This window comes from Nocardia sp. NPDC055165, from assembly GCF_053606985.1.
Genome location: NZ_JBSGSS010000014.1, coordinates 1 through 113,365 on the forward strand (window position 1 = coordinate 1; position 113,365 = coordinate 113,365).

Here is a 113,365-nt window from a genome sequence, read left to right on the forward strand (position 1 = left end):
TCGTGTCCCAGGGCCCCCCAAACCCCCCCCGCTAACTTGGCGCCATTTTTTCCCCCGGGCGGGGCCGGGGTACCGGAAACGGACCCGGCCGACGCCTTTTCGTAGGCCTGTACTGGCCGAACGGCAGCCGATCGAGGGGTTGGGTAGAGTGCGCAAGGTGAGTTCGGGGCGGCACGCAGGGTGGCGTGCGATGGTGCTGGCGATGATTGCCTCGACGGCGGTCGTGGCCGGTTGCACGGCGAATCCGCCACCGCCGATCGAGTCCTCCGACTCTCCCAAGACCACCCAGGCCAAGCCGGGCAAGAACACCGTCGTCGTCGCGATCGACGACATCGGGATCGGGTTCAACCCGCATCTGCGCTCGGATCAGTCGCCGGTGACCAGTGCGGTGAGTTCGATGGTGCTGCCCAGCCCGTTCCGCGCCGCGCCGAGTCCCGTGCATCCCGGTCTGGTCGACTGGGTGCCCGATACCTCGCTGATCGTGTCGGCCGATGTGACGGCCCAGGAGCCGTTCACCATCACCTACACCCTGCGTAATCAGGCCAATTGGTCCGATGGCGCCCCGATCGCCGCCGAGGATTTCCGGTTCCTCTGGCAGCAGATGATCAGCCAGCCCGGTGTGGTGGACCCGGCCGGCTACCGGCTCATCTCCGATGTGGCGTCCTCGGGTGGCGGCAAGACTGTGACGGTCACCATGACCCAGCCCTACCCGGCCTGGCGTGAACTGTTCTCGAATCTGCTGCCCTCGCACCTGGTGAAGGACTCGCCGGGTGGGTTCACCAGCGGGCTGGTCGACAAGATCCCGGTCTCGGGCGGCAATTTCACCATCAAATCGGTCGATCGCGGACGCGACGAGATCCTGCTCGAACGCAACGACCGCTTCTGGGGCACCCCGGCCTCCCCGGATCAGATCCAGTTCCGTCGCGGCGGTACACCCTCGCAGCTGGCCGAATCGCTGCGCACCGGCGACGCGCAGATGGCGCTCGTGCACGGCGGCGTGGCGACCCAGGCGCAACTGGCCGCGATTCCCTCGGTGCGGACCACGATCATGCCGCAGGCCCGCGAACTGCAACTCGCGCTCAACGGCCGTTCCGGCGATCTCGCCGATGTCCGGGTCCGCAAGGCGGTGCTCGCACTGCTCGACCCCGCCCTGCTGGCGACCGTCGGTGCGCAGACCGGTGGTTGGGTAGAACCCGCACGCGCACAGGTGCTTTCGCCGTCGAGTCCCGGCTATGTGCCCACCGCGCCGCCGCGGATGACCGCCGATGAAGCGTTCGCACTGCTGGCCGAGGCGGGCTTCGGTCGCGCACCGGAGGCGCAGCAGACCGGTTCGCCCACCTCGCCCGCGCCGCGCCCGCGCTCGGTGGCGCGCAACGGTAAGGGGCTGTCGGTGCGGATCGGCGCCGTCACCGAGGACGCGTCGGCGCTGGCCGTCGCCAATACCGCCGCCGACCAATTGCGCAGTGCCGGTATCGATGCCACCGTTCGCGGCCTGGCCGCCGATGAGCTGTACGGCAAGGACCTCACCGAATCCTCGATCGACGCCATCGTCGGCTGGGAGCTCGCGGGCGGCGACCCCGCCACCGCGCTCGCCTCCCGCTACGGCTGTCCGCCCGTCGAACCGGCCGGCGCCGAAGGTCCCGCCTTGGCCGCGGCCGAGGCGTATCGCAAGGCGCCCAGCAATATCGGCGGTGTGTGCGATCCGACTCTGCAACCCTCGATCGACGAAGCGCTGCGCGGGTTCGAGGTGCCGCGGATCCTGGCCGAATCCGAGCCACGGTTGTGGGAACTGGCGACCGTGTTGCCGATCGTGCAGGACAACGTCGTCGCGGCGGCCGGTCCGCGCGTCGACGGTGTGTCGCTGTCGGGCGCCATCCAGGTCGGCATCTTCGGTGATACAGCACAGTGGCGGAGGATCCCATGACCGAGACCGGCGGCCTGCTCCTGGTCCACGCCCACCCCGATGACGAAACCCTCACCACGGGCGGCACTATCGCGCACTACCGCCGCCGTGGTGTCCCGGTGACGGTGGTCACCTGCACGCTCGGCGAGGAGGGTGAGGTCATCGGCGAACGGTGGTCGCGCCTGATCGCGGCCGAAGCCGACCAGCTCGGCGGCTACCGCATCGGCGAACTCACCGCCGCGCTGTCGGCCCTCGACGCGGGCGAGCCGTGGTTCCTCGGAGGCCCCGGCCGGTGGCGCGATTCCGGCATGGCGGGCACGCCGTCGGCGGCGAACCCGCGGGCCTTCGTGAATTCCGGTGACGTCGCCGTCGACGCGCTCGTCGCGGTGATTCTCGAACTGCGACCCCGGGTCGTCGTCACCTACGACCCGCGCGGCGGCTACGGCCATCCCGACCACATTCGCGCGCACGAGATCACCACCGCGGCGGTCGTGGCCGCTGCCGAACAGGGCTGGGACGTCCCGAAGTTCTACTGGACCGTCACCGACGGCGATCTGCTGCGCCAGCACACCGCCGCGCTGGCTCGCCGCACCGTCGACGAACTGCCCGGCGCACTGCCCCCGGGCTGGCGTCTGCCCGTCGAGGCGGAACTGGCCGCCATGTCGACGAGCGGGGTGACCACCGTGGTCGACGTCTCCGACGCGGTCTCGGCCAAGCGCGCCGCCATGCGCGCGCACGCCACCCAGGTCACCGTCGCGCCGAGTGGCCGGGAATTCGCTCTGTCGAACAACATCGCGCTGCCGGTGCTGCCGGAGGAGCATTTCAGGCTGGTGCGCGGTACTCGCGGCGAGCTCGGCGCCGATGGGTTCGAGCACGACCTGTTCGCCGGTCTCGATTGAGTAGCTAGCCACAGGGTTGCCATCGTGCCTCGGCGCGCGGGCCGGTACCGTTCCGGTGTCCGCGTTCTCGGGTGTTCTCACACGATGGGTGGGGTGTCATGACCGCTGTGGGTGATCGACCGGATCTCGACGCCGAGGACGCCGGGTATCACAAGTCCCTCGGCAGACGTCAGCTGATGATGATCGCGATCGGCGGCGCGATCGGCACCGGCCTGTTCCTGAGTTCCGGTGGCAGGCTGGCCAGTGCGGGGCCCATGCTGTGGGTCGTCTACGCGGTCTGCGGCGTGTTCGTGTTCTTCATCCTGCGCGCACTGGGCGAGCTGGTGCTGCACCGCCCCACCTCCGGTTCGTTCGTCTCCTACGCGCGCGAATTCCTCGGGGAGAAAGCCGCTTTCGTCGCGGGTTGGATGTATTTCCTGAACTGGTCGATGACCGGCATCGCCGACTCCACGGCCATCGCGCTGTACTTCCACTACTGGCAGCCGATGACCTCGGTACCGCAGTGGGTGCTGGCGCTGATCGCCTTGGTGATCGTGCTGATCGTGAACCTGGTGAGCGTCAAGGCATTCGGTGAGCTGGAGTTCTGGGCCGCGCTGGTGAAGGTGACCGCGCTGTGTGCCTTCCTGGTGATCGGCACGGTGTTCCTGCTGGGGCGCTTCACCATTCGTGGTGAACAGACCGGCCCGCCGATGATCTCCGAGCACGGTGGCATGTTCCCGACCGGCGTCCTGCCGCTGGTGCTGGTCACCTCGGGCGTGATCTTCGCCTATGCCGCCGTCGAATTGGTCGGTACGGCGGCGGGGGAGACCAAGGATCCCGAGAAGCTGATGCCGCGGGCGATCAACTCGGTGATCCTGCGGATCGCGGTGTTCTACGTCGGATCGCTGCTGTTGCTCGGACTCCTGCTGCCGTACACGTCCTATCACTCGGGGGAGAGCCCGTTCGTCACGTTCTTCGCCGCGCTCGGCGTGCCCGGCATCGGCTCGCTGATGAATATCGTCGTGCTCACCGCGGCGTTCTCCAGTCTCAACGCCGGTCTGTATTCGACCGGGCGCATTCTGCGTTCGATGTCGATGCGCGGTAGCGCCCCTCGGTTCACCTCGGTGATGAGCAGCCACGGCGTGCCCTACGGCGGGATCCTGCTCACCTTCGGCGTCGCACTGCTCGGGGTGGTGCTCAACGGGTTCGTTCCGGATCAGGCCTTCGAGATCGTCTTGAATGTGGCCTCGCTGGGCATCCTGGCGTCGTGGGCCACCATCGTGCTCTGTCAGTTGCGGATGTGGCACCTGTGGAAGCGGGGGCAGCTCGAGCGGCCCGCGTTCCGGATGATGGGCGCGCCGTACACCGGCTGGGCCACGCTGGCCTTCCTGTGCGCGGTGCTGGTCCTGATGGCGATCGACCGCCCGGTCGGGACCTGGACGGTGGCGAGCCTGCTGGTGATCGGGCCCGCGCTGCTGATCGGCTGGCGGTTCTCCCGGGCGCGGGCGGCACAGCAGACCGCTTCGGCCGAATAGACTCACGCGCATGGTGACCGATCGCGATCAGCCCACCGCCGTGCTGCGGTCCGCACGCATCTCCGGCGTGGCGGATCCGCTGATCTCGGGGCTCATCGTCGTGCTGCTGCTGGTCGACGCGCTGATCACCCTGGCCGTCGAAGTGCTGTTCCTGCCCCTGTACATCGGCTCGCTGGCGTTTCCGGTGGTGGCGCTGTTCGCCGCACCCATCAACATCGCGCTGGTCTACGGCATGGAATCGGTGACCGACCGAATCGGCTTCACTTTCGCCCCGATCGTGGTGTGGGTGTTCGGGTTCCTGGTCTGCGCCTCGCGTGGCCCCGGCGGTGACATCATGCTCGGCAGCGACGGCCGCACCCTGTTGCTGTTCGCCTGCGGTGTGCTCGCGCCCGCGGGGTACCTGTACTACCGGTCGAACGTCAGCCGGTAGCTTTCGTCTTCTGCCACGGCCACCGGCCGGTCAGCTCGAGTTCGAGCGAGTAGCTCAGGAACGTCCGCACCAGCACGATCAAGGCCAGCACGCCCACACTGGTGAACGTCGGCGCGATGGCCACCGTGCGGATGATGTCGGCCGCCACCAGGAATTCCAGGCCGAGCAGGATCGCTCGGCCCAGCCCGCGCCGATAGGTGCCGTAGGCGAGCTCGAACTCCTCGTGCCCGGCCAGCTGTCGCAGGAAGCGGACCGTGCCGACGAACGCGCCGATGACGATAGCCGCGACGCCCGCGGCGTCCAGCACTTTGCCCGCGTTCTCGATAACCTCGGTGAAATGCACGAATCACCCCTAGCGTCAGCGGCACGGCGATCGAATCGAACGCTACGCCGCGTCGCTGTCGTCCGCGTCGCTATCGGGCTCGGCGGGTCTTGCCGGACCTTTCAGCGTGTGCCGAGTCCGCCCGGGGTCACTTCTTCGATCAGCGCCGCGGCCGCAGCGATCGGGATGTCGACCACCAGATAGGCCTTCTTGCCCGCGGCGGTGGCCGCGACGACGGTGGCGAGTCCGGCGCGGCGCTGCCAGAAGGTCTGCCGCACAGTCCATCCGATGATGCCGGGAGCTTCGAGGCAGTCCCGATTGCGGTCGAGGCTGCCGCGGCGGGTGATCAGCCAGGTCGGGCCGGTGGTGCCGGGGAGCACGCGGTGGCCGAGGCCGCGATAGCGGTCCTCGGCGAGCAGGGCCATGACGACGGCGAAGACCACCGGGAAGGTCCAGGCCCACGGTGCCAGATGGCCACCCGTGAGCACGACGGCGAGCATGGCGACGACAACGATCCCGACGGGCCACGCGGCGCGGGTGTAGCGGCGACGGCGGGCGGCGGGTCCGTGTCTGCGCAGGTCGACGGTGCCCAGGGCGGAACCGGTGATCGGTTGTGGCGCGGCCGAATCGGCCGATACTTTCGCCTGCGGGGCGCGACGGCTGCGGAGTAGTTCGTCGAGGGTGCGTTCGACGGCGACGCGGGGCGCCTGGGGAAGGATCTTCTGGCGGGGGTTCTCGCCGGTCATGATCATTTCCAGCTGGGCGGCGCGGGCGGCGCGCAGCAGGAGCGGTTCGTTGAGGGTGGCGCCACGGAAGCGGGCGAGGTCGAGGGTGATCTGGCGGGTGGTGAACAGTCCGTGGCGCAGGTGCAGGGTGGTGCCGTTGTCGAGCACGCGCAGGCCGAACCAGGTGGCGAGGTACTGGCCGCACGCGGCGAGGCTCACCAGCGCCAACGTCAGCACGGTCAACCCCGCGATGGTGATCGTGACGATCGCCGCGGTGTCGTCGTCGAGATGTTGAACGACAGCACTTTCCGACAGCACGTCGATCACCCCGTATTGCGCGCCGAGCCCCGCGATCGGCGCGACGACAGCCAGTCCGGTCAGCGACAGCGGCGCGTAGCGCACCCACGCCGCCCGCCAGTGCCCGATCTCCACCCCGGACTCGGCGAGCGCGTCAGGGCGCGAAACATGGGGCGCTCCGGCCGCGTCGACGTGATCGGGCGCGTGTTGGCCGGTGTGGGAGAGCAATTCGGCCCGCAGCGCCGGGATCTGACTCGTATCGAGCGCGTCGAGCTTGAACTCCTCGCCCTTGTCGGTCTGCTTGCCGGTACCGATCGCCAGCACCGCCAGCCCCAGCACCCGGTGCAGCAGATCGGCTTCCACATCCACCGACCGGATGCGCGGCCTCGGCACCGACAAGGTCCGGCGCGCCACGATTCCACTGCGCAGTTGCACGTGATCGGCGTCGATCCGATACGACGTGGTGAACCAGCGCGCGATACCGAACGCCGCGACCAGCACCACCGGGATGAGACTCCACAGCGGATTGCCGCTGGTCGTGCCGACGATGATCGAACCGAGCAGCACCGGAATGTATTTCATGATCTCGTTGACCGGATACACCAGCAGCATGCGCGGGTCGAGGCGCTGCCATTCGACGGGCTGGATCACGTCGCGTCCCCGCGGTGCTGCGCGGCGATCGCGGTCAGCCGCAGCACCGTCTCCTCGGCCACCGGCAGGTCGAGCGCACTGATCTTCACCGCCCCGGCCGACGACGCGGTGGTCACGGTGACCGTCGCCAGCCCCAGGATCCGTTCCAGCGGCCCACGCTCGGTGTCCACGGTCTGTACCCGCGAGATCGGCGCGACCCGTGACTCCTGATCCAGCCACCCCACCCGCGTGTACACGGCCTCATCGGTCACCTCCCACCGATGCACCGCGTAGCGCCACACCGGGATCACCACGACGGCGAGCACCGCGAGCACCACGAGGGCCAGCCCGGCGAGCACCTGCCAGCCGCGACGGTCCCCGTCGAGCACCGCCCACACCCCGAGCGCGATGAACAACACCACCACGCCGATCGTGTTCTCCAATGCCCACAGCAGCTTGGCCTTGGCACTCGGACGCCAGGCCGGTTCGGCCAGGATGGTGGAACGCGGCAGTGACATGCTGCCCATGGTTCCATGCGCGTGCGACGGTTTCACCCCGTCGGGAATACGCGTGGTCACGGTGGAGGTTGTCGTCGGACAAGGACGACCACGCCGCGCCCGCCGTGGGCCCGTGACCTCACCGACCACACGTCCGGGGAAGAAGTAGCGCATGATCGACGGGGTGACCGATCTTCCGAAGCCGAGCGTTCCGATGTCGCCGCCGAGTCCCGCCGCGATGCGACGGGCCCTGCGCCGAGCCCGCGACGGCGTCACGTTGAACGTCGACGAGGCCACCGTCCTGCTGCATGCCACCGGCGACGACCTCGCCGACCTGTGCGCCAGCGCCGCCAGAGTCCGCGACGCGGGCCTGGAATCGGCGGGCCGCCCACGCACGATCAGCTATTCGCGCAATGTGTTCATCCCGCTCACCAAGCTGTGCCGGGACAAGTGCCACTACTGCACGTTCGTCACCGTGCCCGGCAAGCTGCGCGCCGAGGGCAAGGGCATGTTCCTCGAACCCGACGAGGTGCTCGAGATCGCCCGTCAGGGTGCTGCCCTGGGGTGCAAGGAAGCGCTGTTCACCCTGGGCGACCGGCCGGAGGACCGCTGGCCGGAGGCCGCGCAGTGGCTCGACGAGCGCGGCTACGACTCCACCCTCGACTATCTGCGCGCCGTCTCCATCCTCGTGCTGGAGGAGACCGGTCTGCTGCCGCACCTGAACCCCGGCGTGATGAGCTGGAACGAGATCTCCCGCCTCAAGCCTGTCGCCCAGTCCATGGGCATGATGCTCGAAACCACCGCCACCAGGCTGTTCACCGACAAGGGCGAATGCCACTACGGCAGCCCCGACAAGGATCCGGCGGTCCGGCTGCGCTCGATCACCGACGCGGGCAGGCTCTCGGTGCCCTACACCACCGGCATCCTGGTGGGCATCGGCGAGAATCTCACCGAGCGCGCCGAGTCGATCATGGCGATTCGCAAGCAGCACCGGGAGTTCGGGCACATCCAGGAAGTGATCGTGCAGAACTTCCGCGCCAAGGACGACACCGCCATGCGCGATGTTCCCGATGCGGGCGTGGCGGAGTTCCTGGCGACCGTCGCGGTGACGAGATTGCTGCTGGGCCCCGATGTCCCGGTGCAAGCCCCGCCGAATCTGGTGTCGCACAGTGATTGCCGGGCGCTGATCGACGCCGGCATCGACGATTGGGGTGGGGTGTCGCCGGTGACGGTCGACCACGTCAACCCCGAACGCCCGTGGCCGAATCTGGACACCCTGCGCGAGATCACCGAGGCGGCCGGGTTCACCCTCGTCGAGCGCACCTCCGCGCACCCGAAATACGTTCGCGCGGGCCATCCGTGGATCGATCCCCGGATCGGCGCGCATGTCGACGCGCTCACCGACCCCGCGACGGGCCTGGCCAGGCCCGAGGCCGTGCCGGTCGGCCTGCCGTGGCAGGAACCCGACGAGTCATGGGATTCGGTCGGCCGCGTCGACCTGAACACCGCCATCGACACCGAGGGACGAAATACCGACAGCCGCAGCGATTCCGGGCTCGGTCAGGAAGTCGTCGGCGCGTTCGGCGACTGGGAGACGATTCGCGAACACGCCCGCGACCTGGCTGTCGTCGCGCCCGAGCGGCTCGATTCCGAGGTGCTCGACGCCCTGCGCGCCGCCGAGAAGGACCCGGCGGGCCTCACCGACGATCAGTACCTGGCCCTGGCCACCGCCGACGGCGCGAACATGGAAGCTGTTGCCGCACTGGCCGACTCGTTGCGACGCGAGGTCTCCGGCAACGAGGTCACCTATGTGGTGAACCGCAATATCAACTTCACCAATATCTGCTACACCGGCTGCCGCTTCTGCGCCTTCGCCCAGCGCAAGGGCGACGCGGACGCCTTCACCCTCAGCACCGACGAGGTCGCCGACCGCGCGTGGGAGGCCCACGTCGACGGCGCCACCGAGATCTGCATGCAGGGCGGCATCGACCCCGAACTCCCCGTCACCGGCTACGCCGACCTGGTCCGCGCCATCAAGGCGCGGGTGCCGTCGATGCACGTCCATGCCTTCAGTCCCATGGAGATCGTCAACGGCGCCTCGCGCGGGGGCCAGAGCATCCACGACTGGCTGTCGGCGCTGAAGGAAGCCGGATTGGGCTCGATCCCCGGAACGGCCGCCGAAATCCTCGACGACGAGGTCCGCTGGGTGCTCACCAAGGGCAAACTCCCCACCTCGGCCTGGATCGAGGTCATCACCACCGCGCACAAGCTGGGCATCCCGTCGAGTTCGACGATGATGTACGGACATGTGGACAACCCGAAGCACTGGGTGGGCCACCTGCGGGTGCTGCGCGGCATCCAGGACGAGACGGGCGGCTTCACCGAGTTCGTCCCGCTCCCGTTCGTCCACCAGAGCGCACCGCTCTACCTCGCAGGCGCGGCCCGGCCCGGCCCCACCAACCGCGACAACCGCGCGGTCCATGCGCTGGCCCGGATCATGCTGCACGGCCGCATCCACAACATCCAGACCAGCTGGGTGAAACTGGGTACCCTCGGTACCCAGGCCATGCTCACCGGTGGCGCCAACGATCTGGGTGGCACGCTGATGGAGGAGACCATCTCCCGGATGGCCGGTTCCCAGCACGGTTCGGCGAAAACCGTCGCCGAGCTCACCGAGATCGCGGCGGGCATCGACCGTCCGGTCCGCGAACGCACCACCACCTACGGAGTGGTCGAGGCCAAACCGGCACCGTTGCCATTGGCTATCGGATGATTGTCAGTGTGAGTTAGGGCAGGCTGACCTGGGAGTAATGTGGGCGGTCGGGATAGTGTTTCGTGGGCGGAGTAACCCCGCAGGTGAGGACAGACTAGGAGAACGGCAGTGCCGTACATCATCGCTGAACCGTGCGTTGACGTGAAGGACAAGGCGTGCATCGAGGAATGCCCCGTGGATTGCATCTACGAGGGTGGTCGCATGCTCTACATCCAACCCGACGAGTGCGTGGACTGTGGTGCGTGTGAGCCGGTCTGCCCCGTGGAGGCGATCTTCTACGAGGACGACACTCCGGATCAGTGGAGCGGTTACATCAACGCCAACGTCGACTTCTTCAACGAGCTGGGATCCCCCGGTGGCGCGACCAAGGTCGGTGTGGTCGATTTCGACCCCGCCTTCATCAAGGCGCTGCCCCCGATGGCCGAAGAGTGAGCGCAGGGGTGCCCACCCAGAGCCGGAAGGGCCGGGTGAGCGGCCTGCTGCCCGATTTTCCCTGGGACACCATCGCGGCGGTCAAGCAGAAGGCGGCCACCCACCCCGGTGGCCTCGTCGATCTGTCCGTGGGTACACCGGTGGACCCGGTCGATCCGCTGATCCGCGCGGCCCTGGGCTCGGTGGCGGCCGTTCCCGGCTATCCGACCACGCACGGCACCCCTGAGCTGCGCTCCGCCGCTGTCGCCGCGTTGGCGCGCCGGTTCGGCGTCACCGGCGTCGACCCGGCGGCGGTGCTGCCGGTGCTCGGCACGAAAGAGCTCATCGCCGGGCTGCCGCGACTGCTCGGTATCGGCGCCGACGATCTGGTGGTGATCCCCGAGATCGCCTATCCGACCTATGAGGTCGGCGCGCTGCTGGCGGGCGCGAAGCCTTGGCGCGCAGACGGTCTCACTCAGATCGGCCCGCAGAATCCGGCGCTGATCTTCGTGAACTCGCCCTCGAACCCCACCGGCAAGGTGCTGCCCGTCGAGCACCTGCGCAAGGTGGTGGCGTTCGCGCGCGAGCGCGGCGCGATCGTCGCGTCCGACGAGTGCTACCTGGGCCTGACCTGGGAGGGCGAGGCCGTCTCGATTCTCGACCCGCGCGTCTGCGATGGCGACCACACCGGTCTGCTGGCCATCCATTCCCTGTCGAAGACCTCGAATCTGGCCAGCTACCGTGCCGGTTTCCTCGCCGGCGACCCGGAACTGGTGGCCGAGCTGCTCGAGGTGCGCAAGCACTCCGGCATGATCATGCCGTTCCCGATCCAGGCCGCGATGACCGCCGCGCTCAGCGACGACGTGCACGAGGCCGAGCAGCGTGAGCGTTACCGCGCCCGTCGCGAGATCCTGCGAAAAGCTTTGACGCAGGCGGGTTTCCGCATCGACTTCTCCGAAGCCGGTCTGTACCTGTGGGTTACCCGCGGCGAGCCCTGCCGCGTGACCCTGGACTGGCTCGCCGAACGCGGAATCCTCGCCGCTCCCGGCGATTTCTACGGTCCCCGTTCGCCCGAGCACGTGCGTATCGCCCTCACCGCCACCGACGAACGCATCGCCGAAGCGGCCGCACGCCTGTCCTGAACACCGTCTCCGCACGAACCGCTGGGTAGATCGCGCCCAGCGGTTCGCGCTGTCCCCGGCGGCCGATATCGTGTGGAGCACAGGGGCGGTAGCTGTCCTGCACAAGATCGAGAGGCACAGCGGAATGCGCGGGGTGGAGTTCAGTGCGGGCACGGTCTTCGCGGGGTACCGGATCGACCGGCTGCTGGGCCGGGGCGGAATGGGCACCGTGTACCTCGCGGCGCATCCGCGCCTGCCTCGGCAGGTGGCGCTGAAACTGCTCGATCGCGAACTGTATTCCGACGACGAGGTCCGTGGGCGGTTCGAGCGGGAGGCGGACGTGTCCGCCCATCTCGATCATCCCGGCATCGTCTCGGTGCTCGACCGTGGCGTCGAAGACGGCCTGATGTGGATCTCCATGCAGTACGTCGACGGCCGCGACGCCTCGGTGTTCCGCGGCGAGCCGCTTGATCCGGCGCGGGCGATCGGGATCATCGCGCAGACCGCCGAGGCACTGGACTACGCCCATGATCGCGGTGTGCTGCACCGAGATGTGAAGCCCGCCAACATCTTGCTGGCCCCCAGCCGCTCCGGCGACCGTGTCCTGCTCACCGATTTCGGTATCGCGCGGCTGCGCGGCGACGCCCGCCAGCTCACCCGCACCGGAGCCTTTCTCGCCACCCTCGCCTACGCCTCGCCCGAACAACTCTCGGGCGCCCCGGTCGACCACCGCTGCGACCAGTACTCGCTCGGCTGTACTCTGTTCACCCTGCTCACCGGCCAAAGCCCCTTTCCCGCGGACAATCCCGGGGCGGTGGTCGCCGCCCACCTCACCAAGCCGGTACCGCGCGCGTCCGCGATGATCGACGACCTGCCGCCCGGAATCGACGCGGTCATCGCGCGGGTCATGGCGAAGGAACCTGCCGAAAGATTCGACAGCTGTGTGGAATTCGCGCAGGCGGCGACGGCGGCGCTGGTCCGCACCGATCTCGTGTCGCCGGGTGTCGGCAGTTTCGGGCCACCGCGTGTTCGGGAAGTCGGCAGCGCGGCAAGCGGTTCCGCTTCTGCGTCGCAAGCGCCTCGCCCTTCCGGTCGGGAAGTGCGGTCTGCGGATCCTGCGGCGAATTCGCTGAACCCGACTCTGGTGAGTTCACCGTTTGCCTCCGTGCCGCAGCAGGCCGTAGATCGCGGCGGGGCGCAGGTCGACCGTGCGCGGCCACAGCGGGCGGTTTCCTCGCGGTGGCGCGTACTCGCGGTGAGTCTGCTCGTGCTGGCGACGGTCGCCGGGATCGGGGTGATCGGCGTCGGTGCGATCTATTGGAAGTTCGTGCGCCCGAATCGAGTTCCGCCGCCGCCCACCTGGGGTGCGCACGCGTCGGTGGCCTCGGGATTCACCGACTTGATCCCGTCGGGACCCGCCGGGCGCGGCTGGCGGGAGGCGAACTGTTCGGCGACTCCGTCGCTGGTCGTGCTGCCGGGCGACCCGGCGCCGCTCCAGCAGATCACCTGCACGGACGCCGACGGTCTCATCGCGTGGTACACCGAGTACCCCTCCGCCGCCGACGCCGATGCCTACCTGCTGCGGCACACCACCGAGGACCTCACGCGCGAACTGCACCACACCAGCCTCGCCGCCTACCGGCCACGCGACCCCGCCGCACCGTTCACTCTCGCGGCGAGGGAGCGCGGCAACGTCTTCAGCGCGAACTCGGTGGTGGAGGTGTCATGGCCGGGCCACACCTTCGAGGAGACCCGCGACGACTGGTGGCAGCAAGCCCCGTTCTGATGCGGGCGGTGCTGTCGCACCATGAACTGCTGTCAGTACGCCCCGGCCAGGCGAAGGATCAGCGCGGGCAGGGCGTCGAGCACATCGGCGGACTGGTCGGCCGGGGTGCCGTAGGTGTGCGCGGCGACCGAGAAGCTGGGCCCGAAGGATGCGGAGGCCACCTCGGGGGCGCCCACATCCGACCATCCCCACTTGCTGCCGTGTACGCCGGGCAGCTGGGCGGTGCCCCAGTTCTGGGGAGTGCCGTCGGCGGCGGTGTTGCTCGCGCCCGCCATCCACTCGAAGATCGGCGAACCCGGGTCGGTGCGCTGCTTGGCGGCCAGGAAGTCGGTGATGTCGGCGGTGCTGGTGCTCGACCGGCCCCAGTCGGCGGTGCCGTGCGTCCCGCGCAATCCGTATTCGCTCGCGGTCGCTTCGATCGCTTGCGGATATTTGCCGGCGAGTTGGGTGGCGGCGCCGTCGTCGGAGTCACGGATCATCCGTTCCGACAGCGCGCGGTCCTGCGGCGAACCGTCGCCGTGGCGCAGCGCGTAATCGGCGATGTAGAGCTTCGACATCGACAGCGCCGCCCGCGATTCGTGCTCGTTGGCGGTGCCCCAGGCGAATCCGCCCGGCATCCGCAACGACATGGCGGTTCGCGGCGGCACCGTCGCCGGGTCCTCGTCGGCGTGGGCGGCAGGCGCGGCCGCCATGAGGCCGACGGCGACCGCCGCCGCACACCATGTCACTGTTCGAATGCTCACGAACGTCCTCCGATTCCGCGCGACGCGTTGCGATCGTGGGGAATGAAACCCGAACGCCGCAGGTCGGCGTGGGAGGCGCGCGGCAATGCCGATCAGATCAGCGGCTTGCCGCGCCGGTTGCGGCGGCGCATGTCGACGAGGGCGACGTTGAAGGGGAAGTTGCGCAGGGGACGTGGCAGGCGGCCCGTCACCGTGCCGGTGGTGCGCATCAGGCGGTTGAGTTTGCGCTCGTCGGCGGAGCTCCACGACAGGCCGAGTTCGTCTCGGAGGTGTTGGGGGAGTAGGCCGGTGGTGAACCAGCGGTGGAAGCGGGCGAAGGGCAGGCGCAGGGGCGGGCTCACCATCTTCAGGTCGAGCAGGTCGTCGAAGTAGGCCTTGATCGTGGTGTCGATGCTGGTGAGCTTCAGATGCTCGGACCAGTAGGCATCGAACGCGGCGCGATCGGCGGGCCACATCTCGCGGGGCACCTGGAGGGTGGTGCCGAGGTAGTGGGCGTAGTCGTAGAAGGTGTCGGCGACGGCGTCGTCGACGGGGCCGTAGAGGCGATGCATCACGTCGACCGAGCCCCAGTACAGGCACGCGGCCACCCACAGCTGCAAGTTCTTGTCGAAGGCGTTGTACTTCACCGGGCTGTCGGCGGTGGAGTGGACGTGGCGGTGCGCGCCGTTGATGGCGGTGCGGAAGGCCTCGCGGTCCGCGTCGGTGCCCATCAGCGCCACCGACAGGTAGGTGAGCGTGGTTCGGGTGCGCTTCACCGGATGCTTCATGATGCTGCCGCTGTGCACCGTCGATTCGGCGACGCCGTAGCCGACGGGGGCCAGGCTGAGCTGCATGATCACATTGGCGGTCGCGCCGTAGAAGGCCGCGGAACCGTTGACGTAGTCGCGGATGTCGAAGGGCGCCGGTTCGGACCGCTGCGAACGCGAGCGCGACAGGATGGTCATCGTTGACCCCGTTTTCGTCGAAGAGAGCGTGAGAGACTTATGCATTTAATGTCTCACCACGGTGTCGGAGTGTCAACGACGGCGGCGGCACCCACCGAATCGCGTCACGTTAGCGTTGACGGATGCCCTATGGTCCGCCGCCGCTGCTGCTCGCCTCGCTGAATCCGGCCGCCGTCGCCGCCGGGGATGACATTCCCGACGCCGTCACCATCGATGATGCCACCGTCTCGCGCAGCGATCTGCTGGGTTCGGCAACATCGGTGGCGGAACGCATCGCTCGCGCCGACCGGGTCGCGGTACTGGCCGAACCCACTCTGCGAACCGTGATCGCCGTGGTCGGCTGCCTGATCGCAGGGGTGACCGTGGTTCCGGTGCCGCCGGACTCGGGCGCCGCCGAACGCGAGCACATCCTGCGCGATTCGGGCGCGCAGGCCTGGCTCGGCCCGGCGCCGGAGGGCACGGACCTGCCGGTGGTACCGGTGCGGCTGCACGCACGGTCGTGGCACACCTATCCCGAACCGGATCCGGCCGCGATCGCCTTCATCCTCTACACCTCGGGAACCACCGGGGCGCCCAAGGGCGTGATGCTCAGCCGCGGCGCGATCGCCGCCGGGCTCGACGCGCTGGCCGAGGCGTGGGCGTGGACGTGGAAAGACACACTGGTGCACGGGCTTCCGCTGTTCCACGTGCACGGGCTGATCCTCGGGCTGCTCGGGCCGCTGCGGGTCGGCAGTCCGGTGATCCACACCGGCAAGCCGACGCCGGAGGCCTACGCGGCCGCGGGCGGCAGTCTGTATTTCGGGGTGCCGACGGTGTGGTCACGCGTGGTCGAGCGGCCCGAACTGGCCAAGGAGCTGAGTAGGGCGCGGCTGCTCGTCTCGGGCAGCGCGCCGCTGCCGGTGCCGGTGTTCGAGAAGCTGGCCGAGCTCACCGGGCAGGCGCCGGTGGAGCGGTACGGAATGAGCGAAACCATGATCACGCTGTCCACCCGGGCCGACGGCGAGCGCAGGCCCGGCTGGGTCGGCACGCCGGTGCGCGGGGTGCAGACCAGGCTGCGCGACGAAGCGGGCGAGCCCGTTCCGCACGACGGCGCGAGCATCGGCGGCCTGCAGGTGCGCGGACCGATGCTGTTCGGCGGGTATCTGAACCGGCCGGAGGCCACCGCGCGGGACTGGACCGAGGACGGGTGGTTCCGCACCGGCGATGTGGCCGTCATCGATGGCGACGGGTTCCATCGCATCGTCGGGCGCGAGTCGATCGACCTCATCAAATCCGGTGGTTACCGCATCGGCGCGGGGGAGATCGAGACCGCGCTGCTCGGGCATCCGGCGGTCGTCGAGGTCGCCGTGGTCGGGCTGCCCGACGACGACCTCGGGCAGCGGATCGTGGCCTTCGTCGTTGCGCGCGACGGGAGTTCCGACACGCTCGGCGTTGAGCTCACCGCCTATGTGGGCGAACAGCTTTCGGCCCACAAGCGGCCACGGGAGGTTCGCTTCGTCGACGCGCTCCCGCGCAACGCGATGGGCAAGGTGCAGAAGAAACTGCTCGACTGAGGCTGTCCGGCACCGGGATTCACGCAGTTCGTTCGGTACTTCCGCGAGCGCTCATCCGGCGGATCGGCCCGATCAACGCGTGATAGATCGGCCGGACCACCCTGCCCGGCAGGTATCGATGGCGCTCTTCCGCCCAGACGCGCGCCCTGCGGTGCCCCGCGAGCGGTGACCACTTGTCCGGGTCGACGGGCTGCGCGGTGTGGAATTCGATGCGGCACAGGTGTTTCGTGTTGACGAACCCGTACTGGCCGGGGCTCACCAGCCGGATCGGCGCGCCGTGGTCGCTGGTGAGTGGCTGTCCGTCGAGTCGGTCGGCGATGAGCACATCATCGGCCATGGCGTCGGCGAGTAGCGCGACCGATCGATAACCGTCGAGCCCTTCGAAGACGACATGGCTGATCGAGCTACCCGGCGCGAGCAGCGGTTCGACGCGCGTGCGATAGAGCGTGGCGAACGGGACGCCCGCCCAGCGCAGGTCGGTGGCGGACCAGCCGGCCACGCAGTGGAAGTCGGCCCGCACCTGCACGCGCGGTAGCTCGGCGAGGTCCGCCAGGGTGAGCGTGAGCGGTTCCGTCAGCGGCCCGCCGATCTCGATTACCGGGTTCGCGGGAATCGGCGGCGGTGGGTGATGGAGATGTGTGCCGAAACGGGGGAAGCCGTCGATCGCGCGTTGACCAGGGGGAAGTGTCATGTCGAACCTCCAGTTATACGGTGCCGTATATTTGACAGCTTAGCGCGCGGACCCTGTGAGGTCGAGGGGTGAGGCCGCTCGCGGCTGTGTGCTCGCCCCCTCGCCCTCGGCGACCCTTGACCTCGACCGCACTCGAGGTTTTAGCGTCGGTGCATGAGCACAACGCTGACATCGGAACACCTCGCTTACCTGTCGACCCAGCAGCTCGGGCGGTTGGCGACGGTCCGCCGCGACGGCACCCCGCAGAACAATCCGGTCGGCTTCCGCTACAACGCCGAACTCGGCACCATCGACATCGCGGGCTGGAACCTGGCCGCCTCCAAGAAGTTCCGCAATCTCGCCGACAACGCACAGGTGGCCTTCGTCGTCGACGACATCGCCTCGGTGCGCCCGTGGCGGGTGCGCTGCCTCGAGATCCGCGGCACCGCCGAGGCGCTGACCGGGGTCGAGTCCTACCTCGGTGATCAGTCCGACGCGCTCATCCGGATCCACCCCGACCGGGTGATCGCCTTCGGCCTCAGTCCGGAACCCGCACAGCAGTGAGCTTTTCGGGGTTGCGCATGGAGTAGATCGCGGTGACCCGGCCGTTGGTGACCTCGATGGAAGTCACCTGGTCGAGCACGCCGTCGACGGTCGCCAGGATCGTGGGCATCGCGTTGTAGATGCCGAGGTGCGCGCCCAGGACACCGAGCCGCTGCCCCTTGGCGAGCAAGCCGATGACCAGCCTGGCCACCTTGTCCTGGCCGTGTACCGGCCTGCGCACCGCGTTCACCACACCACCGCCGTCGCCGAGGAACACCACCTCGGGGGCGAGTACGTCCATCAGTGCTTGCACATTGCCGGTGGCGGCCGCGATCGAGAACTTCTCGACCACCGACTGGGCCTGCGCAGGAGTGGCGACGGCGGTGTGGCGTGCGGCGTGCACCCGGTTGCGGGCGCGCTGATTCAGCTGTCGCACAGCGGCTTCGGATTTGTCCACCGCCGCCGCGATCTCCGGATAATCGAACGCGAACACCTCGCGCAGCACGAACACCGCCCGCTGCACCGGCGTGAGCGTTTCCAGCACGAGCAGCATCGCGGTGGTCACAGCCTCGCCGGTCAGCACGTGCTCGACCCCGCCGTCCGCCTCGGTGGCCAGGGGTTCGGGCAGCCACGGCCCGATGTACTCCTCGCGTCTGCGGGCGGTGGAGCGCAGCACACCCAGCGCCTGCCGGGTGACGATCTGTGCGAGGTAGGCGCGCGGATTGTCGACCAGGGTGCGGTCGACCTCGCACCAGCGCAGGTAGCTGTCGTGCAGGACGTCCTCGGTGTCGACCACCGAGCCCAGGATCTCGTAGGCGATCGAGAACAGCAGCCGCCGGTTCTCGGTGAAGGTGTCGACGTGTGCCCGGATCACCGTTTCGGGCCGTTGATCCACACGCTGTTGCCGGTGCGGGAGGCGTAGGCGGCATAGCGGCTGATGCGTTCCTTGGTGAACGCCGCGACGGGTCCGCTGACGTAGAGCCGCTGGGCGGTGTCTCGGCGGTCGGTCGTCTGCAGCACTCCGTCGCGCCTGCCCAGGCTCATGCCCTGCCCGCCGTAGCCCATCGAAAATGGCTGCGGTTCCCGTCCTTTGATCATCCTGGCCAGCGTATCGGCCGCGTGTGCGCCCTGGGGAGCCGCGGTGGCGCAGGCCATGCGCATACCGGGGACGGCGGCGCAGTCGCCGACGACGAAGACGCGCGGGTCGGTGACGCTGCGCAAGCAGGCGTCGACCAGGGCTCGGCCGTCGACGTCCACCGCGAGTCCGCTGCGGGCGGCCAGTTCGGGCACCGCGGAGATGATCGCCCAGAGGGTGAGGTCGGAACGCAGTTCGGTGCCCGAGTCGAGTCGCAGGGTCGTCCCGTCGATCTCGGCGATCTGGTCGGCCACGATCTCCACGTTCAACCGGGCCAGTGTGGTGCGGATGTGCCGCTGCGCACCGGCCGACAGCGCGGCGGCGACGGTCTCGCTCACCAATCGGACGCGCAGGTCGGGCCGGGCTTCGGCGACCTCGGCCGTGGTCTCGATCCCGGTCAGCCCACCCCCGATCACCGTGACGATCCCGCCGGACGGCAGCGCCTCGAGCGCGATTCGTGCCTGCTCGGCGCCTTCCCATGTGCCGACCGGGATCGTGCCGGGTAGCGGGTTCGCGATGCTGCCCGCCGCGAGGACGGCGTGATCGAAGTCCAGGCTCCGGCTGTCGTCGAGGGTGACGACACCGTCGCCGATCTTGTCCACGCTCGCGGTCTCGATCGCGATCGGGTCCCTGAGCATCTCGGTGAGCGGCCGGGCCGCGGTCCCGCTGCCCGCGAGCTGTTCGTGCAATCGCACCCGCTCGATGAAGACGCCGCGCGGATTGATCACGGTGATGCGGGCATCGGGGGCCTTGCGCTGCAGCCGGTTCGCCGCGACAGTACCCGCGTATCCTGCGCCGATAACCACGATGTTCATCTGTGCCTCCTGCCATGGGAACTGTGTGCTCAACCATGGGATGCGGCGAGGCCCTCGTTTGTGACAGTGATCCGCATCACGGCGAAAAGGCCCCGTACTCCGCAGAAGTACGAGGCCTTTCGCTATCGCGAGGTCAGATCAGGGCTGACCGGTCGCGAACGCGATCACGGCATCCAGGAATTCCTGGCCACCCATCACGTAGCCGCCGATGACCATGCCCGCCGGGATGGTGAACAGCCACAGGAACGGGAAGAACGCGCCGATGACGCCGCCGATGACGACGCCGGGCAGGTTCTTGTTGACCTGCTCCATGAGCCGGTCGTAGGAGCTGATGTCCTTCAGTTCCGCGATGTTGCTCAGTTTCGCGGAATCCTCGGGCGCCATGGTCGAGGTCAGCTTGACGGTGCGGCCGTCCTCGCTGATCTGCTGGTTCACGGCGATCGGCAGGCCCGCGACCTCGGAGCGCAGCGGCGCCTGGTCGACGATCGCGCCGTCGGTGGCCTTCAGCAGCACCGAGGCGCCGTCGGCGGCGAGCTCGAACTTGCCGCTGTCGACCGCCCAGGTGACGGTCTTGTCAGCGGGCGAGACCGTGGTCTGGTAGTTGATTCCGTGTGTCACGCCAGAAGTCACGCCCCCCGAAGCCACTACAGCGGGCTGCTCGGTGGCCACCGCGGGCGCACCGTGAGCAGTGGCCGCGGTAATCCCCACCGCAGCGACTGCCATGAAAACAGCAGTAGTGATCTTTCCGAACTTCATTCTTGTAATCCCTCCGCTTTTTCGCCGTCCTGATCGGACCAGCGAAACGAAGGTTAGCGTGCGAAATTGCTTGTCGCACATTCGGGCTCATCGTCATGAAACCGCAATATTTGCTGAATTGTTTCTGGTGCCGCGAATTGCCGGGCCGCTCGGCCCGGCAATTCGAGGAGATCAATCGTTGGCGTGCAATGCGGCGTTCAGTTCGACGCCGGTGCCCTTACGCGGCACGACCTCGACGGCGCCGGTGGTGGAATTGCGACGGAACAGCAGATTGTCCTGACCCGACAGGCTCGCGGCCTTGACGACGGTGCCGTCGGGTCCGGTGACCTTGGTGCCCGCGGTGACATAGAGGCCGGCCTCGATCACGCAATCGTTGCCGAGGGAGATGCCGACACCCGCGTTGGCGCCGAGCAGCGAACGCTCGCCGACCGAGATGACCTGGGTGCCGCCGCCGGACAGGGTGCCCATGATGGAGGCGCCGCCGCCCACATCGGAGCCGTCGCCGACCACGACGCCCGCCGAGATACGGCCCTCGACCATCGAGTTGCCGAGGGTGCCCGCGTTGAAGTTGACGAAGCCCTCGTGCATGACGGTGGTGCCCGCGGCCAGGTGCGCGCCGAGCCGAACCCGGTCGGCGTCGCCGATGCGTACACCGGCGGGGACCACATAGTCGACCAGGCGGGGGAACTTGTCGACGCTGAGCACCGTCACCGGGCCGCGGGCGCGCAGCTTCAGGCGGGTCTGCTCGAAGCCGTCGACCGCGCACGGGCCGTGGTTGGTCCACACGACATTGCTGAGCAGGCCGAACTGGCCGTCGAGGTTCAGGCCGTGCGGTCGCACGAGGCGGTGCGAGAGCAGGTGCAGACGCAGGTAGACCTCATGCGCGTCGACCGGGGCGGCCGACAGGTCCGCGATCGTGGTGCGCACCGCGATCACCTCGACCCCACGCGCCGCGTCCACGCCGAGGAGTTCGGCGAACTCGGGCACGTCGGCGGCGTCGAGGCGCTGGGAGCCGGTCTCGGTGAACTCGCCCAGCGCGGGGCTGGGGTACCAGGTATCGAGGACGGTTCCGTCCGAGGTCACATTGGCGATACCGACTGCAGTTGCTCCCTGAATACTCACGGAGGCCATTTTGCCCGTTGCGGCCGGTGCGTTGTGCCGCGGGCCCTGTGCGTTCGACCACGCGGTCTGCTTCGCCCGGATCTCCGGGATCGGGGCGCACCCGTACTACTGTCGAAGATGTGACTCTCGATTTGCGTGCCGACCCGATCAAGTTGACCGCCGCCCTCGTCGACGTGCCGAGTGTGTCGCGTGACGAGGCCAAGATCGCGGATCTGGTCGAGCAGGCGTTACGGGAGCAGACCGCCGGGTTCGAGATTCTGCGGCACGGAAACGTGGTGCTCGCGCGCACGCGGCGCGGGCTGCCGACGCGGGTGATCCTGGCGGGCCATCTGGATACCGTGCCGATCGCGGACAATGTGCCGAGCCGACCCGACGAAGTCGACGGTGAAGCGGTGCTGTTCGGTTGTGGCACAGTCGATATGAAGTCCGGCGATGCGGTATTCCTGCACCTGGCCGCCACGATCGCCGATCCGGCCCATGATTTGACGCTGATCTTCTACGACGGCGAGGAGATCGCCGCGGAGTTCAACGGCCTCGGGCACATCGAGCGGGAATTGCCGGAATGGCTCGAAGGCGATCTGGCGATTCTCGGTGAGCCCTCGGCGGGTTGGATCGAGGCAGGCTGCCAGGGCACGTTGCGGGTGCGCTTGACCACCGCGGGTGTGCGCGCGCATTCGGCGCGAGCGTGGCTGGGGGAGAACGCGATTCATGGTCTCGCGCCCGTGCTGGCGCGGTTGTCGGCCTACGAGGCGCGCGAAGTCGATATCGACGGTTGCGTGTACCGCGAGGGGCTGTCGGCCGTGCGGGTCTCGGGTGGGGTCGCGGGCAATGTGGTGCCCGATGTCGCCGAGGTGGATGTGAACTTCCGTTTCGCCCCCGATCGCAGCGTCGAGCAGGCCGTCGCGCATGTCCGCGAGGTCTTCGACGGACTCGATGTCGCCTTCGAGGTCACCGATTCCTCGCCCGGCGCCCTCCCCGGCCTGACCGCACCGGCCGCTCGCACCCTCATCGACTCCGTCAACGCGCACGGCGGTGGCGGCGTGCGCGCCAAGTACGGCTGGACCGACGTGTCCCGCTTCGCCGCCCGCGGTATCCCCGCCGTCAACTTCGGCCCCGGCGATCCCAATCTGGCCCACAAACGTGACGAGCACGTCCCGCTCAGCCAGATCACCGCCGTCACCGCGATGCTGCGGACCTACCTGTCGAAGCCCTAGCCGCTCACCAACCGCCGGTGAACAGGGCCGCCAGACCGGGGACCGGGTCCGACGCGTTGGTGGTGTTCGCGACGGCGACGACGACCATGCTCAGCGCGAGCACGGCCGAGAAGGTGCCGAACACGGCGAGGACGCGGCGAGAGCGCCGGTCGGCGGACCAGACGGCGGCACGCCACAGGAAGGCGCACACCCCGACGAGCGAAACGGCGGTGACGGCGGCGAGCGCGGCCATCGCGACGTGATAGCGAGCGAACTCCTCGATCATCACATCCAGCGGGGGTGTTCGGGTGCCGTCGGCCAACCGCTGGTCGACCTGGGCGAGGACCGTGGCGGGCTCGTCGCCCGGCAGTAAGGGAAACAGCGAGGCGAAGGGCGTCAGCGCGCCCTGCGCGTTCGCGAGCACCAGCGCCAGCGAGCACAGCGCCAGCACCGCGGCGGCGCCACCCGATGCCGCGAGCGTCACCCGCTGACCGCGTCCGGCCGCACCCGCCACGAGGAACGCCCGCCAGAGCAGCACCGCCAGCGCGACGAGCACGGCCAGCAGCATCGCCGCGAGCACCGCTTTGGCGAGGTGATAGCGGAACCAGTAGTCGACCACCGTCGTCAGCTCGGCGGGGAAGTCCCGGGTTCCGGCCTGCCAGTACTCGGCGAAGGCCGTGCGCAATGCTCGCCGCAGATCGCTCTCGTCACCGAAGCCGGCGCCCGTACCGTTCGCCAGCAGGCGCGGCGCGACGACGAACGCGGCGATCAACGCACCGGCCAGGGCGACCAGCACCGCGAGAACGCGACCGGAACGCGCCGGAACTGCAAGCGACACAGAGAATCCTTCGGCTCGATCGAGTGCGCGGGGTGGCCGTGGCCCGGCCGATCCGCCAACTGCGCGCCCGTGCCCGGAATCCAACACAGTAGGTTGGGTTCATGTCTACCGATTCCGCTGATGAACAGGTTGGGAAGGCCAAGCCGAAGTTCCGTGGGCCGGTGATGTTCCGCCGGGAGCGCAAGCCCGGCGTGCGGACCGCCGACCGGAACCTGCTCGATACGCGGCAGGACAGCGAGTGGGTGCACACCGATCCGTGGCGGGTGCTGCGGATCCAGGCCGAGTTCGTCGAGGGTTTCGGTGCGCTCGCGGAGATTCCGCGCGCGGTGACGGTGTTCGGCTCGGCGCGTACGGGTCCCGATCATCCCGAGTACGTGGCGGGCAAGGCGATCGGCACCGCGCTCAGCGAAGCCGGTTTCGCGGTGATCACCGGTGGCGGGCCCGGCGCGATGGAAGCGGCCAACCGTGGCTGCTCGGAGGCGGGCGGCTACTCGATCGGACTCGGCATCGAGCTGCCGTTCGAGCAGGGGCTCAACAACTGGGTGGATCTGGGGATCAACTTCCGGTACTTCTTCGTCCGCAAGACGATGTTCGTGAAGTACTCCCAGGCCTTCGTCTGCCTGCCCGGCGGCTTCGGCACCCTCGACGAATTGTTCGAGGCGCTCACCCTGGTGCAGACCCGCAAGATCACCCGGTTCCCGATCATTCTGTTCGGGGTCGACTACTGGTCGGGCCTGGTCGACTGGTTGCGCAGCTCGCTGGCGGGCTCGGGCAAGATCTCGCCCGAGGATCTCGATCTGATCCAGCTCACCGACAGCGTCGACGAGGTCGTGCGGATCATCCAGGGCGAGACCGGCGACCACGCGAACATCGAACGTCTCGGCACCGAGGATCAATGGTGAGCTATTCCGTCTGTGTCTACTGCTCCGCCAGCACCACCGATCCCGATCTGATCAGCCTCGCCGCGCGAGTCGGCACCGAAATCGCCCGGCGCGGGTGGCAATTGGTCTCCGGCGGTGGTCACGTGTCGATGATGGGCGCGGTCGCGACCGCGGCGAGGGCCGGTGGCGCGCACACCATCGGCGTGATCCCGAAACACCTGGTGCACAAGGAAGTCGCCGATGTCGACGCCGACGAACTGCTCGTCACCGACACCATGCGCCAGCGCAAACAGCTGATGGAAGCGCGCGCCGACGCGTTCCTCACCCTGCCGGGTGGCATCGGGACACTCGAGGAACTGTTCGAGACCTGGACCGGGGGCTACCTCGGCGAACACGCCAAACCCGTGGTCCTGCTGAACGCGAACGGCTTCTACGACGGCCTGTTCCGCTGGATCGATGAACTGTCCGAACGCACAATTGTGCCCAGGCAGGCGCGTGAGCGCCTCGTCGTGGCCACCGACCTGCCCACCGCGTTCGCCGCGCTCGAACCGGCAGCCCAGTAGGAGAGATCGACGTGAGCAAAGACGCCCGCGACACGGTAAGCGTGTTCGACTTGGCCAAAGCCCTGCCCGCAATGGCACTCGACGCCCCCGGCATGCTGCGCAACGCGCGCGGAATGCTGGTGGGGCCCAAGGACAAAGCCTCTATCGGCCTGTACTTCCAGCGGGTCGCGCACCGCAGACCCGATCGGGTGTTCCTGCGTTTCGAGGGCCGTTCCTACACCTATCGCGCCGCCAACGGTGAGGTGAACCGTTACGCCGCGGTGCTGTCCGCGCGCGGGGTTTCCCGCGGCGATGTGGTCGGTGTGCTGATGACCAACCGGCCCGAGACCTTGTTCACGGTACTGGCCGTGCTCAAACTCGGCGCCACGGTCGGTCTGCTCAACTACAACCAGCGCGATCAGGTCCTCGCCCACAGCATCGGACTGCTCGGCAGCGTGCTCAACATCGTCGGCGAGGAGTGCGCCGAGGCGCTGGAATCGCTGCCCGAGCCCGCGGCGAACGTGCTCCCCGCCGAGGAACTGGCCGAATCCGCCCGCACCGCGGCCGATTCCGATCCTGCCGTGTGCGAGCGGGTGCGGGCGGGGGAGCGGGCGTTCCTGATCTTCACCTCCGGCACCACCGGCCTGCCCAAGGCCAGTGTGATGACCCATCAGCGCTGGACCAAGAGCATGTCCGGGCTCGGCGGGCTCGGTGTCCGGTTGCGTGCCGACGACGCGCTGTACTGCTGCCTGCCGCTCTATCACAACAACGCGCTCACGGTCGCGCTGTCGGCGGTGCTCGCGGGCGAATCGACCTATGTGCTCAGCCGCAAGTTCTCGGCGTCGGGGTTCTGGGACGAGATCGCGCGCGAACGGGCCACCGCGTTCATCTACATCGGTGAGCTGTGCCGGTACCTGATCAACCAGCCGGTGCGGCCCGCCGAGCGGGGCAACCGGGTCCGGCTGGCCGTCGGCAACGGGCTGCGGCCCGAACTGTGGGACGAGTTCCGTCGCCGGTTCGGGATCAGCCGGGTGGTCGAGTTCTACGGGTCCAGCGAGGCGCCGCTGGCGTTCGTCAACGCGTTCGGCGTCGACCGGACCGCCGGGCTGTGCCCGCTGCCGTACGCGGTGGTGGAGTACGACGACGAGACCGGCCACGCCCGGCGGGGTAAGGACGGGAAGCTGCGCCGGGTGCGGTCCGGCGGGGTGGGGCTGCTGCTCGCGAAGGTGAACAATCGTCAGCCGTTCGACGGGTACACCGACAAGAAGGCGTCGGAGTCCAAGCTGGTGCGCGACGGCTTCAAGAAGGGCGACTGCTGGTTCGACACCGGCGACCTCGTCCGCGATCAGCACTTCTGGCATATCGCGTTCGTCGACCGGCTGGGCGACACCTTCCGCTGGAAGGGTGAGAACGTGGCGACCACGGAGGTCGAGGGCGCGCTCGGGCACAACGAGAGCATCGAACAGGCCGTCGTCTACGGTGTCGACATCCCCGGCACCGACGGCAAAGCGGGCATGGCCGCGATCACCCTCGCCACCGACGCCGCGTTCGACGGGAAGGCACTGGCCGCCACCGCCTACGGGCGCCTGCCGCTGTACGCGGTCCCGCTGTACGTGCGAGTGGTGCAGGAGCTGGAACAGACCTCGACGTTCAAGAGCCGGAAGGTGGAACTGCGCAAGCAGGGTTACGCACCCGACCCGCACAGTCAGCTGTACGTGCTGTCCGGCCCGGCGGACGGCTACATCCCGGCTTACGACGAATACGCGGCTGACGTTGCCGTCGGCAAAGCCCCGAGGTAGCAAGGTAACGTCTGATTTCGCATGAACATCGGTAACTCGTCGGGTACGCCCGGACCCCGACCAGAGAACGAACCGCCTGCCCGGAGCACCAGCAGTCGCGGTCCCGAGTTGTCGGCAGAAGTCCCGGGGAGGCGGACCGAGCAGACTTTTTGCGGGCGCGAGGTGGCGACGGATCGCGCGTTGGTGATGGCGATCGTGAATCGCACGCCGGACTCGTTCTACGACCGTGGGGCCACGTTCAGTGACGAGGCCGCGATGGAACGGGTCTCGCGCGCGGTCGACGAGGGCGCCGATCTGGTCGACATCGGCGGGGTGAAGGCCGGGCCGGGTGTCACCGTCGACGCGACCGAGGAAACGCAGCGAGTGGTGCCGTTCGTCGCGGCGATCCGGGCGAAGTATCCGGACCTGTTGATCAGTGTGGATACCTGGCGTGGTGACGTCGCGCGGGCGGCGGTCGCCGTGGGCGCCGACCTGATCAACGACACCTGGGCCGGCGCCGACCCCGATCTCGTGCACGTCGCCGCCGAGACCGGCGCGGGCATCGTCTGTAGTCACACCGGTGGCGCCGTGCCGCGCACCCGGCCGCACCGTGTCCGGTATGCCGATGTGGTGGCCGAGGTGACCGCGACGGTGGTCGCCGCGGCCGAGAACGCCGCGGCCGCGGGGGTGCGAGCCGATGGCATCGTGATCGATCCCACTCATGATTTCGGGAAAAACACCTATCACGGGCTCGAGTTGTTGCGCGGAATCGACGGTCTTGTAAAAACCGGATGGCCAGTCCTGATGGCACTGAGCAACAAGGATTTTATCGGGGAGACTCTAGGGGTAGGTCTTACCGAAAGGGTCGAGGGCACACTGGCGGCAACCGCATGGTCGGCCGCCGCGGGCGCTCGGATCTTCCGGGTTCACGAAGTCGCCGAAACCCGGCGGGTCGTGGACATGATCGCCGCGATCCAGGGCATCCGGCCCCCCGCACGAACTCTGCGAGGTCTGGCATGAAAATCCAACACCGCGAGCCCGCCTGGGCCACTACCCACACATGGGACACCCCTGACTGGACGGTCGGCGAACTCGTCGCCGCCAAGGAGGGCCGCACCGTTTCGGTGGTGCTGCCCGCGCTGAACGAACAGGACACCGTCGCCGATGTCGTGGCCAGCATCCGGCCGCTGCTCGGCACGCTGGTCGACGAACTGATCGTGCTGGACTCCGGGTCCACCGACGCGACCGCCGAACGCGCACGCGCGGCGGGCGCCGAGGTGATCTCGCGCGAGGAGGCCGTTCCCGAACTCGACCCGGTCCCCGGTAAGGGGGAGGTGCTGTGGCGGTCGCTGGCGGCCACCACCGGCGACCTGATCGCCTTCGTCGACTCCGACCTGATCGATCCCGACCCAGCCTTCGTGCCCAAGCTCCTCGGCCCGCTGCTGATGATGCAGGGCACCCACCTGTCCAAGGCGTACTACCGCCGCCCGTTACGTCAGGGTGAGTCGGTGGACGCCAACGGCGGTGGCCGCGTCACCGAACTCGTCGCCCGACCACTGCTGGCCGCTCTTCGTCCCGAACTGGCGCAGGTCCTCCAGCCGCTGGGCGGCGAATACGCGGGCACCCGGGAGCTCCTCACCTCGGTTCCCTTCGCGCCCGGGTACGGCGTCGAAATCGGTCTGCTCCTCGATACCTACGACACGATGGGCCTCGACGCCATCACCCAGGTGAACCTCGGCGTCCGCACCCACCGCAACCGCCCCCTCGCCGATCTGGGCGTCATGAGCCGCCAGATCCTCGGCACCGCCCTGCGCCGCAGCGGCGTCCCCGACTCCGGCGCCCCCCTCACCCAGTTCCCGTTGATCGAGGGTGAATTCATCGCCCACACCACCACGGTCTCCCTCGAAGACCGCCCTCCGATGAAAACCCTTCGCCCCGAACAAGTCGCGGCGTAGTCGTCCACCTCGGGCGTCGCCTCGGTCGGTGGACCGGGTGCGGCGCCCGCGGTGTGTCAGTCCCGATGACGCGCGCTGAGCGTGACGGCGACGGTCAGCAGCGCCAACAGGATCACCGCCAGCAACACCTGCGGATGCAGGCCGATGATCGTGGTGGCGGCGAACTCCGGATCGTGAACGGCGGTGCCGGGAAACAGCATTGCCGCCAGCAGGCCGAGCCACGGCGTGGCCAGGATCGCGCAGGCTGTCCACAAGCGCGTCCGGGTGGCATCGCGCCGGAGCAGCAGCGTCAACGCGAGCCCGCCGAGCAGGATCGACATGGCGATGTATTGGGCGTCGTGGAATTTCGCGTGCGGCGGCCACGCGTCGTTGCGCAGATGCTGTGCCGCTCCCGCCGGAATGATGAAATCCGCCAGCAGAGCGCCGAATACGGTGATGACCGCGACGAGCGCGACGAGAACACGCGGGGCGGAGAGGTTTCTGGAGACGACGGTCGTCATGTCACGAAGTTCCTTGCTGACGTAGGTGTTTCGGGGAGTGGGTGCGGAGGAAGTCGTCGAGGACATCACGCACATAGTCGAGGTCGAAAGTCCGGTTGGCGACCAGACGACGGAAGAACAGCGGACCGTGCAGCTGATCGAGCGCGAGGTCGACATCGAGTTCGGCAGGCAGATCCCCGCGGGCGACGGCTTCGGTCAAGGTCGTGCGCGCGGCCCGGGTTCCCGACCGGTACAGCGCCTCCTTGACCTGCGCGAATCTCGGGTCGACAGCGGCCCTCTCGATCATCACCCGCATGCCCTGCTCGGTGGCCGGTTCGTGCAGCATCGCGTGAGTGGCCGTCAGTTCGGTCAGTAGATCGGCGCGCAGATCCCCGGTCGGCTCCGGCTGCGCGAGGGTGATGTGCTGGGTCAGGGTGGCGCGAACCAGATCGGTCGGCTCCGGCCAGAGCCGGTACAGGGTGGCCCGGCTGATCCCGCTGCGCGCCGCGACGGCGCCGTGCGTGAGCCCGGCCAATCCCTGCTCGATCAATAGTTCGCGAGCCGAGGTGAGCGCGGTGTCACGACTGCGCACCGTTCGTGGATCGGGTGGTCGCACCGAACTCCTTCCGGACAATCTGTTCCAGAACTTTGAAACAAACTGTATCGAAATTGTTCGCGGATGAACAGGTGCCGGGTTGTTCGTATTTTCGAGGCGCCGCTAATTCGGGCGGCGGTGGATGGGGCCGTCGAGGTTCGCCAGGGGTTGTGCCGTCGTGTTTCCCCGGTCGGCGAGGATCTGGGCGAGGATGGAGACGGCGGTTTCTTCGGGCGTGTCGGCGGCCAGGTCGAGGCCGAGCGGGCTGCGGATGCGGGCAGTTTCGGCGGCGGTGAGGCCGGCATCGCGCAGGCGGACAGTGCGTTCGGCGTGCGCCCGGCGGGAGCCGAGTGCGCCGATGAATCCGACGTCGGGCAGGCGCAGGGCCGAAGCCAGCAGGGGGACATCGAATTTCGGGTCATGGGTGAGAACGCAGACGACCGTGCGACCGTCGACGCGGCCGGCCTCCTGTTCCGCGTCGAGGTAGCGATGCGGCCAGTCGACGACCACCTCGTCGGCTGCCGGGAAACGGATCGGGGTGGTGAAGGTCTCGCGGGCATCGACGACGGTGACGTGGTAACCGAGGTTCATCGCGGCGACGGTCAGTGCTCGGGTGTAGTCGTTGGCGCCGGCCAGGATCATCCGGGCGGGCGCGCGGAAGACCTGCACGAAGGTGCGGGGGCGGTCGGCTTGGGCCGGGGTGCAGTCCTGGGCGCCGACGAGGCCGTTGTGGCCTGCGGTGAGGAGGGCGGCGGCGTCGTGATCGAGGCCGCGCCATGGCGAGGAAGCGCCGGGGTACAGCAGTTTTCGGTCGGGGGCCGACTCGAGGGTCGTGGCGTAGGCGACCGGGCGGCGCGCGTCGAGCGCGGCGTGGAGTGCGCGCAGTGTGGGCAGGTCGGTGCGATCGAGGCGTTCGACGAAGACTTCGATCTCGCCACCGCACGGCAGGCCGACGGTGAGTTCATCGGCGGCGGCGAATCGCTCGAGGGTGGCGTGGCCGTCGAGGAGAACCTGGTGGGCGGCGGTGAGCACCGCCGATTCGACGCAGCCGCCGGACAGCGAGCCGAGGACCCGTCCGTCTGCGGTGACCACCATCGCGGCCCCGGTTTCGCGCGGCCCGGCACCGGTCCGGTCGACGATCCTGGCCAGCGCGAGGGCCTGATCGGGGAGCACTTCGAGCACCTGCCCGAGCAGATCACGCATCGCGCACCGGCCTCTCCACGATCACCGTCCGGGCGTTGTGACCGTGCTGACCAGCCTAGCTATCTCCGGGCATGCTCGCGCGGCGAGCGGCCGGGAGTCATCAGTCGAGGATCTCGCGCTGCTGGAGGCCGGGCGGCACGGCACCGGTGTGGAAGAAGTCGCGGAAGATCTCCACCGCGTTGTCGGCGGTGAACACCTCTTCCGGGTAGACGTAGGTGTCCTCGTCGCCGTGCGGGAGGTAAACGGTCGGCAGGCCGAGCCGCCCGCCGGGTAGGCCGAGGGTGAAGCGCCGGGTGACGTGATCGACCGTCCTGCGCAGCTGCAGCGTCATCGCGTCCGCCGAGCCCGCGCAACCGAGCGCGAGATCGCCACGCGCCGAACTCACCGAGGTGGTGACCTCGGTGGCGGGCACCGGTTCGGGCAGCACGGTCAGATCGAGCGCGTAACGCTGATGACCGTCCATCCGGCGCAGGGGGCGCAAGAAGCTGTCCACGTCCTCGTGCGGGCCGATGAAGACCTTCAGCCGGTCGCTGTAGGTGATGCGATGGGTGGTGACGATGACGTCGCCGCTGGCCGGCCCCGCGTCGAAGGGCGGAACGGGCCTTGGGTGACCACTCGCGTGCACGGGCAGAACCCGGCATGCGCCGGCCTCAGGAGACGAGAACATCTGATGCTCACCTACTCACACTCGGTTACTCGCTAGCAATCTAACCATCGCGGGCGACTTGTGATCCATAACAGTACAGTGATGCAGATCACCAAGTATGGCAAGTTTAATTCAGACTATGGACGAACCCGGGTCGTAGCCAACTTGGGGTCTGTTTCATGCCGGTATACCGGGGTGAGTAGATCCGCATCAACTGGTTCACCGGTTGCGCGGTCGTACCGGACTGCGATGAGAACAGAGAACAGATGACTGCTCGCGCGCTCGTGCAGGGTCGCCAACCGGGTCGCCAGCAATCGGATCGCACCCAGCGAGCCGGGCGGGTGCAGCCCGTCGATCAGCATGATGCTGCCGCGGCGGTCGGGCCGGGGCAGCCGGGCGAGGTAGGCGATGTCGTGGGGTTCGGTGCCGCCCGGCCGGTACACGCGGCGCGCGGCCCTGTCCTCGATGCCACGCCGGGTATCGCCCGCACGGGTGACGGTGCGGCGCAGGCGGGGATCGGCCACCACCAGCTGACGAAGGCTCGGCGAGAGCTCGGGCCCGCCGAGAATCACCAGCCCGTCGCGATTGAGGTCGATCGGCCTGCCCGGCATGAACGTCTCGACATTCGCGGCGAAGCCGAGCTGTCGCAGGAGCTCGGCCAGGCGTTGGGCGGCTTGTGGGTCGGGTGCGCCGAGCAGCCTGCCGGAGCGGACCTCGGGGGCGAGCACGGTCAGCGTGCCGTGCCCGAAGAACAGTCCCTCGGGCACGGGGCCCTGGGTGCTCACCTGGTGGATGCGCGCACGCGACAATCCGGCGGCGGCACCGATCCGCGCGAACGTCCAGCCGTCGGCATGGAGTTCCCGGATCACGGCTCGCCGGATCCTCGTTAGTTCGTTGATGGTCTGCTGGGCAGCCGCCACCCCGTCGGTGGCTGCTTTGAGTCTCTCGACCTTGTCTTCGATCGCGAAAACTCGTGCCACGTCATCGGCCGACATGTGCGAAGTCTAGACAGCTCGACAGCGTTGTGTGTCTATATCGGTTGACATCGAACTGTCTTGCGAGACAACAGTCTCGGACGCGGATTGTCGGCAAATCACAGACGGGCGAGGTCGCCGCCGCAGTGTTCGGCCGGCGCGACCTCGTAGCAAATGCCGACCGTGCGGTGTGTTCCCTGGTCCGGGGCGTGCTAGGTCGCGTCGTAGTCGACCGGGGGGCGCTCGTTGCGCTCCAGCGACTTCTGCGGCTCGGGCTTGGCCGGGGTGCCGGGCATGCCGCTACTGGTGCCGAACAGTTGCTGCTTATCGGGCACCGCGCTCTCCAGATCGCGCAGCACCGAGTCGTCACCGCCCAGCAGGTGCTTGGTGACCACGGCCCGCGGACTCATCCCGCGCAACTCGTTCAGCTCCGCGAGCGGTTTGCGCAGGTCGTCGAACTCCGGCCCGAGTTCCTGCTTCAGCTGGGAAGTGGCGCCGCTGGCGTAGTCGCGCGCCTGGCGCAGCGCGCCCGTGGTCCAGCGGACGGCACCGGGCAGTCGCTCCGGGCCGAGGATCACTAGGGCGGCGACGAGCAGAATCATCATCTCGCTCCACCCGATGTTGCTGAACACAGATCTCAGACTACCGGTTGCCGGACGCCGGTACCGGAATGAGGTGATTGCGCCCAAACGAACAACAAATGCCAGGTGGCCTATCGACCACCTGGCATTCGGATGAAAATACTTCTACGTGGGATACACCACGATCTTGCCGTGGTGCGGTCCGTTGTAGCAGTATTCCTGACCGTCTGTCGCCACCGCCGTCTTCCCGCCGGTTTGCTGGCAGACGAACCAGTCGACGTACTGGTCGTTGGTTTCCGCTGCGGCCGGCGTCGCCAACGCTGCGGCAAGCGCGACCATCGCGATCGAAGATCCGATTGACAATTTGACGAGACGAAGCATCGTCACCCTCCCCAGGTAATTCCGAATCGAACGCCCCCGAGTCTATGTCGTACGACTACTGTTGCGCCAGAAAGAATTTCGGCAGGGTTAATCGGACTCCAGGGTCACCGGCACATCCACTTTGCGGCCGTCCCGAATGAGCTGGACGATCACGGTCTGATTGATCTGATGCGACTGCTCGGCCACTGTGAACTCATCCGCGCTCGTGACCTCACGGTCGCCGACCCGAACGATCACGTCACCCTCACTGATTCCCGCCCGCCCGGCAGGGCCGTCGGGGGCGACATCGGCAACTTGGGCGCCGCTGGTGACCTCGTTGGCGACAGTCTTCGTGCGGACCGCCAGGCGCATGGTCGGGTGGTGCATCTGGCCGTCGCGGATCAGGGTCTGGGTGACGGTGGTCATCACGTCGACCGGGATGGCGAAGCCGAGGCCCACCGAACCGCCGGTCTCGCTGCGGATGGCGGTGTTGATGCCCACCACGCGGCCCTGCATGTCGACCAGCGCGCCACCGGAGTTACCCGGGTTGATCGCGGCGTCGGTCTGGACGGCGTCGATCACCGCGTTGGTGTCGCTGCCCTCGCCCGCGAGCTTCACGGGACGGTGCAGGGCGCTGACGATGCCGGACGTGACGGTCTTGCTCAGGCCCAGCGGCGAACCGACCGCCAGCACGTCGTCGCCGACCTGGACGTCGGCGGACTTGCCGAGATTGGCCACGGTCAGGTTCTTCGCCTCGACCTTGAGCACCGCGAGGTCGGTCTTGGGATCACGGCCGACGATCTGCGCGGGCACCCGGGTGCCGTCGGAGAACTGCACCTGGATGGCGGCCCGGTTGGACTTGTCGGTCGCGGCCATCGAGATCACGTGATTGTTCGTGACGACATACCCGCCGCCGTCGATCACCACGCCGGAACCGGTCGCGCCGTTGTCGCCGACGGTGACCCGGATCGACACCACCGAGGGCAGGACGGCATTGGCGACGGCGGCGATCTGACTGTGCGGAGTCTCGACACCCGCGCTCTGATCGAGGGTCACCTTGCGTGAGGTGAGCGTGGACGCGGTCTCCGCGGTGACGCGGCCGACGAGGCCGCCGATCACGGCGATGCCGAGCGCCAGCGCGGCCAAGATCGCGAGCGCCTTGGGCGCCACCCGCGAACCGAACAGCACCTCGCGCGCGCTCAGCTTGTCCGCGACAGGCAGCCGGGCGGGCGGGGGAGTGTCGACGGCGGGCGAACCGAGCCTGGCCGCCGCGTCGGGGTCACGCCACGGATCCACCGGACCCGCGACGACGGTTTTCGGCTCGTCGGCGCCGGGCTCGCGCTGCAGCAGCTCCGAGGAGCCCTCGGGCCGGGCGAACGCCTCGGCGAGCACGCCGTCCGGCGGGCGCTGGACGATTCCGTCGTCGGCGTCCTTACCGGCCACGCGCTGGGGGTCGTGCGGTGCGAACGAACCGGCTTGGCCGTTCGGGCGGCGGAAGGCGCGCGCGGTGTGGCTGTCGATGTGCGGCCGGTAGACCGGGCGCGGGCCGAGGTTCGGCGCGTCGGAAGGGCGCAGGGTGCCCCGCGCGTCCGTGCGTGCATCCACCCTGGGTGATTCAGCCCCCGAATCCGAGTGGTCGGCCGATCCGGAATTCGTCGATTCGCCTGTCACGTCGCAGACTCTACTTGCGCCGCCACGTTGTCCACCGGGTCGCGGTGAAGGAATCTGTGATGAATCCGAGAAATGCCTCGTTACGGCGTTGCGGTTGGGGTGCGTTGCCGGGGAGGTCGGCCAGCGGAATACGCGAGAGACTGTCGTGCAGGCTGCGCGGAATCGCCACCTCGGCGGCGCGGCGCAGCGCGATCCGCGCCTGCTGCTGGGCATCGACCTCGGCCGCGCACTCGGGGCAGACCGAAAGATGCTGGGCGGCGCGCAGATACGCGTTCATCCGCAGTTCGCCGTCGACGAAGGCCGCGACTGCCTCACTGGCCAAGTGCTCGGTGGGCTGAAAGCGCGGCGGGCGACCTGCGGCACTGGGGTCCACACTCATGCGGATTTCTTCCTTCCGACCGACATCACCTGAGCCACCGGGTGACGTCGGAACACCCGTCACACCGATGGGGCTTCAGCGGAGTACCGCTGCTCACTTCCATTATGCGCAAGGTACTCGCGCAGTGCCTGACGCCCGCGATGGATCCGGCTGCGCACGGTCCCCAGTTTCACACCGAGCGTGGCGCCGATCTCCTCATAGGACAGACCCTCGATGTCACACAGAACCACGGCGGCACGGAACTCCGGCGCCAGCGAATCCAGTGCTTTCTGCAGGTCCGGGTCGAGACGGGAGTCGTGGTAGGCGTCCTCGGGGGTCGGCCCTTCGGCGGGCACCCGGTCGTAGTCCTCGGGCAGCGCTTCCATCCGGATGCGGTTGCGGCGGCGGACCATGTCGAGGAACAGGTTGGTGGTGATGCGGTGCAGCCAGCCCTCGAAGGTGCCGGGCTGGTAGTTCTGCAGCGAGCGGAACACCCGGATGAAGGTGTCCTGCGTGAGGTCCTCGGCGTCCTGGGCATCGCCGGAGAGGCGGTAGGCCAGGCGATAGACCCGGTCGGCGTGTTCGCGGACGAGTTCGTCCCAGGACGGCATGGCGGCGCGATCGCCGGTCGCGTCGAAAGCGGCGGTGCCGGTGAGTTCGGCGTCGAGTTCTTCGGCTTCTGCCGCGATGAGATCAGCGGGCAGAGTCTGGTCGGTGGCGTCTTGACGCGCCGTGTCTACCATCGGGATGGGACACCTCCTACTCGGGACCGCTGGCACGAAACCTTGCTGGTCCGGGTCAGCGAACCTTGCTTACCGACAATCAACCAGCAACTGTGTGTGGTTGTTCCCGAGCCTCGTGCCCGCCGCGATCGGCTGGCCTTGCGTAGGGCAACTATTTCCTGCGCTGATATGGGTCAGGTGTGGAGATCCTGAGTGTGACCTGAGAATTCTGGTCGGACTCGAGCCTAGTCCCGCCGGCAACGGAGAACCAGCAGTTCGGGGACTGTTGTGACCGATCCGCAAACCTTCGGCAATTGTTCGGGATCTGTGCGACACAGTGCCGGATCCGTCCCTTTGCTGAATACACATACCCCTCCGGTGGCTTAGCCTCATAGCTGTGGCATCGAACGTGGAGCGGAACCTGGCCTATGTGGAGGAGTCCGTCGTCGAGGACGAGGTCCTTCTCGAAGCGCGTGAGCGGGCCACCGAATTGGGTGCCGCGCCGGTGCCCGCGGCGGTCGGCGCGCTGCTGAGCATGTACGCGCAGATGCTGGGCGCGCGCTCGGTGGTAGAGGTCGGTACCGGAGCGGGCGTCAGCGGGCTGTGGCTGCTCGACGGGATGCGGGAGGACGGAACCCTGACGACGATCGACTCCGAGCCCGAGCATCAGCGCGCGGCCAAGGAGGCGTTCCGGACCGCCGAGATCACCCCGTCGCGCACGCGCCTGATCAACGGGCGCGCGCTGGACGTGCTGCCCCGGCTGGCCGATGGCTCCTACGACCTGGTCTTCATCGACGCGGCGCCGATGGAACACCCCCACTACGTCGAACAGGGCGTGCGGCTGCTGCGTGCGGGTGGCGCGTTCATCCTCAACAACGCGCTACTCGGCGGGCGGGTGCCCGACCAGGAACAGCGTGACCCGGCGACGCAGGCCGTGCGCGCGGCGACCAGGGCGATCGCCGAGAACCCCGAGCTCACCAGCGTGCTGATCCCGATCGGTGACGGTCTGCTCTGCGCCTCGCGGGGCTAACCGACCCAGATCCCCTTGCCGACGGTGACCACACCGCCGTTGCTGACGGCGAAACGCTCGCGGTCACGGTCGAGATCGAGGCCGATGATCTCGCCCTCGCCGACCACCACGTTCTTGTCCAGGATCGCGTGGCGCACCACCGCGCCACGCCCGATCCGCACACCGGGCATCAACACACTGCCCTCGACCGTCGCGCCGTCCTCGATCACCACGTTCGAGCTCAGCACCGAATTGCGGACCGTGGCCGCCGACAGGATCGAGCCTGCCCCGACGATCGATTCCTGGGCGAGCCCGCCCTGCGCGAACTTCGCCGGCGGCAGGTTCTCCGCCGCGCCGCGAATCGGCCAGTGCTTGTTGTAGAGGTTGAAGACGGGGTGCACCGAGACCAGGTCCATGTGCGCCTCGTAGAAGGCGTCGATGGTGCCGACGTCGCGCCAGTAGCCGCGGTCGCGTTCGGTGGCGCCGGGGACGTCGTTGTCGGCGAAGTCGTAGACGGCGGCCTTGCCGTCGGCGACCAGCTTCGGGATGATGTCGCCGCCCATGTCGTGGTCGGAATCGGAGTTCTCGGCGTCGGCGCGGATGGCGTCGACCAGCACGCGGGTGGTGAACACGTAGTTGCCCATCGACGCGAACGTCACGTTCGGGTCGTCGGGGGTACCCGGCGGGTGCGCGGGCTTCTCCAGGAACTGGGTGATCTTGCCGGACTCGTCGGAGTCGATGCAGCCGAACGCGCTGGCCTCGGCCCTCGGTACCCGGATCCCCGCGACGGTGACGCCGGCACCCGAGGCGATGTGGCTGGCCACCATCTGTTCCGGATCCATCCGGTACACGTGGTCGGCGCCGAACACCACGATGTAGTCGGGATCCTCGTCGTAGATCAGGTTGAGCGACTGCATGATCGCGTCGGCGCTGCCGGTGTACCAGCGCGGCCCGAGACGCTGCTGGGCGGGCACCGGGGTGATGTACTCACCGGTGAAGCCGGACAGCCGCCAGGTCTGGGAGATGTGGCGATCGAGTGAGTGCGACTTGTACTGGGTGAGCACGCACAGGCGCAGGTATCCCGCGTTCACGAGGTTGCTCAACACGAAGTCGATGAGCCGGTAGGCGCCACCGAACGGAACCGCCGGCTTGGCGCGGTCGGCCGTGAGTGGAAACAGTCGTTTGCCCTCGCCACCGGCGAGCACGATCCCGAGTACGTGCGGCTGGCTCCTCACCCTGCTCAAAGTACAGGGCCAGCGAGGTTACGGTGGCCCATGTCGACCCGAGGGTCTAATTTGGACCGGTGAGTGATGGCACCGACAGCGAGCAGACTCCAGCGCAAGCGCTGCGGGTGGCGATGCTGACCCGGGAGTATCCCCCCGAGGTGTACGGCGGTGCGGGAGTACATGTCACCGAACTCACTTCCCGATTGCGTGAGCTCTGTGACGTCACCGTGCACTGTATGGGCGCGCCGCGCGCCGGTGCTGTGGTGCATCGCCCCGACCCCGAGCTGTACGCCGCCAACGCCGCGTTGCAGATGATGTCGGCGCAGCTGCGGATGGCCGACGCGGCCGGCGGCGTGGACGTGGTGCATTCGCACACCTGGTACGCGGGCCTGGCCGGTCATCTCGCCGCCATGCTGTACGGGATCCCCCATGTGCTCACCGCGCATTCGCTGGAACCGCGCAGGCCGTGGAAGGCCGAGCAGCTCGGTGGCGGGTATCGGCTGTCGTCGTGGTCGGAACGCAATGCGATGGAGAACGCCGACGCGGTGATCGCGGTCAGCGAAGGCATGCGCCACGATGTGCTCGACGCCTATCCCGCGATCGACCCCGATCGAGTTCATGTGGTGCACAACGGTATCGACGCGAGCGTGTGGCACCCCGGCCCGCCCGCCGCCGACGAGGCGCCGGTGCTCGAGCGGCTCGGCGTGCGCGCCGACCTGCCGATCGTGTCCTTCGTCGGGCGGATCACCCGGCAGAAGGGCGTCGGGCACCTGCTCGCCGCGGCCGCCTTGTTCGCCCCCGACATCCAGGTGGTGTTGTGCGCGGGTGCGGCCGATACCAAGGAACTCGAGGTGGAGGTCGCCGCCGCCGTCGACGGATTGCAGCGGCAGCGCGGCAACGTCTTCTGGGTGAAGGAGATGCTTCCCGCCGAGCAGGTCCGCCAGATCCTGTCCGCCTCGTCGGTCTTCGTGTGCCCGTCGGTGTACGAACCGCTGGGCATCGTGAATCTGGAGGCGATGGCGTGCGCGACCGCCGTCGTGGCCTCGGATGTCGGCGGGATTCCGGAGGTGGTCGACGACGGGGTCACCGGGCGTCTGGTGCACTACGACCCCGAGGCGACCGGGGAGTACGAGCGCGCGCTCGCCGCCGCGGTGAACGAGGTCGCGGGGGATCCGGCCTTGGCGGTGCGCTACGGCGAGGCCGGGCGGGCGAGGGCGATCGCGGAGTTCGACTGGGCGCGGATCGCCGAGCACACGCTCGACGTGTACCGGAGTGTGTTGCGCTAGGTCAGCGGTTCGGCAGATAGGTCGACACGGTGACCGACGCCGTCACTTCGGTGGTGTCCGAGAGTGCCGCGATGCGTGGATCGTCGGCGGGGGTGCGGTGGAACGCCGACGGGCCCATCGCGACGACACGGGTGACATCGGTGCGCGACAGCTTCATCGGAAACTCGACGAGGGTGTGCTCAGCACGGGCGAACGCGCCGGCGAGCGAGTCGGCCAGGCGCCGGTCCTTGTCCGGATCGACGCCCACCATGCCGAGGGGGCCGATCAGTTCGCTCAGATGACGCGCCGTGGGAGTGACGACGACGAAGCGTCCGTCGGGCGCGAGGACGCGGGCGACCTCGGCGGGGTTGCGCGGGGCGAACACCGAGAGCACGCCGGTGACGGCGTCCTCGCGCAGTGGCAGGCCACGCCAGGCGTCGGCCAGCACGGAGGCCGCGCGCGGGTGCGCCCGCGCGGCGCGGCGGGCGGCGGGCTTGGCCACGTCCAAGGCGATGCCGAGGGCATCGGGATGCGCGTCGAGCACGTCGGCGAGGTAGTAGCCCGTGCCCGCCCCGATTTCGAGCACCGTCGCGGCGGTGTCGAAGGCACGAGCGATCGCCGCGGCGATCGGGGCGAAATGGCCCGCACCCTGGAAAGCGGCGCGGGCGTCGAGCATGTCGGCGGTGTCGCCGGTCATTTTCGTCGATGCGCCGGTCAGCAGTCCCACATAGCCCTGGCGGGCGATGTCGAAGCTGTGACCGGTACCGCATCTCAGCGCACGATCGTGCGGTTGCAGCTCGTCGCCGCACTCCGGGCAGGCCAGAAGTGCGGCGACCTCGGTCAGCGCATTCAGCTGGTGACGCTCTTCAGTTCGTCACCGAGCGCCGCAGCCTCGTCCGGTGTGAGTTCGACGACCAGACGCCCGCCACCCTCGAGTGGAACCCGCATGACGATTCCACGACCTTCCTTGGTTGCTTCGAGGGGACCGTCCCCGGTACGGGGCTTCATGGCCGCCATCCTCTGCTCCCTCCAGATCTGCGCGGTGGTTCTGCGCACTGTTTTCTCGTCTGCCGGTTGTCGCCAACCAGCGGGCTCGCCGGGTGTTCGGCGGGCCACACCGGTCCTATTCTTCCCTATTGCCGTCGCGGGCGGACACCTGAGTGCGAAATGTGACTGCGGAGTCGGTTCCGTTCGGTACCGCTGTCACCCAGCAAACATCCAGGTGATCGTCCACCATGCCGGTTGCCTGCATGAGGGCATACGCCGTCGTCGGACCGACGAAAGCGAACCCTCGGCGCTTCAATTCCTTTGCCAGAGCAATGGATTCGGGTGTGGTGGCGGGCACATTCTCGATCGAGGCCGGCCGTGGGCGTGGCGCGGGTGCGAACGACCACAGCAGCTCGTCCAGGCTCACCGGCAGGTCGCGAGCAACCCGGGCGTTGTTGATCACCGCGTCGATCTTGGCGCGGTTTCGCACGATGCCCGCGTCGGCCAGCAGCCGCGCGCGGTCGTGATCGTCGAACTCGGCGACCTTCGCGATCTCGAAACCGGCGAACGCGCTGCGGAAGGCGGGCCGCTTACGCAGGACGGTGATCCAGGCCAGCCCGGACTGGAAGGCCTCGAGGCAGAGCCGTTCGAACATGGCGTCGTCACCGTGCAGGGGCTGACCCCATTCGGTGTCGTGGTAATCGCGGTACAGCTGCGAGCCGGTCGACCAGTCGCAGCGCACGAGGCCGTCGTCGGCGAGCTCGCTCACCCGCGATCCTGGCCCGCCGCCACCTGCGCCTGCCACTGCCGAGCCTGCGCCAGCTCGAACTCGAGTTCGTCGATCCGCTCGGCCAGCCTGCCCAGCGCCCAGTCGACCTCGCCGGCCTTGTACCCGCGCACCACCTGCTGGAATCGCAACGCCCGCACATCGGCCCCCGTGACGCCGTCGGCGGGCAGCACGGTAGCGGTGGTCCCCTCGGGTAAGGGCCCGAGCTCCTCGGACCGCCCGAATACCGCACTGGCGACGAGGAACAGCATCGCCGCGACCAACCCGACGATGAGCACGTATAGAAGCAGCGTCAGCATGAAGCCAGCCTAGGCAACGCCACTGACAAGTCCCGAATCAGAGATGACGGGTGGTATCGATTCCCAGTGACATGCCTGCCAGGCCGCGCTTGCGGACGGCGAGTTTGTCAGCGATACCGAGCAGGGCGACGGCGGCGGGATTCGCCGGGTCGGAGAGCACGATCGGGTTGCCGTCGTCGCCGCCTTCGCGCAGGGCCTGCTCGATCGGGACCTGGCCGAGCAGGGGCACATTCGAGCCGACGGCGCGGGTGAGGCGGTCGGCGACGACCTGGCCGCCGCCGGAGCCGTACAGCTCCATGCGTGAACCATCCGGCAGGTCGAGCCAGGACATGTTCTCCACGACCCCGGCGATGCGCTGGCGGGTCTGCAGGGCGATCGCACCCGCACGCTCGGCCACCTCGGCGGCGGCGATCTGCGGGGTGGTGACGACCAGGATCTCGGCGCTCGGGATGAGCTGGGCGAGGGAGATCGCGACGTCGCCGGTGCCGGGCGGCAGGTCGAGCAGCAGCACGTCCAGGTCGCCCCAGAACACGTCGGCGAGGAACTGCTGCAGCGCGCGGTGCAGCATCGGACCACGCCACACCACGGGGGTGTTGCCCTGGGTGAACTGCGCGATCGAGATCATCTTCACGTCGTGCGCCACCGGCGGCATGATCATCCGCTCGACCTGGGTGGGCTTGGCGTCGGAGCCGAGCATGCGCGGGATGGAGTGGCCGTAGATATCGGCGTCGAGCACACCGACCGACAGCCCACGCTGCGCCAGCGCCACGGCGAGGTTGGCGGTGACGCTGGACTTGCCGACGCCGCCCTTACCGGAAGCCACCGCGTAGACGCGGGTCAGCGAGCCGGGCTGGGCGAACGGGATGATCGGCTCGGCCGAATCGCCACGCAGCGACTTGCGCAGCTCGGTGCGCTGCTCATCGCTCATCACATCGAGATCGACGGTCACCGCCCCCGCGCCGTTGACATCCGCGACGGCCTTGGTGACCCGCTGAACGATCTCGGTCCGCAACGGGCACCCGGAGGTGGTCAGGTAGATCTCGATGTGCACGTCACCGCTGTCGGCGATGGCGATGGACTTGACCATCCCCAACTCGGTGATCGGTTTGCGGATCTCCGGGTCGTCGACCTTCGCGAGCGCCGCCCGCACATCCGCTTCCGTAATCACTGACATACCCCCGATGTTATGCGTCCCCGGATCGGTCGACGATCCGGGGACGACAGTCGCTGGCCGGTAGGCCCGCTTCCTAGTGGATTCGGGGGAGGTCCTGGGGCTTGGGGGCGAGGCCGCTGGAGTAGGAACCCGACCAGGCCATCACGTTGGCGACGTAGGCCATCGAGTTGTTGTAGCGCAGGATCGCCTTCGACTGCTGGGAGAGGTCGCGCATGTTCAGGCCGCCGTCGCACAGGTAGCGGCCCGCGGTGAGGGCCGCGTCGAAGAGGTTCTGTGGGTCGGCGATGCCGTCGGCGTTGCCGTCGGCGGCGTAGCGGTGCCAGGTCTCGGGCAGGAACTGCATCGGGCCGATGGCGCGGTCGTAGCCGCCGAGGCCGTCGAGGTCGCCGCCGTCGGTGTCGTGGATGACATTGTTGCCGGAGAGGCTGCCGTCGAGGACGGGCCCGTAGACCGCCTTGATCGGGTTCCCCTGCGCGTCGGCCTTGCCGTAGGCGTGGGTGGATTCGACGCGGCCGATGCCCGCCAGCAGCGACCAGGACATCCCGCAGTGCGGGTTCTCCACGGCCAGTTGCTGTTCGGCGGTCTGGTAGGCGGCAACGGCGATGCCCGGAATACCGAGCGGACCCGCGGGCAGATCGGCGGACGCGCGATCATCCGGCAGTGCAACGGTTTTCACGACCGGCGCGGCCGAGGGGGACTGGCGCGCTTCCGCGTGGACGATCTCGGCGATGTCGGCCTGGGGCGACGAGACCAGATCGGCCGTAACCTCCGGCTCGGCGCCGGGCAGCAGGTCGTGCTCGACAGCTGCGTTGGTTGCCGTGGTCGCCTCGGTGGCGGCCGCGGTCACGGCTACCAGTCCGGCGGGGACCAATCCGGTCAGTGCGATGAGCGAGCTACGGCGAACTGTCGTAGCAGGCTGTTTCCGATGACGACCCACTGTGTGGTGCCCTCCTCAACCGTGTTGGATGAGAAGAGATTACCGCACCCGAGACCTTTTTGTTACCCCTCCGTGATCTGTATTTCGGTTTGATTTCTACGGGGCCGGTGCGGGGGCGGGCGGCAGCGGGATGACGATGCCGAACGGCAGCGTGATGCCGGGCTGCTGGGTGGGCGCCACCGGCGCGGGCTCGGCGGGTGCGGGCTCCTCGGCCGGGGCGACACCCGGTTCCGGTGTCTTCTCCGGTGTGGTGGGTGCCGGGGTCTCCGTGGGTGCGACCGTCGCCGGGGTACACGCGGCGGGCTCGACCACCGGCTGCTCGGGTGCGGCCGGATCCTTCGGCGCCGCAGCGCCGTAGGTCTGCTCGGCGGGCTTGTCGGCGGGCTGCGGCTCGGGTGCCAGCGGGTTCGGCATCTGCGCGGGCAGCGGCTCGCTCACGCACGTCTCGGGCGGTGCGACCGGCGCCGGACAGAAGATCCCGCAGGGGATCGGTGGCAGACCGGGGAGCGTGATCATCACCTGTGTGGGCGTGGTGACCTTCGGCGTCGTCGGGGTGGGCGTGGTGGTGGGCGTGGGCGTGTTGGTCGAGGCCGCCAGCACATTGGGCGCCACCAGCGGACCGCTGCCCGGCGGGATGATCTCCGGCGAGATGGCCACCTGACTCGGCGCGCCGCCGGTCCGGTATGCAGCCGACCAGCTCAGCACGTTGGCCGCGTAGGACATCGAGTTGTTGTAGCGCAGCACCGCCCGCAACTCCTGGGCCGCCTCGCGCAGGTTCATGCCGCCCGAGCAGAGGTACTTGCCCGCGGCCAGCGCCGCGTCGAAGACATTGTGCGGGTCCGAGGCGCCGTCGCCGTTGCCGTCGGCGGCGTAGTGCGCCCAGGTGCTCGGCAGGAACTGCATCGGCCCGAGGGCTCGCACGAAACCGCCGTCGGCTTCCTTGATCACCTCGTTGCCGGGCAGGGTGCCGTCGAGCGCGGGGCCGAAGATCGGCGTCGTCGTCGTACCGGCGGGGTCGGTGCGGCCACTGCTGGCGTGTCCGGATTCGATCCGGCCGATGCCCGCGAGCAGGTTCCAGGTGAGCCCGCAGCCCGGCTGCGCGGATTCCATGGCCAGCTCGGCGTTGCGGTAGGCGGCGAGCACGATCTCCGGGATGCCGAGTGCGCCGCTGCCCGTGGGCAGCGAAATGCTTTGCAGCGGAACGGTTCCCGCGAAGGGTGCGGCGGTGTTGGCGTTGAGCGCGCGCAACCGGCGCGGCGCCTCCTGCGCGACCGGCAGCAGGCCGACGATCTCGGACGGATCGGTTTCGGGTGTGTCCTCGGCGGTGCTCGCCGTGGCCGCCAGCAGGGCCTCCGGTGCGGTCGGCGCGGTGCTCGGGTCGCTGGTGTGCACCCCGGACCCGGAGGCGACCAGACCTGCGACTACAAGGGCCGACATCGTTATCGGAGCAGAAATTCGCACGGCCACACCCTTTTCGTCGAAAAGCGGCAGGCCGCAGAGTCCCCCTCCGGCCCACCCGGAACAACGTGATCCAGGTTACCTACCGGTCAGGAAGTTGTTGAGCATTTCCGGTCATACATCTGGAGCACCAGGCGAAATCGGGGCGGAAGAGGCCGTTTGACCGGAGGTTTTCTTGCGGACCGCTTTTCGCTTTTTGTCCGGCTTCGGCGCGCCGTCGGGCGTGGTGACCGCATCGATGCGGTCGAGCACGTCCTTGATCTCCTCCAGTTCACGCCGCAGGTAGTCGCGGGTGGCGACCTCGCCCACCGCCAGGCGCAGCGAGGCGAGTTCGCGGGCGAGGAACTCGGTATCGGCCTTGGTCTGCGCGGCCCGGGTCCGGTCCTCTTCGAGCGAGACCTTGTCCCTGTTGTCCTGCCGGTTCTGCGCCAGCAGAATCAGCGGCGCCGCATAGGCGGCCTGGGTGGAGAAAGCCAGGTTGAGCAGGATGAACGGGTACGGATCCCAGCGCAGCGCCACCGCGAACACATTGAGCAGGATCCACACGATCACGATCACCGTCTGGATCGCGAGATAGCGCCCGGTGCCGAGGAATCGGGCGACGCGCTCACTGGCCTGCGCGAACGCGTCCGAATCCCAGTCGAAGCGGAAGCGCGACCCGACCGGCGTCTCCAAGCGTTGCCGCGCCGGATTCTTCTCACTCATGCCGTGCTCCCGCTCGCCTCGACCTGCTGCAGCGCCGGAGGCTCTTCTTCGCGCCAATCCTCGGGCAGCAGATGATCGAGGACGTCGTCGACGGTCACCGCGCCGAGCAGATGGTTCTCCGCGTCGACCACCGGCCCGCACACCAGGTTGTAGGTGGCGAAATAGCGGGTCACCGCTGAGAGCGGCAGGTCGGGTGACAGCGGCGCCAGGTCACTGTCGACGATCCCGCCCACCAGGTGCGCGGGCGGTTCCCGCAGCAGCTGCTGAATGTGCACACAGCCCAGGTAGCGGCCGGTCGGGGTGGCCGTGGGTGGTCGCACGACGAAGGCCATCGAGGCCAGCGCGGGCGTGAGGTCGGGGTCGCGGACCCGGGCCAGCGCTTCGGCGACGGTCGTCGCGGGCCCGAGGACGATCGGTTTCGGCGTCATCAGACCGCCCGCCGTGTCGGGGGAGTGCGCGAGCAGTCGGCGCACCGGTTCGGATTCCTCGGGATCCATCAGGGCCAGCAGCGATTCGGCTTCGCTTTCGGGCAGTTCGCCGAGCAGGTCGGCGGCATCGTCGGGGTCCATCGCCTCGAGCACGTCGGCGGCGCGGCGCACCTCGAGATGGCCGAGCAGGTCGACCTGGTCGTCGTCGGGCAGTTCCTGGACCACGTCGGCGAGGCGTTCGTCGTCGAGAGCGATCGCCACTTCGATGCGACGTTTCTCCGGCAACTCACGCAACCGGTGCGCGACGTCGGCCGCGCGCAGCCCCTCGAACTGGGTGAGCAGGGTGGTCACGTCCTGGCCGGGCCGGTCCACCTCGGCCGGGGTGAGCCCGTCGACCTGCGACCACTCGACCACGTGCACCGAGCGCCTGCGCCCGATCCGCCGATGCCCGCGTACCGCGACCCGGCTGACGATCCAATCCCTTGTCCTGGTCTGCTCGATCCCGAGGTCGGCGACGAGCACGTCGATATCGGCCAGGTCCGGCAGATCCGGGTCGTTCACGCGTACCGGCGAATCGAGGATCTGGGCCATGGCCAGGCGTTCGCCGGGGCGCTGGGCGAAGCGGCGCAGGCTCACGGTCCCGGTATTGAGAGTGACCATGCCGGGTTCGATCGCGGTGACCCGCAGCATCGGCACGAAAATGCGTCGCCGGGTGAGCAATTCGACGACGAGTCCGTGCACACGCGGCGGCTGGCGTCCGTGCCGGACGGCGACGACCACATCGCGGACCCGGCCGATAGACTCCCCGTCCGGACCCAGCACCGTCAGGCCGGCGAGCCGGGCGACATACACCCTGGTGGTTGCCATGACCATCAGGCTATCGGTCGGGGACGGCCGCACCAGTCAGGAGGCACTCCTCATGAAGCCACGTCGTTCGGTGCTCGCAGTGCCGGGTAGCAACCCGAAAATGATCGCGAAGGCGAAGACGCTGCCGGTCGACGAGGTGTTCCTCGATCTGGAGGACGCGGTCGCCCCCGGCGCCAAGGCGGCCGCGCGGGCGAATATCGTCGCGGCCCTGAACGAACCGGGCTGGGGTTCGCAGTTGCGGGTGGTGCGGGTCAACGACTGGTCCACCGAATGGACCTTCGCCGATGTGATCAGCGTGGTCGAGGGCGCGGGCAGCTGGCTCGACGCGATCCTGTTGCCCAAGGTCACCGACGCGGGGCAGGTGCAGGCGCTCGATCTGCTGCTCACCCAGGTGGAGAAGGCCAGCGGTCTCGAGGTCGGCCGGATCGGCATCGAACCGCAGATCGAGAACGCGCTCGGACTGCGCAATATCGATGCCATCGCCACCGCGAGCCCGCGCGTGCAGACACTGGTGTTCGGGCCCGCCGATTTCATGGCCAGTATCAATATGCGCACGTTGGTGGTGGGCGAGCAGCCGGAAGGCTACGACGTCGGCGACGCCTACCACCACATCCTGATGACGATCCTGCTCGCCGCCCGCGCGCACGGGCTGCAGGCGATCGACGGTCCCTACCTGCAGATTCGCGATGTCGACGGCTTCCGCCGGGCCGCTGCTCGCACGGCCGCGCTGGGTTTCGACGGCAAGTGGGTACTGCATCCCGGCCAGGTGGACGCGGCCAACGAGATCTTCAGTCCACGTCAGGCCGACTACGACCGCGCCGAGTTGATCTTGGAGACCTACGCCTTCCACACCTCCGAGGCCGGTGGCGCGCGTGGCGCTGTCATGTTGGGGGATGAGATGATCGACGAAGCGAGCGCCAAGATGGCACAGGTTGTCGCCGACAAGGGGCGCGCCTCGGGGATGACGAGAACCGGCGCTTGATCCCGCGGGGGTGGAATGGTGCGTTTCACTGCGGCACAGTCGGTCGACGAATAGCAGAATAGGACTATGACGAATCCCTTGGGCAACTCGAATCGCGGGCGGCAGGCGTTGCCGACGCCGCCGTCGGGCTGGCCGGTCGGCTCGTATCCGACCTACGCCGAGGCGCAGCGTGCGGTCGACTACCTGGCCGACGGGCAGTTCCCGGTGCAGGACGTGACCATCGTCGGTGTCGATCTGATGCAGGTGGAGCGGGTGCTGTACCGGCTCACGTGGGGCAAGGTCATCGGCGGCGGCGTGGTGTCGGGTGCCTGGCTCGGCCTGTTCCTCGGTCTGTTGCTGAGCCTGTTCACCACCACCGGTGGTGCGCTCGGCCCGCTCGTCGTCGGTCTGCTCGGCGGCATCGTCTTCGGCGTCATCACCACGTCGATCCCGTACGCGGCCACCAAGGGTCAGCGCGATTTCGCCTCGACCATGCAGCTGGTCGCGGGCCGTTACGACGTGCTGTGCGATCCGAAGTCCGCCGAACAAGCCCGCGACATGCTCGCCCGATTGGCTCTGTAGCGCGATGGATGTGGAGAACACGGTCCGCGCTGCGGTGCTGGACCACTTCGATGTCGAACGCGCACAGGTCGATTCGGCGTCGCTGACCTTCCTCGGGCTGGAACCCGTCGAGATCCTGCGTATTCCGGGCGACGGCGCGGTCCACTACGCGACGCTGGGCGGTTCCCGTCATCCGATGGGCGATCCGACCGATCTGCTGGCCGACCCGGTGCGCGGACCGCGCGCGGAACTGGTCCTGACGCTGCTGATGAGCGCCGACCCGCAGGTCGGGGTGGCCAAATCCCTCGGTGTGCTGGTCGCCTCGCCCGCGGTGGAAGGCGTTGTGCTGCAGGCCGACGCGCTACTCGATCTCGGAGAACCGCTGTGGCGCAACGCGAAGTTCACCGCGGTTGTGCTCAGCGAGAGCGATATTCCCGCGATCGCGCTGCCGGACCCGGCCGACCCGGTGCGCTACCTCAGCGTCACCCCGGTGACCGCGACCGAGGCCGCCTGGGTGCGCGTGCGTGGCGCCCAGGCATTGCGCGATGCCTGGGCCGAAGCCGGGATCGACGTGCGTGATCCCGAGCGCGGTGCGGTGAATCTCTAGAGCCAGCCGTTGCGGCGGAAGCTGCGGAACAGCACCGCGCACAGCACCGCCATCACGATCAGCACCACGGGGTAGCCCCACACCTGGTGTAGCTCCCACATGTGGTCGAAGTTCATGCCGTAAACGCCCGCGATCATCGTGGGTACCGCCGCCATCGCGGCATAGGCCGAGATCTTGCGCATGTCGGTGTTCTGCTGAACGCTGATCTTGGCCAGCGCGGCATTGACCAACCCGCTGAGCGCCTCGTCGAAGTAGCTGATGTGATCGGAGACGCTGGCCTGGTGATCGGCCACGTCGCGCAGATAGCGGCGGATCTCGGTCGGCACCGGTAAGTCGGTGTTGTTCACCAGCCGCTCCAGCGGAACCGCCAGCGGCGCGACCGCCCTTCGCAATTCCACCACTTCGCGTTTGAGCTGGTAGATCGAGCCGATGCCGATCTTCGAGGCGGGCGTGAACACCGCCTCTTCCATTTCGTCGATGTCGACGCCGACGGACTCGGTGACATCGACGTAGGTGTCGACGATGTGGTCGGCGACGGCGTGCAATACCGCGGTCGGCCCGTATTTCAGCTGCTCGGGCTGCTTTTCGAGCTCGTGGCGCACAGTGGACAGGTGGGTGTGCTCGCCGTGGCGCACCGTGACGGCGAAGCGCGGCCCGGTGAAGACCATGATGTCGCCGGTCTCCACGATCTCGCTGGTCGAGTCGATGTCGTGTTCGACGTAACAGACCGTGCTCATCACCAGGAACAGGGTGTCGCCGTAGCGCTCGAGCTTGGGGCGTTGCCTGCCCTGCACCGCGTCCTCCACCGCCAGTGGGTGCAGGTCGAAGATCGAGGCGATGTCGTTCATCTGCCGCTCGTCCGGGTCGTGCAGGCCGATCCAGACGAATCCCGCATCGGTCTTCTCCGCCGCGGTCAGCGCCTGTTGCGGTGTGAAATGTCCCGGCTGCCGCTCGCCGTCGACGTAGACCCCGCAGTCGACGATCGCTCGTGCCGTCGGTACGGGGACCCGCCGTCGCGGAGTTTTCGTCGCGCGATGGGGCCCGTGGAACGACGGCATCGGCGGAAATGAGGGCACCGAGTGGATCCTACGGGCACCGTCCTCGCGCACCCGGGAACGCGCGGGACCCGACACCGCACTGTAAGACTGAGGTGTGCGCATCGACCTGCATACCCATTCCACCGCCTCCGACGGCACCGACACCCCCGCCGAACTGGTGCGGCATGCCGCGGCGGCCGGCCTCGACGTTCTCGCGATCACCGACCACGACACCACCGGTGGCTGGGCGGAGGCCGAGGCTGCCCGCCCCTCGGGACTCACCCTGGTGCGTGGCATGGAGATGTCGTGCACGGGCATGGGGGAGGACGGCTACCCCGTGCCGGTGCACCTGCTGGCGTATCTGTTCGACCCCACCGACCGCGGTTTCGCCGAAGAGCGCGAGCGGTTGCGCGGCGAGCGGGTGGCCAGAGTGCGGGCGATGGCCGAGAAGATGGCAGCCGACGGACTACCGATCGATCCCGTCGATGTGATGGCGACCGCGGGTCCGGCGGTGGGCAGGCCGCATCTGGCGCAGGCACTGGTCGCGGCGGGCGTGGTCGAGAGCGTGAATGCCGCGTTCGTCGATCTGCTCGCGCCGCACGGGCCGTACTACGCCGAGAAGGCCGACACCCCGCTGCCGAGGGCCGTGCGGCTGATCGCGGCCGCGGGCGGGGTCAGCGTGATCGCCCATGCTCGCGCACGCAAGCGGGGCAGGCTGCTGGCGCTCGACGACATCAGGGAGCTGGCCGGGCTCGGCCTCGGTGGGCTCGAGATCGACCACCCTGATCACAGCGAAGCCGATCGCCTTGTGCTGACCGGGCTTTCGCGAGAACTGGGCCTGGTGCGCACCGGCTCGTCGGACTATCACGGCAGCAACAAGACCATCGAGATCGGCGCGTGTGGCACCGATCCCGATCAGTACGAAGCACTCATCGACAAAGCGAGCGGGACGCCGGTGATCGCCCCGTGACGCTGTTGCGTGCGGTCAGCGGCGTTGTCGCGGGTGGGGTACTGGTGCTCTTGTGCGTGGTCGTCGGCGCGGCGGTGATCGGCTCGCGCCGCGACTTTCCCGGGCCGGGCGCGGAATCGCTGGCGTGGCATTTCGTGGCCGCGGTCGTGGTGGTCGTCGCGCAGGTCTTCGCCGATCGGCGTCGCGGTGTGGCCACGCTGTTCGGGTCCGCGGCGGTCTTGGTCACGGCCGGTGTATTGCTTTGGACACAATGGTGGGGTTGACGGCCGCGTAATGGTTGCGGACGGGTGAACTGTGCCCGAATATTTCTCTTTGTGACCAGCATCGAAACGGATGTCTTGATCCTCGGCGGTGGACCCGCCGGGCTCTGGGCTGCCGTCTCGGCCGCGGCGACGGGCGCGCGGGTGGTGCTGGTCGACAAGAGTCGCTGCGGTTCCAGCGGTCCCACCGTGTACGGCACGACCGTGCTCTGGGATATTCCGCCCGGTCCGGGCCGCGCCGAGGCGGTCGAGGAGATGTTCGTCTCCGGCGGCGGGCTCGGTGATCGGGCCTGGCTGCACCGCGTGGTCGACGAGACCCACCGGCGATTGCAGACCTGGTCGGGCACCCGCCATCGCGTGCCCGATCCGAGCGGCGACCCGGCCCACGCGCACTTCGACGGCGCGAGCTACCTGCGCCGGCTCCGGCGCGGCGCGCTGGAGGCGGGCGTGCGCATCCTCGATCATCATCCGGCGCTGCAATTGCTGGTCGACCCGGCGGGCACCGTGGTCGGTGCGGCGGGGGTCCAGCGCCACAACAAGTTTCGGCCGTGGGTCATCCGGGCAGGCGCGGTCGTGGTCGCCACCGGTGGTTGCGCGTTCCTGTCCGGCGGTGCGGGCACCGAGGTGAGTACCGGCGAGGGCCTGCTGATGGCGGCCGAGGCAGGCGCCGAACTGTGCGGGATGGAATTCTCCAGTGCCTACGGACTGGCGCCGGTGCTGTCGCGAGTCCATCCGCATCCGGCGGTCGCGCCCGGGCTGTCGGTGCATTTCGCGGCTCTCTACGACGAAGCGGGCGCCGAACTGCCCGACCGGTACCCGGCGGCGCTCACCGCCATCGCGGACGGCCGGCGGGTCTTCGCGGCGCTGAGCGAGGTGCCCGACACCGTCCGGCACTGGCTGAGCAGGCACGGCGCGGTCGACGCCGCGGGCCGGGTGCCCGTGCGGGCGGTACTGGCGGGAACGATCCGTGGCGCGGGCGGGCTGGCCCTCGCCGATACCGATTGCTCGACAACGATCCGCGGCCTGTTCGGTGCCGGCGATGTGACCGGCCGGCAGATCGTCACCGGAGCGGCCGGCGCCCGCGGCGGCCTCAACGGGGCCTGGGCGCTGGCCTCGGGCACCTGGGCGGGGCAGGGCGCCGCCGCGTTCGCGGTCGCCAACGAAAGGGCGAGCAGTGCGAGTCCGGTGCCGGGCGCGGGCCTCGGGCCGCACGCCCACATCGACCCGCGGTCGGTGATCGGCCTGGTGCAGGAGCACACGCTGCCGCTGCGCCGCAGCTACCGGCGCAGCGCGGGCAGCCTCGGCGACAGCATCGCCGAGCTGGACGCGATGTGGCCCGGCGCCCAGTTCGACCTGGGTGGCCTCGGGGTGGGGCAGCTGCGGGCTCGCCAGGCGGCTGCGCTGCTCGCCGTCGCCCGGTGGGCGGGCTACAGCGCGCTCGTGCGCACCGAGAGCCGCGGTATCCACCGCCGCATCGACCACCCCGCCGCGCACTCGGACTGGCTGGTCCGGCTGCGCTGCGGCGGGCTCGACGACGTCTGGGTGCGCCGGGAGGAATGGCCGGAGCCACTCGGTGGCGAGCTCACCGCGGCCACCCCCGCCACGGTGTGAAAGTTCACCGGATGTTCCCGCTGCGCTGCGAGTTTTCGCTTACGCCACGGCAATTCGACACGGCTACGCTCGACACATGACGCGGTTTGGCAATCGACGCATCGTGCTGGCAGAATGTTGCGGATTCCCTTCCCTTGCCACCGCCGGGTTCGGGGAAACATCGGTGACCTTCCGCCGTGCGACGCACCGTCGCAGCGTTGGTCGACCCGTTTTGCTCGCCCGGACACACCCGTCCGGTTCCGCTCGGCGGATCAGTGCCGCGCCACGTGTACCGGTTGCCACCGTGAAACACGTGCGGACGCGCACCCGATGAGCGTCGTAGCGCATCAGTGTCGTAGCGATCCGGCGTCCCAGAAATTCGTAGTTCCGATATACCCGGCGGTAACCGTCCCCCGGTTGAGCCCGACTCGAGCAGGAGTGAAATCGTGTCACCTGTGACTGACGCACCGAATGCCACCGCGGCGCCCAAGGCCGATGACGCAGCGAGCCTCGCTGCGATCACCCAGGAGGAGATCTTCGCGGGTCACCTCGGTGGAAAGCTGTCTGTCGAGCTCAGCGCCCCCCTCGAGACCCAGCGCGACCTGTCCATCGCCTACACCCCCGGTGTCGCCCAGGTCAGCCGGGCGATCGCCGAGGACGCCGCGCTCACCAAGACCTACACCTGGACCGACCGGCTCGTGGTCGTGGTCAGCGACGGCACCGCCGTGCTCGGCCTCGGCGACATCGGCCCGCGCGCCTCGCTGCCCGTGATGGAGGGCAAGGCCGCGCTGTTCAAGAAGTTCGCCGGCCTGAACTCGATCCCGCTGGTGCTCGACACCACCGATCCCGACGAGATCGTCCAGACGCTGATCCACCTGCGTCCGAGCTTCGGCGCGGTGAACCTGGAAGACATCTCCGCTCCGCGCTGCTTCGAGATCGAGCGTCGCGTCATCGAGGCGCTGGACTGCCCGGTCATGCACGACGACCAGCACGGCACCGCCATCGTGGTGCTGGCCGCCCTCAAGGGTGCGGCCGCGGTGCAGGGCCGTGACATGTCCGGGCTGAAGGTTGTCGTCTCCGGCGCCGGTGCGGCCGGTGTGGCATGCGCGAACATCCTGATCGCCGCCGGCGTCCCCGATGTGGTCGTGCTCGACTCGAAGGGCATCGTCAGCACCGGTCGCGACGGCCTCAACGGTGTGAAGGCCGACCTGGCCGCCCGCTCCAACCCGCGCGGCCTGACCGGTGGCCCGGCCGACGCGCTCGCCGGCGCCGATGTGTTCCTCGGCCTGTCCGCGGGCACCATCCCCGAAGAGCTCATCGCCTCGATGGCGCCGGAGGCGATCGTGTTCGCTATGTCCAACCCGGACCCGGAGATCCACCCCGACGTGGCCGCCAAGTACGTGGCGATCGTGGCGACGGGCCGCAGCGACTTCCCGAACCAGATCAACAATGTGCTCGCCTTCCCCGGCGTGTTCAAGGGTGCGCTCGACGCCGGTGCCCGCCGGATCACCGAGGGCATGAAGGTCGCCGCCGCGAACGCCATCTTCGGCGTCGTCGCCGACGAGCTCGCCGTCGACAAGATCATCCCGAGCCCGCTCGATCCGCGCGTGGCTCCGGCAGTGGCCGAGGCCGTCGCCGAAGCAGCGCGCGCCGAGGGCGTCGCCTAGTTTCTCCCGGACAGCGCCCCCGTTCCCACCGGAACGGGGGCGCTGTCGCGTTGTCTGGGATCATCGAACGATGACCACTATCACCGTGCAGCTTCCCGACGAGGTCGCCGAACAGCTCGCGGCGGCCGCGGCGGCCGCGGGCGTCTCGGTGAATGTGGCGATGGTGCAGGCAGCGCAGGAGTGGATTCACGCCAACGCTCAGCGCGCCCGGGAACGTGCCAGGATGCAGCAGGTGCTGGCCGACGACCCGCACCTGCGGGCGCTACTCGGCGACGACTGAGATCCGGGGGTCGGCCCCCGCGTGGGTGAGCCTGCCGGTGCCCGGGGTGCTCGCCCACACCGCCACCGCGAGCAGCCCGTCGAGCACCAGTGCCAGCACCGCGACCAGCAGCGCGCCCACCAATACGAGGTCGTATCGGTAGAGCCCGATGCCGTCGAAGATGTAGCGGCCGAGCCCGCCCAGGTTGACATAGGCCGCGATAGTCGCGGTGGCGACGACTTGCAGAGTGGCGCCGCGCAACCCGCCGAGCAGCACCGGCATCGCGTTGGGCACCTCGACCCGGAACAGGATCTGGCGCTCGGTCATCCCCATCGCCCGCGAGGCGTCGACCACGTCGGCGGGCACATTCGCGATTCCCGCGTAGGCCCCCGCCAGCAGCGGTGGGATGCCGACGGTGATCAGCGCCAGCAGCGGCGGGATCAGCCCGAGCCCGAGTCCGAGCACCAGAAAGGTGAGCAGACCCAGTGTCGGCAGCGCCCGCATGGCATTGGCGAAGCCGACCATCACGGCACTGCCGCGGCGCGTGTGCCCGATGATCGACCCGAGCGGCACCGCGATCACCGCCGACAGCGCCACCGCGAGGAAGCTGTACCACAGGTGTTGCAGCAGGCGATGTTCGATGCCGGTGGGTCCGCCCCAGTTCGCGCTGTCGCTCAGATAGTTCCAGGCTTCGACGAAGAGGTTCACGAGCGGGCCCCGCTCACACGCGCGTCTGCCCTGGTCCACGGGGTTGCGAGGGTGCCGAGCAGGAACACCAGCCGATCGAAGATCAGCGCGAGCACCAGGGTCACGATGATGCCCGCGACGATCTGGTCGGGGTAATCGCGCTGGTAGCCCTGGGTGAACAGCTTCCCGAGCCCGCCGACTCCGATCAGCGCGCCGACCGACACCATGGCGATATTGGTGACCACCACGACGCGCAGAGAAGCGGTGAAAACCGGTAGCGCCAACGGCATGTCGACGGTGACCGTGCGCCGCATCCGGCCGAACCCGATCGCGTCGGCGGCATCGATCACGCTGTCGGGCACCGTATCCAGTGCCATCGGCACCGCGATCAGCAGCAGCGCGGTCGAATACACGGTGAGCGCGATGATCACATTGAGCGGGTCGATCATCGAGATGCCGACCAGTGGCGGAATGATCACGAACAGCGCGAGCGACGGGATGGTGTAGGCCAGGCTCGACGTCGTGGTGGTGATCCGCCGGGCCCAGCGGTTTCCGTGCACCAGTGCGCCGAGCGGGACCGCGATCACCAGGCCGAGCAGTAAGGGAACAAGTGCCAGCACCAGGTGGGTGCGGGTGATCGCCATGATGTCGGCGAAGTTGTCGATCAGGTATCTCACGAGGTGCCCTGGGTGAAGAACTCCTGATTGCGTCGGGAGTCTTCGGCTACTCGCTGTTCGGCGAGTTGGGTCAGCACATCGGTGGCGAGTAGCCCGCCGCGCACGGCGCCCGCCTCGTCGACGGCGACGCCGATTCCCGAGGGCGAGGAGATCGCCGCGTCCAGGGCTTGCCGGAGGTCGCCGGTCGGGGTGAACAGCGAGCCGCCCGCGGAAACACTGGAGTCCAGCGGTTTTCCGGCCCGCACCCGCTCGACGCCGGTGACGTCGATCCAGCCGCCCGGCTTGCCGAGCTCGTCGACGACGAGTGCCCATTCGCCCTGGGTGAGCCGCAATCCGGCGATGCCGTCCGGCTCGATCATCCGAATCGGCGCCAGCGCAACAGCTTCGGCGCTGCGGAACGACAGTCCGCGATACCCGCGGTCCCTGCCGACGAACCCGGCGACGAAATCCGTGGCGGGCTGGGCCAAGACATGTTCCGGCGTGTCGTACTGCTGGAGCACCCCGCCGAGCCCGAACACCGCGATCGTGTCGCCGAGTGTGATCGCCTCGTCGATGTCGTGGGTGACGAACACGATCGTCTTGTGCAATTCGGACTGCAGCCGCCGCATCTCCGATTGCAGTTCCGCGCGCACCACCGGGTCGACCGCGCTGAACGGCTCGTCCATCAACAGCACCGGCGGGTCGGCGGCCAGCGCTCGCGCCACCCCGACCCGCTGCTGCTGGCCGCCGGACAGTTGCGCCGGATACCGCTGCGCCAGATCGCGATCCAGCCCGACCCGGTCCATCACCTCCAGTGCGGCCGCGCGGGCGGCCTTGCGTGACTGTCCGAGCAGCATCGGCACGGTCGCCACGTTGTCGATCACCCGGCGGTTGGGCAGCAGCCCGCCGCTCTGGATCACATACCCGACACCGAGGCGCAGTTTCACCGGATCGATCGTCGCGATGTCGCGTCCGTCGACGGTGACGGTGCCCGCGCTGGGGTCGACCATTCGATTGATCATGCGCATCGAGGTGGTCTTGCCGCAGCCGGACGGACCGACGAACACGGTGAACGATCCCGAGTCGATGTGCAGGTTCAGATCGCGGACCGCGTGTGTGCCGTTCGGATAGGTCTTGTCGATACCGCGGAATTCGATGTCGGACAATGCGATTCTCCTCGAGGCGCGGGTTCGCCTAGCCGATGGGGGAGTTCAGCCCCTGGGCGGTGATCCAGGCGAGCGCGGCGGCCTTCGGTTCGATCTTGCTGTCGCCGGAGACGGCCGTGTTCAGCGAGATCAGTTCGGTGGTGGTGAGCTTGGCCGAGACCGCGTCGAGCACGGCGACGGCCTTGTCGGACTTCTTCGCGGCGTTGAACAGCGGGACCACGTTCTGCGCGGCGAAATTGTGCTTCGGATCGGCCAGCACGACCAGGTCGTTCTGCGCGATCGCCGGCGACGTGGTGAAGATGTCGGCCGCGGTGACCTGGCCGTCGACCAGTGCGCGCACGGTCGCGGGGCCGCCGCCGTCGGCGATCGGCACGAAATTGGCGTCGGTGATATCGAGGCCGTAGTTCTTCTTCAAGCCCGGCAGTCCGCCCGGGCGCTGGGCGAATTCGGCCATCCCGCCGAACTTCACCTCGGCCGAATGCGGCGCGAGGTCGGCGATGGACTTCAAGTTCCACTTGTCGGCCGTGGCGCGGGTGACGACCACCGCGTCCGAGTCCTCGCCGGGGGCGGGCGTCGCGATGGCGAGGTCGTCGCCGAGTGCTGTGGTGAGCGCGGCGTTCACCTCGGGCGCGGCGGTGGCCGTGGCGTCTTTGTCGAGGTATTGCAGCAGGTTGCCGGTGTACTCGGGGATGAGCGAGATCGCGCACTGGCGCAGTGCGGGGATGTAGGCCTCGCGCGAGCCGATGTCGAACTTGGTGTCGACCTTGAAGCCGTTGATCCGCAGCACCTCGGTGTAGATGTTGGCGACGGTCTCGGACTCGGGGAAGTTGGCCGACCCGATGATCAGCGCGTCGCTGGTGCAATCACCCTTGGCGGCAAGGGGATCGTTGTTGCCGCAGGCGGAGGCGATCATGGCGGCGGCCAGCGCCACCGCGGCAACCAGTACCCGGCCCGCCCGCATCACGAGGCGGCGTGCCGGTCGACGTTGTCCTGGCGATGAGGAGGCGAAGTCGGTTTTCACTGGTGTCCTTCCGGCAAAGGCGGGCAGTGCGCTGTGCGTGCGACCCGGGGGCCACAGGTACATTCTGGTAGTTCATACTGCCCGCCGTCGGGCCGAATTGCGCGGGTTGACGGCAAATACGGAAAGTTGGTGTCGCCGCATGTACTCGGTCGCCGTGCGTCGAACCGCCGCCGCGATCCTGGCCGCAGCCTGCGCTTTCACCACTCTTTCCTGCGCCTCCGACGACGCCGCCCCGGTGGTCGTGGTGGGTGGGAATTCGACGACGGAATCGGTTCTGCTCGCCGAGATCTATTCCCAAGCACTGGACCGTGCGGGCGCCGACTCCACCGTCTCGACCGGATCGGCCACCCCCCTCGCCGATCTCGACGCGGGCCGCATAGCGGTCCTCCCCGCCCGCAACGGCGCCCTCGTGGACCGTTGGAACCCCGCCTCGCCCGCCCGCACGCCCGACGAGGTGGTCGCCGCGGTCAACTCGGCTCTGCCCCAGGGCATTTCGGTCTCCGACGCCGCGGACGGCACAGACCTGCGCCTGCGCGCGCCGGACGGAGCGCCCGAGGGCGCCGCCCGCTCCCAGAGCATCGTCGCCCTCTACCGCAGCGGCATCTTCGACCGCCAACAGCTGAAGAAGCTCAACTACGTTGCGGGCGAGCTGACCACCGAGGATCTGATCGAGTCGATCAACCAGATCGAATCCGGCACCAGCCCCGCCGACGCGGCCAGATCCTGGCTGGACGCCCACGGCCTGTAGCGCACGGTCGCACAGAACGGGCGGTCAGGAAGCAGCGTCGGACCACCCGGCTTGGGCCCGGCCGATTCGCACGATGGCCACGATCAGGCACCCCGCGGCGGCTGTGAACAACAGCGCCGAAGCCGACCGGCTCGCGCTGAAGATCAACAGGCCGTCGACCTCGTGGTCGCGCATGGTCTGGATGGTGTCGTGGTCATCGGGCATACGCAGCGAGACGATGCCTGCCCAAAAGGTGATCCAGGCGAGAACCCAGGTGATCCACCAACTCGCGATCAATCCCCTGCTGCGGCGTCGCGGTGCGGAAACCTTGTCGAGATCGTCGACGAACACGGCGGGGAACCACAGCGAAACGACCGGAACCACCCAACCCCAGAACGCCCACGCCGGCGAGAGACGGTGCGTGGCGTCGGTGAACGTGTCGGCGTTGGCACGCGCCCGTGACAACCACACGGTCACGATGATCCAGGCGACCAGCATCGCCAGAAACGACGTCAGCCACAGGCCGACCTCGATCGGGAACAGGGTGTCGCGCGCCCACTTGTAGTCGGAGCTACTGATCTCGCCCTCATAGCGTGCCGCGACTGTTCGGTAGCCGATCCACCGCAGAACCACGGCAGCCCACTGGATGACGACCGCGATCGCCGCGATCGCCGCAAAGGCCGAACCCACCCCCCGTACGGCGCGGAAATTCCCAGGATGATGCTGCATTGTCTTGCTCCCCTCCATGATTCGCCTCGCACGGTACTCGCCGTGGTATCGCCGCGCACGGACTCGCGGCTGCGAACCCGGATGGCGGCCGGCAGCGGTGTTCGGTGTGACGTCGTCGGGGGGTGGCGCCCTTGCCAAGCTTTGTTCCGCTCCGTATATTCCTACTGGAATATTTGGTGGTGGAACATAGAGCTGAGTGGAGGTGGCGGGGTGGGGCAGCCCGGGCGGAATGTGATGACGCCGTTGGCGATCGCGGTGCTCGCGTTGCTCGACGAGCGCGCCATGCATCCGTACGAGATGTATCAACTGCTGATCGCTCGGCGGGAGGACCTGCTGGTCAAGGTGCGGCCCGGGTCGCTGTATCACGTGGTGGCCCGGCTGGCCGACGACGAGATGGTGGCGGCGGAGGGGATCGGCCGGGCCGGGAACAGGCCCGAGCGAACCACCTATCGGATCACCGATTCCGGGCGGACCGCGCTGCGGGGACGGATCGCCGAGCTGCTGCGGACACCCGTGCAGGAATATCCGATCTTCCGGGTGGCGTTGGCCGAAGCGCACACCCTTCCGCAAGAACAGGTCATCGCATTGCTCGACGAGCGCGTGGAGTACCTGACTCAGTCGCGGGCCGACACGGACGTGCTGCTCGACTGGGCGCGCAGCCGAGCCATCCCGCGCCGGTATTTCGTTGTCCTGGAATACATTCGCGCCACCATCCACGCCGAACTCACGTGGATCGAACGCTTCGCCGCCGAACTCGGCAGCGGTGCCGTGCCGTGGGAGCAGTACGACCCCGACACCGGCGAACGGATCACCGACGATCACGTCCACGAATGGCCGACCGGGGATCACCCCGACGCCGCGCCCCGGCCCCGCTGGGCCGCCCGAAGCTGAATCCTTCTCCTCGATTGGAACGAATTCGATGACCACCCAACGTAATCCGTGGCTAGCGCTCTTCGCGCTGGTGGTCGGGTTCTTCATGATCCTGCTGGACATGACGATCGTCGCGGTCGCCAATCCGGCCATCATGACCGACCTCAGCACCGACATCTCCAACGTCATCTGGGTCACCAGCGCCTACCTGCTCACCTACGCGGTGCCGCTGCTGGTCACCGGTCGGCTCGGTGACAAGTTCGGGCCGAAGAACATCTACCTGATCGGCCTCGCGATCTTCACCGCCGCCTCGCTCTGGTGCGGCCTGTCCGGCAGCATCGGCATGCTGATCGCCGCCCGCGCCGCCCAGGGTATCGGCGCCGCGCTGATGACCCCGCAGACGATGGCCGTGATCACCCGCACCTTCGCCCCGGACAAGCGCGGCGCCGCGATGGGCCTGTGGGGTGGCGTCGCCGGGCTGGCGACGCTGATCGGACCCATCCTCGGCGGCGTGCTGGTCGACAACCTCGGCTGGGAATGGATCTTCTTCGTCAACGTGCCGGTCGGCATCATCGCGTTCGGCCTGGCTGTGTGGCTGGTGCCCGCGCTGCCGACCAGCGACCACAAGTTCGACATCGTCGGTGTGATTCTCAGCGGTGTCGGCATGCTCGCCCTGGTTTTCGGTATCCAGGAGGGCAATGCGCAGGACTGGTCGTTGCGGATCTGGCTGCTGATCGGCTTCGGCGTGGTGATGCTGGTGGTGTTCGTGATCAACCAGGCGCGCAACAAGGGCGAACCGTTGGTGCCGCTGAGCCTGTTCCGGGACCGCAATTTCGCGCTGTCGAACCTGGCGATCGCCGCGATGGGCGCCGCGATCACCTCGATGATGGTGCCCTCGTACTTCTACCTGCAGGCGGTGCGCGAGATGACGCCGACCATGTCGGCGCTGGTCTTCGCGCCGATGGCGATCATCACCGGTTTCACCGCGCCGTTCATCGGCAAGGTGTCGGACAGGCTGCCGCCGCGGCTGCTGCCGACGATCGGATTCGTGCTGTTCGCCGGTTCGGTGGCGTCCTTCGGCGCGCTCATGAGCCCGGACTCGTCGATCATCTGGTTCCTCGTCGCCGCCGCCGTCGCGGGCCTGGCCAACGCCTGCATCTGGGCACCGCTCGCCTCGACCGCCACCCACAATCTGCCGGTCGCCCAGGCCGGTGCGGGCGCCGGTGTGTACAACACCACCCGTCAGGTCGGCTCGGTTCTCGGTAGTGCCGCGATCAGTGCCCTGATCGCCGCCCGTCTGACCGCCAACGGCCTCGGCGGTGGCGGCCCGGTCGGCGAGGGCGCGGCCACCGGCCCACTCCCGCCGCAGATCATCGACGAATTCAGCACCGCGCTGGCCCAGTCGATGATCCTGCCCGCCGCCATCCTGGTGATCGGCATCGTCGCCTCGGCCCTGTTCGTCGGCCACGGTAAGTCCGCCGGAAACGCTCCCACGCGGGAGAAGGCCGACGCTTCGGCCTGATCGCGAGTGCCGAGTCGCCTGCCCGTCACGTGCGAACGTGGCGGGCAGGTTTCAGTTCACCTGGATGGTGAGGGTGGGGTAGCCGGTGGCGCCGTCGGGGACGACGTCTTGTTCGACGGCGGTCTGTGGCTGACCTGTGGCGTCGGTGGTGCGGGCGCGCAGGGTGTGCTGGCCGGGGGTGGCTTCCCAGTCGTAGGTCCACTGACGCCAGGTGTCGACGGTGACCTCGGTGGACAGGCGGGCGGGGCGCCAGTCGCCGTTGTCGACCTGCACCTCGACGCCGGTGACGCCGCGATGCTGGGCCCAGGCCACACCGGCGATCACGGTGCGGCCCTGCGGGATTCGCCCGCGCCCGCGTGGGGTGTCGATGCGGGTGCCGGTTTTGATCGGGCCCTGCGCCGACCAGCCGCGCCGGGTCCAGTAGGCGGTGGCCCTGTCGAAGCGGGTGACCTCGAGTTCGGTGACCCATTTGGTGGCGGAGACGTACCCGTAGAGGCCGGGGACGACCAGGCGAGCGGGGTAGCCGTGCCGGACCGGGAGGGGTTCGCCGTTCATGCCGATGGCGAGGAGGGCGTCGCGGCCGTCCGTGAGGACCGAGAGGGGTGAACCCGCGGTCCAGCCGTCCTCGCTGTGCGACAGCACCATGTCGGCGTCGGGGTGCGGTCGTGCTTCGGCGAGGAGTTCGTCGAGGCGATAGCCGAGCCAGCGGGCGTTGCCGATCAGGTCGCCGTTGATCGGGTTGGAGACACATGCCAGGGTGACCAGGCGCTCCACCGGAGTGCGGCGAAGCAGGTCGTCCCAGGTGAGAGTGATTTCCTGGTCGACCATCCCGTGGATGCGCAGGGACCAGGAGTCTGTGGACACCTGGGGAACGATCAGCGCGGTGTCGATCCGGTAGAAGTCGCTGTTCGGGGTGATGTACGAGGTGAGTCCGGGTATCCGGAGATCGGCATCCGGCGGGAGATCCGGCAACGGTGCTGTCGCCCTGGGCAATTCGACGGTCTCGCGCTCGGCCGTCACATCATGGCGCGCGCCGCCGAGCAGCCGGCCCGCCAGGCCGGCTCCGAGGGCGAGTACCCCGGTCGCCGCGATGCCACCGAGCACGCGCCGCCGCCCGGCTCCTGCGATCGACGCGCCGGTGCGGACCGGGCTGTCCTCGCCGCCTACCTCCGGCGCCGCGGTGGCCTCACCGAGTTGTGGCGCAGCGGGTTCCGTCGCCGGTCGCCGCGAATCGGATGCGTCATCGATCCGCCGGGTCAGTCCTCGCAACGCGAGAATTCCAGCGGCGGTACCGATCAGCGCGGGCAGCGCACCGGCGAACCCGCCGACTCTCCCGGCGCCGACGACAGCGGCGACCACGCCGAAAATCGCGAACAGTACCGATCCGATCGGTCGAGCCGCTCGCTCGAAATATCCGGCGATCCCCGCGACCACCACCGCGACAATGCCCATGCACACGAACAGCACGGCCTTGTCGCTGGTTCCGAAGGTCGAGATCGCCCATTCCCTGACCCCGTCGGGGGTGTGGTCGACCACCGTCGCGCCGAGTGCGTAGGCGGGTGCGCTCCCGGACCCGGTGAACACCGCGACCAACTCCGCCACACCGAGTACCAGTGCAGCGGCCACGATCCCGGCTATCGCCCGCAAGAACGCCATGCACAGAGCGTACGTCGCGCCCGGATCGCCCCGGTGACCGATTTGTGACGGCCGAACACCTCCCGCGGATCGGCCATCAAAACTACACTGCGTAGTAGAAACGATCCCGCTCGGCAGGAGACATGATGACCGAGACAGCACCGGACTCGACACTGCGCGCCACGACGGCGGTCTTCGCCGTCGCCCTCCTGGTCCACGGCGCCGACCACTTACGCCGGGGCATGAGCGCCACCTCATCGCTGGTGAACGCCCTCGGCACCCTGCAAATCCTCTTCGCCCTGGTCACGGTGTTCCTCGTGTTCCGCAGGCACCCGGCGGCCCCCCGCGCCGCGGTGTTCATCGGCTTCGCGAGCGCGATCGGTTTCACGATCGTGCACCTGCTTCCGGACTGGTTCGGTCCGCTCAGCGACAGCTTCATCAACGCGCCTGCCGCCTCCGGCGTCACCGGATTCTCCTGGTTCGCCGCACTGTTCGAGATCGCGGCCGATCTGGCGATCGGCATCGCGGGTCTGCGGGTGCTGCGGTCCAGGGCGGTGAGTGTGGCCTGAACGTCGGGGCCGTCGCTCACCCGGCGGCGAATCCGGCCGAGTCGAGGCGATGGTGAACAGTCGCGGTCGGTAGTCTGCGCGGCATGACAGCACGTTCCTTCTCGCGATTCGTGTCTGCAGTCTTCTTGGCAGCCGCGATTCCCCTGGTATCGCCCACCCATCCCGCTACCGCCGAGCCCTGTTCCGATGTCGAGGTGGTGTTCGCTCGCGGGACCGCCGAGCAGGGTGGCGAACTCGGTCTGACCGGTATTTCCTTCGTCGAAGCGCTGCGCGCGAACGCGGGCGGACGCTCGGTCGGCTCGTACGGCGTCGACTACCCGGCCAGCAGCGACTTCACCGACCGGCTGGCCTTCGCCCGCACCGTCGTGCAGGGCATCGGTGATGCTCAGCGACGGGTCGAATACCTCGCGGCGAACTGCCCGAGCGCCCGCATCGTCCTCGGCGGATATTCCCAAGGCGCGGCGCTGGCCGGTTTCGCGACCGGTGTCGGTGTGCCCGAGGGTGTGCTGCCGGAGTACGAGATGTATCTGCCGCAGCCGATGGCGCCCGAGGTGGCAGAGCACGTCGCGGCGGTCGCGCTGTTCGGCAAACCGTCGGATCGGTTCATGGCCGACGCGGACGCACCGGCGGTCTCGGTCGGCGCGCTCTACAAGGACAAGACCATCGAGCTGTGTGTCCCCTCGGACAACATCTGCGACGGTTCCCCGCTCGCCCAGCCCAACGTCTCGCACACCCTGTACAGCATCAACGGAATGACCATCACCGCGGCACAATTCGCGGCGCAACGGTTCTGAACAGCCGAAAGGCCGGTTGCGCGAACGCAACCGGCCTCTCGTCTGTGTGGGATCAGGAGTAGATCTTGTCTACTTCGCCCGCGTACTGCTTCATGACGACGGCGCGCTTGAGCGACATCTTCGGGGTGAGCTCGCCACCCTCCTGGGTCCAGTCGACCGGGAGGATGCGGATCTTCTTGATCGCCTCGGCCTTGGAGACCTTCTTGTTGGTCTCGTCGATCGCGGCCTGCACCTCGGCGACCAGCGCCGGGTTCTCGATCAGGGTCTCGATCGCGGTGTCGGCGGCGACGCCGTTGCGATCCTTCCAGCCCGGCAGGGCTTCCGGGTCGAGGGTGATCAGCGCGCCGATGAAGGGCTGGCCGTCACCGACGACCATGACCTGGCTGATCAGCGGGTGCGCGCGCAGCGAGTCCTCGAGGATCGCGGGGGAGACGTTCTTGCCGCCCGCGGTGACCAGGATTTCCTTCTTGCGGCCGGTGATGGTGACGAAGCCGTCGGCGTCGATGGCGCCCAGGTCGCCGGTCTTGAACCAGCCGTCCTCGAACGCCTCCTCGGTGGCCTCGGCGTTGCCCCAGTAACCGTCGAACACGACCGAGCCCTTGAGCAGCAGCTCGCCGTCCTCGGCGATCTTGGCCGCGTGGCCCTGGATCGGGCGACCCACCGAGCCGACCCGGATGAACGCGGGCGTGTTCACGGTGAACGCGGCGGTGGTCTCGGTCAGGCCGTAGCCCTCGTAGATCGTCACGCCAGCACCGCGGAAGAAGTGGCCCAGACGCGCGCCCAGCGGGCCGCCACCGGAGACAGCGGCCAGGCACTGGCCGCCGAGGGCCGCGCGCAGCTTGCTGTAGACCAGCTTGTCGAACACGAAGTGCTTGACCTTGAGCAGCAGATCGGGGCCGCCCTTGGTCTCGAGCGCCGTGCTGTAGGCGATGGCGGTCTCCGCGGCGGCGTCGAAGATCTTGCCCTTGCCGCCGTCGTGCGCCTTCTGCTTGGCGGAGTTGAACACCTTCTCGAACACGCGCGGCACCGAGAGGATGAAGTCGGGCTTGAAGTCGCCGAACTGCTCGACCAGGGTGGTCCAGTCCGAGCTGTGGCGGATGGTCACCTTGGAATCGAAGGCGATCAGCGCGACAGCGCGGGCGAACACGTGCGCCAGCGGCAGGAACAGCAGGGTCTTCTGGCCCTCGGAGACGAACGCGCTGAGCTCGATGCCACCCGAACGCGATTCCGCCCACAGGTTCGCGTGGGTCAGCTGAACGCCCTTGGGGCGGCCGGTGGTGCCCGAGGTGTAGATCAGGGTCGCGGGCGAGGCCGCGCCGACCTGCTTGCGACGCTCGTGCACGGCGGCGTCGTCGAGCCCGGCACCACGCTCGACGAGGGTATCGATCGCGCCCTTGTCGATCTGCAGGGTCTCGGCCAGCGCGGGCAGCGAACCGGCTTCGATCTCGTCGATCGTGGCGCGGTGCTTGTCGTTCTCGACGACCAGCAGCTTGGTCTCGGAATCCTGCAGGATCCACTTGGCCTGCTCGGCGGCCGAGCTGTCGTAGATCGCGACGGTCACGCCGCCGGCGGCCCAGATCGCGAAGTCCAGCAGCGTCCACTCGTAGCGGGTGGCTGCCATGATCGCGACGCGGTCGCCCAGCTCGATGCCGGCGGCGATCAGGCCCTTGGCCACGCCGAGGACGGCCTTCTCGAACTGTGCTGCCGTGACGTCATTCCAGCCGCCGCTGCCGTTCGGGACGTTGAACAAGACCGTGTTCGGCGTCTCCTGCGCGAAGCGGAAGACGTTGTCGGCATTGTTCGCATCGTCCGGGATGGTGTAGGAAGCCGGAACTTCGAACTCTCGCATCTGTGCCCTTCCAGTGGGTTCTACTCGCCAGTAATCTACGACACGTTCGGGCGGGTCGCGATATCGCCGCCCGAATTGCCCGTCACCAGGCTTTATCGTAAATCGTCTATCGATACCGGCTGAATTGCTTCTCGCAGGAATTCCGCGAGTTCGCTGAGAGCCAGCGCTGCCTCGGTGACCAGCGCGGCTTGCAGTTGCGCGACATGCCAGAGGCCGCGGGTTTCGGTGAAGCGGACGTGCACGCCCGCTCCACGCAGGGCTGAGACGAGCTTGCGACACTGGTCGTGCAGGAGTTCGCTCACATCGACCTGCACGTAGGTGGGCGGCAGGCCGATCAGGTTGCCCGACAGCGGGGCGTAACCCGCTTCGGTCGCGGCGGAGTCGCCGAGGTAGTGGGCGGCGCAGGCTCGCGACCACGTTCGGTTGATCACCAGGTCGCGATCCCTGCTCGGCACCTCGGTGGGGTCCACCCAGGGCGCGATGAGGCCGAGCGCGGCGGGGGTCATCTGATGCTTCTCGATCAGCCGCTGGGCCAGTGCCATCGCCAGGCCGCCGCCCGCCGAGTCACCCGCCAGGCAGATCTGCTCGGGCCGGTAGCCGACGTTGCCGACCAGGTCGAGGAACGCGGCCTCGGCGTCGTCGAGCCCGGCCGGGAACGGGTGTTCCGGCGCCAGCCGGTAGTCCAGCGAATACACCGCGCAGGAGGTCTCACGCGCGAGACCGGCCACCAGCGAACGGTGTGTGGCGATCGAGCCGACCACATAGCCGCCGCCGTGCAGGTACAAGATCGCGCCCGCGGCACGTTCGGGCGGGACCGCCCGGGTACGCGAACCCGGAATGGCGGTTTCGGCGATCACGCGTTCGGCGGGGCGCCCACCCAGCTGCAGGTGCTGCACGACGGAACCGTCGGGCACCAACTGCAGCCGGGAGACCGCGTCGAGCAGAACGCGCTGTACCGCGACCGGTAGCCGTGCGTTGAGTGTCACCCGGAACACCGGGTCGAGCAACGCACGGGCGATCGGCAGCGGAATCTTGAACTCGCGCATGGAGTTTCCTCGGGTCCAGAGGAGCGTCAGTGTGGCATGAAGCGGCCGTTGACCACGGCCGAGATCCGGCTGTAGCCGGAGGCGAGGAAGCGCACGCTCACGTCGAGCACCTTGGCCTCCCAGCCGATCAGCACGCGGGCCTGCCCCTTGCGCACGCCCTCGGTGATGGTCTGTGCGGCCATCTCCGGGGTGTGAATCGCCAGGTACTTGTCGAACAGGGTGGCGGCGTTGGCGCCGTCCATGCCCTCGGCGTAGGTGGCGTTGCGGGCGACCGCGGTCTTGATGCCACCGGGGTGCACACAGGTGACCTTGACCGGCGCCTTGGCGACCTTCATCTCCTGGAACAGCGCCTCGGTGAAGCCGCGCACCGCGAACTTGGCCGAGTTGTAGGCCGCCTGGCCGGGCACGGCGACCAGGCCGAAGAGGCTGGACACGTTGATCACGTGGCCGTCGCCGGACTCGATCAGCATCGGCAGGAACGCCTTGGTGCCGTTGACGACACCCCAGAAGTCCACATCCATGATGCGTTCGATGTCTTTGAACTCGGTCTTGATCACGTCGCCGTGGTAGGCGATGCCCGCGTTGTTGTAGATCTGGTGCACGACGCCGAAGTGCGCCTTCACCTGATCGGCGTAGAGCAGGAACGCCTCGCGCTCGGCCACGTTGAGCCGGTCGGACTTCACCTGCGCGCCCAGCTTCTCGCAGGACGCGACGGTCTGGGCCAGGCCCTCGGCGTCGATGTCGGACAGCGCGAGTTTGGCGCCACGCGCGGCCAGATTCTCGGCCAGCGCGCGACCGATGCCGGAGCCGGCTCCGGTGATCACGCATACCTTGTTCGTGAAGTAAGCATCTTTGCTCACTGTGCTGCCACCACTTCCCTGTCGGCGTCTGCGGTTGTCGTAGTGTAGGCGGCGGCATCGAAATGCCGTGTGAGCCTACGGAATTCGAACGTGAAGTCCGGCCACAACGTGGTGTTGTTGCCGTGCTTGTCCAGGTACCAGCTGGCGCACCCGCCAGTGTTCCAGACAGTCTTACCCAACTTTTCCTGCAGGTCGGCGTTGTAGGCCTGCTGCACGTCTTCGCGAACCTCGACCGTACGCAGACCCTGCGAGTCGATCGTCGCCAGCGCGTCGCTGACGTAGTTGATCTGCGATTCGATCATGAACACCATCGAGGTGTGGCCGAGGCCGACATTCGGGCCGACCAGGAAGAACATGTTGGGGAAGTTCGCGATGGCCGAGCCCTTGTAGGCCTGCTGGCCGATGTCGTCGAACACCTCGGCCAGCGTGCGCCCGTCGCGTCCGACCATCGCGTTGTAGGTCGGGGAGTCGGTGACGTGGAAACCGGTGGCCACGATGAGCGCATCGATCTCGCGCTCGGTGCCGTCCTTGGTGACGATCGAGCCCGCCCTCACCTCGGCGATGCCGTCGGTGATCACGTCGACATTGTCGCGATCCAGCGCCGGGTAGTACTCGTTGGAGATCAGCATGCGCTTGCAGCCGATCCGGTAGTTCGGGGTGACCTTCTTGCGCAGTTCGGGATCGCGGATCTCGATCTGCAGCTTGGCGCGCGAGAGGGCCTCGAAGGCCTTCATCAGCACGGGGAAGCGGGTCAGGCCGACGACCTGGGTCTCGCGGGCCGCGTAGATCGCCGCGCGTGAGAGGCGCTGGACGGCGGGGATGTGCTTGAACGCCAGCCGCTCGGGCAGCAGGTACGGGCGGTCCATGCGCGGCAGCAGCCAGGGGGCGGTGCGCTGGTAGACGTCGAGGGTGGCGACCTCGCTCGCGATGGCGGGCACGATCTGGATCGAGGAGGCGCCGGTGCCGATCACCGCGACGCGCTTGCCGGTGAGGTCGGCGTCGTGGTTCCAGCGGGCGGAGTGGAAGATCTCGCCCTCGAAGTCGTTGATGCCCTTGATGTCGGGTAGCGACGGCTCACACAGCGCGCCGACCGCGGAGACCACGGTGTCGGCGGTGAACTCGCCCTGGCTGGAGCTGATCTCCCACTGCGCGGCCGCTTCGTTCCAGCGGATGCTCTGCACATCGCAGTCGAAGACATGGCGGTCGAGCACGTTGTAGCGCTCGGCGACGCTCTTGATGTACGCCTGGATCTCACCCTGCTTGGAGAACGAGCGGGTCCAGTTCGGGTTCGGGGCGAACGAGTACGAGTACAGGTGCGAAGGCACGTCGCAGGCGGCACCCGGGTAGGTGTTGTCGCGCCAGGTGCCGCCGACTTCGCTGCCGCGCTCGAGCACGAGGAAATCGTCGCGACCCTCTTGGCGCAGGCGGATGGCCAGGCCGAGGCCGGCGAACCCGCTGCCGACGATGATCGTCTTCACGTGGCGGGTTTCAGCGACCCGGGGCTCGACAACGTTGTCTGTAACCTTACGACTCATGTATTGCAGAATACGGTCTTATTGAGCCGGAGTCAACAGCTATTGAGCCGGGTTCAGTAGTGGCTAGGATGGCGGGTGTGACTACCAGGAGTGCGGGAGAGACGAAGCGTGTGCGGCTCAGCCCCGAGGAGCGCCGGCTGCAGCTGATCACCCTCGGCGCCGAAATGCTGGTCGACCGGTCGCTCGAGGACGTCTCGGTCGACGACATCGCCAAGCAGGCGGGCATCTCGCGGGGCTTGCTGTTCCACTACTTCGCCTCGAAGCAGGAATTCCACGAGGCGATCGCCCGGCACGTGAGTACCGAGTTCTTCGTCGCGATCATGCCCAACCGCGAGTTGTCACTGTTCGACATGTTGCGCGACTCGATCGAACGATTCGTCGACTACGCCACCGAGCATTCCGCGTCGTATCGCTCGGTGCTGCGCGGACCCGCCAGCGTCACTCCCGACATGGCCGACTACGTCAACGAAACCCGCGGCGCCATCGCCGATCTCATCGTGAGCGAACTGCCGCTGCCGCCCGAGGATCCCGATCTGGCCCGGCTCACCTTGGCCATTCGCGGCTGGATCGCCTTCGTCGAGGAGACCATCCTCACCTGGATGATCGACAAGCCGATCAGCCGCGAGTCGCTGGTCGATCTGCTGGTGGAGTCGCTGCCCGCGCTGGCGCTGAGTCCGGCGTTGATCGCCGCGCTCCAGGGCTGAATTCCGCCGGATCGCTGTTAACGCGCCGACGGGAGTGTCGCGAACAACTGAGGGGCTTGCACTGCCCTCCGCCGCTGCGTGCCCACAGTTCCGGTGGCCCTGAATCTGTTGTGGCACAACATATTCGGATGCCGAATCGAGACCATTGCGGTGGCTAACGGTGCGGCTGTTCGGCACGACGAAGTGGGTATGACTCTCACGAACAGCACAATTCGCAAATTCTCGGCCGTGGTTGTTTCCGCCGGCGCCGTCCTCGTCGGGCTCGGTGCGCCCGCCGGCGCGCTGCCGTCGGATCCGATCGCGGTGTTCACGCCGACGCTCAGCCGGACTCCCGGCGCCAACTGCGCGGCGATCATCAACGCCCAGACCGTGCCGCAGCCGCAATCGGGCACCTTCGGTGTGCGGGTGGCGATCACCCAGACCGGAGACTTCTGCCAGCGCTACCAGGTGGCCGTACGCTTCCGCAATCTCGATACCGGCTACAGCGACGGCCAGTCGCACCCCGTGGAGAACGGTCAGATCCTGCACGCGCCGGGCAATGTGATCGTCGGGTTCGGGACCGCGCCCGGCAAAGGCCGGGTGGAGGCCTGGATCGTGACCACCGACGAATCCCTGCCCCAGCATCAGGAATTGGAGCACATCGCGGGACGCGCGAGCTTCACGCTCGGCTGATTCTCGCTGTCTTCCGTCGGGGCGAGTGCACAGGTGAGTGCGCTCGCCCCCGACGGGCTTGCCCTAGTCGGATTTGGGGCGGGCGCGCAGGTGCGCGCGCTCGCCCTGCTTGCCGAACAGGCTGATGAATTCGACGGATTGTTCGTCGGCCGCGCCGAACCAGTGCGGGATATGGGTGTCGAACTCCGCGGCTTCGCCGGGGGTGAGGATCAGATCGTTGTCGCCGAGAATCAGGCGCAGGCGACCGTTGAGCACGTACAGCCACTCGTAGCCCTCGTGCACCTGCGGTGTCTGGGGTCGATCGCGGGCGCCCGGGGCGATGATCATCTTGAACGCCTGGATGCCGCCCGCGCGCTTGGTGAGCGGGAGCATGGTCATGCCGTGGCGGGTGACCGGGCGCAGGTGGATGCGCGGGTCGCCGGTGGGCGGGGCGTCGACGAGCTCGTCGAGGGTGACGCCGTATGCCTTGGCCAGGGGGAGCAGCAGCTCCAGGGTGGGTTTGCGGTCGCCGGATTCCAGACGTGACAGGGTGCTCACCGAGATGCCGGTCTCCTGAGCCAGGTCGGCGAGGGTGGTCTGGCGCTGTTTGCGCAGGTTACGCAGCCGAGGTCCGACCGAGTCGAGGGTTTGATCGAGGTCCTCCATGCTCCCCACTTTGCCATATCGGCAAAGAAGGTTGCCAGTATTCGGCGTTGGAATGCACTGTGGACGCTCGAAGGAGGTCGAGATGACACAGCTGGATGATTCGTACGACGTGGTGGTGCTCGGCGGTGGAGCCGCCGGGCTGAACGCGGCGCTGATGCTGGCGCGTTCGCGGCGCTCGGTGGCCGTGATCGACGCGGGGGCGCCGCGCAACGCGCCTGCCCAGGGGGTGCACGGACTGCTCGGGCGGGAGGGGATGTCGCCGCTGGAGCTGCTCGAGCTCGGGCGAGCCGAGGTTCGCGGGTACGGCGGCGATGTGGTGGCGGGACGGGTGGTGAACGTCGCGCGTGTGAATCGCGCACCCGAGCCCGGAATCGTTGCGGACGAGCGTGATTCAGGTCAGGTCGGTCCGGGTGACGGCGCTGCGGCGGGGGCGGGTCGGCGGTCGGATGTCGAAGAATTCTTCGTGACCCTCGACGACGGCCGGACCGTGCGGGCTCGGCGCGTTCTCGTCGCCACCGGACTCGCCGACGAGCTCCCCGATGTTCCCGGGCTGCGTGAACACTGGGGTCACGATGTCCTGCACTGCCCCTACTGCCACGGTTGGGAAGTGCGCGATCAGCGCATCGCGATCCTGGCGAGCAGCCCGATGTCGGTGCACCAGGCGCTGCTGTTCAGTCAGCTCAGCGACGACATCGTCTTCCTGTCGCACACGGCCGATCCATTGAGTGACGAAGACGTGGAAAAGCTGGTGGCACGCGGTATTCGGATCGTCGACGGCAAGGTGGTCGAGGTGCTCGGCGCCGACCGGCTGACGGGCGTCCAGCTCGCCGACGGCACCGTCATCGCACGGGATGCGCTGGTCGTGGCGCCTCGGATGAACACCCGCGCCACCTTCCTCACCGAACTCGGCCTGGTTCCCGAACCCCACCCCTCCGGCATGGGCGACCACATCCCCGCCGATCCCGTCGGCCGTACCTCGGTGCCCGGCGTCTGGATCGCGGGTAATGCCACCGATCCGTCCGCCCAGGTCGGCGCTGCCGCGGCAGCCGGGGCCATGGCCGGTGCGCAGATCAACGCGGAACTCGTGATGGCCGAAACCGCTGCCGCGGTGGCGGCACACCGAGCCGATAGCGTCGAATCTGCATCCGTGTAGGCCCGATCGATCCTCGGTACGACAGCGAAGGACCCCGTCTGCGGTGATGACGGGGTCCTTCGCTGTCGGCTCAGTTATCGGTGGCCGGGCACACGGTGCTGCTGAACGGGCACGGCTTGAACAGCTCCTCGATGAGCATCACCAACGTGGCGCTCCCGCTGGTCGCGTCGGCACTGCCGGTCCCCGCCTCGGCGACCGATACCGTCGGCGCGGCCGCCGCGGTAGCGGGCACCACCGCACCGAGTGCCACCATCGCCATGCCCGCCATCACGAATTTCCCGATCGACACGCTAACTCCCAATTTCGACAAGTGTTGTCACAGTTGACGACATGGATGCTGCCTTCTGAACCGACCGACCGGTAGCCCTGAAAACCAGGGTTGCGCTGCTTCAGTCGAGTGCCCCGCGCGGGCAAGTGCCCTGCGCGTCATCGATGGCCGCGCTCAGCAGGGCGCGCGCCTTGTCCGGCGAGAGTTGGCCGATGGTGACGTGGAGGGCCAGGCCGTCGAGCAACGCGAGGAGGGAATCGGCGGCGGCTGTCGGGTCGGGGTGATGGGTGATCATGGTGGCGACATGGTCGCGAAAGCCACGTCCGTTCGTTGCCAGGGTTTCGGCGATCCGGGGACGGACCGAGGCGAAGGCCAGATAGCCGATAAGGACGCGGGCGTCGGCGGCCGATTCGGGGTCGGTGGGGAGCAGGGCGGTGAGGAGCTGGTGCAGGTCGGGGTCGGGGCCCGCCGCAGAGATCCGGGTGGCGATCCGGTCGGCGATCGTGGAGGTGGCGAACTCCATCATCGCTTCCTTGCTGGGGAAGTAGTGCTGCACCTGGCCGGTGGACACGCCCGCCTCGGTGGCGACATGGCGCAGGCTGATCGACTCCAGGCCGTCGCGGGCGAGCAAGCGCATCACCGCGTCGCTGATCGTCGCGCGTCGAGAACTGTGATCCACCCGCTTCGGCATCGGTCCATCTTTTCACAATGCACTTGTATTGCCACGCTCGGCATCTTTACAATGCGAATGTATTGAAAAGGAGGGTCCCATGCGTCCGATCACCCAGCTCGCACGGTCTTTCGTTCGACTCGAAGTCGACATCTGGGTGAGCCTCGCGCGCGCCGTCACCCGCAGGCCGGACCTCGGGGGCGGCACGCCGATGCGGTACGCGGGCGCGGTATCGGCCACCATCTGGGCCTTCATCGTGGTCAGTGCCGTGGAGATCCCCGCGGTTCACCTGCTCATTCCATGGCCCGCGTCGCGGATCGTCGCCTTGGGACTTGGCGCCTGGGGACTGGTGTGGATGGTCGGGATGCTGGCCGCGCACCACATGCACCCCCATGTACTCACCGATGATCTGCTACGAGTCCGGTACCTGCGCCGCGTCGGCCTCGACATCCCTCTGTCCGGCATCCGAGCGGTCCGCCACGACCTGCGCGCCTACGACGGCGCGAAATCGCTGCAACGCACCGGACCGGGTGACGAGGCGCTCGCCGTGATCATTGGCAGCTCGACGAACATCCGCGTCATCCTGACCGAGCCTCGGACCTTCCACACCCCGCAGGACGACTTCACCGTGAGCACCGTCGCCTTCTGGGCCGACGATCCGAAGGCCGCGGTCGCGTCGATCCGCGCCGCGATAGTGGACCGGGCCGTCTGACGGTTCACGCCCAGTCGAGTGAGGCGCGTGGTCGAGGCGCTTCAGTGGAAAGATTCGAGGCCGGTTACTCGGAGGAGGTCGAGGGCGGTGGCGGTGTGGGTGTGGGGGGCGGCGGAGTAGATGATGATGGTTTGGTCGGTGTCGGGGACGTGCATGGCGTCGCAGTCGAGGGTGAGGGCGCCGAGGTCGGGGTGGGCGATGGTTTTGGTGAGGCTGTGCATGGCGCTGGAACGGCCTGCCTGCCAGAGTGACTCGAATTCGGGGCTGCCGGTGCGTAGTTCGGTGAGCAGGCGGGTCAGGCCGGGGTCGTCGGGGTAGGTCGCTTTCACCGCGCGCAGGCAGCCCACGCAGGCGGCCGCGTTGCTGTCGGCCTCCTCGGGTGTCATCACGACGCGGCCCATGCCGGTGCCGAGGAAGCGCTGCCACATGATGTTGCGCCGGCCCACCGGGATCGCGGAGAAATCACCGAGCAGGGCCGCCGACAAGGGATTCCAGGCAAGAACGTCGGATTTGGCCGAGAGCACGAGCACCGGCAGATCGGCCAGGCGATCCAGCAGCCGCAGCACGCTGGGACGGATCACCAGCGGAATCCGCCCGGCCTGCGGCGGTTCCGACCCGGCGAGCCGGAAGACGAGATCGCGGTCGACATCGGTGAGCCGCAGCGCCCTGGTCAGCGCGCCGAGCACCTGCTCCGACGGTTTCGGTCCGCGACCCTGCTCCAACCGCACGATGTAGTCGACGCTCACCCCGGCCAGGTTGGCCACCTCCTCGCGCCGCAATCCGGGGACCTGCCTGCGTGATCCGCCCGGCAGGCCCGCGTCGGCGGGGGTCAGCCGGGAACGCGCGGTGCGCAATACCGTCGCCAATTCCGCTCTGTCCACCCCTCCCATGGTGCCGCAGGACAGCGGGTCAGGGGGTGGTACCGCGGGTCCTATGCCGAGGCAGCACTGGAGACCGGGCCGGGTCGGGGTGACTCTGGAGCCATGACAACGATTGCCTTGGTCACCGGGGCCAACAAGGGACTCGGCCGGGAAACGGTGCGCAGACTGGCCGAAGCCGGCTGGCTGGTGTTCCTCGCCGCCCGCGACACCGCGCTCGGCGAGGCCGCCGCCGCCGAATTCACCGCGGCCGGTGTCGACGTTCGATTCGTCCCGCTCGATGTGACCTCCGACGACTCCGTCGCCGCGGCCGCCGACATCGTGAAGGCCACCGCGGGCCGCCTCGACGTGCTCATCAACAACGCGGGCATCGGTGGTCCCCGTAGCGCACCCTCCGAGACCAGCCCCGATGATCTGCGAGAAGTGTTCGAGACCAACGTCTTCGGCCCGGTCCGGGTGACGAACGCGTTCGTGGGTCTGCTGCGGTTGTCCGACCATCCCCGCATCGTGATGGTGTCCAGCGGTGTCGGCTCCATCGCGACGGTCACCGACCCGAAGTGGCAGGGCCTGCTGCCGCCCGCCCTCGGCTACCCGAGCACCAAGGCGGCGCTGAACATGCTCACCGTCATGTACGCGAGCGAACTCGGCGAGATGAAGGTCAACGCGATCGATCCCGGCTACACCGCCACCGACCTCAACGGGCACAGTGGTTTCCAGACCGTCACCGAGGGCACCGACGCCGTCGTCGCCGTGGCGACGGCCGACCGGGACGGCCCGACCGGCGGATTCTTCGACCGAACGGGCCCCACCTCGTGGTGAAGGCGGGCGCCCTGCTCGTGGCGGTGCTCGCCGGCCTCGGCATCACCACCTATCTGATGAGAACGGAGAGCCCAGTGCCACAACCGAAGACGAGCACGGTGCTGTCGATCGGTCTGCACCCCAGCGCCGTCGACTACACGCGCTACCCGCAGATCGACGAAGCCACCCTGACCGCGCGCATCACCGCAGGCGAAACCGCCTTGCGCGAAGCAGGTTTCGATATCGTCTCCTGCCAGGTCCCGGCCGACCCCGACGCGGCCGAGGCGGTCCTGCGCGAATGCGCGGCGGGTGGGGAGTTCCGGGTCGCGATGATCGGCGCGGGTGTGCGGATGGCGCCCGAACACACCCTGCTGTTCGAGCGGCTGATCAATGTCGCCTCCGACCTCGCGCCCGGAATCGGCTTCTGTTTCAACACGTCGCCGGAATCCACCATCGACGCCCTGCGCCGCTGGGTTCAGACCGGCTGAGAGGTGACCGCTTACTTGTGGCCGCCGCCGTGGTCGTGACTGCACGTGTCGGTGCGCCGGCCGTCGGCGCTCGCCTGGCCCGCGCCATGACCTTCGAGCGCCGCGAACGGGCCGCACTGATGCGGGGCGATCCAGACGTGCACCATCGGATTGCCCGCGCCGGGGTTGATGGAGTTGGGCGGGCAATTGCCCTGGGCGTCGAGGACACCGGCGACCACGGGGCCGTTGTCGCCCGCCTTCCAGCAGAGATTGTCGTGGACGTGCCACTGCATCAGGGACCCGCCGAAGTCCACCAGGCTCGGGTCGTCGATCTTCTTGCCGTTGGCGATGTACATCGCCGACACGAGGGTGCGGCCGGTTCCGTCGACCCGATAGACCAGCGACTCCGGGTGGGCGGGGTCGAGGAAGTTGTTGTCGCGGATGTAGCTCATGTTGATGTAGTGCTCGTACCCGGTGGCCGAGTCGCCGATCGAGCGGAAGCCCAGGGCGCCAACGGTGTTCACATCCGAGAAGGCGGGCAGGCCGTCGAGCGTGCTACGCACCAGGTTGGTCGCGCGCGATTGCTGGTCCGACGTCACACCGGCGACACCCGACAGGTCGATCGGCTTCGTGGGATCCCACGGGCGCGGCCAGTTCGCCTCGGTGCCGTGATCGTCGCCCGCGCCGTGCGCGTGGTCATCGCCGCCGGCATGCGCGTGATCGCCGGTGTCGCCGTGACTGTGGACGTGCCCGACACCGTTGAGCATCGCCGCCAGCGCCAGCACACCCACCGCGGCGGCCGCGATTCCGGAGCGCATCGGCGGCAGGGTCGCGGTGGGCCGGAGCAGGCCGATGCCCGCGGCGACGGCGGCCAGCGCACCCAGCACCGCGCACACGGTGTCGGCCACCTGCGGTGACTCCGCGGTCAACCCGGCGATCCACCCCACATCGGCGAACCGGGTGAACGCCCACACCGCGGCGGCGAAGGCATTTGCCGCGAGCATCGAGCTCACGACCACCTTCCGCTCGCTCAGCAAGACCGCCAGCCCGGTCGCGCACTGGATCGCGGCGAGCACCACCATCAGCCGCGCCAGCGTGGCGTGCTCGGTGTGCATGCCCGCTGCCATGAAATGCACGGCGCCCGCCCCCACCGACGCGATCCCGCCCAACAGCAGGTATCCGTTACGTCCGTTCGCCATGCCACGCTCCTGTGTTTTCTGAGCGCTGGCGCGCTCGAGCGGGGCCCTTCGGGCCCCTGATCTTCCCTCCCTCCGGGCACTCCTTCGTCGCACCCTCCACTCAGTCCAGATCAGGGCGGGCCCCTTGGGGTAGTTCGCGCCGGACATTACCGGGGCACACTGTGGCACCGTTGCCACCCGGATAAGAGAACTCTGTGACCGATGTCTCGCCACAGTGTCCGGAAACGGCGAACGCCGGGCGGATCGCGATGATCCACCCGGCGCAGGCCGTTGTGCGAGAGGAACTTACGTGGTCGGCTCGAAAGCCTCGCCGATGATCTCGGCCTGCTCCACGGCGTGCACCTTCGACGAACCCGAGGACGGGGCCGACATGGCGCGACGCGAGATGCGGCGCAGACGGCCCAGGCGCTCGGGCAGCACCTCGGGGAGGTTGAGGCCGAAGAAGGGCCATGCGCCCTGGTTGGCCGGCTCTTCCTGGACCCAGGCGATGTCGGTCGCGTTCGGGTACTTGGCCAGCGCCTCGTTGAGGCGGTACGTCGGGATCGGGTAGAGCTGTTCGATCCGGACGATCGCCACGTCTTCGCGCTTGTGCTTGGCCTTCTCCGCAGCCAGCTCGTAGTAGAGCTTGCCCGAGGTCAGCAGGATGCGCTTGACCTTGGCGGTGTCGCCGATGCCCTGTTCGTAGGTGGGCTCGTCGAACACCGAACGGAACTTCGACTCGGTGAAGTCCTTGACGTCGGACACCACGGCCTTGTTGCGCAGCATCGACTTCGGCGTGAAGACGATCAGCGGACGACGGATCCCGTCGAGCGCGTGCCTGCGCAGCAGGTGGAAGTAGTTCGCCGGGGTGGACGGCACCGCCACGGTCATCGAGCCTTCAGCGCACAGCTGCAGGAACCGCTCGATGCGACCGGAGGTGTGGTCGGGACCCTGACCCTCGTGGCCGTGCGGCAGCAGCAGCACCACGTCGGAGAGCTGGCCCCACTTGGCCTCACCGGAGGAGATGAACTCGTCGATGATCGACTGCGCGCCGTTGACGAAGTCACCGAACTGCGCCTCCCACAACACGAGTGCGTTGGGGTTGCCCAGGGAGTAGCCGTATTCGAAACCGACGGCGGCGTACTCGCTCAGCGCCGAGTCGTGCACCGCGAACCAACCCGGCTTCTCCGAACCGATGTTGTGCAGCGGGGTGTACTCGACGGCATTGATCCGGTCGATGATCACCGAGTGACGCTGGGTGAACGTGCCGCGCCGCGAATCCTGACCGGTCAGGCGCACATCGTGGCCCTGGTCGATCAGCGAACCGAAGGCGAGCAGCTCGGCGAAGGCCCAGTCGACCTTGCCCTCGTAGGCCATCTCGCGACGCTTCTCCAGCACCGGCTTCACGCGCGGGTGCACGTTGAAACCGTCCGGAGTGTTCAGGAACGCGTCACCGATGCGCTGCAGCACCGACTTGTCGACCGCGGTGACCACGGTGGCGGGCACCTTCTGGTCGTCCTCGACGGACTCCGACGGCTCCGGAACGTACTTCTCCAGCTCGCGGACCTCGTTGAACACACGCTCCAGCTGACCCTGGTAGTCGCGCAGCGCGTCCTCGGCCTCTTTCATGGAGATGTCGCCACGGCCGATCAGCGATTCGGTGTACGCCTTACGCACCGAACGCTTGGTGTCGATGATGTCGTACATCTCCGGCTGGGTCATCGAGGGATCGTCACCCTCGTTGTGCCCGCGACGGCGGTAGCAGACGAGGTCGATGACGACGTCCTTGCGGAACTTCTGCCGGAAGTCGACCGCGAGGCGCGCGACCCAGTCGCAGGCCTCCGGGTCGTCACCGTTGACGTGGAAGATCGGCGCGCCGATGAACTTCGCGATGTCGGTGGAGTACTCGGTGGAGCGGCTGTTCTCCGGCGCCGTGGTGAAGCCGATCTGGTTGTTCACCACGATGTGGATGGTGCCGCCCACGCGGTAACCACGCAGACCCGACAGGTTCAGCGTCTCGGCCACCACGCCCTGACCGGCGAACGCGGCATCGCCGTGCAGCATCAGCGGCATCACCGAGAAGCCGTCGGGGCCGTCGCCCTTGTCGAGCAGGTCCTGCTTGGCGCGGACCAGACCCTCGAGCACGGGGTCGACCGCCTCGAGGTGCGAGGGGTTGGCGGTGAGCGAGACCTCGATCTCGTTGTCGCCGAACATCTGCAGGTACTGGCCGTGCGCACCGAGGTGGTACTTCACGTCGCCGGAGCCGTGGGTGGCCGCCGGGTTCATGTTGCCCTCGAACTCGGTGAAGATCTTCGAGTACGGCTTGCCGACGATGTTGGCCAGCACGTTGAGGCGACCGCGGTGCGGCATGCCGATGATGACCTCGTCCATGCCGTACTCGGCGCACTGGTCGATGGTGGCGTCCATCATCGGGATGACAGCCTCGGCGCCTTCGAGCGAGAAACGCTTCTGGCCGACGTACTTGGTCTGCAGGAAGGTCTCGAACGCCTCCGCGGCGTTGAGCCGGTTCAGGATGTACTTCTGCTGCGCGACAGTCGGTTTGACGTGCTTCTGCTCGACCCGCTCCTGCATCCACTTGAGCTGATCGGTCTCGAGGATGTGGGTGTACTCCACACCGACGTGGCGGCAGTACGCGTCACGCAGGATCGACAGCACATCGCGCAGCTTCATCCGCTCCTGGCCGTGGAAACCGCCCACGTCGAAGGTGCGGTCCAGGTCCCACAGGGTGAGGCCGTGCTCGGTGACGTCGAGGTCGGGGTGGCTGCGGAACTTGTCCTTGACCAGGCGCAGCGGATCGGTGTCGGCCATCAGGTGACCGCGGTTGCGGTAGGCCGCGATCATCTCGAGCACCCGCGCGCTCTTGTCGACCCCGCGCGCGCTGATGTCCTTGCGCCAGCGGATCGGCTCGTACGGCACGCCCAGGCCGTGGAAGATCTCGTCGTAGAACTCGTCGGAGATCAGCAGGTTGTGGATGGTGCGCAGGAAGTCGCCCGACTCGGCGCCCTGGATGATGCGGTGGTCGTAGGTCGAGGTCAGCGTCATCAGCTTGCCGACGCCGATATCGGCGATCCGCTCGTCGCTCATGCCCTGGAACTCGGCGGGGTACTCCATCGCACCGGCGCCGATGATCGCGCCCTGGCCCGGCATGAGGCGCGGCACCGAGTGCACGGTGCCGATGGTGCCGGGGTTGGTCAGCGAGATGGTGACGCCGGAGAAGTCGTCGTTACCGAGCTTGCCCTCGCGGGCCCGGCGCACGACGTCCTCGTAGGCCGCGTGGAACTGACCGAAGCTCATGTCTTCGGTTTCCTTGATGGCGGCCACGGCCAGCGATCGGTTGCCGTCCTTGCCCTGGAGGTCGATCGCCAGGCCCAGGTTGGTGTGGGCCGGGGTGACCGAGTTCGGCTTGCCGTCGATCTCGGCGAAGTGGCGGTTCAGGTTCGGGAACGTCTTGATCGCCTGCACGATCGCGTAACCCAGCAGGTGGGTGAACGAGATCTTGCCGCCGCGGGTGCGGGCGAGGTGGTTGTTGATCACCAGGCGGTTGTCGATCATCAGCTTGGCCGGGATCGCGCGCACCGACGTCGCGGTGGGGATCGTCAGCGAGGCCGACATGTTCTTGGCGATCGCGGCGGCGGGGCCGCGCAGCACCTTGTTCTCCGGACCGGCGGCGGCAGCCTTGGGCGCGGTGGTGGCCGGTGCGTTAGACACCGGTGCAGGTGTGGTCTGCGGTGCGCGCACCGTCTTGGCGGCCGGAGCCGGAGCGGCGGCCGGTGCCGGAGCCGGAGCGGCGGCTGGAGCCGCGGCGGGCTTGGGCGGTGCCGTCGCTACCACGGCTTTGGGAGCCGGGGTCTGCGCAGCAGCCGCCTTGGGGGCTGCGGCTGCTGAGGGAGCGGAGGAGGCGACCGGTGCCTGGCTGTTAGCGGATTCGGTGGCTTCTGGCGTGTAGTCCGCGAGAAACTCGTGCCAACTCGCGTCGACCGAGGACGGGTCCTGTTTGAACTTCTGATACATCTCGTCGACTAGCCACTGGTTCTGTCCGAACTGGGAAGTTGAGCTGCTCACAGCTGGTGTTCGCCTCATTTCGTTCTTCGCGCTGCGACGTTTGTGACGTGCCCGGCAGGGGAATCAGCGGATGGCTGCCGATGCGCCCTCACCGAGCATATGCCCAGCGGTTGACAGGCGTCGCTACCGGTCTTGGGTCGACACTATGCCCTCTGCCTCCAGCCCCGCCGCCCAGAGTCGGGAGTACCGGCCGTTACTGGCGAGTAGGTCTGACGGTGCGCCGAATTCCACGATACGGCCGTGTTCGACCACCGCGACCAGATCGGCGCGCGCCGCGGTCGCGAGTCGATGCGCGACCACCACGGTGGTCCGCCCCCGTGTCAGCGATCGGCTCGCTACCAGCACCGATGCCTCGGTTTCCGGATCGAGGGTGGAGGTGGCCTCATCGAGGAGCAGCAGGTCGGGATCGACAAGTTCGGCCCTGGCCAAGGCGATCAGCTGGCGCTGTCCGGCGGACAGCCCGCGGCCGCGTTCACCGACCGGATGATGCATTTTTCGAGGTAAACCATTGATCATTTCCGACGCACCGACGGTGTCGGCCGCGATCGCGATGTCCACCGATGTGGCAAATGTTTGCCCGAATGCAATGTTGCTCGCCACGTCGCCGGTGAACAAGTGAACTTCCTGGGGCACAATTCCCAGCCGCGTCCGGTACTCGGTGAGGACATATTTACGCAGATCCACACCGTCGACCCGGATCGCGCCCGCCGCCGGGTCGGGCGGGAGGTCGTAGAGACGGGCCAGCAGCTTCACGATCGTCGACTTGCCCGCGCCGGTCGGGCCCACCAGTGCCAGCGTCGCGCCGGGCGCAACGGTGAAGGTGACGCCGTCGAGGGCGGGGGCGCTCGCACCGGGGTAGCGGAAGTGAACGTCGTCGAAGGCGATCTCACCGCGCAGGCGATCGACAGATATCGCGTCGGGTGGGTCGGCGGCGATCGACGACGTGGTGCGCAGCAGGTCGCCGATGCGCCGGAGTCCGACCCTGGCCTGCTGGTAGCCGTCGAAGACCTGGGACAGATCCTGGATGGGACTGAACAACAGACCGAGGTAGAGCACGAACGCGACCAGCGTTCCGGTGGACGTGCGCCCGTCGGCGACGGCGTTGGCGCCCAGGTAGACCACCACGGCCAAGGCCACGTCGGCCCAGGCGAGGCCGAAGGAGAAGTAGGCCGCGATCGCGCGCTGGGCGCGGATCCTGGCATCGCGATAGCGGTGGGAGTATTCGGCGAAACGCCGCGCGGCGGCAGGCTCGTAGCGGGCGGCCTGCACGGCGCGCAGGCCCGCGATGTTCTCCTGGAATCCGGCGTTGACCACCGAGACCCGTTCGCGCGAGACGGTGTAGGCGACCGAGGACACCCGCCGGAAGGCGAGGGTTGCCAGCAGCATCGGCGCGACGGCGATCAGCACCACCACGGCCAGCCCCGCATCGATGAGGAACAGCCCGAGGGCGACGCCGATCAGGGTGATCAGCGCGACCAGCCCGGTGGCGACCCCGGTCTGCAGGAACGTCGACAGCGCGTCGACGTCGGTGGTCATCCTGGTCATGATGCGGCCGGACAGTTCACGCTCGTAGAAGTCCAGGCCGAGCCGCTGCAACTGGGCGTAACTACGCACCCGCAGACCGAACAGCACGCGCTCGCCCGTGCGCGCGGTGAGAACGGTGACCACGGCGCCGACCACCAGACCGACCAGCACCAGACCGATCCCGATCACCGCCGAGACGAGCAGCGCGGTGTCGTCGCCGGCGGTGACACCGGTGTCGATGGCATAGCGGACCAGCGGCGGGAAGGCGATCCCGACCAGCGCGTCGACGACGAGCAACAGGACGACCACACACACCAGGCCGCGGACCGGGCGCAGCAGTGCGCGCAGGCCGAAGTCGGGTTGGGGTGCGCGCAGGTCGCCGGGCAGGGCGGGGTCTTCGGTGGCCGGTGGCAATGCGTCGACCGCGGCGCGCAGCTCCGGCGTTTCGCTGAGGTCGGTCGACGCCGACGCCATGGATCGGGGTCTGCCCGCGTCGTCGCGCGGGGTGGTCGGGTCGGCAGCCGTCGGCACCACCGAACCGGTGGGTGCGGGCAACCGGATGACACGGTCGGCCTGGGCCAGCGTCGATTCGCGATGCGCCAGGATCAACGTGGTCCGCCCGCCCGGATCGGGCAGGCGACGGAAGATCTCGGCTTCGGTGACGGCGTCCACCGCGGAGGTGGCGTCGTCGAGCACCAGCACGCGGGGACGGGTGAGCAGCACCCTGGCCAGGGCGATGCGCTGGCGTTGACCGCCCGAGAGCGTCAGCCCGCGTTCGCCGATGACGGTGTCGTAGCCCTCCGGCAGTGCGGCGATGAACTCGTCCGCGGCGGCGGCCCTCGCGGCCGCCGCGATCTCCGCGTCGGTGGCGTCGGGCCTGCCGAGCGCGATGTTGGCGGCGATGGTGTCGGAGAACAGGAACGGATCGTCGAAGACGACACCGACCGCCCCGCGCAGCTCGTCGGCGCGCAGGTCGGCCAGGTCGACGCGGGTGCCGTCGGCGCCGACGAGGTTGATCCGGCCCGTATCGGGTGCGTAGAAGCGGGGGAGCAGCAGCGAGAGCGTGGACTTGCCCGAGCCCGCCGGGCCGATCACCGCCACCGTCTCGCCCGGGCGCACGGTGAGATCGAGTTCCTGCAACACCGGTTGATCCGGTTCGAAACCGAAACCGACAGCATCGAATTCGATCCCGAGTGGTCCCGGCGGCAGCTCGGTGGGGTCCGCTGGATCGACGAGTATCGGCGCCGCGTCGATCACCCCGAAGACCCGATCGACGGCGGCCTTGGTGAGCTGACCCATGATCACCACCGAGGTGATCGTGCGGGCCGAGGACGTCATGGTGGCGAGATAGGCGGTGAACGCGAGGAAGGTGCCGATGCCGATCGCGCCGTGTGCGGCGAGCACCCCGCCCACGATGATCACCGCGACCAGCCCGGCCTGGGGCAGCGCCGACACCACCGGCGCGAACCTGGCATTGATCCGCGCGGCGCGCATCCGTTCGGCGAACAGCAGCCGGCCGTGGTCTTCGAGGATGTCGACCATCCGGGATTCCTGCCCGAATCCCTTCACCACCCGGACTCCGGTCACCGTCTGTTCGACGTGTTCGGCGAGGTCGGCCGCGCGCTGCTGGGCCGACCAGGTCGCCGCGTAGAGCCGGGGCCGCATCCGCAACACGATCAATGCCATCGCGGGCGCGACCAGCAGCGCGGCCAGCGCCAGCGGCGGACTCAGCCACACCATCACCACCGCCGACAGCACGAACTGCAACACGGCCAGTCCCGACCACGGCACCATCGCCAGCAGTCCCTGCACCAGTTGCAGATCGGTGATGGAGCGCGACACCACCTGTCCGGTGCGGATCGCGTCCTGACCCGCGCCGTCGAGCCGCTGGAGGGCGGCGAGCAGCGAAATCCGCAGGCTGTGTTGCGCTTCCAGCGACAGTTTGCCCGCCCAGAGCCTGCGCGCGAACGTGACGACGAACCGGGTCACGGCCAGCCCGGCGAGTACAGCGGCGGCGCTGCCGATCACCGCGGTGTCGCCCACCTGCGCGGCGTCGACCGCGCGTTTGGTGGCCAGCGGTGCGGCGATCGCGACGGCCGCACCCGCCAGCACCGAGACCACGATGCCCGCCAGCAGCCGCGGATGTTCCAGGCACAGCCGCCAGAGCCTGCGGATCCAGCCCGACGAACCCGCGGTCGCGGGCACTACAGGTCTCGGTTGCGCAGGTCCCACCACCCCGCGGCGCCGACCGCTGCGGTCCACAGCAGCAGGACCACCAGGGCCGCCGGTGTCGGTGCGAAGACCTCGGCCTCGTCGAATGAGCCCGCGCTCACTCCGGCCACGGTGGCCGAGACGGGCAGCAGCGCGGCGAATCCGCCCGCGCCGAAACCCTTGGCCACCACCCAGATCAGCGGTTCGAGCGCGAACGCCCAGCCGAGCACCAGCCACACCGCGCCGCTGAAGGTGCGCAGCAGCAGCCCGATTCCGGCGCCGAGCACCGCCCAGCACATGGCGACCAGCAGACCGGCGGCGAGCACCTCGATCAGCTGCCAGCCGAGTGCGAATTTTCCGCGCGCCGCGACGAGCAGCACCAGGAAGCTCACCAGCTCGGCGGCCAGCGCGACAGCGAAGGCGAACGCGGCGGTGGCGAGGTATTTCACGATGGCCAACCGGTCGCGATCGGGCGCGAACAGCACGCTCAGCGCCATGGTCTTGTGCCGGTACTCACCTCCGGTGGCGGCGATGCCGAGCAGTGCGGCGACCACGAAGACCGCGATCATCCCGAGGTAGAGCCCGACCGTGGCGGCGCCGGTCGCGGGCTGACCCTTCGGATCGGCCGGCCCGGACATGATCGCGGTGATCAGCGTCCCGACCAGTGCCAGCGCGATCGGCGCGGCCAGCAGCAACCGGGTCTGCCGCAGCGCGACGATCTTGCGCGCCTCGGTGTCGATACCGGGAACGAGATCGGCGGGCAGCACGGAGGTGGTCATCGGGGCATCCCATACGAGGTCGGCGCCGGGGCGTACGCGGCGGGATTCGGCGTGGGCACGGTGTGCCGGTGACGGCGGGGTTTGGTGAGCGAGGCGAGCACCCGGTCGGGGTGGATGGGGTCGGCCACGATGCTGCCGATCCGGACCTGCGCGAGCTCCGCGACGGCACGGATGGTGGCCTCGTCCGCCTCGGCGACGGCCAGCCGGCCGTCGGGGCGCATCACCGCGTCGGTGAAGCCCCGTCCCGCCAGCGCGGTCGCCAGTGCGATGGACGGGGACGCGGCGACGACGAGCCGGTCGGGGTGGCCGCGGCGCAGCTTGGCCGGTGCGCCCTGCCAGACGGCAGTGCCTTCGCTGAGCACCACGAGTTGATCGGCGCTCGCCACCACATCGGCCAGTGCGTCCGAACTCACCAGCACGGTGCCGCCGCGGTTCACCTGGCGGCGCAGCAGCTCGTGCAGCCAGCCGCGTTCGATGCCGTTCGCACCCGCGAACAGATCGTCGAGCACCAGCAGCGGGGGATCGGCCAGCAACGCCATGGCCAAGGCCAGACGCGTCTGCTGACCCGGATGCAGCTGCGCCACCACGGTTTCGGCGACGGCGGTGAGTCCGGTCTCGTCGAGCACCGCCGCGACCCGGCGACGGGACGCGCCCGCGACCGGCGCGTAGCACCGCAGCTGCTCGCGCACGGTGCGTGCCGGATGCAGCCCACGGGGGCTCAGTACCGCCCCGACCGCGGCGGGACCGTGGCCGGGGCCCTCGATATCGCCGGTGGTCGGCTGCTGGAGTCCCAGCACCATCCGCAGCACCGTCGACTTGCCTGCCCCCGCGGGACCGACGAGCGCGGTGACCGACCCCGCCGGGACGGTGAAGTCGATCTCGTGGACCGCGCTCACCGGACCGAACTGTTTGCCGACGCCACGCACCAGCACAGCGTCACCGCCGCGGCTCCTGCTCACTTCTTGTTCACCTTGCCGGTGCCGATCGCGGGCAGCGGATCGGCGTCGATCACGTTGTGCAGCGGAGTGGGCCACATCGCCGGCGCGGGGCCGAAAGCCTTGTGCGCGTTCTCGATGGTGACCTTGCCCAGCGCCCGGTTGCCCGCGCCACCGATGGCGGCGCCGATGCCGGCGGGCAGCACTTTGCCCGCCATCAGCGCGGCGCGCTTGGTGATGAAGCGCTTCATGAACTGTTGCAGCAGTTTGCTGTTGATCCCGCCGAGGCCGGGAACCTTGCCTGCCAGCGCGCCCGCCCAGTTCTTCGACTGGGTGCTCAGCCCCTTCTGCACGATCGCCATTCCGGCGTCACCGAGCACGACCGCGAGCACCAGCGCGCGCCGGGCTTCCTTGTTCTCGGGCTCGATGCCGTGCACCGCGGCCTGGGCCAGGGTGAACAGCGCCGACGCCTCCATGAAGAACACGGTCTCGGCGCTCACGGCCCCGAGCGCGGCGATCGTGCCGACCCCGGGCACCGCCGCGGTGGCGCCGACCGCGGCGCCACTGCCGGTGACGGCGAGCAGATACTGCTTTTCGAGCCGTGTCACGATCTGGGCCGGACTCTCCCCGGGATGACGCTCACGCAGGAACTCGACATAGCGGCGTACGGCCGGCGCCTGCAGCTTCGATCCGGTGTCGAGCACATCGACCACGGCTTTTTCGATCGCGTTCTTGAACACGGCGTCGTCCTCCTCTTCGCCCCAACGAGTCGAACTGTAGGGCACTTGCGCGCCCCAGAGCTCATCATGCCAACGACCACCGACAGCCCGCGGTTCCGTGACGTGCGCGACCGATTCCGGTCGGCCGGTCCGACTGACGCTGTCGGCCGCGGGCCCGGGTTCTACGCTGACCCGATGAGTGAAAACCAGCCAACCCGACTCATCCGCGATTTCACCGAAGCCGGTGCCGAGTTCGCGACAATCACCCTCGACCACCCGCCGCTGAACCTGTTCGATCGCACACTCATCGCGTCGCTGATCGCCGATATCGCCGCGGTGCGCCGGCTGCCGCCGCGGGCATTGCTGATCAGGGCCGAGGGAAAGGTCGTCTCGGGCGGAGTCGACGTGAACATCTTCGACGGCCGAACCGTCGAGGAGGGCGCGCAGCTGTGGCGTGAGCTGTTCGAGCAGATCATCCACCCCCTGGAAGCGCTGCCGTGTCCGGTGGTGTTCGCCGCGCACGGGCTGACCCTGACCGCCGCCTTCGAGATCTCGCTGGCCTGCGACATCATCCTGGCCGCGCCGAAGGCGAAGTTCGGGCTGGTGGAGACCGTGGTGGGGCTCACGCCGTCGATGGGCGGGCCGCAGCGGCTCGCCGAGCGGGCGGGTTCGGGCCGCGCCCGCGAGTTCGTGATGACCGGCGACCTCTACCCTGCCGCGACGATGGCCGAGTGGGGCGTGGTCAACGCGGTCCACGAGGACCTGGAGACCGAGGCTCGCGCGCTGGTCACCCGTCTCGCCGACGGCCCGACACGCGCGCACGCGGCGACCAAGCAGATCATCGAGGCGTGGCGTTCCGGCGGTGTGGCACACGCTGATTCGGTGACGCCGGAGGTCTCGGGCGAGCTGTTCGCCACCGCGGACCTGCGCGGCGCGGTCCGCAGCTTTCTCGATATCGGACCGGGTAAGGCGACCTATCGCGGCGAATGAGCGCGCCGACTGCCTGACAGCGATGTGATCCACGTCATATAGTCACAGGTGCGGCTGTATCGACGTACGGAGGTCCGGATGGGTCATGGCGAGCACGAACCGGGCGCGGCCGTCTTCGAGTTCCCCGCCACCAGTGCGGCAACGCAGCTGCGGCGGGGCTCCGACGGCGTGCTGCGCTACGGCGACCTCAGCCCGGCCCTCACCGAACTGCTGGACCTGCGCGTGCACTCGTTCACGAATCGGGAGGCGGTCGTCGAGGTCGGCGGGCCGCGGCTGACCTACCGCGAACTCTGGCACAGCGCCTCGCGGATCGCGGGCGGCCTGCAGGGTCACGGCATCGGCTACGGCGATCGGGTCGCGGTGCACATGCCGACCAGCGCGCGCTGGGTGCAGGCGTTTCTCGGCGCGTTGCTCTCGGGTGCGGTGCCGGTGCTGGTGCCCGACGCCCTGCCCGCCGCGATCGCCGACCGCGTGATCGCCGACAGCAGAGCCGATTTCGTCCTCGGCCCCGACGGCCCGCTGCCCGACAGCACCGCCTACATCGATGACGGTGCGGCCCTGGATGATCCGGCGCTGATCTGCTACACCGGCACCCGTCGGTCCATGCCCGCGGGTGTGGAGCTGTCCAACGAGAACCTGCTGTCGGCGGTGTCGTCGGTGGTCGGCGCGCTCGGGCTGCCCGCCGACGGGTTGCGCAATCTGGTGTTGCTGCCGCTCGCCCATGCCAGCGGGTGCGTGGATCAGCTGCTGCCCACCTTCGCGGTGGGTGGCACAGTCGTGCTCGCGCCGGGTGCGCGCAGTCTCGCCGACGTGCTGGTGCGGGAGCGGATCGACACCGTCTCGGGGACGCCGCGGATCCTCGCCGGGCTGGTACCCGAACTCGTCGCCCGCCGTGCCGGCGCCGGTGTACGCCGGATCAGCAAGGCCTGTCACCGCTCCGAACGCGCCGCCGCGGCGGCCCCCGCCACCCTCACCGCCGCGTTGCGCGGGCTGTTCCCCGCGGCCAAGCAGTGGTCGGTCTGGGGGGCCACCGAGACCAGCGGAATCGGCCTCGTGGTCGACGACACCGAGCGTGTCGACGCCGGATCTGCCCTCGGATTCGCCTTCGGCGGCACCGAATTGGCCCTGGCCGGCCCGCAGGCAGGCACCGGCCACGGCGAATTGCTGTGTCGCGGACCGAATGTCAGCCGCCGCTACTGGAACAACCCCGACGCCTCGGCCGCCCGATTCAGCGGAAGCTGGTTCCACACGGGCGATTTCGTGAGCATCGATGCCGACGGACTGGTTCGGGTGGACCCGAGCCGTCGCGTCAGCGGGCTCTGATCCGGGCGGGTCAGAGCAGGCGCGCCCGCAGGGCATCGCGGAGGTCGCCGGTGAGGCCGACCGTGGTGAGGTAGGTCTCGATGTCGCCGTGGGTCTCGCGGACGCTGGCGTCGGCGGTGCGCAGGTATTCCTCGCGGACGCCGAGCAGGTCGTCGGAGAGCGCGTCGCCGTTGCCGATCTTCGGCTCCAGCAGCCTGCGCAGCGGTTCGACCGCCGCGTTGCTGGCCAGGAAGTCGGTGTACACGTCCTCCTCGGTAACGCCGACCGCGCGCAACAGCGTGGCCACGGCCCAGCCGGTGCGGTCTTTGCCCGCCGCGCAGTGCACCAGCACCGCGCCGTCGCCACGCACGACCGAGCCGGCCAGCTCGGCGATCGCGGTGTGCGCCTCGGGCAGCGTCGGGAAGGCGCGGTAGACCTCGATCATGTGCGCGAACGCCGAGACGGTCTTCGCCTCGTGCGGCGGCGCCTCTTCCATCCGCGAATCGAACGGCGTCACGTGCAGCCGTACGTCGCCGGGCAGGGTGTCGTGGCCGATGTGGTCGATCTCCACGATGCCGCGCAGATCGTGCACATCGGTGACCCGCAATTCACGCAGGGTGTCGTGCCCCTTGTCGTCGAGACCGCTCAGCTGGGCCGACCGCAGCAGGACGCCGGGGCGAACGGTGGTGCCGTCGGCGGTGCGCAGGCCGCCCACATCGCGGAAATTGAAGGTGCCGCTGAGAGCGAACTGGTCGGCAGGAGGCGAAAGAGTCACCTGACCAGGTTATCGGCGACTCCGTCGCCGCCGCGCCGAGTTCGCGGATCGGTCACCGGATGTGTTGCGTCCGTTCCGGTGGGTGCCACTGTGCCGTCGCACACACCTCCGGAGCGTCGTCGCTCACACCCACGGAGCTGACCAGGGCCTACTTGTACAATCGACCAGGTGCGCGGATTCCGGCGCGGGGGTGTCGGATATCCAGGAATGCGACAAATTGAGGCCGTATGGTCGGTTTTACAAAAGGTCGCATTCGGATAACAAAACAATCTTTCAGTCTGAAAAGGATGGCTGAACCAGTTCGTGAATCCTGAAAACCTTCTAAGATCGAGCTCGGTGACCACCAAGCTCGCATCGCCGCGGGCAGCGATATTTGTTGCCGAGGAGTCGTCGTTGAGCGCCAGCCGTGAACTAACTGAAATTTCGCTACGGCCCGCCGTATGTGATGCCGTCGAACAAGCCGCCGCCAGTTCGGACGCTACCGGCGTTCGGGCGCTGCGGGTGTTCTTACATGCCGGGCTCAGCACCTACTGGCCGTTGGTGAAGGCCGCGCCAGCCCGGCGAATCGCCGCCTATGAAGCCGCGTTGCAGACCTTGCGTCTGCGGTGGGCGCCCACCGGTGACACCATCGGCGACCCGACCGCCGTCGCGATGTTCCGCGAGATGGACGACGAGGCCGCCGACTTCCTCGGGATGTGTGCGCGCCTGTCCGGCACGCAGTGGCTGGAGCCGGTCGACTCGGTGGCGGGCTACCTCGTGTCGGTGTTCCACGGCGCGGTGCTGCGCTGGCTGGCCGACGGCAACGACGAGACGATCCTCGTGGTGATCGACGACCTGGTCGGCTGCCTGACGCTGAAGGCGGTCGAAAGCTGACGCGCAATGCTGGACGACTGACCAAATAGGTGGTTCAGTAGTCGTGTGACACCGACGACATCGCTGCATCATCTGCACGCGGCGACCGCGGAGCTCGACCCGCCGCTGGCCGCCGTCGACCTGACCGCGCTCGACCGCAACGCCGCCGACCTGGTCCGGCGCGCGAACGGCATCGCGGTGCGGGTGGCGAGTAAATCCGTGCGCTGCCGGGCGGTGCTCGAGCGTGTACTCGGCGACGGACTGACCGCCCGCGACGGCTTCGCCGGGATCATGGCGTACTCGCTGCGTGAGGCCATCTGGCTGGTCCGCCTCGGCGCCCGCGACGTGCTGCTCGGGTACCCGGTTCTCGACCGTGCCGCGCTGGCCGAACTGGCTGCCGCCCCGGCCCTGCTCGAGGCGATCACGCTGATGATCGACGATGTCGCCCAGCTCGAACTCACCCGGGCCGCGCTCGGCACCGACTTGGTCCACCCCCGCGTCTGCCTCGACGTCGACGCGGCTTTGCGGATCGGCCCCCTGCACCTGGGTGCCCGGCGCTCGCCCGTGCGCAGCCCCGAGGACGCCGCCGCGCTGGCCGCCGAGGCGCTGCGGCGCGGGTTCGCTGTGGTCGGTGTGATGACCTACGAGTCGCAGATCGCCGGACTGCCCGACAGCAACCCCGCGGTGCGCGTGGTGAAACGCCTGTCCGCACTCGAAATCGGGCGCCGCCGTACCCGGGTGGTCGATGCTGTCCGGGCGGTGACGGGCCCGCTGGAGATCGTCAACAGCGGTGGCACCGGTTCGATCGAAGTCTCGATCACCGATCCCGATGTCACCGAGGTGACCGCCGGTTCCGGCCTCTACGTGCCGACCCTGTTCGACCACTACCGCTCGTTCACGCCCCGCCCCGCGCTGTTCTTCGCCACCCCGGTCCTGCGCAAACCCGCACCGACCATCGCGACCGTCTTCGCGGGCGGCTACATCGCGTCGGGCCCCGCGGGTCCGAGCCGCGTCCCGGTCCCCGTGTGGCCCGCCGGGCTGAAGCTGCTCGGCTCCGAAGGCGCGGGCGAAGTCCAGACGCCGCTGGCCGGTGGCGCCGAACTCGAGATCGGTGATCGTGTCTGGTTCCGCCATGCCAAGGCGGGCGAACTGTGCGAACGCTTCGCCGAGCTCCATCTGGTCGACGAGGCGGGCACCCGCACGACGGTTCCCACCTACCGCGGCGAAGGTCAGTGCTTCGGCTGAGGTCGACAGGCGTCTCAGCGCAGGAGCGCGATCACCTCGTCATCGTCGAGCTGGTGAAAGTCGCTGTACGCCATGCCGACTCCACCCAGGTCGGTGGGCGTCCACAGACAGACGAGCTCATCACATTCGCGCTCGACCCGCCGTGCCGCCTCGGGCGCGGACACCGGCACGGCCACCACCAGCAGATCCGGCCGCTGCGCCCGCGCCACCCGGCACGCGGCCACCATCGTGGCCCCGGTCGCGATCCCGTCATCGACGATCACCACCGTGCGCCGCGCCAGGGGAATCGAGTCGCCGACCCGCAGGACCGCCTGCCGACGGCGTAGTTCGGCCCGCTCGGCCAGTTCCACCTCGTCGAACGCCTCGGCGCTCACCCGGCTGTGGTCGACGACGTCACGATTGAGGACCAGCAGTCCGCTCTCCCCGAGCGCCCCCATCGCCAGCTCCGGCTGCGACGGCAGCCCCAGCTTGCGGACCAGCAGGACATCGAGTTCCCCGCCGATCGCCGCGCTCACCGCCGCCGCCACCGGCACACCCCCGCGAGGCAACCCGAGCACCAGTGGACGGGTGGTCCGCAGGTGTTCGAGGGCCGTGCCGAGAGCGCGGCCCGCCGCTGCCCGATCGGGGTACACCATCGCCTCGAACGCTACTCCGCTCCGGACGCCTCGGAAACGGTGAACCGTCGCAGCGACAGGCTGGGATTGGCGGTGCGCACCCTGGCCAGATGCGCCGTGTCGACCGTTGCCGAGGCCACGCCCGGTTCATCGCCCAGTTCGGCCAGCACCGTGCCCGCCGGGTCGATGATCATCGACGAACCCGCGCCGCGTGGCGCGCACTGATCGGCCGCGGCCACGTACACCGTGTTCTCGATGGCGCGTGCCCGCAGCAGCGTCGTCCACTGGTCGACCTTGGCCGGTCCCGGAATCCACTGCGCGGGCAGCAGCAACACGTGTGCGCCCGCCGCCGCGACACGCCGACACCCTTCCGGAAATCGCAGATCGAAACAGGTCTGCATGCCGAATACCACACCGTCGACAGCGAAAGTCGCAGGCGCGACGAGCGGCCCCGCTGCCACCACATCCGATTCCAGATGACCGAACGCGTCATACAGATGCACCTTGCGATACACCGCGACGCGCGCGCCGTCGGGCCCGTGCGCGACGAGGGTATTACTGATCCGGGTCGCCCCCGGTGACGGCAACTCCACCACACCGGCAACCAGGAATACGCCGAATTCGGCGGCGAGCGCCGCGAGTCCACTGGTGAACGGACCGTCGAGCGGTTGCGCGATCGCCACCACCCGCTCATCGAGCCGAGTCACAGCGAACATCGAGTATTCGGGCGCGAGCACCACGCGCGCACCCGCTGCGGCCGCCGTCCGCACGTGTTCTCGCAGGGTCGACAGATTGTTTTCGGGATCGGTTCCGGGGGCGAATTGGACCACCGCGATCCCTACTGTCACCGGCTGAAGTTCCTGATGTGCTGACCCGTCGCGCAGTTGCATAGGTCTCACCGTATTCACCTGGTGGTTGGGGCAGCTACCGCCAGGCAGTAAACTCGTGGTCAATGAGTACAAATGAGGTCGACAGCGTTCCTGCCGACAACGACAGGAACGACACCGGCCCGACTTTCGCCGATCTCGGGATCGATGACCGCGTGCTGCGGGCCATCGCCGATGTGGGCTACGAGTCGCCGTCCCCGATTCAGGCGGCGACGATTCCCCCGCTGCTCTCCGGCGCCGACGTGGTGGGCCTCGCGCAGACCGGCACCGGCAAAACCGCGGCATTCGCGATCCCGATCCTGATGAACCTGGACACCGCGCAGCGCAAGCCGAGCGCCCTGGTGCTCGCGCCGACTCGTGAGCTCGCGATCCAGGTCGCCGAGGCGTTCGGCAAATACTCCTCGCACATCCCGGGTCTGCACGTGCTGCCGATCTACGGCGGGCAGAGCTACGGCGTGCAACTGTCGGGTCTGCGCCGTGGCGCGCACGTCGTGGTCGGTACGCCCGGCCGCGTGATCGATCACCTGGAGAAGGGCACGCTGGACCTCTCGCAGCTGCGCTACCTGGTGCTCGACGAGGCCGACGAGATGCTCAAGATGGGCTTCCAGGAAGACGTCGAGCGCATCCTGCGTGACACCCCCAAGGACAAGCAGGTCGCGCTGTTCTCGGCCACCATGCCGGGTGTGATCCGCAAGATCTCCAAGCAGTACCTCAACGATCCGGTCGAGATCACGGTCAAGTCCACGACGCAGACCAGCTCCAACATCACCCAGCGCTATGTGCAGGTGTCGCATCAGCGCAAGCTCGATGCCCTCACTCGCGTGCTCGAGGTCGAAACCTTCGAGGCGATGATCATCTTCGTGCGCACCAAGCAGGCCACCGAAGAGCTGGCCGAGAAGCTGCGCTCGCGTGGTTTCTCCGCCGCCGCGATCAACGGTGACATCGCGCAGAACCAGCGTGAACGCACCATCGGCCAGCTGAAGGCGGGTGGCATCGATATCCTGGTCGCCACCGATGTCGCCGCGCGTGGTCTCGACGTGGACCGCATCTCCCATGTCGTCAACTACGACATCCCGCACGACACCGAGTCCTACGTGCACCGCATCGGCCGCACCGGCCGGGCCGGCCGTTCGGGCGAGGCGCTGCTGTTCGTGGCCCCGCGCGAGCGTCACCTGCTCAAGTCGATCGAGCGGGCCACCAAGAGCGCGCTCACCGAGATGCAGTTGCCGAGCGTCGACGACGTGAACGCCACGCGTGCCTCCAAGTTCGGTGACTCGATCACCGAGAACCTGGCCTCGGACAACATCGCGCTGTTCCGCAAGCTGATCGAGGACTACGAGGCCGAGCACAACACCCCGCTCGCCGACATCGCCGCGGCACTGGCCGTGGGCGGCTACGACGGCGACAACTTCTTCATGTCGCCCGAGCCGGAGCCCGCCCCGCGCCGCGAGCGTGACTACGACCGCGACCGTGAGCGCGCACCGCGCCGCTACGACGACGAGGACCGCGCCCCGCGTCCGCCGTCGTTCAACCGGGAGAACGGCGAAGAACTCGCCACCTACCGGATCAGCGTCGGCAAGCGGCACCGCGTGGTGCCCGGCGCGATCGTCGGCGCCATCGCCAACGAGGGCGGCCTGCGTCGCAGCGACTTCGGTCACATCAGCATCCGGCCCGACTACAGCCTCGTCGAGCTGCCTGCCAACCTGCCCAACGAAACGCTGGAAGCCTTGCGGCGCACCAGGATCAGCGGTGTGCTGATCCAGCTGACGCCCGACCAGGGCGCACCGGCGCAGCGTTTGAACGCTCGCGGCCCGCGCCGCGACCGCGAGGCACGTCCGCGCACCGAACGGCGTAAGCCGCGCACCTAGTCCGCTCGTGCGCACCAGGGCCGAGGTCAGGCGCGTTCGTCCTGTCCGTGGGTAGTGCCCTGGTCGCTCGCAGCGCTGGTTAAGGTGATGGGCGTCGGGTGTGCGTGAACACAGGAGGGCCGCGCTTGTTCGTGTCCGGTGATCGGGTGGTCGGTGCCGTCGGCGATCTCGCGCGCGCGGCGAACTGTGAGTTCGCGGTGTTGCGCGGAATCGACGCCGCTCTCGGCAATCTGCCCGGGGTTCCCGACACGACAGCCCCGCTGGTGCGCACGGCCGAACCGTCCGCCGAACTGGTCGCCCACTTCGGTGACAGGCTGGTCCGGATCCCGTCGCCCGAGGTGCTCGGTGGCGACGCGACGGCCCGGATCGCGGCGCTGACCGCCGCCGCGGAGCACACCGCGCGAGCGCTGAGTTCCGGCGCCGAGGCGATCTACGGCGCGGTGTTCTTCGACGGTCGATTCGCCTGTGGTGCCGACCTTCTGGTCCGTGGTCGCGCTGGTTACACCGTGCACAGCGCGCTCGGTGAGTATTCGGTCGGCGTTCCCGGCGCGCCGCATCGTGGCGACGGTCGCGGGAACGCGCCGTCGGCGTGGTCGCACGTCGAGGACGCTGCGGTGTCGCCAGGTCCGACGGGAACGCCTCTGCCGGCACGCGATTCGGCATCGGCGGACGAGGAATTCAGTAGTTTCGCCGGCGCGGTATCTCCTGCCGACAGCAGGGTGCTGCGACGCGAATTGGCCGCGGGCCGGACGCCTTTCGAGCGCGTCGCGGCGTCGGTGCAGGCGATCAAGGTCGATCCGGCTCGTGAATTGCTGAGTGCGCGCCTGGAATTCGCGGCGTGCGCGCAGGCACTCGCCGACGCGGGGATCGGAGTCGATCCCTGCGCGTATCTGTGGACCGCCGAGGGTGTGCGGCGCGAAGTGAGCGCGGAACTGGCGCCGGTGTATTCGGCGCGGCGGGCTCGCGTGGAGCACATCATCGAGGACAAGCTGGCTGAATTGCTGCCGGTCCAGTGGGGTGACCCGCGCTATCTGGCCTGCGGGCGGTGCCCGAGCTGCCGTGCCGCAGCGGCGAATGCGCGAGACCTGCTGCTGGTCGCGGGGATCCGACCCACCCAGCGGGCCAGGCTGCGTGAGGCCGGCGTGCTCACGATCGATCGTCTCGCCACCACCGGCACGCCTGTCCCAGGACTGGCTCCGCGCACGCTGGCGGCCCTGCGTAAACAAGCCGATATCCAGCTCGTCCGCGAACGCACCGGCCGCCCGGCCTTCACCCTGCGCGACGCCACCGCGCTCGGGGCCCTGCCCGCACCGCGCCCCGGCGACCTCGCCCTGGTCATCGACCTGGACCGGCACGGCGCCATGACCGGCCTCGAACTCGCCGACGCCACCACCATCGTCTTCCGGCCGGTCGTTGCCGGTGTGGAGCAGCCGAACAGCGTCGGTTACCGGCCGCGTATGCCCGTCGGTCCGATGGACACCAACGCCGTGGTCTTCGGGCCCGGCGGCGTCGAACCCGCGAACGCGGCGGGCTACCCCAGCGCCGATCCGGCCGAAGCGGACACCATCTCGTTCGGGCGCATAGTCATCGGTGACGATGCGGCCATCGGCGACGACCCGGCGGATCCGCTTGCCGCCGAGCCGCGCCAGACCGGTGTCGACGCGGTGCCGCGCAGCCCTCTCGGCCTCGAACACGCGGGCCCGTCGACGCAGGACGGGGGAGTGCTCGAGGAACTGCTGGAGATCATCGCCGAGCATCGGGCGGCGGATCCGGATGTGCGCGTGTACCACTACGGTTCGGATATTCGCACGGCACTGCTCGATGGGGCGGGCAGGCTCGGCACCGGTGCCGATCTGCTGGACGAGCTGTTGGCCGAGGGCGCGCTGGTCGACCTGGCGCCGATCGTGCGCACGGCGCTGCTGATCGGCGAACAGTCCTATGACGCAACGGGACTCGCCGCGCTGCTGCCGGATACGCCGGGTCGGGCGGCGACGGTTCTGGGCATCCGCGACTGGCTGCTCGACCGCGCGGCCGACGCGGGAATCGCGGTGCCGGGCACCCGGTTCGCCGTGGCGGAATCCGACGTGCCGCCCTCGCTGCACCCCGGCTCGCTGGAAGCGGCGCTGAGCGAGTTCGCCGCGGACGCGCAGGGGGATTCGGCGCGCGCTGCCGCCCTGACGGCCGCGGTCCTGGGCTATCACCGGCGTGAACGGCAGCCGCGCTGGTGGGCCCACATCGATCGGCTCGGCCATCCGGTCGGCGACTGGGCCGACGCACCGGGTGTGCTCGTCGTCGAATGGGGCACCGTCGACACCAAATGGCATCGCACGCCGCAACTTCCGACGATGCGCCGCTACCTGACGCTCACCGGCAGGTTGGGCACGGGCGCGACGCTCACCCCGGGCACCCAGATGGTCACCATCTACGATGGTGCCGCCGCGGCGGGCATGACCCAGACGCTCGGCCGCCGCGCCACCGCCACCGCCACCGTGCTCGGGTGCGCCGTCGACCCTAATTTCGACGACACCGTCCGGCTGGAAGAACTGCTCCCGGCAGGCTGCCCGCCCTACGACGACCTGCCCGCCGCCATCGCTCCCGGCCCGCCCGACGGGGAGGCCGAGATCGAGGCCGCACTGGAGCACACCGCTCAGGATCTGCTGATGAGCCTGCCGTGGGTGCCGGAGAACGCGGTCTACGATGTGCTGCTGCGTCGCGCGCCCCGGCTGCGCGACGGGATGGCGCTGCCGCAGCCCCACGACGATCTCGGCGCCGTCCTCGCCCACGCGGTCGGCGCACTGGACGCCTCGTACCTGGCCGTGCACGGGCCGCCCGGTACCGGCAAGACCGGCATCACCGGGCGTGCGCTCGAGCGGCTCGTCACCCGCCACAAATGGCGGATCGGGGTGGTGGCGCAGTCGCACGCGGTGATCGAGCGGATCTTCGACGCGGTCGTGGAAGCGGGCCTGCTGCCCGAACTCGTGGCGAAGAAGGACGTCGCCTCGGTCGGTCCGGATTGGTCGGCGATCGATGCCGCCCGGTACCCGCGCTTTCTGGACAATGCTGTCAACGGGTGCGTGATCGGTGGTACCACGGCGGATTTCGTCGACGAACGACTGATCGCACCCGGCGCGCTCGACCTGCTGGTGATCGCCGACGCGGGCGAATGCTCACTGGCCGACACCGTCGCGGTCGCGGTGAGCGCGCGCAACCTGCTGCTGATCGGCGATCCGGTCCCGGCCAGGGCGCAGGCGAAACATCCGGAGCCCGTGCAGGTCTCGGCCCTGGAATGGCTGTGTGCAGGCGCGGGGACCCTGCCCGTCGAACGCGGCTACTTCCTCGACCGGACCTGGCGCATGCACCCCGCGATCTGCGAGCCCGTGTCGGCTTGCTGCTACGACGGCCGGCTGCGCGCGGACGAGGCCATCACGCTGACAAGGGATCTGGCGGGGATCGCGCCCGGGGTGAGCACGGTGCTCGTCGAGCACCGCGGCAGTGCCACCGAATCCGATGCCGAGGCACGCGAAGTGGTGCGCCAGGTCCGGATCCTGCTCGGCGAGACGTGGACCTCCGACGGCGGAACCCGCAAACTCCACCCGCACGACATCTTCGTGGTCGCGCCGTACGCCGCCCAGGTGGCGCGGATCCGGACGCTGCTGGCCCGCGCCAAGATCGAAGACGTGCTGGTGGGTACTCCGGATCGCTTCCGTGGCCGGGAAGCCGCGGTGGTCCTGTTGTCGATGACCACGTCGACCCCCGCCGACGCGCCCTTCGGGATGCGGCCGCTGTTGTCGCGCACCGTCATCCATGCCACGCTGTGCCGGGCTATGTGGAAGGCGATCGTCATCCGCTCACCCCTGCTCACCGAGTACCTCCCGGATACCGCCGAAGAACTCGCGGACCTCGCCGGTTTTCTCCAGCTCGGCTGATTCAGACGCTGCGGAGTAGGCGGCGTAGCCATTCGACGGCGGTGTCGGGGGTGGCGGGGGTGATGTCGATGTGGCGGCTGGCGTGGACCAGGTAGCGGCCGTCGCCGGTGAGGTCGATCCACGACAGCACGCCCGAGGGCTTGGGGTCGGTGCCTGCCGCGACGAGGATCTGGCCGATGCCAGTGCGGGGGCGCTGGAGGAGCCGGCGTATGCGCGCCGCGTCGGACGGGCCGGCGACGGGGGCGGTCACCAGGTCTCGGCTGTCCTCCTCGACCCGGGTCGCCGGTGCCGTGATGCGCGGGGTGAGGCCGGGGCGTTGGGCGGGGAGCCGGGAGAACACCTGGGCGGCAAGACGTTTCGTACTACCGACCTGCACGTGCACCGAACCGCCACGGTCGGCAGCGCTACCGGGATCCTGCACCGCGAGAACCGCGACATCCGCGGTGACCGCGCCGAGCATCCGCACCGGCGCGGGCGCGTGGCCACAGACCTCGACCCGGATCTCCGGTTTCGCCAGCACCCGCAGGGCGGCCGCGAGGTCGGCGTCGAGGGTGCGAGCGCACCAGGCGTCGAGCGCGGGTTGCTGGGCTGCCCGCTCGACGGTGTCGCGTGCGGACGCACGGACGGCGAGCGGATAGGGGATCCGGTCGCCGTCGGTGCGCGCCCAGCCCAGCGCGAACTGGTCCGGGGTGAAGTGCCAGTTCACTCCCGTTCGGTCCACTCACCGAGCACGGCGGGACTGGTCGGCTCCATCTTCCCGATCAGCGCGTTCACTTCGTCGGCGGGCTCGAGGTAGGTCGGCTCCTCCTCGAGGAACCGCAAGAACTCGTCTTCCTCGTCCTCGAGCTCCTCGGCCACCTGGGCGGGACGCGGACCACCGGAGGGCCGCGTCTGATCCGCGGCGGCGATCGCCCCACCCATCATTCCGCCGATCGCGCCCGCGCCCATCCCGGTGGCGGCTTCGCCACCGGACACCGAGGGATCGCGCTCCTGCCTGCCCTCGCTCGCTGCCTCCGTGGCCGTATCGCTTGCCGTCGCGTTGCCGGCGGCCGCGGTGTTCGCCGAGTGGGTCTCGTCGTTCGATTCGCCGGTGGGCGGTGTCGCGCCGGCGGGTACGGACGTAGTCGAGGTTCCCGCGCGACGGGTTCGGGCACTGACGGACAGCGTGCCGGGGAAGGCCGTGGTCGAGGCCGGGGTGGTGGTGCTCGCCCTGCTGGCGTTGGCAGGCGGCTGGTTCGGGGCTGTTGTCGCGGCAGGGGCGATAGTCGCCGGAGCCGTCCCGTTCGCGACCACGCCCGGGGTCGCGGCGGTCCCGTTGGTCGGGAGCGCGCCGTTGCCGGTGGAGAGGGTGCCCGCTGTTCCGGCGACCGGCGCGGATGCGGCGGGCATCGTGGCGGCGGTGACGGTCGCCGGTGTCGTCGCCGACGAGACGACGGCGCTCGCCTGCGGAATTCCGGCCGGGGGAGCGGCACCCGACAGCGTCGCAGCGGCGGTGACAGTTCCTGTCTCCGTGGCGATTCCGGTGAAGGCGGGTACCCCGGACCCGGTCGGCAGGAAGGCTCCGGCGTAGATCGTCTCCATCGCCTGCACCGCGTCGAGGCGGGCGTTCTCGGCCTCGCGGGTGATGGTGGCGTTGTTCGCGGCCTGCTCGGAGTCCAGGAGCGCGGCCGCCGGATCGGGCTGTGCCCCCTCGGGTTCCGCGACCGCGGAGCGCAGGGACTCGGCGGCGTCACCGGCTTGGCTGAGCCGGACGCCGACCGCGGTCAAGACATCGGCGATGCGCCGACCGGCCTGCTCGAAGTCGCGTACCGCGTCGGCGGCCTGCTGGGCCGCCGCGCCGCGCCAGCCGTCGGCGATGGCGGCACGGATCTCACCGTGTGCGATCTCGACGCCGTCGCCGAGGCCCGTGGCGGTGGTGAGGAACGTCTCGCCCGCGCCTGCCAGTGCGGCTGGATCGAGTTGCCTTACCGCACTGTGAATGTCGGCATGGGACAGGTTGTCGAAGACTTCGACGACGGAAACGTAGTCCACATCGGTACGGCCGGAAATGCTACGCATCGCCATCACCGGGAACCTCGATCGCGGCGACCGCGCCCGCCAGTGCCTGATCGGCCTCGCGGAAGTTCGCCCCGGCGGCGCGGAACACGGCGGCCAGGTCGCGCGCGGTGCTCGCGTAGGCGCGCAGTTCGTCGAGTGCCTCGGTGGCCTTGGACTCGAAACCGGTGCGCAGGGCGCCGCCCGAGGGGAGACCGCCGAAACCGGGGATGACAGCGGTCGCGCTGAGCGCCCGCACCTGGGCCTCGACCTCATCGGCCAGCCGTTCGTAGCGCAGCGCGCAGCGCTCGGGCGCGCCGTCGGCGACGAGCACCCCGTCGATCCACAACCCGCCCTCGTCGACGGCTTGGCCGAGAGCCGCCGTGTTCGGCAGCCCCGTTCGATTCGGTTGCACCGGTTCCCCCTTCGTCGTTCATCGCACCGCGGTGAGTACCCACTCCGCGATATCGGCCGCCACGCGGTGCTGCACCGGTTCGTGCAACAGGTCGTGTCCGGCGTCGGCGTACTCGCGCAAATCTACCGATCGGTGCCGTGCTGTCCATAGCCGGATTACATCGACGGGTGCGCGCCGGTCGTCCACGCCGTGCACCGCGAGCAGCGCGAGACCGGGCTCCGGCGCGATGTCGGCGACGCGGCGCGGAGTGCCACACAGGATGAGTCCGGCCAGTTCAGCGGAGTTTTCGTGGGCGAGGTGCACGGCGGTCACGGCGCCGAGGGAGTGCCCCATCAACACCGGCGGCTCCGGGTGATCGGCGCGGACGAGTTCGAGAAATCCCCGCGCGTCGGCGGTCAGCTCGTCGATGGTGCCCGGCGCGTCGGGATCGCCCTCGCTCAGTCCCTGCCCCGAGGTGTCGAGGGCCCACAGCTCGATCCCGGCGGGACGCAACGCCGCGGCGAAGCGGTGATAGTGCCCGCTGTGCTGACCGGTACCCGGCAGCAGCGCCAGCCTCGCCGCCGGTCGGTCGACGGACCAGCACCGGCAGTGCAATCGTCCACGCTCGCTGTCGAAATAGGGCACCTGTCGATTATCGCTGTTCGGCCGATCGAATTGTTCTGGGAGACAGCACTAGTACGTGGTACCCCGTGATGGGAACCGCAGGTGACGTGGGCTGCACACGGTGGGCCCGCAGCCGTTAGACTTCGCGCGTCGAACCGGGTCAACAGAGTCGAGGGTTACAGATGTTGTCGTTCCGTCGTTGCGTCGTCCGTGTTGTGGTCGGTGCGGCTGTCGTGACCAGCGCCTCGCTCGGTTCCGGCGCCGTCGCGGGCGCCGCCCCGCTGTCCCTGTGCGGACAGGCGCGCCAGGACGTCGCGATCAGGTCGAGTGTGCCGCTGCTGGACTGGTCGGAGAACTTCGGCATCGACGCCCAGGGTGACCTGTGGGTTTCGCGGGTCATGCGCGGCGAGGTCCAGCGCTACGACCGCGACGGGCGCCTGACCGCCACGGTGGCCGTGCCCTCGCCCGGTGCCGTCCGGCTCGGTCCCGACGGACTGCTGTACGTGGTCACCGGTAACTCGCCGCTGGCAGGCTCGGGCGGCATCGTCCGCTTCGACCCGGCGGCCGCGCGCCCGAACCCCGTCGCCTTCGCCACCGGCTTCCCGCAGCCCAACGGTGCCGCCTTCGACGCCGACGGCAATCTGTACGTGACCACCGGCAACGGACTCCACCGCCTGCGCCGCGACGGCAGCGAGGACATGGACTGGTGGTCGGCCGTCAGCATCGAGGGACCCAACGGTGTTGTGGTGTCGGGTGACTCGGTCTACGTCACCGCGAACTTCGTCGGTGCGGGTGGACCCGTCGGTCGCGTACTGCGACTGTCCCGTACCCACCCGGGCGCGGCGACCACTGTTGCCGACCTGACCTCGTTCGGCACACTGCCCGATTTCGTCGATGACCTGGTCGTACGCGACGGTGCCCTGTACGTCACGACGCTGGCCGGGCACCTGGTCCGCGTCAACCCGAACACCGGCACCGCGTGCACTGTCGTCGCCACCCAGCCGCTCACCGCCGTCGTCGCCGACCCGTCCGACCCGTCGGCGCTGCTCGCGGGCTCCGAGGAGGGCACGGTCCTGCGCATCCGCCCGATCGGCTGACGCGACCGTCGAGGTGACCGGCGCGCGGAACCGGGCCGTTGTCCGGTCGGCGAATTCGTCCGCCGGCCAGGGGACCTACTGAACCCGGCTCAGCCGCCGACGTTGGTCGCCGCGGGCGGGGCCGGGGGAGCGGGCACCGGGGCGGGCTGGGGCGTTTCGACCGGAGCAGGCGCCGGGGCCTTCGATGTCGGTGCGCTCGAGGAGGATTCACCCGAACCCGGGCTCACGGCCTGCGGTTCGGGGGCCGGCGGTGCCGCGGGGGCTTCGGGGACCACCACCGGCAGATCGGGCACGACGAACGTGCCGACGGTCGGGGTCATCACGCAGCGGGCGCCCGCGTAGTCGATGGTTCCCCACATGGAGGCGACCACGGTGCCCGCACCGCTGTGCACCGTCTTCGACAGTGACGGCAGATTGAACTCGGTCTGGTCGTCGAGGCCGACGATGCCGCTCTGACCGTTGTTGACGTTGACCCACGCGACGCTGAGGCCGGAGGCCAGCGGAACGCCGGAGTGGCGCGGGCTCGCGCTGAAACGGATATCGCCCGGCGTCAGGCTCGTCGCGGTGCGCGGGCCCGGCCCTTCGAACGACGCCGCGGCGATGATCGTGGTGATCGGGCCGTTGCTGCCGCAGCCGAAGGTGGGGGCCGCGTAGGTGAAGGGGGTGAACTGCGTCGAGATGTCACGCAGGGCGTCGACGCCGACGATGCCGGTGAAGCTCGCGATCGCACCGACACCGGCCTTCGCCGTGGTGTCCTCGCCGGCGAGGTGGGTGAGGTGGCCGATCGCGTCGTCGGTGGGCGACGCGATCGCGCTCGGGGCCAGCAGGGCCAGCGCGCCGATGCTCGCGGCGGTGACGACCGCTGCTCTACCTGCGATGGATCTGCCGTTCACCCGTGACTCCTCGATGGATGCTCGTCGCCGGATAGTCCGGTTCGTCTGGCAACGTACCAGGTCGTCGCGCGGGTCGCCGAGCCGCCGACAGCGCGGCGGGGGCCGCTGGGACAGCCATCGTGTGTGATGTAGTCGACACCGAGGATTACCGAAGGGTAGGTTTCTCTTCGACGGCTACGAGTGACTGGGAGACCCGTATGAAGTTAGCCCTGTCCCCGGAAGAGGTCGCTTTCCGCGACGAGCTCCGGCATTTCTACGCGACCGAGATCCCCGCCGACATCCGCGATCGGGTGAAGCACGGCCAGGATCTGTCCCGCGAGGACATCGTCACCGCGAACAAGATCCTCAACGACAACGGCCTGTGCGTGCCGAACTGGCCGGTGGCCTGGGGCGGCAAGGACTGGACGCCGATGCAGCGCCACCTCTGGCTCGACGAGATGCAGCTGGCCTCGGTACCGGAGCCGCTCACGTTCAACGCCTCGATGGTCGGCCCGGTGATCGCCCAGTTCGGTTCCGAGGAACTCAAGCAGCGCTTCCTGCCGCCCACCGCCGCGCTCGACATCTGGTGGTGCCAGGGCTTTTCCGAACCCGACGCGGGCTCGGACCTCGCGTCGCTGCGGACCACGGCGGTGCGCGACGGCGACTCCTACATCGTGAACGGCCAGAAGATCTGGACCACGCTCGGCCAGTACGCCGACTGGATCTTCTGCCTCGTGCGCACCGACCCGAACGCGCCGAAGAAGCAGGCGGGCATCTCCTTCCTGCTCTTCGACGTGAAGTCGCCCGGTGTCACCATGCGCCCGATCAAGCTGATCGACGGCAGCTACGAAGTCAACGAGGTGTTCTTCGAGAACGTCCGGGTGCCCGCCGATCAGCTCGTCGGCGAGGAGAACCAGGGTTGGACCTACGCCAAGTATCTGCTCGGCAACGAACGCACCTCCATCACCGGCGTCGGTAAGACCAAGGTCAAGCTCGGCCTCGCGAAGGATTACGCCCGCGCGACCAGGACCGGGCGCGGCACGCTGCTCGACGACCCGGTGTTCGCGGCGCGGCTGGCCGAGCTGGAGAACGAACTGCTCGCCCTGGAACTGACCCAGCTGCGGGTGGTCTCCAATTCTGTTGAAGGCAAGCCGAATCCGGCGTCGTCGGTGCTGAAACTCAAGGGCACCGATTTGCAGCAGGCCGCCACCGAACTGCTGCTCGACGTCGCGGGCGCCGACGCGCTGCCGGTCGACGCCGACAACATCGCCTCGCCCGCGTGGGCCCAGCACACCGGCCCCGGCTACCTGAACTACCGCAAGGTGACCATCTACGGAGGCTCGAGCGAGGTCCAGCGCTCGATCATTTCCTCCACGATCCTCGGATTGTGAGGCGCTGACATGGAACTCGCACTGACCGAAGAACAGACGATGCTGCGCGACACCGTGCGCGAACTGCTGCACCGGTTCTACGACGGCGAAGCCCTCACCAAGAGCGGCGACACCGACCCCGGCTGGAATCGCACGGTCTGGAAGCAACTCGCCGACCTCGGGGTGCTCGGGCTGACCATTCCCGAGGAGGACGGTGGCGTCGGCGCGGGCCCGGTCGAGGCGATGCTGGTGCAGGAGGAGCTCGGTCGCGCGCTGGCCCCGGAACCGGTGCTCGACTCGGTGGTGATCCCGGCCGAACTGCTGCGGCTGGCAGGCAGTGCCGAGCAGCGTCAACGGCTCTTGCCCGCGCTGGCGGAGGGAACCATCCTGCTCGCCTTCGCGCACACCGAGCCCGGCCTGCGGTGGCCGTCCACGGAGCTCACCACCACCGCGGTGGCCCAGGGCGACAACTACGCGCTGACCGGTGTGAAGAATCCGGTGTTGCGCGGTGATGTGGCCGACGAGGTGATCGTCAGCGCACTGCTGCCCGGCGGCGGGACCGGGCTGTTCCTGGTCGACCCGAATCAGGATGGCGTGCAACGACGGTCGTACCGCACCTTCGACGGTCGTCGGGCCGCGCAGTTCGACTTCGACAACGCGGCGGGCGAACTGCTCGGTGACGCCGTCGACGCCGCCGAGCAGATCGCCCTGACCCAGGGCTATGCGCAGGCGGCGCTGTGCGCGGAGTCGGTCGGGGCGATGGAGGTCGCGCTCACGCTCACCACCGAATACCTCAAGACCCGCAAGCAGTTCGGGGTCACGCTGTCGAAGTTCCAGGTGCTCACCCAGCGCGCGGCGGATTGCTACGTCTCGCTGGAACTGGCCCGCAGCATGAGCCTGTACGCGACGGCGGCGCTGGCCGACGGCGGCAACGATCCGGTCGTCGCGTCACGGGCGCGGTTGCAGGTGGGGAAGTCGGCCGAGCACATCGGCCAGGAGGCGATCCAGATGCACGGTGGCATCGGCGTCACCGCGGAGTACCCGGTGAGCCACTATGTCGCCCGGTTGACCGCGATCGGGCAGACACTCGGTGGGGCGCTGGAACATCGGCGGGAACTGGCCGACCGGATCGGCGAGTACGACCTGGTCGAGCTGTAACTTCTTCGATGATGGTGCGTGCCCGGGGTTCGGGTGCGCACCATCGTTGTGTCAGCCCTCGGCGGTAGTGGGGGCCGGGGTTGCGGTGGTCGTCGCCGCCTCGGTGGTCGTCACCGTGGTCGGGGTGGCGCCGGTGTCGGCCGGGACGACAGTGGTCGGGGTCGCGCGGTCGAAGGCGTGGGTCGGCGGATAGTCCTCGGACGCTTCGTCATCGCCCACGCGGGGCGGGGTGACGGTGCGGGTGGGGTTCTGCCGGGTGAGGATCTGTGGCCGGGTGGTCGTCGGCTCGTCTTCGGTGGTCTCCGGCGGGCGCGTCGTCGTCTCGGCGGGCCGGGATTCGGTCGTCGCCTCGGCCGGGCGGGATTCGGGCGCCGGTTCGCCCTCGGGCGGTGGCGTCTCCGACGGCGAGGTCTCGGTGGAACTGAGGCTGAACGGCTTCCGCGGCGACATGTACGGCGCGATCCGCCAGCTGGGCGACGGCGGGATCGGGATGTGCGCTGTTGTCGAGGTGGGCTCGTCCGCCGACCGCGCGGGGGCGGCGGCCAGATCCGCGCTCAACGGCGGCGCCGGCACGTAGACATCCTGCTGCCCGACACCGCACGCACCGATGATGATCAGTCCGAGCGACACCGCGCCAACAGCGACTGCCGGACCCACGAACTTGGCCCTGCTGTTATCCATCGCCTGTTACTCCTCGTCGGCTTCGAGATCGCCTCACAGTAGTGCAGGTCGGGCAAAAGAGTGCATTTTAAACGTTAGTGGTCCAGATATCGGATTGATCAATTCAGCGTGTCGTGGGGACGTGTCGCGCGCGTTCGACGTCGCCGAGTCGTAGCGTGTGTGAGCAAAGTTACGCATGAGACGTCCGGCAACGTTACCCCTGACGCGCGAGGTCGCGCGGCGCAAGTATCTGATCGGCGTCATCGAGGAGAATCTCATGGGAGCACTCTCGACACCCCGGCTGGAAACCGCGGCGGCGAACACCGATTCGGCCACCGTCGGGCATCTTTCGTCGACACCGCCCGGCAACCGCACCCTCGCGGTGGTCGCGCGGATCATGGGCTGGTTGTTCTTCGTCGGCGGACTCGTCGGCGCCGGCCTCGGGATCGCGGGCCTGCACGTGGAGATCACCGTCGCCGGGCTGATCCTGGCCTGTACGGCTGGACTCATCTTATTGAAGCTGCGCACCGATCGGGACATCCCCGAAACAACCTGAGACACCTCATAATTCGAATGCGGTCGCGGGTGTGACGGCTTACCGTCGGTGTGGTGCGCATCGACATCACCACTGACGCTGCCCGGTTCCTGGCCGAGGCGGAACCGTTCCTGCGGTGTGACCCGCTGCGACACACGGTGATCGCGAGTACCCTCACCAACCTGATCGCGGGCAGATCCGGCTCGATGATGACGCAGTTTCTGAGCGTCCGCGACCGAACGGGTGTGGTCGTCGGTCTCGCGCAGAGCACGAACGGCGCCATCTACCTCGGCGAGTTGCCCCCGCACAGCATCTCGGCCGTCGCCGATGCCTTCGCGGCGTTCGACATCGCGGCGCGCAGCGTCGAGGGCGAGCGGGCCGACGCCGCTGTCTTCGCGCAACACTGGTCGAAGACCAGCCGCGGGACCTACCGCGAGAAATACACGACCCGACTGTTCCGCCTCGGTGCCTTGCACATTCCGGATGCGCCCGGCGCACCTCGCCAGGCCACCGTCGACGATCTGGCACCTTGCCTCGCGATGCTGGAGGGTTTCAGGGTGGAAGCCGACGCACCACGTCGGCTCGACGAGACGGCGGTGCGCAAACGGATCGAGGCCGGAGCGTCGTGGTTGTGGGAGCACGACGGCGCGCCGGTGACGCTGGTCGCCCGGCAGGCGGAGGTTCTCGGCTGGGCCAGGATCGGCCCGGTCTACACGCCGCCGCCGTTGCGGGGCAACGGGTTCGCGAGCGCGCTGACGGCGACGGTCGCCGGTCGGATTCGCGCCGAAGGCGCCGATGCCTGCCTGTTCACCGACCTGGCCAATCCGACCTCGAACAAGATCTATCAGCGAATCGGCTTCGAGCCGGTGCGCGACTTCGTGCACTACACACTGACCGCCTGATGGGCGCGGACGCACAGCGGTCCTCGAACCGTGCGCAGCCTGGCGCGAACGCGCGCCTAGACCAACGGGGCGGAGCGCCACCAATCCAGCACCTGGGCCTCGTCGGCGATGAAGCCGCGGCTGTACATGAGCATGGCGCCGCGGGCCGGGTCGCCGTCGAAGCGGGTGACCATGCGCGGTGACCTGGGCTGGCTGTCGTGCAGGACGAAGTTCGTACAGGTGTGGCCGGTGTGCGACATGGGGCGCACGTCGTTGGCGGGCAGACCCGCGATCGCCTGCGCGGCAAGATCTGCGGAGGGGTAGAGGAAGAACTCGTAGGTGGCCTTGTTGCCGCCGCCGAAGCAATGCCACATCACCGACCAGTCGCCCATATCGGCGTCGTCGGAATCGCGGCTTGCGGTCGCGCGGTCGTAGGCGAAGCAGCCCGCGTTGCCCAGCCCCGAACCGGCATGGACCAGGTTGCTCGCCGAGGTGGCGGGCAGCATGCGGGGGAACTCGTCGCTGAGCTTCGCCGCGTTGGCGCCGATGACCCGTCGGTCGCTCGTCGGCGGGGTGGTCGACGTCAGCCGCTGGGGAGCGGAGGTCGTCGCGTCGACGGACGGTGTAGCGACCGCGGAGGTTTCGGAACCCTGCCCGCCCGACGCACCGGCGTTGCCGTCATCGCCGAAGGTGGTCACCAGAATCCAGCCGAGGAAGATCACGACGGCGATCATCGCCAGCCAGCCGATCGGCGATCCCTCCCAGCGGGATTTCCGCTTCTTGCCGAGATACTCCTCGGCGACCGAAGGGCGCGCGCCCCTGCCCGTCGCCCTGGAATTCCCGGCGTCGCGACGACGTTGCGCGCCCGCGTTCGGCGCACTCGCGTGGTTCGCGGATTCGTTGGGCCACGACGGGTTCGGCTGCGCGGCCCAGGAGGAACCGCCACCGACCGCCGGCCACTGCTGACCGAGGCCGGGGGCGGCGTTGCCGGCCCACTGTGAACCGGCGGGTCGGCCGCTCACGGCCCACGGCTGATCGGGACCGGTCGTGCCCGGCCATGGCGGCTGTCCGCCAGACGAATTCGGGTCGGTACGACCTGCGATCGGGTATCCGGCACCGGGGGTATACGGCGAGTTCGGCGGGTAGGTTCTGGTGGCCGCCGAGCCGTGGAGTTGCTGCGGGGGAGCGTGACCGGCGAGGGCCCGCAGCGCGGCGGCGGCGAACTCGGCGCAGGTGGCGAAGCGCTCTTCGGGGCGCTTGGCCATGCCACGGGCGATGACCGCGTCGAGTGCGGGGGTGATGCCCGATCGGAGGGTGCTCGCGCGGGGCGGGGGTTGCTGGAGGTGGCCCTGGATCACCGCGACGGGGTTGGTGGCGTCGAAGGGGGTGGTTCCGGTGAGGAGCCGGAAAAGCGTGCAGGCCAAAGAATACTGGTCGGCGCGGCCGTCGAGGGCGATACCGGAGAGCTGCTCGGGAGACGCGAAAGCCAGGGTGGCGGTGAAGGTTCCGGTCTGGGTCAGCTTGGCGGCGTTGTCGTCGTGCAGGCGCGCGATGCCGAAGTCGGTGAGGTAGACGCGTTCGGTGCCGTCGACCGATTCGATCAGGATGTTGGCGGGTTTCACGTCGCGGTGCAGCACGCCGCGGCTGTGCGCGAAGTCCAGTGCCGCGGCGGTTTCGGTGACGATGCGGACCGCCCGCGCCGGGTCGACCGGCGAGGGCAGCGACGACGCGTCGGCGCCGTCGATGTAGCGCATGGAGATCCACAGCTGGTCGTTCTCGACGCCCCGGTCGTACACGGTG

At 68.6% G+C, this 113,365-nt stretch carries 110 protein-coding genes (1 of these 110 cut by a window edge); 48 read left to right on the plus strand and 62 right to left on the minus strand.

The window, feature by feature from the left end; all coding sequences use genetic code 11:
• The first annotated feature begins 190 nt into the window (after positions 1-190).
• From ACWFRF_RS25520 to ACWFRF_RS25535, 4 genes are all read left to right on the plus strand, one after another.
• Positions 191-1,924, plus strand: a complete 1,734-nt coding sequence (locus tag ACWFRF_RS25520; protein WP_378638427.1) for an ABC transporter family substrate-binding protein — start codon at positions 191-193, stop codon at positions 1,922-1,924.
• Positions 1,921-2,802, plus strand: a complete 882-nt coding sequence (mshB, locus tag ACWFRF_RS25525) for an N-acetyl-1-D-myo-inositol-2-amino-2-deoxy-alpha-D-glucopyranoside deacetylase (protein WP_452452618.1) — start codon at positions 1,921-1,923, stop codon at positions 2,800-2,802. Before ACWFRF_RS25520 ends, mshB begins: the two co-directional genes overlap by 4 nt.
• 98 nt (positions 2,803-2,900) lie before the next feature.
• Entirely contained in the window at positions 2,901-4,316 is a 1,416-nt protein-coding gene (locus ACWFRF_RS25530; protein WP_452452619.1) for an amino acid permease, read from the plus strand.
• A 10-nt stretch (positions 4,317-4,326) separates the two neighbouring features.
• Positions 4,327-4,746 carry a hypothetical protein gene (locus tag ACWFRF_RS25535; RefSeq protein WP_378993334.1) on the plus strand — a complete coding sequence of 140 codons (420 nt, stop codon included), beginning with the start codon at positions 4,327-4,329 and terminating at the stop codon, positions 4,744-4,746.
• Here the strand turns inward: ACWFRF_RS25535 and ACWFRF_RS25540 are convergent.
• The 3 genes from ACWFRF_RS25540 to ACWFRF_RS25550 form a co-directional block, all read right to left on the minus strand.
• Positions 4,736-5,089 (minus strand): DUF1622 domain-containing protein, encoded by a 354-nt coding sequence (locus ACWFRF_RS25540; RefSeq protein ID WP_379314420.1) that lies wholly within the window; start codon positions 5,087-5,089, stop codon positions 4,736-4,738. The two genes, ACWFRF_RS25535 and ACWFRF_RS25540, sit on opposite strands and share 11 nt — an antisense overlap.
• A 101-nt stretch (positions 5,090-5,190) precedes the next feature.
• A complete protein-coding gene (locus tag ACWFRF_RS25545) occupies positions 5,191-6,702 on the minus strand; it encodes a PH domain-containing protein (RefSeq protein WP_452452791.1) in 1,512 nt (503 codons plus the stop codon).
• Between the two features lie 35 nt (positions 6,703-6,737).
• Positions 6,738-7,238: a PH domain-containing protein gene (locus ACWFRF_RS25550; RefSeq protein WP_378993337.1), complete on the minus strand. Its 501-nt coding sequence runs from the start codon at positions 7,236-7,238 to the stop codon at positions 6,738-6,740.
• Positions 7,239-7,389: 151 nt separating this feature from the next.
• Between ACWFRF_RS25550 and ACWFRF_RS25555 the strand changes: the two genes are divergently transcribed.
• The 4 genes from ACWFRF_RS25555 (at position 7,390) to ACWFRF_RS25570 (ending at position 13,308) form a co-directional block, all read left to right on the plus strand.
• The gene (locus ACWFRF_RS25555; protein ID WP_378993339.1) at positions 7,390-9,990 is read left to right on the plus strand and encodes a bifunctional FO biosynthesis protein CofGH; all 2,601 of its coding nucleotides are present in this window, start codon (positions 7,390-7,392) and stop codon (positions 9,988-9,990) included.
• A 108-nt stretch (positions 9,991-10,098) separates the two neighbouring features.
• Positions 10,099-10,422 carry a ferredoxin gene (fdxA, locus tag ACWFRF_RS25560; RefSeq protein WP_056813450.1) on the plus strand — a complete coding sequence of 108 codons (324 nt, stop codon included), beginning with the start codon at positions 10,099-10,101 and terminating at the stop codon, positions 10,420-10,422.
• A 35-nt stretch (positions 10,423-10,457) separates the two neighbouring features.
• On the plus strand, positions 10,458-11,543 hold the full coding sequence (dapC, locus tag ACWFRF_RS25565) for a succinyldiaminopimelate transaminase (protein WP_452452793.1): 1,086 nt from the start codon (positions 10,458-10,460) through the stop codon (positions 11,541-11,543).
• 124 nt (positions 11,544-11,667) lie between these two features.
• Positions 11,668-13,308 (plus strand): protein kinase domain-containing protein, encoded by a 1,641-nt coding sequence (locus tag ACWFRF_RS25570; protein WP_452452622.1) that lies wholly within the window; start codon positions 11,668-11,670, stop codon positions 13,306-13,308.
• A 32-nt stretch (positions 13,309-13,340) separates the two neighbouring features.
• Here the strand turns inward: ACWFRF_RS25570 and ACWFRF_RS25575 are convergent, their stop codons facing one another.
• The gene (locus ACWFRF_RS25575) at positions 13,341-14,051 is read right to left on the minus strand and encodes a hypothetical protein (RefSeq protein ID WP_452452624.1); all 711 of its coding nucleotides are present in this window, start codon (positions 14,049-14,051) and stop codon (positions 13,341-13,343) included.
• 92 nt (positions 14,052-14,143) lie between these two features.
• Positions 14,144-14,995 (minus strand): oxygenase MpaB family protein, encoded by an 852-nt coding sequence (locus ACWFRF_RS25580; protein WP_452452626.1) that lies wholly within the window; start codon positions 14,993-14,995, stop codon positions 14,144-14,146.
• A gap of 122 nt (positions 14,996-15,117) precedes the next feature.
• On the opposite strand from ACWFRF_RS25580, the gene ACWFRF_RS25585 reads away from it, so the two are divergent.
• Positions 15,118-16,548, plus strand: a complete 1,431-nt coding sequence (locus tag ACWFRF_RS25585) for an acyl-CoA synthetase (RefSeq protein ID WP_452452628.1) — start codon at positions 15,118-15,120, stop codon at positions 16,546-16,548.
• 19 nt (positions 16,549-16,567) lie between these two features.
• Here ACWFRF_RS25585 and ACWFRF_RS25590 read toward each other — a convergent pair whose 3' ends face one another.
• The gene (locus ACWFRF_RS25590; protein ID WP_379313433.1) at positions 16,568-17,239 is read right to left on the minus strand and encodes a molybdopterin-dependent oxidoreductase; all 672 of its coding nucleotides are present in this window, start codon (positions 17,237-17,239) and stop codon (positions 16,568-16,570) included.
• A gap of 153 nt (positions 17,240-17,392) precedes the next feature.
• Between ACWFRF_RS25590 and ACWFRF_RS25595 the strand changes: the two genes are divergently transcribed.
• Positions 17,393-17,782, plus strand: coding sequence for a PPOX class F420-dependent oxidoreductase (locus tag ACWFRF_RS25595; protein WP_452452629.1), 390 nt, complete (start codon positions 17,393-17,395; stop codon positions 17,780-17,782).
• Here ACWFRF_RS25595 and sigJ read toward each other — a convergent pair.
• From sigJ to dapD, 4 genes are all read right to left on the minus strand, one after another.
• Positions 17,757-18,635 (minus strand): RNA polymerase sigma factor SigJ, encoded by an 879-nt coding sequence (gene sigJ, locus ACWFRF_RS25600; protein ID WP_452452630.1) that lies wholly within the window; start codon positions 18,633-18,635, stop codon positions 17,757-17,759. The two genes, ACWFRF_RS25595 and sigJ, sit on opposite strands and share 26 nt — an antisense overlap.
• Entirely contained in the window at positions 18,632-19,711 is a 1,080-nt protein-coding gene (locus tag ACWFRF_RS25605) for an NAD(P)/FAD-dependent oxidoreductase (RefSeq protein WP_452452632.1), read from the minus strand. The genes sigJ and ACWFRF_RS25605 overlap by 4 nt, the downstream gene beginning before the upstream one ends.
• 138 nt (positions 19,712-19,849) lie before the next feature.
• On the minus strand, positions 19,850-20,329 hold the full coding sequence (locus tag ACWFRF_RS25610) for a hypothetical protein (RefSeq protein ID WP_378638229.1): 480 nt from the start codon (positions 20,327-20,329) through the stop codon (positions 19,850-19,852).
• A gap of 309 nt (positions 20,330-20,638) precedes the next feature.
• Entirely contained in the window at positions 20,639-21,589 is a 951-nt protein-coding gene (gene dapD / locus ACWFRF_RS25615) for a 2,3,4,5-tetrahydropyridine-2,6-dicarboxylate N-succinyltransferase (protein ID WP_378993352.1), read from the minus strand.
• Positions 21,590-21,708: 119 nt separating this feature from the next.
• Between dapD and dapE the strand changes: the two genes are divergently transcribed.
• A complete protein-coding gene (dapE, locus tag ACWFRF_RS25620; protein ID WP_378993354.1) occupies positions 21,709-22,803 on the plus strand; it encodes a succinyl-diaminopimelate desuccinylase in 1,095 nt (364 codons plus the stop codon).
• 4 nt (positions 22,804-22,807) lie between these two features.
• Here the strand turns inward: dapE and ACWFRF_RS25625 are convergent, their stop codons facing one another.
• Positions 22,808-23,620 (minus strand): hypothetical protein, encoded by an 813-nt coding sequence (locus ACWFRF_RS25625; RefSeq protein ID WP_452452635.1) that lies wholly within the window; start codon positions 23,618-23,620, stop codon positions 22,808-22,810.
• Between the two features lie 101 nt (positions 23,621-23,721).
• On the opposite strand from ACWFRF_RS25625, the gene ACWFRF_RS25630 reads away from it, so the two are divergent.
• The 5 genes from ACWFRF_RS25630 to ACWFRF_RS25650 are packed head-to-tail and all read left to right on the plus strand — an operon-like array spanning position 23,722 to position 28,776.
• On the plus strand, positions 23,722-24,522 hold the full coding sequence (locus tag ACWFRF_RS25630; protein WP_378652287.1) for an LOG family protein: 801 nt from the start codon (positions 23,722-23,724) through the stop codon (positions 24,520-24,522).
• On the plus strand, positions 24,516-25,064 hold the full coding sequence (locus ACWFRF_RS25635) for an LOG family protein (RefSeq protein ID WP_378638240.1): 549 nt from the start codon (positions 24,516-24,518) through the stop codon (positions 25,062-25,064). Before ACWFRF_RS25630 ends, ACWFRF_RS25635 begins: the two co-directional genes overlap by 7 nt.
• A gap of 11 nt (positions 25,065-25,075) precedes the next feature.
• Positions 25,076-26,842 carry a long-chain-acyl-CoA synthetase gene (locus ACWFRF_RS25640; RefSeq protein WP_452452638.1) on the plus strand — a complete coding sequence of 589 codons (1,767 nt, stop codon included), beginning with the start codon at positions 25,076-25,078 and terminating at the stop codon, positions 26,840-26,842.
• Positions 26,843-26,863: 21 nt separating this feature from the next.
• Positions 26,864-27,841 (plus strand): dihydropteroate synthase, encoded by a 978-nt coding sequence (gene folP / locus ACWFRF_RS25645; protein ID WP_379312882.1) that lies wholly within the window; start codon positions 26,864-26,866, stop codon positions 27,839-27,841.
• A complete protein-coding gene (locus ACWFRF_RS25650; RefSeq protein WP_378993362.1) occupies positions 27,838-28,776 on the plus strand; it encodes a glucosyl-3-phosphoglycerate synthase in 939 nt (312 codons plus the stop codon). Before folP ends, ACWFRF_RS25650 begins: the two co-directional genes overlap by 4 nt.
• Positions 28,777-28,832: 56 nt before the next feature.
• On the opposite strand, the gene ACWFRF_RS25655 is transcribed toward ACWFRF_RS25650, so the two are convergent.
• From ACWFRF_RS25655 to sigE, 10 genes are all read right to left on the minus strand, one after another.
• Positions 28,833-29,276, minus strand: coding sequence for a DUF6640 family protein (locus ACWFRF_RS25655; protein WP_452452640.1), 444 nt, complete (start codon positions 29,274-29,276; stop codon positions 28,833-28,835).
• Between the two features lies 1 nt (position 29,277).
• On the minus strand, positions 29,278-29,871 hold the full coding sequence (locus ACWFRF_RS25660; protein WP_378993365.1) for a TetR/AcrR family transcriptional regulator: 594 nt from the start codon (positions 29,869-29,871) through the stop codon (positions 29,278-29,280).
• Positions 29,872-29,973: 102 nt separating this feature from the next.
• Positions 29,974-31,053 (minus strand): XdhC family protein, encoded by a 1,080-nt coding sequence (locus ACWFRF_RS25665; RefSeq protein ID WP_452452642.1) that lies wholly within the window; start codon positions 31,051-31,053, stop codon positions 29,974-29,976.
• A gap of 100 nt (positions 31,054-31,153) precedes the next feature.
• Positions 31,154-31,720: a hypothetical protein gene (locus tag ACWFRF_RS25670; RefSeq protein WP_378993368.1), complete on the minus strand. Its 567-nt coding sequence runs from the start codon at positions 31,718-31,720 to the stop codon at positions 31,154-31,156.
• A 116-nt stretch (positions 31,721-31,836) separates the two neighbouring features.
• A complete protein-coding gene (locus ACWFRF_RS25675; protein WP_056813397.1) occupies positions 31,837-32,694 on the minus strand; it encodes a hypothetical protein in 858 nt (285 codons plus the stop codon).
• Between the two features lie 191 nt (positions 32,695-32,885).
• The gene (tatB, locus tag ACWFRF_RS25680) at positions 32,886-33,305 is read right to left on the minus strand and encodes a Sec-independent protein translocase protein TatB (protein WP_378993370.1); all 420 of its coding nucleotides are present in this window, start codon (positions 33,303-33,305) and stop codon (positions 32,886-32,888) included.
• Positions 33,306-33,419: 114 nt separating this feature from the next.
• Positions 33,420-33,617, minus strand: a complete 198-nt coding sequence (locus ACWFRF_RS25685; RefSeq protein WP_452452645.1) for a hypothetical protein — start codon at positions 33,615-33,617, stop codon at positions 33,420-33,422.
• A 105-nt stretch (positions 33,618-33,722) separates the two neighbouring features.
• A complete protein-coding gene (locus ACWFRF_RS25690) occupies positions 33,723-35,285 on the minus strand; it encodes a trypsin-like peptidase domain-containing protein (protein WP_452452647.1) in 1,563 nt (520 codons plus the stop codon).
• A gap of 10 nt (positions 35,286-35,295) precedes the next feature.
• Complete coding sequence (locus ACWFRF_RS25695) at positions 35,296-35,664, minus strand: hypothetical protein (RefSeq protein ID WP_378993375.1); 369 nt, start codon at positions 35,662-35,664, stop codon at positions 35,296-35,298.
• A gap of 59 nt (positions 35,665-35,723) precedes the next feature.
• Positions 35,724-36,386 carry an RNA polymerase sigma factor SigE gene (sigE, locus tag ACWFRF_RS25700; RefSeq protein WP_378638262.1) on the minus strand — a complete coding sequence of 221 codons (663 nt, stop codon included), beginning with the start codon at positions 36,384-36,386 and terminating at the stop codon, positions 35,724-35,726.
• Positions 36,387-36,762: 376 nt separating this feature from the next.
• Here sigE and ACWFRF_RS25705 point away from each other — a divergent pair, with 376 nt between their 5' ends.
• Complete coding sequence (locus ACWFRF_RS25705; RefSeq protein ID WP_378638264.1) at positions 36,763-37,395, plus strand: O-methyltransferase; 633 nt, start codon at positions 36,763-36,765, stop codon at positions 37,393-37,395.
• Here the strand turns inward: ACWFRF_RS25705 and glgC are convergent.
• Positions 37,392-38,609: a glucose-1-phosphate adenylyltransferase gene (glgC, locus tag ACWFRF_RS25710; protein WP_378993377.1), complete on the minus strand. Its 1,218-nt coding sequence runs from the start codon at positions 38,607-38,609 to the stop codon at positions 37,392-37,394. The two genes, ACWFRF_RS25705 and glgC, sit on opposite strands and share 4 nt — an antisense overlap.
• Before the next feature lie 110 nt (positions 38,610-38,719).
• Between glgC and glgA the strand changes: the two genes are divergently transcribed.
• Positions 38,720-39,886, plus strand: coding sequence for a glycogen synthase (gene glgA, locus ACWFRF_RS25715; protein ID WP_452452795.1), 1,167 nt, complete (start codon positions 38,720-38,722; stop codon positions 39,884-39,886).
• Position 39,887: 1 nt separating this feature from the next.
• Here glgA and ACWFRF_RS25720 read toward each other — a convergent pair whose 3' ends face one another.
• The 9 genes from ACWFRF_RS25720 to ACWFRF_RS25760 all read right to left on the minus strand — a co-directional run bounded on the left by ACWFRF_RS25720 (position 39,888) and on the right by ACWFRF_RS25760 (position 47,507).
• Positions 39,888-40,718 carry a putative RNA methyltransferase gene (locus tag ACWFRF_RS25720; RefSeq protein WP_452452797.1) on the minus strand — a complete coding sequence of 277 codons (831 nt, stop codon included), beginning with the start codon at positions 40,716-40,718 and terminating at the stop codon, positions 39,888-39,890.
• Positions 40,715-40,882: a DUF3117 domain-containing protein gene (locus ACWFRF_RS25725; RefSeq protein WP_011211259.1), complete on the minus strand. Its 168-nt coding sequence runs from the start codon at positions 40,880-40,882 to the stop codon at positions 40,715-40,717. The genes ACWFRF_RS25720 and ACWFRF_RS25725 overlap by 4 nt, the downstream gene beginning before the upstream one ends.
• Before the next feature lie 106 nt (positions 40,883-40,988).
• Positions 40,989-41,621, minus strand: coding sequence for a DNA-3-methyladenine glycosylase I (locus ACWFRF_RS25730; RefSeq protein ID WP_449963706.1), 633 nt, complete (start codon positions 41,619-41,621; stop codon positions 40,989-40,991).
• Complete coding sequence (locus tag ACWFRF_RS25735) at positions 41,618-41,938, minus strand: DivIVA domain-containing protein (protein ID WP_378638270.1); 321 nt, start codon at positions 41,936-41,938, stop codon at positions 41,618-41,620. The genes ACWFRF_RS25730 and ACWFRF_RS25735 overlap by 4 nt, the downstream gene beginning before the upstream one ends.
• Positions 41,939-41,975: 37 nt before the next feature.
• Positions 41,976-43,112 carry an Mrp/NBP35 family ATP-binding protein gene (locus ACWFRF_RS25740; RefSeq protein WP_378993380.1) on the minus strand — a complete coding sequence of 379 codons (1,137 nt, stop codon included), beginning with the start codon at positions 43,110-43,112 and terminating at the stop codon, positions 41,976-41,978.
• 73 nt (positions 43,113-43,185) lie between these two features.
• Complete coding sequence (locus tag ACWFRF_RS25745; RefSeq protein ID WP_452452651.1) at positions 43,186-44,049, minus strand: lytic transglycosylase domain-containing protein; 864 nt, start codon at positions 44,047-44,049, stop codon at positions 43,186-43,188.
• Between the two features lie 96 nt (positions 44,050-44,145).
• Positions 44,146-45,486 carry a lytic transglycosylase domain-containing protein gene (locus tag ACWFRF_RS25750; protein WP_452452653.1) on the minus strand — a complete coding sequence of 447 codons (1,341 nt, stop codon included), beginning with the start codon at positions 45,484-45,486 and terminating at the stop codon, positions 44,146-44,148.
• 135 nt (positions 45,487-45,621) lie between these two features.
• Positions 45,622-46,212 carry a DUF1003 domain-containing protein gene (locus ACWFRF_RS25755; RefSeq protein WP_378993385.1) on the minus strand — a complete coding sequence of 197 codons (591 nt, stop codon included), beginning with the start codon at positions 46,210-46,212 and terminating at the stop codon, positions 45,622-45,624.
• Positions 46,209-47,507, minus strand: coding sequence for a magnesium transporter MgtE N-terminal domain-containing protein (locus tag ACWFRF_RS25760; protein ID WP_379298071.1), 1,299 nt, complete (start codon positions 47,505-47,507; stop codon positions 46,209-46,211). The genes ACWFRF_RS25755 and ACWFRF_RS25760 overlap by 4 nt, the downstream gene beginning before the upstream one ends.
• A 52-nt stretch (positions 47,508-47,559) precedes the next feature.
• On the opposite strand from ACWFRF_RS25760, the gene ACWFRF_RS25765 reads away from it, so the two are divergent.
• From ACWFRF_RS25765 to ACWFRF_RS25775, 3 genes are all read left to right on the plus strand, one after another.
• Positions 47,560-48,489, plus strand: a complete 930-nt coding sequence (locus ACWFRF_RS25765) for an HpcH/HpaI aldolase/citrate lyase family protein (protein ID WP_452452655.1) — start codon at positions 47,560-47,562, stop codon at positions 48,487-48,489.
• 66 nt (positions 48,490-48,555) lie between these two features.
• Positions 48,556-49,050: a general stress protein gene (locus tag ACWFRF_RS25770; RefSeq protein ID WP_056813349.1), complete on the plus strand. Its 495-nt coding sequence runs from the start codon at positions 48,556-48,558 to the stop codon at positions 49,048-49,050.
• 4 nt (positions 49,051-49,054) lie between these two features.
• Positions 49,055-49,636 carry a suppressor of fused domain protein gene (locus ACWFRF_RS25775; protein WP_452452657.1) on the plus strand — a complete coding sequence of 194 codons (582 nt, stop codon included), beginning with the start codon at positions 49,055-49,057 and terminating at the stop codon, positions 49,634-49,636.
• Here the strand turns inward: ACWFRF_RS25775 and ACWFRF_RS25780 are convergent.
• Entirely contained in the window at positions 49,633-50,721 is a 1,089-nt protein-coding gene (locus ACWFRF_RS25780) for a magnesium and cobalt transport protein CorA (protein WP_452452799.1), read from the minus strand. The two genes, ACWFRF_RS25775 and ACWFRF_RS25780, sit on opposite strands and share 4 nt — an antisense overlap.
• A gap of 67 nt (positions 50,722-50,788) precedes the next feature.
• Between ACWFRF_RS25780 and ACWFRF_RS25785 the strand changes: the two genes are divergently transcribed.
• The 5 genes from ACWFRF_RS25785 (at position 50,789) to ACWFRF_RS25805 (ending at position 55,440) form a co-directional block, all read left to right on the plus strand.
• Positions 50,789-51,643, plus strand: coding sequence for a PHP domain-containing protein (locus ACWFRF_RS25785; RefSeq protein ID WP_452452658.1), 855 nt, complete (start codon positions 50,789-50,791; stop codon positions 51,641-51,643).
• Positions 51,640-51,906: a hypothetical protein gene (locus tag ACWFRF_RS25790; RefSeq protein ID WP_378993391.1), complete on the plus strand. Its 267-nt coding sequence runs from the start codon at positions 51,640-51,642 to the stop codon at positions 51,904-51,906. Before ACWFRF_RS25785 ends, ACWFRF_RS25790 begins: the two co-directional genes overlap by 4 nt.
• A gap of 51 nt (positions 51,907-51,957) precedes the next feature.
• Entirely contained in the window at positions 51,958-53,514 is a 1,557-nt protein-coding gene (locus ACWFRF_RS25795; RefSeq protein WP_378993392.1) for an FAD-binding protein, read from the plus strand.
• Between the two features lie 425 nt (positions 53,515-53,939).
• The gene (locus ACWFRF_RS25800) at positions 53,940-55,160 is read left to right on the plus strand and encodes an NAD(P)-dependent malic enzyme (RefSeq protein WP_452452661.1); all 1,221 of its coding nucleotides are present in this window, start codon (positions 53,940-53,942) and stop codon (positions 55,158-55,160) included.
• A 70-nt stretch (positions 55,161-55,230) separates the two neighbouring features.
• On the plus strand, positions 55,231-55,440 hold the full coding sequence (locus ACWFRF_RS25805; RefSeq protein ID WP_358183671.1) for a ribbon-helix-helix protein, CopG family: 210 nt from the start codon (positions 55,231-55,233) through the stop codon (positions 55,438-55,440).
• Here the strand turns inward: ACWFRF_RS25805 and ACWFRF_RS25810 are convergent.
• Genes ACWFRF_RS25810 through ACWFRF_RS25825 form a run of 4 tightly spaced genes read right to left on the minus strand, consistent with a single transcriptional unit; the run spans position 55,423 to position 58,889 of the window.
• Positions 55,423-56,127 (minus strand): ABC transporter permease, encoded by a 705-nt coding sequence (locus ACWFRF_RS25810; RefSeq protein ID WP_452452663.1) that lies wholly within the window; start codon positions 56,125-56,127, stop codon positions 55,423-55,425. The two genes, ACWFRF_RS25805 and ACWFRF_RS25810, sit on opposite strands and share 18 nt — an antisense overlap.
• On the minus strand, positions 56,124-56,783 hold the full coding sequence (locus tag ACWFRF_RS25815) for an ABC transporter permease (protein ID WP_452452664.1): 660 nt from the start codon (positions 56,781-56,783) through the stop codon (positions 56,124-56,126). The genes ACWFRF_RS25810 and ACWFRF_RS25815 overlap by 4 nt, the downstream gene beginning before the upstream one ends.
• On the minus strand, positions 56,780-57,928 hold the full coding sequence (locus ACWFRF_RS25820) for an ABC transporter ATP-binding protein (RefSeq protein WP_452452666.1): 1,149 nt from the start codon (positions 57,926-57,928) through the stop codon (positions 56,780-56,782). Before ACWFRF_RS25820 ends, ACWFRF_RS25815 begins: the two co-directional genes overlap by 4 nt.
• A gap of 28 nt (positions 57,929-57,956) precedes the next feature.
• Complete coding sequence (locus ACWFRF_RS25825) at positions 57,957-58,889, minus strand: ABC transporter substrate-binding protein (protein WP_378638448.1); 933 nt, start codon at positions 58,887-58,889, stop codon at positions 57,957-57,959.
• 199 nt (positions 58,890-59,088) lie between these two features.
• Here ACWFRF_RS25825 and ACWFRF_RS25830 point away from each other — a divergent pair, with 199 nt between their 5' ends.
• Positions 59,089-59,697, plus strand: coding sequence for a hypothetical protein (locus ACWFRF_RS25830; RefSeq protein WP_452452668.1), 609 nt, complete (start codon positions 59,089-59,091; stop codon positions 59,695-59,697).
• A gap of 24 nt (positions 59,698-59,721) precedes the next feature.
• On the opposite strand, the gene ACWFRF_RS25835 is transcribed toward ACWFRF_RS25830, so the two are convergent.
• On the minus strand, positions 59,722-60,366 hold the full coding sequence (locus tag ACWFRF_RS25835; protein WP_452452670.1) for a DUF4328 domain-containing protein: 645 nt from the start codon (positions 60,364-60,366) through the stop codon (positions 59,722-59,724).
• 249 nt (positions 60,367-60,615) lie between these two features.
• On the opposite strand from ACWFRF_RS25835, the gene ACWFRF_RS25840 reads away from it, so the two are divergent.
• Both ACWFRF_RS25840 and ACWFRF_RS25845 read left to right on the plus strand, forming a co-directional pair.
• On the plus strand, positions 60,616-61,296 hold the full coding sequence (locus ACWFRF_RS25840) for a PadR family transcriptional regulator (protein WP_452452672.1): 681 nt from the start codon (positions 60,616-60,618) through the stop codon (positions 61,294-61,296).
• Positions 61,297-61,324: 28 nt separating this feature from the next.
• Positions 61,325-62,797 carry a DHA2 family efflux MFS transporter permease subunit gene (locus ACWFRF_RS25845; RefSeq protein WP_452452673.1) on the plus strand — a complete coding sequence of 491 codons (1,473 nt, stop codon included), beginning with the start codon at positions 61,325-61,327 and terminating at the stop codon, positions 62,795-62,797.
• Positions 62,798-62,848: 51 nt separating this feature from the next.
• Here the strand turns inward: ACWFRF_RS25845 and ACWFRF_RS25850 are convergent, their stop codons facing one another.
• Positions 62,849-64,453: a molybdopterin-dependent oxidoreductase gene (locus tag ACWFRF_RS25850; protein ID WP_452452676.1), complete on the minus strand. Its 1,605-nt coding sequence runs from the start codon at positions 64,451-64,453 to the stop codon at positions 62,849-62,851.
• A 125-nt stretch (positions 64,454-64,578) separates the two neighbouring features.
• Between ACWFRF_RS25850 and ACWFRF_RS25855 the strand changes: the two genes are divergently transcribed.
• Both ACWFRF_RS25855 and ACWFRF_RS25860 read left to right on the plus strand, forming a co-directional pair.
• Complete coding sequence (locus ACWFRF_RS25855) at positions 64,579-65,001, plus strand: hypothetical protein (protein ID WP_452452678.1); 423 nt, start codon at positions 64,579-64,581, stop codon at positions 64,999-65,001.
• A gap of 83 nt (positions 65,002-65,084) precedes the next feature.
• Positions 65,085-65,795 (plus strand): cutinase family protein, encoded by a 711-nt coding sequence (locus tag ACWFRF_RS25860; protein WP_378993416.1) that lies wholly within the window; start codon positions 65,085-65,087, stop codon positions 65,793-65,795.
• Positions 65,796-65,847: 52 nt separating this feature from the next.
• Here ACWFRF_RS25860 and ACWFRF_RS25865 read toward each other — a convergent pair whose 3' ends face one another.
• The 4 genes from ACWFRF_RS25865 to ACWFRF_RS25880 all read right to left on the minus strand — a co-directional run bounded on the left by ACWFRF_RS25865 (position 65,848) and on the right by ACWFRF_RS25880 (position 71,085).
• Positions 65,848-67,644 (minus strand): AMP-dependent synthetase/ligase, encoded by a 1,797-nt coding sequence (locus ACWFRF_RS25865; RefSeq protein ID WP_378993418.1) that lies wholly within the window; start codon positions 67,642-67,644, stop codon positions 65,848-65,850.
• Positions 67,645-67,736: 92 nt separating this feature from the next.
• Positions 67,737-68,690: an alpha/beta hydrolase gene (locus ACWFRF_RS25870; protein ID WP_378993420.1), complete on the minus strand. Its 954-nt coding sequence runs from the start codon at positions 68,688-68,690 to the stop codon at positions 67,737-67,739.
• A 26-nt stretch (positions 68,691-68,716) separates the two neighbouring features.
• The gene (locus ACWFRF_RS25875; protein WP_378993422.1) at positions 68,717-69,550 is read right to left on the minus strand and encodes an SDR family NAD(P)-dependent oxidoreductase; all 834 of its coding nucleotides are present in this window, start codon (positions 69,548-69,550) and stop codon (positions 68,717-68,719) included.
• Positions 69,547-71,085, minus strand: a complete 1,539-nt coding sequence (locus ACWFRF_RS25880) for a flavin-containing monooxygenase (protein WP_387447507.1) — start codon at positions 71,083-71,085, stop codon at positions 69,547-69,549. The genes ACWFRF_RS25875 and ACWFRF_RS25880 overlap by 4 nt, the downstream gene beginning before the upstream one ends.
• Before the next feature lie 68 nt (positions 71,086-71,153).
• Here ACWFRF_RS25880 and ACWFRF_RS25885 point away from each other — a divergent pair, with 68 nt between their 5' ends.
• Both ACWFRF_RS25885 and ACWFRF_RS25890 read left to right on the plus strand, forming a co-directional pair.
• A complete protein-coding gene (locus ACWFRF_RS25885) occupies positions 71,154-71,789 on the plus strand; it encodes a TetR/AcrR family transcriptional regulator (protein ID WP_378993426.1) in 636 nt (211 codons plus the stop codon).
• 228 nt (positions 71,790-72,017) lie between these two features.
• On the plus strand, positions 72,018-72,461 hold the full coding sequence (locus ACWFRF_RS25890) for a hypothetical protein (protein ID WP_378638330.1): 444 nt from the start codon (positions 72,018-72,020) through the stop codon (positions 72,459-72,461).
• Positions 72,462-72,524: 63 nt separating this feature from the next.
• Here the strand turns inward: ACWFRF_RS25890 and ACWFRF_RS25895 are convergent, their stop codons facing one another.
• Complete coding sequence (locus ACWFRF_RS25895) at positions 72,525-73,106, minus strand: helix-turn-helix domain-containing protein (RefSeq protein ID WP_379315163.1); 582 nt, start codon at positions 73,104-73,106, stop codon at positions 72,525-72,527.
• Positions 73,107-73,188: 82 nt separating this feature from the next.
• Here ACWFRF_RS25895 and ACWFRF_RS25900 point away from each other — a divergent pair, with 82 nt between their 5' ends.
• Positions 73,189-74,259 carry an NAD(P)/FAD-dependent oxidoreductase gene (locus ACWFRF_RS25900; RefSeq protein WP_452452680.1) on the plus strand — a complete coding sequence of 357 codons (1,071 nt, stop codon included), beginning with the start codon at positions 73,189-73,191 and terminating at the stop codon, positions 74,257-74,259.
• 70 nt (positions 74,260-74,329) lie between these two features.
• Here the strand turns inward: ACWFRF_RS25900 and ACWFRF_RS25905 are convergent, their stop codons facing one another.
• On the minus strand, positions 74,330-74,548 hold the full coding sequence (locus tag ACWFRF_RS25905) for a hypothetical protein (RefSeq protein WP_378993431.1): 219 nt from the start codon (positions 74,546-74,548) through the stop codon (positions 74,330-74,332).
• A gap of 100 nt (positions 74,549-74,648) precedes the next feature.
• Positions 74,649-75,218, minus strand: coding sequence for a TetR/AcrR family transcriptional regulator (locus tag ACWFRF_RS25910; RefSeq protein ID WP_449963764.1), 570 nt, complete (start codon positions 75,216-75,218; stop codon positions 74,649-74,651).
• 79 nt (positions 75,219-75,297) lie between these two features.
• On the opposite strand from ACWFRF_RS25910, the gene ACWFRF_RS25915 reads away from it, so the two are divergent.
• The gene (locus tag ACWFRF_RS25915; protein ID WP_452452682.1) at positions 75,298-75,909 is read left to right on the plus strand and encodes a hypothetical protein; all 612 of its coding nucleotides are present in this window, start codon (positions 75,298-75,300) and stop codon (positions 75,907-75,909) included.
• Positions 75,910-75,950: 41 nt separating this feature from the next.
• On the opposite strand, the gene ACWFRF_RS25920 is transcribed toward ACWFRF_RS25915, so the two are convergent.
• The gene (locus ACWFRF_RS25920; protein ID WP_452452685.1) at positions 75,951-76,790 is read right to left on the minus strand and encodes a helix-turn-helix transcriptional regulator; all 840 of its coding nucleotides are present in this window, start codon (positions 76,788-76,790) and stop codon (positions 75,951-75,953) included.
• Positions 76,791-76,892: 102 nt separating this feature from the next.
• On the opposite strand from ACWFRF_RS25920, the gene ACWFRF_RS25925 reads away from it, so the two are divergent.
• Both ACWFRF_RS25925 and ACWFRF_RS25930 read left to right on the plus strand, forming a co-directional pair.
• Complete coding sequence (locus ACWFRF_RS25925; protein WP_452452687.1) at positions 76,893-77,606, plus strand: SDR family NAD(P)-dependent oxidoreductase; 714 nt, start codon at positions 76,893-76,895, stop codon at positions 77,604-77,606.
• The gene (locus ACWFRF_RS25930) at positions 77,600-78,073 is read left to right on the plus strand and encodes a hypothetical protein (protein WP_452452689.1); all 474 of its coding nucleotides are present in this window, start codon (positions 77,600-77,602) and stop codon (positions 78,071-78,073) included. Before ACWFRF_RS25925 ends, ACWFRF_RS25930 begins: the two co-directional genes overlap by 7 nt.
• An 11-nt stretch (positions 78,074-78,084) precedes the next feature.
• Here ACWFRF_RS25930 and ACWFRF_RS25935 read toward each other — a convergent pair whose 3' ends face one another.
• The 6 genes from ACWFRF_RS25935 to ACWFRF_RS25960 all read right to left on the minus strand — a co-directional run bounded on the left by ACWFRF_RS25935 (position 78,085) and on the right by ACWFRF_RS25960 (position 89,502).
• Positions 78,085-79,251: a hypothetical protein gene (locus tag ACWFRF_RS25935; protein ID WP_379314648.1), complete on the minus strand. Its 1,167-nt coding sequence runs from the start codon at positions 79,249-79,251 to the stop codon at positions 78,085-78,087.
• A 285-nt stretch (positions 79,252-79,536) separates the two neighbouring features.
• On the minus strand, positions 79,537-83,262 hold the full coding sequence (locus tag ACWFRF_RS25940; protein ID WP_452452800.1) for a multifunctional oxoglutarate decarboxylase/oxoglutarate dehydrogenase thiamine pyrophosphate-binding subunit/dihydrolipoyllysine-residue succinyltransferase subunit: 3,726 nt from the start codon (positions 83,260-83,262) through the stop codon (positions 79,537-79,539).
• 174 nt (positions 83,263-83,436) lie between these two features.
• Positions 83,437-87,042 (minus strand): ABC transporter ATP-binding protein, encoded by a 3,606-nt coding sequence (locus ACWFRF_RS25945; RefSeq protein ID WP_452452691.1) that lies wholly within the window; start codon positions 87,040-87,042, stop codon positions 83,437-83,439.
• The gene (locus ACWFRF_RS25950; RefSeq protein ID WP_378993440.1) at positions 87,042-87,827 is read right to left on the minus strand and encodes an ABC transporter permease; all 786 of its coding nucleotides are present in this window, start codon (positions 87,825-87,827) and stop codon (positions 87,042-87,044) included. Before ACWFRF_RS25950 ends, ACWFRF_RS25945 begins: the two co-directional genes overlap by 1 nt.
• On the minus strand, positions 87,824-88,786 hold the full coding sequence (locus ACWFRF_RS25955) for an ATP-binding cassette domain-containing protein (RefSeq protein WP_452452693.1): 963 nt from the start codon (positions 88,784-88,786) through the stop codon (positions 87,824-87,826). The genes ACWFRF_RS25950 and ACWFRF_RS25955 overlap by 4 nt, the downstream gene beginning before the upstream one ends.
• Positions 88,783-89,502 carry a hypothetical protein gene (locus tag ACWFRF_RS25960; RefSeq protein WP_378993442.1) on the minus strand — a complete coding sequence of 240 codons (720 nt, stop codon included), beginning with the start codon at positions 89,500-89,502 and terminating at the stop codon, positions 88,783-88,785. The genes ACWFRF_RS25955 and ACWFRF_RS25960 overlap by 4 nt, the downstream gene beginning before the upstream one ends.
• Before the next feature lie 174 nt (positions 89,503-89,676).
• Here ACWFRF_RS25960 and ACWFRF_RS25965 point away from each other — a divergent pair, with 174 nt between their 5' ends.
• Complete coding sequence (locus ACWFRF_RS25965; RefSeq protein WP_378993443.1) at positions 89,677-90,471, plus strand: enoyl-CoA hydratase/isomerase family protein; 795 nt, start codon at positions 89,677-89,679, stop codon at positions 90,469-90,471.
• Positions 90,472-90,549: 78 nt separating this feature from the next.
• Complete coding sequence (locus ACWFRF_RS25970; RefSeq protein ID WP_452452696.1) at positions 90,550-91,794, plus strand: class I adenylate-forming enzyme family protein; 1,245 nt, start codon at positions 90,550-90,552, stop codon at positions 91,792-91,794.
• 10 nt (positions 91,795-91,804) lie between these two features.
• Here ACWFRF_RS25970 and ACWFRF_RS25975 read toward each other — a convergent pair whose 3' ends face one another.
• Complete coding sequence (locus ACWFRF_RS25975) at positions 91,805-92,548, minus strand: tyrosine-protein phosphatase (protein ID WP_378993445.1); 744 nt, start codon at positions 92,546-92,548, stop codon at positions 91,805-91,807.
• A 336-nt stretch (positions 92,549-92,884) separates the two neighbouring features.
• Between ACWFRF_RS25975 and ACWFRF_RS25980 the strand changes: the two genes are divergently transcribed.
• Positions 92,885-93,421 (plus strand): TetR family transcriptional regulator, encoded by a 537-nt coding sequence (locus ACWFRF_RS25980; protein WP_378652196.1) that lies wholly within the window; start codon positions 92,885-92,887, stop codon positions 93,419-93,421.
• A gap of 45 nt (positions 93,422-93,466) precedes the next feature.
• The gene (locus tag ACWFRF_RS25985; protein ID WP_380347183.1) at positions 93,467-94,645 is read left to right on the plus strand and encodes an amino acid deaminase/aldolase; all 1,179 of its coding nucleotides are present in this window, start codon (positions 93,467-93,469) and stop codon (positions 94,643-94,645) included.
• A 14-nt stretch (positions 94,646-94,659) separates the two neighbouring features.
• On the opposite strand, the gene ACWFRF_RS25990 is transcribed toward ACWFRF_RS25985, so the two are convergent.
• Together ACWFRF_RS25990 and ACWFRF_RS25995 are read right to left on the minus strand one after the other, a co-directional pair.
• Positions 94,660-95,280, minus strand: coding sequence for a phosphoribosyltransferase (locus ACWFRF_RS25990; RefSeq protein WP_378993447.1), 621 nt, complete (start codon positions 95,278-95,280; stop codon positions 94,660-94,662).
• An 11-nt stretch (positions 95,281-95,291) separates the two neighbouring features.
• Positions 95,292-96,149, minus strand: coding sequence for a carbon-nitrogen hydrolase family protein (locus tag ACWFRF_RS25995; RefSeq protein WP_452452699.1), 858 nt, complete (start codon positions 96,147-96,149; stop codon positions 95,292-95,294).
• A gap of 62 nt (positions 96,150-96,211) precedes the next feature.
• Here ACWFRF_RS25995 and ACWFRF_RS26000 point away from each other — a divergent pair, with 62 nt between their 5' ends.
• A complete protein-coding gene (locus ACWFRF_RS26000; RefSeq protein ID WP_378993449.1) occupies positions 96,212-98,014 on the plus strand; it encodes a DEAD/DEAH box helicase in 1,803 nt (600 codons plus the stop codon).
• A gap of 131 nt (positions 98,015-98,145) precedes the next feature.
• On the plus strand, positions 98,146-101,940 hold the full coding sequence (locus ACWFRF_RS26005; RefSeq protein WP_452452802.1) for an AAA domain-containing protein: 3,795 nt from the start codon (positions 98,146-98,148) through the stop codon (positions 101,938-101,940).
• A 1-nt stretch (position 101,941) separates the two neighbouring features.
• Here ACWFRF_RS26005 and ACWFRF_RS26010 read toward each other — a convergent pair whose 3' ends face one another.
• From ACWFRF_RS26010 to ACWFRF_RS26025, 4 genes are read right to left on the minus strand one after another with little or no spacing between them, the layout of a single operon-like run.
• Positions 101,942-102,646 carry an ESX secretion-associated protein EspG gene (locus ACWFRF_RS26010; RefSeq protein ID WP_379313689.1) on the minus strand — a complete coding sequence of 235 codons (705 nt, stop codon included), beginning with the start codon at positions 102,644-102,646 and terminating at the stop codon, positions 101,942-101,944.
• Positions 102,643-103,998, minus strand: a complete 1,356-nt coding sequence (locus ACWFRF_RS26015) for a WXG100 family type VII secretion target (protein WP_452452702.1) — start codon at positions 103,996-103,998, stop codon at positions 102,643-102,645. Before ACWFRF_RS26015 ends, ACWFRF_RS26010 begins: the two co-directional genes overlap by 4 nt.
• Positions 103,991-104,389, minus strand: coding sequence for a hypothetical protein (locus tag ACWFRF_RS26020; protein WP_378993453.1), 399 nt, complete (start codon positions 104,387-104,389; stop codon positions 103,991-103,993). Before ACWFRF_RS26020 ends, ACWFRF_RS26015 begins: the two co-directional genes overlap by 8 nt.
• Before the next feature lie 18 nt (positions 104,390-104,407).
• Positions 104,408-105,013 carry an alpha/beta hydrolase gene (locus ACWFRF_RS26025; protein ID WP_452452704.1) on the minus strand — a complete coding sequence of 202 codons (606 nt, stop codon included), beginning with the start codon at positions 105,011-105,013 and terminating at the stop codon, positions 104,408-104,410.
• 212 nt (positions 105,014-105,225) lie between these two features.
• Here ACWFRF_RS26025 and ACWFRF_RS26030 point away from each other — a divergent pair, with 212 nt between their 5' ends.
• On the plus strand, positions 105,226-106,089 hold the full coding sequence (locus tag ACWFRF_RS26030) for an SMP-30/gluconolactonase/LRE family protein (protein ID WP_378993455.1): 864 nt from the start codon (positions 105,226-105,228) through the stop codon (positions 106,087-106,089).
• Positions 106,090-106,178: 89 nt separating this feature from the next.
• Here the strand turns inward: ACWFRF_RS26030 and ACWFRF_RS26035 are convergent, their stop codons facing one another.
• Positions 106,179-106,982: a hypothetical protein gene (locus ACWFRF_RS26035; RefSeq protein WP_378993456.1), complete on the minus strand. Its 804-nt coding sequence runs from the start codon at positions 106,980-106,982 to the stop codon at positions 106,179-106,181.
• A gap of 197 nt (positions 106,983-107,179) precedes the next feature.
• On the opposite strand from ACWFRF_RS26035, the gene ACWFRF_RS26040 reads away from it, so the two are divergent.
• Positions 107,180-108,352 carry an acyl-CoA dehydrogenase family protein gene (locus tag ACWFRF_RS26040; protein ID WP_378993458.1) on the plus strand — a complete coding sequence of 391 codons (1,173 nt, stop codon included), beginning with the start codon at positions 107,180-107,182 and terminating at the stop codon, positions 108,350-108,352.
• A 9-nt stretch (positions 108,353-108,361) separates the two neighbouring features.
• Entirely contained in the window at positions 108,362-109,489 is a 1,128-nt protein-coding gene (locus ACWFRF_RS26045; RefSeq protein WP_452452706.1) for an acyl-CoA dehydrogenase family protein, read from the plus strand.
• 51 nt (positions 109,490-109,540) lie between these two features.
• Here the strand turns inward: ACWFRF_RS26045 and ACWFRF_RS26050 are convergent, their stop codons facing one another.
• Positions 109,541-110,170 (minus strand): hypothetical protein, encoded by a 630-nt coding sequence (locus tag ACWFRF_RS26050; RefSeq protein ID WP_452452708.1) that lies wholly within the window; start codon positions 110,168-110,170, stop codon positions 109,541-109,543.
• Between the two features lie 175 nt (positions 110,171-110,345).
• On the opposite strand from ACWFRF_RS26050, the gene ACWFRF_RS26055 reads away from it, so the two are divergent.
• On the plus strand, positions 110,346-110,705 hold the full coding sequence (locus ACWFRF_RS26055) for a hypothetical protein (RefSeq protein ID WP_378993464.1): 360 nt from the start codon (positions 110,346-110,348) through the stop codon (positions 110,703-110,705).
• Positions 110,706-110,758: 53 nt separating this feature from the next.
• Entirely contained in the window at positions 110,759-111,586 is an 828-nt protein-coding gene (locus ACWFRF_RS26060) for a GNAT family N-acetyltransferase (protein ID WP_452452710.1), read from the plus strand.
• A 56-nt stretch (positions 111,587-111,642) separates the two neighbouring features.
• On the opposite strand, the gene ACWFRF_RS26065 is transcribed toward ACWFRF_RS26060, so the two are convergent.
• Positions 111,643-113,365: the 3' portion of a protein kinase domain-containing protein gene (locus ACWFRF_RS26065; RefSeq protein WP_452452804.1), read on the minus strand. Its footprint extends 245 nt past the window's final position; the window shows 1,723 of its 1,968 coding nt (coding positions 246-1,968); its start codon lies off the right edge, out of view — the gene reads right to left on this strand; the stop codon is at positions 111,643-111,645.

Excerpts from the sequence above, each read along its gene's own strand:
- ACWFRF_RS25950 (WP_378993440.1), bottom strand. The coding sequence starts at position 87,827 with ATGACCACCTCCGTGCTGCCCGCCGATCTCGTTCCCGGTATCGACACC.
- ACWFRF_RS25580 (WP_452452626.1), bottom strand. The coding sequence starts at position 14,995 with ATGACCATCCTGTCGCGCTCGCGTTCGCAGCGGTCCGAACCGGCGCCC.
- ACWFRF_RS26045 (WP_452452706.1), top strand. The coding sequence starts at position 108,362 with ATGGAACTCGCACTGACCGAAGAACAGACGATGCTGCGCGACACCGTG.
- ACWFRF_RS25655 (WP_452452640.1), bottom strand. The coding sequence starts at position 29,276 with ATGACGACCGTCGTCTCCAGAAACCTCTCCGCCCCGCGTGTTCTCGTC.
- ACWFRF_RS25735 (WP_378638270.1), bottom strand. The coding sequence starts at position 41,938 with ATGCTGACGCTGCTTCTATACGTGCTCATCGTCGGGTTGGTCGCGGCG.
- ACWFRF_RS26000 (WP_378993449.1), top strand. The coding sequence starts at position 96,212 with ATGAGTACAAATGAGGTCGACAGCGTTCCTGCCGACAACGACAGGAAC.
- ACWFRF_RS25740 (WP_378993380.1), bottom strand. The coding sequence starts at position 43,112 with ATGTCAGTGATTACGGAAGCGGATGTGCGGGCGGCGCTCGCGAAGGTC.
- ACWFRF_RS25765 (WP_452452655.1), top strand. The coding sequence starts at position 47,560 with ATGAAGCCACGTCGTTCGGTGCTCGCAGTGCCGGGTAGCAACCCGAAA.
- ACWFRF_RS25695 (WP_378993375.1), bottom strand. The coding sequence starts at position 35,664 with ATGAGTGTGGACCCCAGTGCCGCAGGTCGCCCGCCGCGCTTTCAGCCC.
- ACWFRF_RS25915 (WP_452452682.1), top strand. The coding sequence starts at position 75,298 with ATGCGTCCGATCACCCAGCTCGCACGGTCTTTCGTTCGACTCGAAGTC.
- ACWFRF_RS25910 (WP_449963764.1), bottom strand. The coding sequence starts at position 75,218 with ATGCCGAAGCGGGTGGATCACAGTTCTCGACGCGCGACGATCAGCGAC.
- ACWFRF_RS25895 (WP_379315163.1), bottom strand. The coding sequence starts at position 73,106 with ATGGAGGACCTCGATCAAACCCTCGACTCGGTCGGACCTCGGCTGCGT.
- ACWFRF_RS25940 (WP_452452800.1), bottom strand. The coding sequence starts at position 83,262 with ATGTATCAGAAGTTCAAACAGGACCCGTCCTCGGTCGACGCGAGTTGG.
- ACWFRF_RS25595 (WP_452452629.1), top strand. The coding sequence starts at position 17,393 with ATGAGCACAACGCTGACATCGGAACACCTCGCTTACCTGTCGACCCAG.
- ACWFRF_RS26040 (WP_378993458.1), top strand. The coding sequence starts at position 107,180 with ATGAAGTTAGCCCTGTCCCCGGAAGAGGTCGCTTTCCGCGACGAGCTC.
- ACWFRF_RS25880 (WP_387447507.1), bottom strand. The coding sequence starts at position 71,085 with ATGAGTCGTAAGGTTACAGACAACGTTGTCGAGCCCCGGGTCGCTGAA.
- ACWFRF_RS25750 (WP_452452653.1), bottom strand. The coding sequence starts at position 45,486 with ATGTCGGCCCTTGTAGTCGCAGGTCTGGTCGCCTCCGGGTCCGGGGTG.
- ACWFRF_RS25860 (WP_378993416.1), top strand. The coding sequence starts at position 65,085 with ATGACAGCACGTTCCTTCTCGCGATTCGTGTCTGCAGTCTTCTTGGCA.
- ACWFRF_RS25850 (WP_452452676.1), bottom strand. The coding sequence starts at position 64,453 with ATGGCGTTCTTGCGGGCGATAGCCGGGATCGTGGCCGCTGCACTGGTA.
- ACWFRF_RS25970 (WP_452452696.1), top strand. The coding sequence starts at position 90,550 with ATGGGTCATGGCGAGCACGAACCGGGCGCGGCCGTCTTCGAGTTCCCC.
- sigE (WP_378638262.1), bottom strand. The coding sequence starts at position 36,386 with ATGGTAGACACGGCGCGTCAAGACGCCACCGACCAGACTCTGCCCGCT.
- ACWFRF_RS25550 (WP_378993337.1), bottom strand. The coding sequence starts at position 7,238 with ATGTCACTGCCGCGTTCCACCATCCTGGCCGAACCGGCCTGGCGTCCG.
- ACWFRF_RS26055 (WP_378993464.1), top strand. The coding sequence starts at position 110,346 with ATGAGACGTCCGGCAACGTTACCCCTGACGCGCGAGGTCGCGCGGCGC.
- ACWFRF_RS25990 (WP_378993447.1), bottom strand. The coding sequence starts at position 95,280 with ATGGTGTACCCCGATCGGGCAGCGGCGGGCCGCGCTCTCGGCACGGCC.
- ACWFRF_RS25590 (WP_379313433.1), bottom strand. The coding sequence starts at position 17,239 with ATGACACTTCCCCCTGGTCAACGCGCGATCGACGGCTTCCCCCGTTTC.
- ACWFRF_RS25605 (WP_452452632.1), bottom strand. The coding sequence starts at position 19,711 with ATGAACATCGTGGTTATCGGCGCAGGATACGCGGGTACTGTCGCGGCG.
- ACWFRF_RS25675 (WP_056813397.1), bottom strand. The coding sequence starts at position 32,694 with ATGTCGGCCGATGACGTGGCACGAGTTTTCGCGATCGAAGACAAGGTC.
- ACWFRF_RS25885 (WP_378993426.1), top strand. The coding sequence starts at position 71,154 with ATGGCGGGTGTGACTACCAGGAGTGCGGGAGAGACGAAGCGTGTGCGG.
- ACWFRF_RS25855 (WP_452452678.1), top strand. The coding sequence starts at position 64,579 with ATGACCGAGACAGCACCGGACTCGACACTGCGCGCCACGACGGCGGTC.
- ACWFRF_RS25775 (WP_452452657.1), top strand. The coding sequence starts at position 49,055 with ATGGATGTGGAGAACACGGTCCGCGCTGCGGTGCTGGACCACTTCGAT.
- ACWFRF_RS25770 (WP_056813349.1), top strand. The coding sequence starts at position 48,556 with ATGACGAATCCCTTGGGCAACTCGAATCGCGGGCGGCAGGCGTTGCCG.
- ACWFRF_RS25630 (WP_378652287.1), top strand. The coding sequence starts at position 23,722 with ATGTCTACCGATTCCGCTGATGAACAGGTTGGGAAGGCCAAGCCGAAG.
- ACWFRF_RS25825 (WP_378638448.1), bottom strand. The coding sequence starts at position 58,889 with ATGCGGGCGGGCCGGGTACTGGTTGCCGCGGTGGCGCTGGCCGCCGCC.
- ACWFRF_RS25585 (WP_452452628.1), top strand. The coding sequence starts at position 15,118 with ATGCCCTATGGTCCGCCGCCGCTGCTGCTCGCCTCGCTGAATCCGGCC.
- ACWFRF_RS25935 (WP_379314648.1), bottom strand. The coding sequence starts at position 79,251 with ATGGCGAACGGACGTAACGGATACCTGCTGTTGGGCGGGATCGCGTCG.
- ACWFRF_RS25570 (WP_452452622.1), top strand. The coding sequence starts at position 11,668 with ATGCGCGGGGTGGAGTTCAGTGCGGGCACGGTCTTCGCGGGGTACCGG.
- ACWFRF_RS25725 (WP_011211259.1), bottom strand. The coding sequence starts at position 40,882 with ATGGCGGCCATGAAGCCCCGTACCGGGGACGGTCCCCTCGAAGCAACC.
- ACWFRF_RS25965 (WP_378993443.1), top strand. The coding sequence starts at position 89,677 with ATGAGTGAAAACCAGCCAACCCGACTCATCCGCGATTTCACCGAAGCC.
- ACWFRF_RS25925 (WP_452452687.1), top strand. The coding sequence starts at position 76,893 with ATGACAACGATTGCCTTGGTCACCGGGGCCAACAAGGGACTCGGCCGG.
- ACWFRF_RS25995 (WP_452452699.1), bottom strand. The coding sequence starts at position 96,149 with ATGCAACTGCGCGACGGGTCAGCACATCAGGAACTTCAGCCGGTGACA.
- ACWFRF_RS25805 (WP_358183671.1), top strand. The coding sequence starts at position 55,231 with ATGACCACTATCACCGTGCAGCTTCCCGACGAGGTCGCCGAACAGCTC.
- ACWFRF_RS25900 (WP_452452680.1), top strand. The coding sequence starts at position 73,189 with ATGACACAGCTGGATGATTCGTACGACGTGGTGGTGCTCGGCGGTGGA.
- ACWFRF_RS25845 (WP_452452673.1), top strand. The coding sequence starts at position 61,325 with ATGACCACCCAACGTAATCCGTGGCTAGCGCTCTTCGCGCTGGTGGTC.
- ACWFRF_RS25665 (WP_452452642.1), bottom strand. The coding sequence starts at position 31,053 with ATGCGTGATCTGCTCGGGCAGGTGCTCGAAGTGCTCCCCGATCAGGCC.
- mshB (WP_452452618.1), top strand. The coding sequence starts at position 1,921 with ATGACCGAGACCGGCGGCCTGCTCCTGGTCCACGCCCACCCCGATGAC.
- ACWFRF_RS25670 (WP_378993368.1), bottom strand. The coding sequence starts at position 31,720 with ATGTTCTCGTCTCCTGAGGCCGGCGCATGCCGGGTTCTGCCCGTGCAC.
- ACWFRF_RS25530 (WP_452452619.1), top strand. The coding sequence starts at position 2,901 with ATGACCGCTGTGGGTGATCGACCGGATCTCGACGCCGAGGACGCCGGG.
- folP (WP_379312882.1), top strand. The coding sequence starts at position 26,864 with ATGAACATCGGTAACTCGTCGGGTACGCCCGGACCCCGACCAGAGAAC.
- ACWFRF_RS25650 (WP_378993362.1), top strand. The coding sequence starts at position 27,838 with ATGAAAATCCAACACCGCGAGCCCGCCTGGGCCACTACCCACACATGG.
- ACWFRF_RS25870 (WP_378993420.1), bottom strand. The coding sequence starts at position 68,690 with ATGCGCGAGTTCAAGATTCCGCTGCCGATCGCCCGTGCGTTGCTCGAC.
- ACWFRF_RS25755 (WP_378993385.1), bottom strand. The coding sequence starts at position 46,212 with ATGAGTGAGAAGAATCCGGCGCGGCAACGCTTGGAGACGCCGGTCGGG.
- ACWFRF_RS25865 (WP_378993418.1), bottom strand. The coding sequence starts at position 67,644 with ATGCGAGAGTTCGAAGTTCCGGCTTCCTACACCATCCCGGACGATGCG.
- ACWFRF_RS25635 (WP_378638240.1), top strand. The coding sequence starts at position 24,516 with ATGGTGAGCTATTCCGTCTGTGTCTACTGCTCCGCCAGCACCACCGAT.
- ACWFRF_RS26015 (WP_452452702.1), bottom strand. The coding sequence starts at position 103,998 with ATGCGTAGCATTTCCGGCCGTACCGATGTGGACTACGTTTCCGTCGTC.
- ACWFRF_RS25760 (WP_379298071.1), bottom strand. The coding sequence starts at position 47,507 with ATGGCAACCACCAGGGTGTATGTCGCCCGGCTCGCCGGCCTGACGGTG.
- ACWFRF_RS25520 (WP_378638427.1), top strand. The coding sequence starts at position 191 with ATGGTGCTGGCGATGATTGCCTCGACGGCGGTCGTGGCCGGTTGCACG.
- ACWFRF_RS25830 (WP_452452668.1), top strand. The coding sequence starts at position 59,089 with ATGTACTCGGTCGCCGTGCGTCGAACCGCCGCCGCGATCCTGGCCGCA.
- ACWFRF_RS25545 (WP_452452791.1), bottom strand. The coding sequence starts at position 6,702 with ATGCTGCTGGTGTATCCGGTCAACGAGATCATGAAATACATTCCGGTG.
- ACWFRF_RS25535 (WP_378993334.1), top strand. The coding sequence starts at position 4,327 with ATGGTGACCGATCGCGATCAGCCCACCGCCGTGCTGCGGTCCGCACGC.
- ACWFRF_RS25555 (WP_378993339.1), top strand. The coding sequence starts at position 7,390 with ATGATCGACGGGGTGACCGATCTTCCGAAGCCGAGCGTTCCGATGTCG.
- ACWFRF_RS26050 (WP_452452708.1), bottom strand. The coding sequence starts at position 110,170 with ATGGATAACAGCAGGGCCAAGTTCGTGGGTCCGGCAGTCGCTGTTGGC.